Here is a 115,343-nt window from a genome sequence, read left to right as displayed (position 1 = left end):
CGCCGTTGGCAAGCAGGGGCTCGTTGGTATACCAAATGTCCTGCTTGTTCCGCCAGATATTGTTTTTGGTCGCGATTTTAATGGCCTTTGCCATGCGCTCCGGAGTTGGGTCGAAAACGGCCACCCGATAGTTGCCCGAGCCGGTCTCTTTTTCGCCGGTTTCCAAGGCCGCGATCAGCGCTTCGTGCGTGGGGCGCGCGAGAAGTAAAACTTCGTCGCGAGCCGGGACATTTGTGTTGTTGCCAGATACACTGATTGCACTGTTTTTGGGACTTTTGTCCCAGCCTTCCAGGACAACGTGCGCATTAATTCCGCCAAATCCGAATGCATTCACACCCGCATAGCGCGGTAAACCCGACTGATTCCAGTCGGTAAGGCGCTTCACTGGTTCAAAACGCGTATCTGCCAGCGCTTCCACCGGTTCCTCGCAATGCAGGGTAGGGGGAAGTTCGCCGTGATATAACGCCAATACGGTTTTGATCACCCCCGCGATGCCTGCCGCAGGCATTGCATGCCCGATCATCGATTTGACGGAGCCGATTCCGGCCTTGATACCGCCATTTTGCGGCCCGAATACGCTTGCAAGTGTTTCCAGTTCCGTTTTATCGCCCAGCGGAGTGCCGGTACCGTGCGCTTCGAGGTAGCCGATCTGGTCGGTGCTGATGCCGGCCATTTCCCAGGCCTGGCGAATGGCTTTCACCTGCCCGTGCACGGTAGGGCTCATTACGCTCGCACCCGCACCATCGCTCGACACGCCTACGCCCTGGACCACAGCATAAATGCGGTCGCCGTTGGCAATCGCATCGGAAAGTCTTTTTAATACTACAAAACCACAACCCTCGCCGATGAGCAGGCCGTCGGCACGCTGGTCGAAGGGTCTGATCTGCTGGTTTCGGGACAATGCGCCCAGTTGGTGGAATATACTCCAAAACGGTGCATTCTGGCAGGCATGCACCCCACCGGCGATCATCATATCGGCCCGGCCGGAGTTGAGTTCCTGCACCGCGTGGTCGATCGCGAGCAACGAACTCGCACAAGCAGCATCGAGGGTGTAAGCGGTACCGCCGAGGTCGAGGCGGTTCGCTACCAGCGAGGCGGTGAGGTTTGGAATGAGCCCCATGGCCGTATCGGCCGAAAAACGGCCTTTTTTCTGCTGGAACTCGCTTTTGATCTTTTCTAAATCCTCGCTCTTAAGATCGGGTAGAATGCTCTGCAGTACTTCCACGATCTGCTGTCCCGTGCGCACGATCTCGATCGCACGCGTAGCGCCCGGGCCTGTGTAGTTGCCTTTGCCGATGATAATGCCTGTTTTGGCAAAATTGGCGCCATTGCTGCGGCAGCCGTTGCTGAATGCGCGGGCATCCACCAATGCCTTATGGGCAAGGCTTAATGTGAGCAGTTGCTCGGGCTCGGTACCTTCCACAGCCAGGGGTAAAATACCGAACTGGATCGGGTCGAACTCGGCATAATCGTCTATAAATCCGCCGCGGCGGCAGTAAAACCGGTCCACCGCTGCGGGAGCGGCCTGCGTATTTCCTTCGAAAAACAGGCTACCCATCCGGCTTTCGGGCACGGTTTCAATCGCATCCACACCAGCACGGATATTTTCCCAGAAGGCGTTTAAATCGCCCGCCCCCGGAAAAATACCCGACATACCGATGATGGCTATATCTGCATTTCTTTTCATGATGGTCACAAGTTGTTCAATGCGTCTCGCTCACTATTCGGCCATGATCAATACCTGGCTTTCGGTACCATATTTCAATTCATTGACAAATGTTTCCATGCCGTCGCCGAGCGGGATCAGCGGGATGCCGCGGCGTTCGTATTCTCTTTCGAGCGATGGCGATACCATGCCGGTACCCTTCCACGGGCCCCAGTTAATGGCCGTCACCTTGCCTTTGATCTTCTTGCGCAGTTCCCAGGCATATTTGTCGAGCACGCTGTTGGCTGCGGCATAGTCGGTTTGCCCGCGGCTGCCGTACACCGACGCTACGCTCGAAAACAGGGTTACGAATTGTACATCGTCCTTCAAATGCTCGGCCAGCACACGCAACGGCGTTACCTTGGTCGACATTACCCGCTCGAACGATTCCGGTGTTTTCTGGTGGAACAGCTTGTCTTCGAGTAGTCCCGCGCCGTGGATCACGCCATCGATCCTGCCATATTGGGTGTACAGACCTTCCACCATCGCGATCAGCGCCTTTTCATCGCGCAAATCCATAGAATGGTAGGTTACCGTCGAACCATTGGCTTCGAGGGCCGAAATGGTGCCCAGGATCTGGTTCGCTTTGTGTATTTCTTCCGTTTTCTTCTCGATTTCAGCGGGCGTTTTCAGTTGCCCTGAGGCGATCAGACGCTTGCGGATTTCCTCCTTGTTTTTTAACCCTGCCAGCGACTGGTCGGCGCGGGAGCGGGGATCGGCGGAACGGCCTACGAGCACATAATTACACGGGTAGTCTTTCGAGAACCGCACGATCAGTTCAGCGGTAATGCCTTGTGCGCCGCCGAGCGCGAGTATCACCGATTTTTTGTCGAGATGAATGTCCGGATCGGCACCAGTCTGGATTTCAGAGCGGATCATTTCCATGGTCTGCCGTTTGCCGCCTTCGTAAATTACCTCGCAAGGCTCGTCGGTGTGCAGGATTTCCGCTAATGTAATTTCCGCTATCTGATCGGCTGAAAGTTGTGAGGTAAAGCTCACCAGCCGGCATTTGGTCTCTTCATATTCCTTGTCGAGGCTCTTCAACAAGCCCGCGTAGCCCTGGAAGTGGCGCAGGAGCTTCACGTCGGTATCTTTATCGAGAGCGCTCTGGGTGTCCGATACGGTGTAAATCCATTTCACTTTGCTGAAATCCAGCTTTTTAATGAGCGAGAACGATTCGATGATCGTTGGTTTCAGGCGGGAAGTGAAAATATTGAGGATGATCAGCCCGTCGAAGCCTTGCAGGGAATCGTCGGGTGAAATAATGCTTACTTCCGCTCCATTCCGCTCGAACAGCGCCTTCACGGAGGTGGCTACTTCTCCGGCATCGTCGGTGACTGCAAAGCGTTTGCCGTTCAGTATCGCAGGGTTCAGCGCCGGGATCACCGACGGCGTCAGCTCGAACCGGAGGCGGGACAGTTTTTCGTTTAATACTGCTTTAGGTGCAGGTGCCACATGCAGGCTTTCCGCTTTTTGAATGGAATCCTGTGCGCCTCCGAGTGCTTCCGACAGCCAGTCGATCAGCCCGTTGAGTGTTTTAATGGACGCCAGTTTTTCAACGAGTTCTTCGCCGCGTTCCTGGTAGATCTGGATCAGGCCGTCGATATTGTTTTTGAGCTCGCCGATAATCTCCATGCGCTTGATGGAGTCGATGCTCAGGTCGGCTTCCAGGTCCATATCCATGCCGAGCATTTCCTGCGGATAGCCGGTTTTGGCACTCACCGCATCCAGCAGCACGGATTTAATGCGGCTTTCCGACCATTCCTCGATCACGCCGTCCTGGGTAATCGACAGCTTGCTCAATGGTACATCGGCCGTGTTTTGCGAAGCTGCCGGAGCGGTCGCCTGCTGCTGATGTTCGGTAATCCAGTTGATCAGTAAATTCAGTGTCTTAATGGCCGCCAGCTGCTCAATCACCGTTTCTTCACTCTGCTGACCCGCTTCGAAGCCGCCGAGCTGCTTGCGCAATTCGCCGATGATTTCCATGCGTTTGATGGAATCGATGCTCAAATCTGCTTCCAGGTCCATATCCATGCCGAGCATTTCCTGCGGATAGCCCGTTTTATCGCTGATTACCTGCATTACCAATGCTTTCACATCAATCACCGCTTTCGCAGGTGAGTGAGTTGCGACAGGTTGTGCATCCCTTGTGGCCTTCTCAATCACAATGGGTACAGGTGCAGGCGTATTGGCGGCGAGTCCACCCAATGCAGGCTCGTAAATCTCGATATTCCGCGATGGCGGCACCGACTGGCCCAGATAGCCCAATACCACATCGCGTTGCGCCTGAATGAGGTATTTTACACTATTGAGGTATTCGTGAACAACACGTTCGGCTTCGTTAGGCGCACCGACAGAAGTGGCTGTGGCAGCCGGCTGCTGGAACGCGGCCAGTTTCAACGGCTCGGTTACCGGTAATGCACCGTGTTCGGGCAGTTTGCCGTGCAGCGGAAGCGCCATTTGCCCGTCGACCAGCCAGGTAGTAATCGTTTTGCGGTATTGTTCCGGCTTGTCGAGGTCGAGTACGCGGGTGTCGCGGTCTTCGAACAGCTTATTAAAATCGATATTCCTGCCGGTGGCGACATAGCCAGCCAGGGTGTGCAGCAATTGCACGATGCCCGGCTGGTCTTTATCTTCGGTGTGGAGACAAATTTCTTCTTTACCTAAAATCGATTTGGTAAGGCCTGTAAGCACTTTGCCGGGGCCTACTTCCACGAAAATGCGGGCGCCGTCTTGATACATCTGTGCGACTTCTTCCGAGAAACGGACCGGTCTCACAAGGTGATCGGCCAGACGTTCCTTGATAGCTTCGGGCGAAACAGGGTATGGGGTCGCGGTGGTATTCGACCAGACCGTCAGGGTAGGTTCGCTGAATTCCACACCTTTCAATACCGCGGCATAAAGGTCTTTCGAACCTGCCAGAAGCGGGCTGTGGAATGCGCAAGCGACTTCCAGCTGGCGGAAAGAAATTTTCAGTTCGGCCAGTTTCGCGGTCAGTTCGGCGATAGCAGGCGTGGTGCCTGCGAGTACCCACTGGCGCGGTGAATTGTGGTTCACCGGATAAATATGGTTGATCTCCGACACAATGCGCGTCAGTTCGTCTTCCGGGCAATTGACGGCCACCATCGCTCCATTGTCGTCGCCGATCGCGTCGAGAATGGATTTTGCGCGCTTTTCGCTCAGCGGGACTAGTTGGCTGTCTTCAAACACACCCGCGAAGCACAATGCAGGCAATTCACCGTAGCTGTGTCCGGCGACCATGTCTGGTTGTATGCCAAAATCTTTGAGCAGTTCTGCAATCGCGAGGTCAACTACACCTAGCAATGGCTGGGCAAGACGGGTATCCTTGATCCGCTCTTTCTGAACTTTCGCCGACTGCTCGTCGAAAACAGCGTCGGGGAAGATAATCTGTTGGTAGGAAGGATGTTTTTTCAACAATTTCCGCATCGCTGGGAACGCCACGAACAAATCGCGCGCCATATCCACGCGCTGGCTACCCTGGCCGGGGAACATGAATGCAACCTTACCGGCAGCTGCTTTGGTATAGTAAATTCCTTTCGCTCCCCCAGATGCCGCCAGGCTTTGCCTGGCATCAGAAAGCGCCACATTTAGCTTGGCTCGTGCATCGGCGTGATTTTCAACCACAATACAAACCTGTACGGGCTTTTCGCTGTACAGATTCAGGCTGTTCGCTACATCCCGCAGTGCAACCGATTCATTTTCGAGAATGTCATGCGCTGCTTTCAAAAGCTTCTGCGCCTCCGCAAATGTTTCCCCGCGGAAAACGAGTAGCTCGGCAGGCCACGCCTTCACCGACTTCTTCGGCTTTTTGGCGGAAGCGCTTTCGATAACAGCATGGAAATTTGTTCCTCCGAAACCGAATGCGCTGATCCCCGCAACCCGGCGGTTGTCGGTCCACAGCGCGGGCTTGGTCTGGAATGCAAACGGGCTGGTTTCCGGATTATAGTAAGTGTTTGGCGTTTTCAGGTTAATGGTCGGCGGCTTGATCCCGTGGTACACGGCCAATGCAGCTTTCATGAGGCCCGCAAGGCCTGCGGCGCATTTGGTATGGCCGATCTGCGTTTTCACGGAGCCTAAATGCGTCTGGCTGGTCAATGCGCCCGAGGCCAGCATCATTTCAGTCAATGCGCTGAGCTCGGTTTTGTCGCCTACGACCGTGCCTGTGCCATGTGCTTCCACAAGGCCTAGCTCGGCAGGTGAAATGCCCGCCTGGTCGTAAGCGCGTTCCAGTGCTTTCACCTGGCCCGATTTACGCGGAGCAGTAAGGCCCAGACTCTTGCCGTCGCTTGAACCGCCTACGCCTTTGATGACGGCGTAGATCGTGTCGCCGTCGCGTAATGCGTCTTCTTCGCGTTTCAGTACTACCATCGCTACACCTTCACCCAGGGCAATGCCGTCGGCTTCGGAGTCGAATGTGGCGCAACGGCCCTTGCGAGAGAGCGCGTGAGTGCTGGAGAACATCAGATAATCGTTGATCCCGTTGTGCAGGTCGGCGCCGCCGGCGAGGACCATTTCGGAGCGGCCCAGTATCAGTTCCTGGCAAGCCAGGTCAATGGCGGCGAGCGACGAGGCACAGGCCGCGTCGACGGTATAATTGCGTCCGCCGAGGTTCAGGCGGTTGGTAATGCGGCCGGAAATGACGTTCGCCAACACACCGGGGAACGAATCCTCGGTCAGTTTAGGCAATGCGTCGTCCAGTTCTTTGGGGATTTCTCCAAAAAACTGAGTGAAAAGCGAGCGGAAACCGTAGTTGTTCGCCAGGTCGTTACCGCCTTCGGCACCGATGATCACCGATACGTTATCGCGGTTTGTGTCCGCGCCATAACCCGCATTGTCGAGCGCCTGCTTTGCCACAAGCAAGCTTAGCAGCTGGGTAGGGTCGATCGCCGCCAGTGATTGCGGCGGAATGCCGAATTCTACCGGATCGAAATCGATTTTTGGAATAAAACCTCCCCATTTCGAATGCGATTTGCTGCCATCGGAAACGGTGGGATCGTAGTACAATGCCTTGTTCCAGCGGTCGTCAGGGACTTCCGTCACCCAGTCTTTGCCCGCCAGGATATTGCCCCAGAACTCTTCAATATTGCGTGCGCCGGGATAAATACAGGCCATTCCAACGATCGCCACATTCAGCGCTTTCTTCTTTCTTCTTGGCGGTTTCGGCAGGTTAGCCTGGCCGATATATGCATAATTGCCGGTTGCGACATCTTCGTGCAACTCGTTCATCGTCATGATTTTGTCGAGCATTGCGGCGGCCTGGCCGATCATGTACATGCCGCGGCTCATCTGCTCTTCTTCCCCGATTTCTATCAGGTTATTGGCTTGCCTTTCAATGCCTTTGGCCGCAATCCGCAACCGGCCGACATTGAGCTTTTCAAGCTCGGCCCATATTTCCTTTTTATCCAGGCCCGCTTCTTCCATTCTCGCCTTTTCCGCATTGAAATCAGCTGCGAAAGGAGATTCCAGGCAGCGGGTTTCATGCCCGGGAGCGGTTTCGAGCAGTACCGTTTCGGTGTGCTCCAAAGCCTGCGCCTGGAACTGCGGCAGAATGGCGCCCGTAGCGACGGCCTCCTGCGTGTACAGGTAAGCGGTACCCATCAAAACGCCGACTTTCATGCCGCGCGCGGTCAGTGGCGCAGCCATAACGGAGATCATCGCAGCCGAAAATGCATCGTGGATCCCTCCGGCGAAGAACACTTCGAGTTGCTCGGTCTGCTCTTCCTGTAAAAGGCGGTTGATCTGTTTTTCCCAAAGCACAAAGCTTGAAAGCGGCCCTACGTGCCCACCGCATTCGCGCCCCTCGAAAATGAACCGTTTGGCACCTTCTTTGAGGAACATGTCGAGCAATGGGGCTGAAGGTACGTGCAGGAATGTCTTGATACCCAGCTTTTCCAGTGGCTTCGCCTGCGAAGGGCGGCCACCGGCGATCAGCACAACGGGCGGCTTCTCCTCGGTAATGTAGGCAAGTTGTTCTTCGCGAAGTTCGGCGTCCGCGAAACCGAGGATACCGACGCCCCAGGGCTTGTCGCCTGCGAGTTCGCGGGTTTCACGGATCAGGTTTCGGGCCTTTTCACCTTTCAAGAGCGACAAGGCTACAAAAGGCAGGGCGCCGGCCTCAGCAACCGCCGCAGCGAACGCGGGCACGTCGCTGACGCGTGTCATAGGGCCTTGTGCAATAGGGTAGTGTGTGCCGAGCGTCTGCGCCAGTGCGTTGTGCGCCGCTAGTGGATTGAGGTGTTTGGCTTGCCGTAGATGGCCGTACATAGCCTCTTTAAATGCAAATACGAGCCGCGGAAGCTTTTTATATTGTTTGAAAAGGTCGGTACCGATGGCAATGTCCTGTCCCATGGGAATATAACCCTGGTCGAGGTCCAGTGTGTGCAGGAATGGGCGCAGGTCCGCGCGAACAGGTTGCGCGGGTAATGCGGGCGAGTTCGGGCGTACAAGTACACGGAAGCCGTCGATTATGCGCGTCTCATTCCCGTTGAGTTTCTCGCTGATGGTTTTGAGCGAAGCAGGCGCCGAACATTCCGGAAAAGGGAGCAGCTGGCTGTCGAGCACTACGCCGCGTCCGCCGAGGGCCGTAACCGCCGCCGCATTGTGGACGCCGATCCCGCCTTGCACCCAAACGGGGATGTCTCTAACCTCCCTCATTATACGTTGAAACAAAATAAAGGACGAATCGCTGCTCACCAGACCGGCTCCTTCGTTGCCTTTGGCGATGATACCCGCCGCACCGGCTGCTTTCGCTTCTTTTGCTTCGACTACGCTGCGGACCTGGAAGATGATTTGAATGGAATGGGCAGGATTAGGAAAAGTCAGACCATATGGTAGAATTGCTAGTTTAACTTGTTCGGGTAAAGGGATCGTGAGCGAAGTATTCTCGGAGTAACATACGCCAAATGGTTTTTTGCTTTTAGCGGCCATTTTTCCCAATGCATTCGTAGCGATTTGTTGATCTCGTCCGAGGTGGATTACCGGGAAAGCTCCGGCTTCCGAGAGCGCTAATGCCAGGGCCACATCCGGTCGCTCCATCGGGCCTATACCGATCATTTCCAGATTTTTCATAACGTAGTTCTTTTTAGTAAGTCTCTATAAATCAGCTCAGTTTGAGGATAGCAGCTGGCGGGGTCAGGAGAATTACGGATGGTTTTAACTGATATCGTCCGGTTCATGCCGAAATATACGTATTTTATAATACGAGAAATTACTTCTAATGTCAAATTGAAATCTTACTACAAGAAATCGTCACAGGCGTGGTATTTATTTGTGAAATAATTTCAACATTCCGACTACGCTGACTGACAGCACGATAAAAGTCAAAAGCCGCCCCGCTTGCCATAGGCAGCGATAGCGGCTTTTGATGATAAATGCTTGCTTGTAATATCCGGATTACCAGTATCGTTTGAGGCCCGTCATGTAGAGGTCGTACCCGCCTTTGCCCCCCGGCCGGTTCGATGAAAAGAGCATTAACCAGTAGTTGAAATTCGACAAGCGAGGGAGGACGGGACGGTACTCGTTATAGGATGAGTTGATCCGTGGCCCGGCATTGACCGGCGCCGACCATTTGCCGTTTTTATATTCCGAATAATAGATGTCTTCACCGCCCTGTCCGCCGGGGCGATCGGAAACGAACACCATCATGTCGTCCTGGATGTAGGGGCATTTGTCGTTGTAAGGGCCTGAGAGTTCTTCGACTTTTTTCAGATCGTATTGCGCGGGTGCTACTAGGCTTTCTATGGTAATATGTTCCGTACTTTTGCGCGGGATTTTTACTTCGTAAATGTCGAAGTTGCCATCGCGGTCGGAACAAAAGTACAGGCGGTCGCCCATCCAGGAAAAGGTAGGGTAGGCGTCATTTGCCGGTGAATTGAGGTATTCGACCGGTTCAGAACCCGAAGTACCGCGTTTGGCATATTTGATATCCATTTTACCTGAGGAGTCGTCCGCATAGAAAAGAAACAAATCGTCCTCTGCCCCACCAAAAGAATTAAGGTCGTCACGGAGTGAAATTAACCTGGGACCGTATACATTGAAATTACCGTTTGCTTTGTTAATGAGCTGTTCAGCATCATCGTAAAGGTCTCGGGAAAACACGGCTCCATTGGGCTTTCTGCCTTTTTTCAGACTTAATTTTTTGCTGTAATCCAAATAAGCACGTGTGTGTACCAGGTTTAGCAGATCCTTCCTGTCTCGTTTGGAAGAAAATACAAGATATGCTTCACCGTACCTGTTAAGCGGCAAGGAGGAGTTATAGTCGTCGTATTCAGAGTTAAATTCTTCCAGGTTAACGACGTCTGAAAGGAATTTGCCATCTTTTTTGTCCGGATCCATGCCCGGAGGCCAGCAACCGAATACCAGAAAGGGGACGATAACAGGCAGGAGCTTTCTCATAAACGAGCGGTTTAAGTTTGTCTACCGAGAGACACAATGGACTCTTGAAGCGTTGCGATGAAACTATTTTACTAATGTATCGCAATATTCAAGCAGCTGCGCGAGGTCTTGCTCTTTACCAAAATCAACGGAATTTTCCCTTAGGTACTGATCAATTTGCTTGCGGTAAGCCGGGTAGAGTTTCCTGACGCTGCCGGGGGTAGGAATGTAAAAGCGGTTGTTATTGTCGATCAGGTAATACGCTGTGCGGTAGGAGAATACGCCCTCCGCATTGGCATTGAGCTTTTTGGTGAATGCCGCCTGGTCGCTGGAATAGGAGCGGTAGGTGGTAACGGACGATGCCGTGTATGAAATGCCGTAAGGCCCGCCTTTCTCGGTGCCGATTCTGGCCAATACATCCCGTTTGCTCAGTAAAGCGCGTGTGTAGCTATGTAACACCTCGCTGTACCCGAAGCGCTTGTCGAACCGGTACGATTTTTCCCCGATCGTGATGTTTTTCAGGAGTGCCTGATCGATGATTTCCAGCGTATCCAGCTTCGCGTCGACAAAGAGAACATGCCCGCCGATGTAGTTGTAATTGAAGCGTGCCTGCGAGCGTTTGCCGTTGATAAACTCTGCCTGGCCTGCTGTGAACTGGCCGAACTGGTAGCGGCCGGCGTAGGGGATTACCTTGTCGGGATATTCTCCGGCTTTTACTTTGAATACCTTTTTTTGTTGCGCGTGAGCGAAATACGGGCAGGCTGCCAGCAGGGTGAGGAGCGTAATGACTATATTGTTTTTCATGAGCGTGGTTAAGGAGAGTTTAGTCTTTCAATTCAATCCATACCGGCGCGTGGTCGCTGGTCTTTTCCCAGCCGCGTACCTGCTTGTCTACGCCCGCGCCCATGAGCCTGGGTGCGAGTTGTGGGCTGAGCAGGAAGTGATCGATGCGCAAGCCGGCATTGCGTGCGAATGCATTCCGGAAATAATCCCAGAAGGTATAGATCTTTTCATTGGGATATAAGGTCCTGATGGCGTCGGTCCAGCCCTGGGCGGTCAGTTTGGCGAAAGCAGCACGGGTTTCGGGACGGAAAAGCGCATCGTCGACCCAGCTTTCGGGCTTGTAAACGTCTAGCTCGGTGGGCATTACGTTGAAATCGCCGGTGAGCAGCACTGGTTTTCCTGCTGCCAGGAGGCTTTCTGCATGGGCATGGAGGCGGTCGAACCAGCGGAGTTTGTAGTCAAATTTAGGGCCTGGCGCCGGGTTGCCGTTGGGCAGGTACAAGCCACCGATCGTCAATCCGGCGATTTCTGCTTCGATATAGCGGCTGTGAACATCTTCGGGGTCCCCGGGGAGAATGCGGCGGATTTCGCGGGGAAGGTCATGCCGCGAAAGGATCGCTACGCCATTCCAGCTTTTCTGTCCGTGCCAGATGGCCTTGTAGCCCGCTTCCAGAATGGCTTGTTCGGGGAATTTCTCTTGCGGAGCCTTCAATTCCTGCAAGCAAACAATATCCGGTGCGGTTTCACCTAGCCAGCGCAGCAGTACGGGTAATCTGCCGTTCACACCATTGACGTTATAAGTAGCGATTTTCATGATTTGACAGGATGGTTTAATAGGACAATGGCAACAGGATTACAAATGTCGTGCCCTTTCCGGGATTGACTTCCGCTTTGATGACACCCTTGTGGTTCCGCACGATTTTGCGGCAATAGGCCAACCCGACGCCCTCGCCCTGGCTGAACGAGCCGGTGGGCAGGCGGGCAAAAATATCGAATACTTTTTCGAGCTGGGCATCTTCTATTCCCACACCGTTATCTTCGACCCTGATTTCCACATAGGCCATTTGAAGCGGTTCGGGTAGCAGGTCGTCGATCTCGTGCAACGCCAGCTCGCGGCTGGTAATGCGAATGCGCGGCGGATTTTCGTGACCGGCGAATTTGACCGCATTGTCGAGTAATTGGAAAAAAAGTTGCTCCATTTGCTCCGGGATGGCCATGACCGAGGGCAGGCGGTCGGTTTCGACGATGATATTCCTGCGTTCGATCTGCGACATCAGTTGCGTGGTAACGTCGGCCAGTACGAGGTCCAGGTGGACCTGGGTAAATGCATTGCTGTTGCCCAGCCCCGAGAAGTCGGACAAATCCTTGATCATCATCGAAAACTGCCGGGCGCTGCTGCGAATCTTCACGGCAAGTTCCCTGGCCTTTTCGGCTTCGTCACGGTCGGTGGCGTTTACCAGCATATCGCTGAAAACCCGTAGCTTGCGAAGCGGTTCCTGCAAATTATGGCTCGAAATATGGCGGTACTGCCGTTTTTCGTCGTCCGACACGAGTAACTGCGCGGCCAGATCGTGCATGGCTGTACGCGTGCGCTCCATGAGCGAGAGGCTGTCGAGGTGAAAGGCCAGCAATTCGGCAAAAAGGTGGAACATCCCGATCACCCGCGGATTCTCTAACTGGTTCGGTCTGGGGTCGATGGCGAAGAGCGTCCCGAAAAACTCACCGCTCTTTAATCTGATCGGAAGTGAAATGTAACTTTTGAAGCCATATATCCGGGGTGTCGGATGTCCGCTGTAAAAATCGTTTTTATCCACATGATCGATCACCACCGCTTGCCCGCTGTCCCGTATTTCATTGCAGATCGTCGTCCCTATTTCCAACTCGTCACCGGGTTTCAGTCCGAAACCGATTTCGTCCTGCACACTGCAGGCGATCCAGCGGTCCTCGGTCACTCGCGCCACGGCTGCAAATCCCATGCCGGTTGAGCGACAGATTACTTCCAGCACAGTTCTGACGATCGGTATCTGGTTGACTTTTTCAACGTCGGCAAATAAAAAGTCGTCAGGCTGTGCCATTTTTTCCAGGTGGATAGCGGGTGGATTAGTAAATTTAGGTGCCGGGTCCCGGATAACCTAAACTTACTTCGTATGAAAATTTTCTTTCTTTCGCTGCTTATTGCAGTGGTGGCCTATGTGGTTGCGGCGGTAGGCGGGTATTATCTAATCACCAAATTGTCGTCGAATATCCACGATAAATCCATGGAGGCCACTATGACCGGGGCGTTCGTCTTCGGCCCCATTGCCGCTGTGATCGCGTTTATTGCCGCGTATTTGTACCTCCGTTCGCATTGAGCGTGGCCAGACGTTCCGCCAGCGAGGCAAAGGCTGCGGGCGGGGTTTGTCCCCAGCTTTTGAATTGCTTCGACTGGTAATCCACTGCCTGAAAAATATCCCAGCCGCTTTGTGTTTGGTAATGGGGATCGGCTCCGTGGTCGAGCATGACGTTGCAAATCTCCCACGCTTCGGCACTGGCTGCCGACAACAGCATGGATGTGACAATGACACGCTCGTCCTGCTGTGGCGGGATGACATTGGGATCGGCCCCGTGTTCGAGGAGCAGTCTTACTTTTTCTGTTTTGGTGGTGTCGGACCGGTCGCGGTGGATGGCCTGGAAGAGAATCGGCGTTCCTGTCCCGGCTTCGCGGGCATTAGCATCGGCGCCATGTTTGAGGAACCATTTCAGGATGGCAGGGTCGTAGTCGATTACCCTGAAATGCGTGGGGGAGTGCTTCGGATCGCCATTGTCGATTTGGGCCCCGTTTTTCAGCAGTACTTCAAAACATGCTATCAGTCGGGCCGGATCGGCTTCAAAGCCCTGTAAGGCTACAAAATCGAGCAAGGTCACTTGCTCCCGGCCGGTTTGGTTGAGCTCGGGTATAGGTTGGTCCATGTCTGCCCGAAGCTGTTCGGCGTTGAGCGCGGCTATGTCGGCAGCCAGTTTTTGCCTGGGAGCATCTTTGAAATAATAGGAACCGTTGGCGCGTGCGGTATCCGCGTCGGCCCAGCTGGCACTGCGCCATTTCTGTATGATCGGCGAAGCGATCAGCATCAAAAGGGCCATCACGGCCGGTGCAACGCTGAGTACCAACACCATAATGCGCGTAAACTGAAACGGCAGCAAGTTAATGGCGGCCAGTATCCCCAGCGGAATAAACAGCATGATCACGTAACCGCTGGCGATGCGGTCGTCGGAGGAACCGGATCGGGCAAACAGCAGCAATCCGATGAGTATTGCCGTGTAGAGGCCCAGAAGGCACCAGCTTACGAGAGTGATTGTTTTCATGCCGCGAAATTAGCCGGCCAGGGTTCTGCTCAGTGATTTGAAAATCAGCATTTACTTAGCGGCTATTATTTCCCGGACTGCGTGTCCCGGACTACGCGTCCCGGACTACGCGTCCCGGACTACGCGTCAATGTGCTGCGATAAATTCGTCGAGCATTTCCTTCACGGGGTGATAATAGATTTCCGCGCGACGGCTCGGGCGGATGTCCCAGCCGCGGTCGTAATTGACGATACAAGCCCCGATGAAGTTATTGGTAGCCTTCCTCACGGCCGGGTCCCAAATGGAGAGTTTGGAAATACGGCCCTTTTCCATGGCCGTTTTGGCTGGTGTTTTAAGGATTAATGCCGAAAACTCGTATTGGTTCACCGTTCCCGACACCCATACCGCACCTTCGATCTGGGGATCATTGCTTTGATCTTTTACTTTCGTACGGATCTGTGCCTGACTTTTCAGGGGGACGTCCGTTTTCTTGTTTTTCAGATAGGCATCGATGGCGCGCATAGCATGCTCCGCCGGGTCGACCCCGTCGAACTCGCTGAGTTCGTATAACCTTTTGATTTGAAAGTCAGTAAGTTGTATGTGTTTTCGGTAGACTTTTTGCTTCACCATAACCCTTCTAAGTAGCGCACATTCAAACATACACAGCTTCCGGGACGGATTCAATGGCTTGCCTGCTTTTTGTGCCTGAGGGATAGAAATTTGGATTTATACCGATTCTTGATAAGCCGTCGGCTATCTGTTGTTGTTTCGAAGTGGTTTCAAACCGTTGCGGTTATCGGGTAGTAATGTTGGGTTATTGTATTTGAATAGTACAATATATACTTCGATTGTTTTTTAATTTTAAAGTAAAAGTAAATAATCGAAAATGTGTCTGTTTTACACTAATGTGCACTCGGGTAGAACATCTACTACCCGCTGCAAACGTTCCCGGTATCGTGTGCAGAAATAAATCTTGCAAAATGTTTGGGGGAATCGAAGGGTGCAAATAGACTTGATCGTGGTTTCAATTGGACTTTATCAATGAGAACCGACGATTGTCTTGAAATAGTTATATTCTAAATGACTCAATTACATGAGAAAACCACTTCTACTCATCTTCACCCTGCTGCTGGCGGCTTTGGCCGCTCATGCGCAGAATCGCGTACTGAAAGGGGTTGTGATCGATGGCGTTTCGAAGGAACCGATGCCAGGGGTTTCGATCCTTATTTCGGGGACCAATTCGGGAACGGCTACCGACGCCGAGGGGAGATTTGCATTGAATGTGCCGGAAAGCGGCGCCAGCGTGATCATCAGCTATGTCGGGTTTGTGAAACAAACGATCGATGTAGCCAACCGGGGTTCGCTCACGGTCGTGCTCGAACCGGACGTGAAAGCACTCGAAGATGTGGTGGTGGTAGGTTACGGCGAACAAAAACGCTCGCATCTGACGGGCGCAGTGGCGACAGTCAAAATGAAGGATGTCGACGAGCTGCCCGTGGGGGACATTTCTTCCGCATTGGTGGGGAAGCTGCCGGGCGTCAATATTTCGGGCGGTACGGCACGGCCGGGCACGCCTGCGTCTATTGTGATCCGTAACCCGACGAAAGCATCCAAAGACGGCGGCAGCAATTCACCGCTTTACATTATCGACGACGTGATCCGTTCGGAAGCGGATTTTCAGCTGCTGGATGCCTCCGAGATCGAAAACCTGTCGATCCTGAAAGATGGTGCAGCCGCCGTGTATGGCGCACGTGCGGCATTGGGCGTAGTGGTGGTGCGTACGAAGCGTGGGAAAGCAGGCAAGCCGACCGTCAGCTACACGACCACCGTGGGTGTTTCGGATGCGGCGTATAAATCCAAAATGATGAATGGCGTCCAGCTGGCGACTTACCTGAACGACTTCAACCGCAGCCGCGGCCTGGCTGCCAACGATCCGGAGTATTACTCGGCCGACGAGCTGGAATATTTCAAAAACAACAATAACAACTGGTTCGACATGGCCTGGAAACCTTCGCTGAACACCCGCCACGCGGTGAATATCAGCGGCGGTACCGAAAGGGCGACTTTCTTCGCAGGCGCCACCTATTTCGCACAGAACGGGAATGTTGATAATATCAGCTACAAGAAATGGAACTTTCGCGCGAGCACGGACGTGAACGTGACGAAGCATATTAAAGTAGGTTTGGGGGTAAGCGGTAACCTGTCCGATAACAAGCTGTTTTACCTCAAACAAGGCGGAGAGAATGTAGAAAAGGACGTAACCAACCTCCTCAATACGCCGCAATTTATCCCGCCTTACGTGGATGGCTTGCCGGTGTTACTGCCGGGCGGCTCGGGTTCGACGGGTTTCCATTTCTTCGAGGCACAAAAGCTGAACAACTACACCCGCTCCCGCAATGTGGTACTGAATGTAAATGCATACCTGGAATATAACGTGCCTTTCATCCGCGGTCTGAAACTCCGCACGGTGTACAACAAGAATCTCGGCAACGACTGGGGCAAGCAGTTCGGTACCTATTATAAAGTGTACGGCTTCTCGATGCTCGGCGAAAACAAGCACATTTTCGGTGGTACGCCCAATGCGCCGACCCGCCTGAACAACGGCGACCGCCTGCGCTTCAACCCCGGCTATACCGATGGCTATCAGCTCAACTTCAACCTGAGCTATGCCCGCGATTTCGGACGCCATTCAGTGAGCGCATTGGCGCTCGTGGAGCAATCGGAGATTTATACCGAAAGTATTGCTACCATGAAGGAAGGGATTTTCGAAGGCGGTAACGATTACCTGATGTCGGCATTCGGCGCGAAGGACATTGGCCCGAATGCGGCTAATGAGAGTGGTATCCTTTCTTATGTAGGCCGTTTGAATTACTCCTTCGCCGACCGTTACCTTTTTGAAGTTTCTTTCCGCCGCGATGCCTCCACGAAATTTGCACCGGAATATCGCTGGGGAACATTCCCGCAGCTTTCGGCAGGGTGGGTGATGTCGGAAGAAAGATTTTTTCGTGAAAAATTACCTTTCATCAACAACCTGAAACTACGTGCGTCGATCGGCTTCCTGGGCGGCGACCGCACGGCGGCCTGGCAATGGCTGCAACGTTACACGCCGCAGGCTTCCAATGGCGCGGTATTCGGCGGCAATAGCGATCGCACCGTGGGTATCAAGCTCGAAAAGCTGCCTAATTACTACGGCCGCTGGGATGATGTGACTAAAAAGAATGTCGGTATCGACGCGTCGTTCCTCAATAACCGCCTGTCGACGACCATCGATGCCTACCACGACCACGGTTATAACCTGCTGACGACCCTCGCCTCGTCCGTACCATTGACGATCGGTTCGGTAATGCCGGCCGAGAATTACGAAACCGTGAACTCGTTCGGTCTGGAATTCGCGACCGGGTGGAGCGACCGTATCGGCAAGAATATCGATTACAACATCGGCGCATTCCTTGCATGGAGCGACAACAAGAACATTCTCGTGGACGTGGCTACCACCAACCGTGGCAGCTGGCAGGATCCTACGGGCCGGTCGAGCGACCGCGGGTTGCAGGGGTACCGCTACCTGGGCATGTTCCGCTCGCAGGAAGAAGTGGACCGTTACCTCGAAAAGAACCCCGATTACACCATTATGGGTTACGCTCCGAAGCCGGGGATGCTTTACTACCAGGATATCCGCGGCCCGCGCCAGACCGATGGCAGCTATGCCGCTCCGGATGGCAAGATCACAGAGGATGACCAGGAATACCTGACCAAAAAAGAGAACAACCATTACACATTCGGTCTGTCGTTCGGGTTCGGGTTCAAAGGGTTTAAAGTGGATGTCGTAACCGCCGGTTCCTTCGGCGGGCAGGGCATTGTGGATGGCGATGCGCGTAAGAAAGCGGCAAAGGACGTTTCCCGTCCCGTTTTCTGGGCCGACCATTACACACCTGAAAACCCGAATGCGAAATATCCGGACCCTTACTGGGAGGAGACCTACTCCATGGTGTCGTCATTCTGGTTCCGCAATGCATTTGCCTTCAATATGCGAAGCCTCAACGTGTCGTACCAGTTGAGCCAGAATGTGGCTAAAAGGCTCGGGATCAGTTCGGCGAAAATCATCGGCGTAGGCATGAACCCGATTACTTTCTTCAACCCGTACGACTACAAAGCAGCCTCGGGTGCGTACAACGTGTACCCGCAAATGCGCACGTGGTCACTGGGGTTAAACCTTACACTCTAAAAATCGGTACAGCGATGAAAAAGCATTGGATAATAGCAGCATTCCTCGGTCTGGCATTGACCAGCTGCGAAAATATATTGGACAAAACCGACCTTTCCGCCTTTAACGAGGAGCAGGTTTTTAATGATACCCTGTTGGCAAAAGGTTATGTGGATTATGTGTATGACCAAAATCTGCCCACCTGGCCGACGGGCGATTTCCTGAAATGCACCGACGAAATCGGAGGTGAAAGCCGGTTTTTCGAAGGTACTGTGCAGGTGAATACCGTGCAGGATTTCGGGATCGGGGTGAATGCGACGAATAATTACGGTAAGCTTCGGTCAATCAATCAGTTTCTGGTCAAGTTGCCGGCAGGGTCATTGAGTGAAGACGCCAAAAAACGCCTGATGGGGCAAGTGACGTTTTTCCGCGCTTTTCGTTATTGGGACCTGGTGCAGCTTTACGGCGGCGTGCCGATGGTGCTCGAACCGCTCGAAGGCGTGGGCGAACAAGCCAAGGAGGAAGCGGCCATCCCGCGTAGCAGCACTTCCGAAAGCGTTGCGCTTATCGTAAAAGACCTCGATTACAGCATTGCCAACCTGCCGGGCCGCTGGGGCAATACCAACGACTGGGGCCGCATTACCAGCGGTGCCGCGGCTGGCTTCAAAGGCCGTATTCTCCTGCACTATGCGAGCCCGCAGCATAATCCCAACGACCTGGCCGAGCGCTGGCAGGCGGCCTATGATGCCAACAAAAAGGCGATCGAGCTGCTTTCCGCGAATGGTTTTAAACTCCATAGCAGTTTCAGCGATTTGTGGTTCCAGGAGGTGAATAACCCCGAGGCTGTTTGGGTAGTATGTTACAACAACAAAGTGGGGGACCAGATCAACAAGAACATGACCTGGGACAATGGCACCCGCCCTTCATACCTGGGCACAGGCGGCGGCTCCAACCAACCTACCTGGGAAATCGCGCAGGCATTTCCGATGAAGAATGGCAGGAATATCGAGGAAAAAGGCTCTGGCTACGATGCGCAGCTCTTTTATAAAAACCGCGACCCGCGCTTCAACCAGACCATCGCATTCAACGGCGCTACCTGGGCTATCAATGGTAATACGAACTACCGCCTGTGGACCTATTTTGTCAACAATAAAACCGTGGAGCAGAAAGCGACCTCCACCGGTTTCTACTGCCGCAAAGCCATCGATCCCAACCTGCCAGCAGGCTCCGTCGCGAATGCGGGTACCGACTGGATCGAAATGCGCTATGCCGAGGTTATGCTCAATCTGGCCGAAGCCGCCTGTGGCGTGAACAAGCTGGACGAGGCCTATTCGCAACTGACGGCGCTTCGCAAACGGGCCGGTATCGAAGCGGGTGCGGATGGTTACTATGGTTTGAACCCCAATATGACACGGGCCGAAATGTTCGAAGCCATTTTGCATGAAAGACAAGTGGAGTTGGCATTCGAAGGCAAGCGTTTCTACGACCTGCGCCGATGGAAGAAATTTGAAACCGTTCTGAATGGCAAGAGCCGCAACGGCGTCACGATTAACCTGAAAGCATCTGCCCCCGAAGATTTCGCGGCGAAACGTGACGGCATGAACCTGGATTCGGTTTACAAAAATTACATGGAAATCGTGCCTAAGAAGCTGGATACCAAATACCTCGTAAACTGGAAGCCGGAGTATTATTTCTTCGCCATCCCGCAGCAGGCGTTGACCAACAACCCTCGCCTCGAACAGAACATTGGCTGGCCTTCGGGCACATTCGATCCATTGAAATAAATGTAAGATGTCAGTCTGAGCGGACGGGGCCGCCCGGCGGTCGAAGACAGTCTGAACTGCGACATTACACATGCCCTTCGACTCCGCTCAGGGTGACATTAAATGAACATCTACTAATTCATAGACTTAAATTGAAAATGATTCCTATCCCAAAACATTCGCTCCAACTAGCGCTGGCCGGTTTGCTTTTCAGCTCGGCGGCATTCGCCCAGTACCCGAAAATCCCGGCAGCAGCGAAGAAAACAAGCGACTCGCTTCTCGCGGAGGCCGAGCGCAAGTCGGAAATTGCGTGGCAGAAGGCGTTGCCCATTATTGAAGCCGAAGCAAAAAAGGGTAAACCCTACATTCCCTGGGCGGCACGTCCGGTGGATTTGCCGCAATCAGATATCCCCGCATTCCCGGGTGCCGAGGGCGGTGGCGCATTCAGTTTCGGTGGTCGCGGCGGAAAGGTGTATGTGGTGAAAAGCCTGGCCGACAGCGGCCCGGGTACGCTGCGTGATGCCTGCGAACAAGGCGGGGCGCGCATTATCGTGTTCAATGTCGCAGGTATTATTCGACTGAAAACGCCGCTCATTATCCGTGCGCCTTACATTACGATTGCAGGGCAGACGGCTCCCGGCGACGGGGTTTGTGTGGCGGGTGAGAGTGTTTGGATCAATACGCACGACGTCGTGATCCGGCATATGCGGTTCCGCCGGGGCGAAACGTTCGTGGGCCGTCGCGACGATTCCATCGGCGGTAACCCGATCGGCAATATTATGATCGACCACGTGTCGGCGAGCTGGGGGTTGGATGAAAACATGTCGATGTATCGGCATATGTACAACGACAGCACCGGCACGCAGGAGCAGAAGCTCCCGACTGTCAATATCACGATCCAGAACTCGATTTTCTCCGAAACACTCGATACCTGGAACCACGCATTCGGCAGCACATTGGGTGGTGAGAACTGCACGTTCATGCGTAACCTCTGGGCGAACAATGCCGGCCGTAACCCGTCGATCGGCTGGTTCGGGATATTCAATTTTGTGAATAACGTGGTGTTCAACTGGGTACACCGCTCTATCGACGGCGGCGACTATCGCGCGATGTACAATATCGTGAACAACTATTTCAAACCGGGCCCGGAAACGCCGAAGGATTCGCCGATCGGCTACCGTATCCTGAAACCGGAAGCGGGGCGCAGCAAATTGAAATACCAGGTCTACGGACGCGCTTACGTGAATGGAAACATCATGGAAGGTTACGACAAGGTCACCAAAAACAACTGGGATGGCGGTGTGCAGGTGGAAGACCAGCCCAATGCCGGCAAGTACACCGAGAATATCAGATGGCACGAACCGCTACCGATGCCCCAATTCCCGATCATGACCGCGAAGGAATCGTTCGATTACGTGATCGCGAATGCAGGCGCCACGCTCCCGCGACGCGACCCCGTGGATGCGCGCGTAACCACACAGGTACGTACAGGAAAGATCAATCCGCTGGATAATGTAAAATTGCCGGAGAAGCAATTCGAGCATCGCCGCTTGCCGATCGATTCCTACAAAAACGGCATTATCACCGACATTTCGCAGGTAGGAGGGTACCCCGAATACAAGGGCACGCCTTACGCCGATTCGGATGACGACGGTATGCCAAACGACTGGGAGATCAAATACGGTCTCAACCCGAAAGACCCGTCGGATGCGCAGAAAGACATGAGCGGGGATGGTTATTCCAATATCGAGAAATTCATCAACGGCATTGATCCGAAGAAGAAGATGGATTGGAAAAACCCTAAAAATAACCACGATACCCTGGCGTCGCTGAAAAGCGGTCAAAAATAGTACTCCATTGAACAGACTGAGAAACTTGGTTAAGGTGATGAAATTCGATACGATCCTGTCGCTGGCAGGATTGTATTTTCTTTTGGTACCCATGGCTTTTGGGCAAAAGAAACCTAAAAAACCTTCGCCGGTTGCATTGGCCGAAGATGGGCGACTGGCCTACGCATCCGATTCGCTGGGCAACCGCATCGTGGATTTCTCGTACGCGGGCTACATGGCCGGCGCGCAGGCGATCCCGGACGCGCCCATACGCGTAACCGTGCCCGCCCGCGAGGGCGACGCGACGGCGCGCATTCAGGCGGCGATCGACTATGTGGGTTCACTGCCGTTGGATGCGAATGGTTTGCGCGGCGCAGTGTTGCTCGGTGCCGGTACGCATAGGGTTTTGTCGGGTATAGTCATTAAAAAGTCAGGTGTTGTCATTCGTGGGGCGGGAATGGGTAATGGGGGGACGGTATTGCTCGGCGACGGGCGTACGCGGGAGACGGTGATCCGTGTTTTGGGTGAAAATAATGTGGTATTAAAACCTAAACTGCGCATTGCAGATGCCTATGTGCCGGTGAATGGGATGCGTTTGGAGGTGGAAAATGCAGGTTCCCTCAAAGTCGGTGACCGCGTCCGTATTGTGCGTCCATCCACCGCGGAATGGATTAAAATGTTAAAAATGCAGGAGTTCGGCGGAGAAACCGGCTGGCTCGGCTGGAAACCGGGGCAGCGCGATATAACGTGGGACCGGATCATTACTGCCCTTTCAGGCAATAGCATTACCGTCGACGCACCTGTCAGCACTGCCTTGGACGCGAAGTTTGGCGGCGGGTTTGTGGTGCCTTATCGATGGGATGGAAGGATTAGTCATGTGGGTATTGAAAACCTGCGGATCGAGTCGACTTTTGACCCCCAAAACCTGAAAGACGAGAACCATCGCTGGATGGGCATTACTTTCGAAAACGTTGAAAATGCGTGGGTGAGACAGATGACGTTCAGGCATCTGGCCGGCTCGGCCGTGGCCGTTTACGAATCGGCTTCGAAGGTTACCGTGGAGGATTGCAAATCGCTGGAACCGGTTTCGGAAATCGCCGGGCAGAGACGGAATACGTTTTTTACGCAAGGCGGGCAGACGCTTTTTCTACGCTGCTATGCCGAAAATGGATTGCATGATTTTGCGACAGGTTACGTGGCACCCGGCCCGAATGCATTTGTGCAATGCGAATCGCACTTGCCAAACGGTTTCAGCGGGGCGATCGACAGCTGGGCTTCCGGCGTGTTGTTCGATATCGTGAATGTCGATGGGAACGCATTGCTTTTTCAAAACAGGGGCCAGGATGGACAGGGAGCGGGTTGGACGGCCGCTAACTCGGTATTCTGGCAATGCTCGGCGTCACGGATCGAAAACTTTGCCCCGCCGGGAGCGCAAAACTTTGCGTTCGGTGCGTGGGCGGCTTTTGCCGGAGATGGTTTTTGGGAGAATGTGAATGAGCACATCCAGCCACGGAGCCTCTATTTCGCACAACTGGCTGAGCGGCTGGGGGATCAGATTTTGGCCAAATCGTTCCTGGTACCCAATGAAACCGAGGCGTCCAGCAGCCCTAGCCTTGCGCAGGCGGCCGAATTGGTGGAAGGTTCGCATCAGCCGTCCATTTTACTCGCCGACTGGATCGACCAGGCCGCGCAGCGTAACCCCATTCCAGTGGCTGTTGCCGCGGAGGTCTCCTCCGTGGTTTCGTTCGTCAAATCCATTGATGAAATCGGTTTTAATCCAACAAAAAACACTGCCACGCTACCTGCATTGACGATCCGCAACGGGCGATTGGTACGCGGCAATGAACTGGTTACCGGCGCGCGGCACGAGGTGCCCTGGTGGCGCGGCAGCATCCGTCCGCACGACGTGAGCGCCGCCAAACCGCACATTACCCGCTACGTGCCGGGCCGCGTGGGCAAAGGCTTCACCGACGATTTGCAGGAAATGACGGACTCGTTGCAAAAACAGCATATTACCGTCGTAGACCATAACTACGGCCTCTGGTACGACCGCCGGCGCGACGACCACGAGCGGATCCGCCGCATCGACGGGGAGACCTGGCCGCCGTTTTACGAGCAGCCATTTGCGAGAAGCGGAAAAGACGCAGCCTGGGACGATCTCAGCAAATACGATTTGCTGCACTATAATGAATGGTATTGGAATCGCCTGCGCGATTTTGTGTCGCTGGCCGATCAGAAAGGACTTATACTCTATCACCAAAACTATTTCCAGCACAACATTCTCGAAGCGGGTGCGCATTACGCGGATTTCCCCTGGCGGACCGCCAACAATGTGAACCAAACGGGCTTCCCCGAGCCGCCTCCTTACGCCGGCGACAAGCGGATTTTCATAGCGGACCAGTTTTATGACATCAGTAATCCGGAGCGGAAGGCCCTGCACCGGGCTTACATCCGGCAATGTCTGGACAATTTCGCGGATCAGAGCGGGGTCGTCCAGTTCATCAGCGCGGAGTATACTGGTCCGTTGCATTTTGTGCAGTTCTGGCTGGATGTGATTGGCGAATGGGAACGGGAGAGGGGCAAAAATGCTTTGGTAGGATTGAGTACGACCAAAGATGTGCAGGACGCGATCCTGGGCGATGCGAAATACGCCGCGTTGGTCGACATTATCGACATCCGCTATTGGCACCGCCGTGAAAATGGTACCGACTATGCGCCGGAGGGTGGTAGAAATCTGGCCCCGCGGCAGCATGCACGCATTCAGAAGACCGGGAAAGTGTCGTTCGGTTCAGTGTACAGCGCCGTTTTGGAATACAAAAAGAAATATCCCGAAAAAGCGGTGCTTTATAATGCGAATGGTGCCGGGCAAAATGCGTGGGCGGTGTTCCTGGCTGGTGGGTCGGTGAGCGCGGTACCACCTTTGCCGAAAGGTTTTTTGGAAGCGGCTTCGGCCATGGAGCCTGTGGAGATGAAAGGGCAGTCGGAAGGTAAAGGGCAGCCGCAGGATAGCCGAATATATGCTTTGACCAAAGCAGGAGAGGGGTTAATCATTTATCGGGAAGGTAATGCGGCTTTGCAAGCGGATCTGACACAGTTCAATGGTAGTTATCAAATGCAGCGTATCAATGCACGTACGGGCGCTGTTTTGGGTAAATCTGAAAAAATTAAAGGAGGAAAACTGGTTCCATTGTCTTCCCAAGAGGCTGGGCCGGTGATTTATTGGTTTTCGAAAAAGTAATGGGGTATTTAAAAATTGGTTTTGGAATAATATGCGCCGGACTACTCGGCTTAACCGGTTGCGCACGGAAAACCACCGGGCCCACGGTGTTGAAGGCTGAGGATTATCAGCATCACGTAGCGTATTTCAACCGGATGGAGGACGAGAACAAGGCGAATGCGATCCCGAACGCGCAGTCGTGGAAATGGATGAAGGCGAATATCCCCCTGTTTGATTGTCCGCAGGACAATTTTCGGGAAATCTACTACTACCGTTGGTGGACTTACCGCAAGCATATTCACAATACACCGCAGGGCTTTGTAATCACCGAGTTTCTGGTCGACCGGAATTATGCAGATAAATACAATATGATCAGTTGCGCCCTCGGTCATCATATTTACGAAGGCCGGTGGCTGCACGATCAGCGTTATCTGAACGACAATGTGCATGTGTGGTTCCGGGGTAATGACGGCGCCCGCATGAAAAAGCTCCTCAATTTCAGCAGTTGGACGGCCGATGCATTGTACAACCGATACAAGGTGACGCAAGACAAGGCATTCCTGCTCGATATGCTGCCCGATCTGGATTCGGAATACAAGACCTGGGAAAAAGACCGTCGCACTGAAAGCGGCCTTTTCTGGCAGACCGACGTGAAGGACGGCATGGAAGAATCGCTGAGCGGAGGGCGCCGCGAGCAGAATGCACGGCCGACGATCAATAGCTACATGTATGGCAATGCGAAAGCGCTTTCGGCCATTGCCGCCTTGAAGGGCGACAGGGCTATGGCGGGGCTGTATGAAAGCAAGGCGGATACTTTGAAGCGGTTGATTGATGGTAAGTTATGGAATGCGGATAGCGCTTTTTTTGAAACAGTAAAGAAGCGCGGGAAAGGCCCTTTTGCCGGAGTGCGTGAGGCGATCGGTTTTGTGCCCTGGTATTTCAATTTGCCGGACGAGAAGCACGATGCGGCATGGAAGCAGCTATCGGATCCGGCGGGTTTCAATGCGCCTTTTGGCCTTACTACCGCCGAACGCCGGCATCCCGAATTTCGCACACATGGATGTTGTCAATGCGAATGGGACGGCGCCGTTTGGCCCTTCGCGACCGCGCAAACACTGACCGGCCTCGCTAACCGCCTGAATGCGCCGAAGCCGGAAGTGGTGGCGGACACGACGTATTTCGGATTGCTGGAAAAATATGTCGAATCGCAGTATTACCGTGGAAAACCTTATGTAGGCGAGTACCTGGACGAAAAAACCGGCTACTGGCTCAAAGGCGATCAGGAACGCAGCCGCTATTATAACCACTCGACATTCAATGACCTCATCATCACCGGCCTCGTGGGCCTGCGCCCGCGCGCGGACGAGGTGATTGAAGTGAATCCGTTACTTCCTGGCGACCAATGGGACTGGTTTTGCCTCGACGACGTGCATTACCACGGCAAGCGCCTCACGATTCTCTGGGATCGCGACGGCAGCCATTACAAAAAGGGCAAAGGCCTGCAGGTTTTTGTGAACGGCAAAAAGGCGGGCTCGGCCGATCGGATTTCAAGGATTTTAATTAACCCATAACCCTGCATTACCGTATGAATTTGAATCTTGCAATGCGAAAAACATTACAAAAATGGCTGTTGAGCAGTGTCTTATGCGCGTTGACGCTGTCGGCGAATGCGCAGAATTTTAAAGACGGCATTACCGTGGATGAATTTATTTTCGAAACGGCGCCATTTCCGGAAAGTCACGCGTCTACCATCGCTGAAACGCCTTCCGGGCTCGTCGCAGCTTGGTTTGGCGGGACCAAAGAGCGGAATCCGGACGTCGGGATTTGGGTCAGCCGTTTGGAAAACAATAAATGGACCGCGCCCATAGAGGTCGCGAATGGTATAGTGAACGAAAAGCTGCGCTATGCGTGCTGGAACCCGGTTTTGTACCAGATCCCGAAAGGAGATTTAATGCTTTTTTACAAAGTAGGGCCCAATGTAGCGGGCTGGAAGGGCTTTCTGGTCACCTCCAAAGACCATGGTAAGACATGGTCGAAGCCGACGGAATTGCAGGAGGGATATTTGGGGCCTGTGAAAAACAAGCCGGTTCTGCTGGCGAATGGCGAGCTCTGGTGCCCGTCGAGTACGGAAGGAGAAGGCGGCTGGCGTGTGCATTTCGAGGTGACACCCGATTTTGGTAAAACCTGGCGGAAAGTAGGTCCGCTGAACGACGGGAAGACGATCAAAGCCATTCAGCCAAGCCTGCTCACGTATGCAAACGGCGACATGCAAATCCTTTGCCGCAGCCAGAGCCGCTCGATTGTAGAATCGTGGTCGAAGGACGGAGGCAAGACGTGGTCGGAAGTGGTACCTTCGACTTTACCGAATAATAACTCCGGCACCGACGCCGTGACCTTAAAAGACGGTCGGCAATTACTGGTGTATAATCACGTAAAACCGCCGGTTGGTCAGCCGAAAGGATCGCGTACTCCGTTGAATGTGGCTGTTTCAAAGGACGGTAAAAACTGGGAAGCGGTATTGGTTTTGGAAGATTCGCCGATCAGCCAGTATTCCTACCCGTCGGTGATCCAGACTGGCGACGGAATGGTGCATATCGTTTATACCTGGCGTCGTCAGCGGATTAAGCACGTGAAAATCGATCCGTCGAAGCTCAAAGGCAGGGCGATCGTGGAGGAACAATGGCCTATTTGATTTTGAAATCATGAAAAGAAGAAATTTCCTGAATATCTGCGCTGCCGGGTTGGTGGTGCTGCCGGTTTCGTCGTGGGCTTTGGAGATGTCCCGCATGGATATGTCCGGCATGGCGATGCGCGCTATGAAAAAAGTTCGGTATAAGATAGCCGTGATCGATCTGATGATTTTGAAAAGGCAGAAAATCAGCGCATTGCCGCTCGCCGGTGAAATCGGAGCGGACGGCCTGGAAGTGGATATGGGCGGCCTGGGCGACGGGCCGACCTTCGATAACAAGCTCGCAGACCCGGCTGTGCGCCAGCAATATCTTGACAAAGCCAAAGAGCTGAACCTGGAAATCTGCTCGCTGGCTATGACGGGCTTTTATGCACAGTCTTTTGCCAAACGCGACGGCGCTGAAAAGATGGTGGGCGATTGCATCGAGACCATGAGGCAAATGGGCATCAAAACCGCATTCCTGCCGCTCGGTATTCAGGGGGATCTGGTTAAAAATCCGGAACTAAGGCCTGCGATCGTGGAAAGGCTGAAAACAGTGGGTAAAATGGCCGAAAAGGCCGGTGTGATAATCGGGATTGAAACAGCGCTGGATGCGAAAGGAGAGGTGGAATTACTCAAAGAAATTGGTTCTAAGAACATTCAGATCTATTTCAATTTCTCCAATCCGCTCAAAGCTGGCCGCGACTTGTGCGAAGAGCTGCGCATTTTGGGTAAAAACCGCATTTGCCAAATCCATTGTACCGACGAAGACGGTGTATGGCTCCAAAATAATACGAGGCTGGATATGAAGAAAGTAAAAGCCACGCTCGACAAAATGGGCTGGAAAGGCTGGCTGGTAATCGAGCGCTCGCGCGACGCCAGCAAGCCGCGCGACGTGAAAGGTAATTTCAGCGCTAATACCGTTTTTATGAAAACCGTTTTTCAGTCCTGATTTTTCCAATCCTGTTATTTTATGCATTATCGCTTCTGCCGGTCCATACTGATTTTGTTCCTGGTTTGCAATGTCTTGTCGGTTGCTGCGCAGGTCTTTTCGCCGGAACAGTACAATTTGAAATGGACGAGCCAGAGCGCGAACTCAGGCGAATCGATGCCCTGCGGCGGTGGCGATATCGGGTTGAATGTGTGGGTTGAGCAGGGAGATTTGCTGTTCTACATCTCGCGCAGCGGCGTTTTTGATGAAAATAATGTGTTTCCCAAGCTCGGGCGCGTGCGTGTGAGACTTTCTCCGAATCCTTTCGACGCGGGGGACGGTTTTCAGCAGGAGTTAAAGTTGCATGAGGGCAATGTGGAAGTTTCAGGAAAAAAAGGAAAACTGAGTGTCGTTGTGAAGGTCTGGGTGGATGTTTTCAGACCGGTGGTGCACGTGGATATCGATGGCAGCAGCCCGGTTTCCGCGCAAGCATGGTACGAAAGCTGGCGAACGGAGCCGGCTGAGCTGAAAGGGAATGCAAGAAGTGCGAGCTCCTACAAATGGGCGGAACCGAAAGTGGCCGTTTGGCCAGATAGCGTCAGGCATGAGAAGGATGGTGTGTTGTTTTACCACCGGAACAGGGATTCCACGATTTTTGATGCGATCGTGCGCCAGCAAAAGCTGGAAGCCGTCAAACCGAAACTCTGGAACCCGCTGAGAAGCCTCACTTACGGTGGTTGGATGACGGGGAGGAATATGATCGCCGATCCGGTGATTACCACCGGCAGGTACGCGGATGCGCCGTTTAAAGGCTTTGGATTGAAAAGCAAATCGCCTTCACGCCGTGTTCAACTGAGTATTTACTTGCATACCGACCAGCAGAAGGATATTTCCGGTTGGAAAAAGGGGCTTTGGGGAACCGTCGCCAGCGCGACTGCGGAGGCGAAAACAGCAAGAACCCAGACGCTCGAATGGTGGAAGCAATATTGGCAGCGGAGCTATATCGCATTGGATGTCGGAAAAAAGGATAGTGCTTCACCGGTATGGCAGGTCGGGCGTAACTACCAGCTTTTTCGCTACATGCTTGGATGCAACGCATTCGGTACCTATCCGACAAAATTCAACGGCGGGCTGTTTACCTATGACCCTGTTTGGGTGGATACATCCTACCACTTCACTGCGGATCACCGCAATTGGGGCGGCGGGATTTTCACTGCGCAGAACCAGCGGCTTGTTTACTGGCCTATGCTCAAAAGCGGCGATTTTGACATGATGAAGCCGCAATTCGAATTCTATCAACGTATTTTAAGCAATGCGGAAACCCGTACCGGGCATTATTGGGGCCACAAAGGCGCGTCGTTTACCGAGCAAATCGAGAATTTCGGTCTGCCCAATTATGCGGAATATTCCTCAAAGCGCCCGGCTGGGTACGATCCGGGACTAGAGTATAATAAATGGCTGGAATACCTTTGGGATACTTCGCTGGAGTTTTGCTTGATGATCCTGGACCAGCAGCACTTTACAGGTGCGGATATTACCCGGTACCTTCCACTGATCGAAAGTTGCGTAGTCTTTTTCGATGAACATTACCAATACCTGGCGGCGCGACGCAGTGCCGCAAAGCTGGATCAGAGCGGACATCTTGTGCTTTTCCCGGGCAGTGCGGCCGAAACCTATAAAATGGCCTATAATTCCACGACTACCGTGGCAGGTCTCCAAACGGTGCTGCAACGAATGCTCGTGTTGCCTTCGCAGTACGGTAGCGAAGCGCAACGCAAGTACTGGAAGGAGATATTGAACCGGATCCCGCCGTTAAGTTTCCGTGAAATGCAGGGCCATCGCACAATCGCGCCTGCGAAAGCCTGGGAACGCATTCAGAATACGGAGATCCCTCAATTGTACCCGGTGTTTCCGTACGGCATTTACGGCATCGGCAAGCCCGACCTGGAAACGGCCGTCAATACCTGGAAATACGACACCGAAGCCATCAGGAACCGCAATCACACCAGCTGGCACCAGGATAACATCTTTTGTGCACGCCTTGGTCTTACCGAAGAGGCGGCCGCATTGACCATTAAAAAATTACAGGACTCCGGTCGGCGCTTCCCGGCATTCTGGGGACCCGGGCACGACTGGGTGCCTGATCATAACTGGGGAGGTTCCGGGATGATCGGCTTGCAGGAAATGCTCATGCAAACATCCGGCGATTCCATTTATCTTCTACCCGCCTGGCCCGACGACTGGGATGTACAGTTCAAGCTCCACGCACCAAAGAATACGGTGGTAGAAGGGGAATGGAAAGGGGGCAGAATGGTGCAGCTGAAAGTGATGCCGGAGCGTCGGAGAAATGATGTAATCTGCTCTAAATGTGGGTATAGCCGGTTTTAAATGATTGCAAACGCTTATAATCGTTTAAATTGGATTTGTTGCTTGGTATGGCTTTGGAATAGTGCTAGCTTTGGCATTAAGTAAATCTTTTGTCGAACTTTAAACCACGCACTGAAGTCATGAATACGAATGTAGAAAAAAACGAACTCGCTACCCCACTCATCTTTGGAACGGCCATCGGCAGTTTCGGGACACTTCTTGGTCCGGTAGGCGCGATTGCAGGCTTTGCCGTTGGGGCAGGTCTTGGTTTCTGGTTTGATAAGAAGGCAGACACGCTTGTTAAAGACAAGGATACCACACCGCTTAAAGATCGAGCGAAGAGAACAATTTGTCATTAAATACAATCATTAGCACCATTTAGTGATTGTATGGAAAAGTATTTCAACCAGTATGTCATTTCGATGGCTATTAGTTTAATTGGCTGTTTGTCATATATAGTTTTTGCTGCAATTAGGAAAGGTATTCAGGATTTGCAGGAGCGGGAAGTTGCTATCATTTTCTTTGACTTCATCGCAATTTGCTCTGCGGTAAAAATAGTCTGCATGTCGTTTGACGCTACAATTTGCCGCCCTGATTTGAAGACAGATTTGGGATTTCTTGTTCTTGGTGGCCTGATGATGATCGTGGTCGCAATGAAAAGTATTGTGTCCAGGTTTCGATTGGTGAACTCACACTAAGAAAATTGCATCCAAGGCAATATATTACATAAATAAATCAATATTTTTTAGCTTTGTTTTCGATTGTTTTTCTTTTCTTTGTTTTAATGAATAAGGAATGGTTTAACAAGTTCAAAACAATGCTTCCGGAATGTTGAACGGCCCATTTGTGCTGGCGATCGATCAGGGTACGAGCAGTACTAAAACCGTCATATTTAACGAAAAAGGAAAAGTGGTGGCGCGGGGTAGCGAGCCCCTGCACACCATGTACCTCGACGGTGGTCTGGTGGAGCAGGACCCGCAGGAGATTTATGAGAACGTACTGGCCTCAGTGGCTCAGTGCCTCGCCGATTTTACGTCGAAAGACGGACGTATAGAGGATATCCGTTCGTGCGGCGTTTCCAACCAGCGGGAGACATTTGTGCTTTGGGATCGGGATGGGAAACCACTGCACAATGCGGTAGTATGGCAATGCAAACGGTCGACAGCGGTATGCGAGCAATTGCGGGCGGCGGGACTGGAAGGAATGATCCGGGAGAAGACAGGGCTGCTTGCTGATCCCTATTTTTCCGGGTCGAAGGTAATCTGGCTGAACCTCTACAATGAAAATGTAAAAAAGGCCATTGCACAGGGTAATGCGTTTTTCGGGACGATAGATACCTGGTTGCTCTATAAGCTGACCGGGGGCGCGGCCTATCTCACCGATCACAGCAATGCATCACGCACGCTGTTCTTTAACTTAGAAACGCTGTCGTGGGATGATGAGTTATTGCAGTCATTCGGGTTGGATGGATTGCATTTGCCTGAGATACAAGCTTCTTCTTCGCATTTCGGGGAAACGGACTTTGGAGGCATGTTGTCTGCACTCATACCGGTCACAGCGATGATCGGTGATTCGCACGCGGCGGCTTTCGGGGAAGGCTGCTTTGGCCCCGGGATTGCCAAAGCTACATTGGGCACAGGTTCTTCGATCCTGATGAATATAGGTCCCGAACCGAAGTCTTCACAGCTGGGTATGGTGACGACCATTGGTTGGAGCGCTGGCAATAGGGTAGAGTACGCGCTGGAAGGCGTGATTGTGACCTGCGGAGCAACGATCGAGTGGCTTAAAACGCATCTCGGCCTGTTTAGTGACGTACGGGAAACGGAGCTCATGGCTCGGTCGGTGACGGATAGCGGAGGAGTTTACCTTGTTCCGGCGTTCAGCGGACTAGGTGCCCCGTATTGGGATATGAGCCGGAAAGCATCCATCACAGGTCTGACATTCAATTCAAATAAAAATCATATCGTGCGGGCGGCGCTGGAGTCCATTCCGTTTCAGATCATGGACGTAATCGTGGCGATGGAATCGGATACGGGCGTTGCGCTGCAGGAATTGAAAATAGACGGAGGGTTGACTTCCAATTCTTTCGTCGTACAAATGTTGGCTGATTTGCTCGGCAAGCCCGTCGTAAACCTTGGGTTTCCGGAAGTTTCGGCTTTGGGCGCGGCTTATCTTTCGGGTTTGTACGCAGGTGTTTATCCTGATATCGACTATTTGCAAAAATTAAGTGCGGGCCATTCGGCAATACCCCCCGACGCAGCAAACGAGGCAGTAAAAGCAAGCTATCGTGGCTGGCAAGAGGCTGTCGGAAGTGTATCGCAGGTTTCTATAACACATTGATCATGAGGTTTGCTTGTTTAGTAGGTTTACTTTTCTGGTGTTCGCTTTCCGTTTTCGGGCAGGATCGGGCAGGGGCGCGCGTAGAGCGATGGGAGCGGTTTGAGGTTACGCTTGCCGGGCCGCAAACCGGTAATCCATTTGATGACGTCAGCTTGTCTGCCGAGTTTTCGAACGAGACGGAAAAAATCAAGGTGGATGGGTTCTACGACGGAAACGGTCAATATAAAATACGTTTCATGCCCCAAAAAACCGGAGAATGGAAATATAAGACAATCAGCACCAGTAAATTGTTGAACGGGAAAACCGGGGTATTCTCTTGCGTGGAACCCGCCGGGGACAATCACGGCCCCGTGCAGGTAGCCGATACCTATCATTTCAAATATGCCGATGGTAAGCGGTACTATCCTTTCGGGACTACCTTGTATGCATGGACACACCAGCCCGAAGGTTTGGAGGAAATTACCTTAAAAACGCTTGCAAATGGCCCTTTTAACAAGGTCAGAATGTGTGTGTTTCCGAAATATTACTCCCATGTCGAGAACGAGCCGCCTTACTATCCTTTTGTGAAAAAATCGGAAACAACGGGTGCGAAAGGTAAACCGAAATTTGAGTGGGACTTCTCGCGGTTCGAGCCGGTCTTTTTTCAGCATCTGGAAAAACGGATCGATGATCTGAAAAAATTGGGTATTGAAGCTGATATCATTGTTTTCCATCCGTATGATAAGGGTCATTGGGGATTTGACAGTCTTGGTAAAGAGAATGACCTGAAATACATCCGGTACCTGACGGCCCGTCTGGCGTCGTTCCGGAATGTATGGTGGTCAATGGCTAACGAATTCGATTATATCAAAACGAAGCCCCGGGCCGACTGGGACATTTATACCAAAGCGGTGGTGGATGCAGATCCCTATGGTCATCTTTGTTCGATCCACAATGGGAGTGTTTATTACGACAACTGGAAGCCGGAGTTTACGCACGTCAGTATCCAGAATGGCTCGACGGTGGAGGATTTCGGCCGCGCGACGCTGTTGAGGGATGTGTTTTTCAAACCGATGGTGTACGATGAGGTCTGCTATGAAGGGGATTTGCAGCAGCGCTGGGGACATTTGAGCGGCGAGGAAATGACCGAGGCCTTCTGGCAGGGCGTGATCGCGGGTACGTATGTGACGCACGGGGAGACGTACATGAATGCGGGCGATACGATTTTTTGGGCCAAAGGCGGCCGGCTGATCGGCAGCAGTCCAGCCCGGATCGGTTTCCTTAGAAAGATACTCGAAGAGGCGCCGGGGCCGCTGGAATTGGCGGATCCGTGGAAGGATCATCATACTTCGCGTGCTGATAGCACCTATTACCTCGTGTATCTGGGCAAGAATATGCAGCCGGAGTGGGAATTCAGCCTTCCGCGCAAAGGAGGGCCAAAGACGGGAAAGAAGTTTAAAGTGGAAGTAATCGATACCTGGAATATGACGATCGATGAGCGCCCGGAGGTTTTCGAGATCGGCGAGGCTACCGATTACAGGATTTACGACAAGAAAAGAACATCGATCCGTTTGCCTATGGCGCCCTACCTGGCGCTGCGGATTAAAGAGTACCGGGGCCGATAAAGACTTTGATTGGTTAACATAGATAGTAAAGGATTAAAAAGACCGGATCATGTCCGGTCTTTTTTTGTCTTTGCGTCGTGGGACTATTGGGTTGAATTTTGAGACAATTAGAATGTTAAACGAAAGGAAACTTCGTTTCGCTTCACCGCAGAGATAGTAATTCTGGTAACGTACTCGTCCACAGGCAGGGCCGTGGAGGCTGCCGCCGCGCTGTCGTCGGTGCCTGCGCTCCGCGTTGATCAGCCGATGGCCGATCCGGCCGTTTCATTATTCTGTTGGGTTCTTGTTCGGGCGGATTGGCTTCCAATGTAATGTATTACATCGCCAGGGCTAACCTGGTGTTTTCTGTGGTCGTGACCGCTATGACCACACTTGCGGCACCGTTTTTGACGCCGTTTCTGATGAAAATCCTCGCCGGGAGGCTTACTCCTATCCGCTTTTTCGATATGATCATGGAAATCATCAAGATCGTTATTGTAACCATCGGGGCCGCATTGATCCACGACTTTCATCTATTTCACTACCCTTACCACTGCCGCTGGGCGTGATAATCTTTTGCAAGTCGGCTTCTGCTCTTTTTCGTGTCTATCGCGCACAATTCGGCTGGGTATTTCTTTGACTACCGGATAAGTAGGCTACTCCGTCCGGACAAGGCCTCTGCGGTGTTTAGTCCGTGGATGAATATTTCAGGGGCGATTTTGGCTAATTATTGGCGGAAGAGGGAGGAGGGGCGGGTAGAGAAAGCTCAGGATATCTCCAATATCCCATCAATTTCAGATTTGTGAAATGCTGTGATTTCCTCTCGTCTATCTTGTAGTAACATCACCAGTAAATCTGTTGAACAGTTTTTCCTTTTAAACAGGATAACTTTGGGAGGAAATGAAAGAAGGTTCGCTAGTTTTCTGAAATCTTCATCGAATGTTATGATGGTATACTCTCTCGTTTTTGCATATTCCCAAATGTTGCGGTCGGTAGAGGCGTATTTGAGACGAGTCTGGCTAACATGAACACATTCGGGCAACGAAGATTTTGGCTTTTTGACGATTCTGTAAGATATGTTCTCGTCAAAAAGAAATTTCATGTTGCTGTGATTAGAATTTTAGTATTTTCTTCTCCGTTTGCGGCAAATTCAAGCGCTGCAAGGATATCCTCCCGTGTGAGTGGCGGGAAATCGTCTATGATTTGTTCAAAGGTCCTTTCGCTCGCAAGCCAGTTCAGGATGTCACGCACAGCTATCCTGGTACCTTTAATGCAGGGCTTTCCAAACCTTATTTCAGGATTGATGCTGATCCGCTCTTGCCAATGCTCCATTTTTTGGGAAGTTGCTTTTTATAAAGATACGAAGATAAATCGAGGTTTGGGTCGTTATTTAGCGACTTCCCTGTATCGGTTAGCGTGCAACACTACTGGTCGATTATCGGTTCGTAAGATTCCTACGTCTAGTCTCCTCCTAACCAACCTGTCCACCCTTAAAATTAACCTCCAACCCATCGGTAGAGTGGTGTGCCAGGGGATAGCGGGGCGAGCATTTCGACGGCTTTGATACAGAGCGTCCTCGCCACCACGCCCGATGTGTCGCCTCCGCGGCTATGACGAGGCGCTGAACGGCGGTGGTGGTAATTACCTGGCGGGCGATGCTGCGGAGTGCTTTGCCGTACCGCGAGGAGGTAAGTGTTCGGATTTCAGTGATTGATAAACCTTTGTTTTTGAGAATATCGTTTGAATGGACAAATCGTGTGTCCAGAGTGCCTTTGCTGGTGTGGATGATCACGCTTTGGCCTTTTTCGATGAACCGGATTGCTCTTTCAATTTCACCGAAAATGTCGGATCGTGCGCTCCGGAGGCAGTGGCGGGTGTGTCGAAAGTGATTTCCTGAAATCCTTGTGTCAATGCACAGGTATGTTCTACCCGGGCCGCAAACCGGGTTTTAAGCGCTTCGGTTTCGCTGGTACCTCCACGAATGTTCCCGACGATTGTTCTCCGGCCAGTACCGCCGCCTTTTCTACTGCATAAGGGGTATCGATGTAATGCTGCGCTGCAATTCTTTCTATTGATTTCCTAATAACTTATTTGTGGTTACGAATGAGGTTCTTTTTGATGCGATTTGAAGGCATTCGGTTGACTATTTTTTGCGTCCCTAAGTGACAAAAACTGGTTTTTGACAATTTTTTATAAAAATAAGATATAAAATGTTTGTAAATATTTTTTTGGAATAAAATACTTCCTATTTTTCGTAAAAATTAGAATATAAAAGAAAGAAAAAGAAAATCACTACTTCCCTAATCGTTTGAAATGTTTATGAAACAACTCTTACGCATCATGCTGGTATGCCTGCTGGTACTCCCGGCGGTACATGCGCAGACGCTGTCCGTGAAGGGCAGGGTGACGGGTGTGAGCGATGCTGATCCGCTGCCGGGTGTGAGCGTCGTGATCAAGGGCACGCAACGTGGAACGACCACCAATTCGGACGGCGCATTCCAGATCGACGTGCCGGACCAGGCTACTGTGCTGGTATTCAGTTTTGTGGGGTACAAATCCGTGGAGGAAATCGTCGGTGCACGTACCGACATCGCTGTAAGGCTTGTGCCCGAAAACAAATCGCTGGAAGAGGTGGTAGTGGTCGGTTACGGAACGCAGAGTAAGCGGGCGGTGACCGGGGCGGTGATTTCCGTTAACTATGATAAGTTTAAGGATCGTTCATTCAGTAATGTCAGCCAGTCGCTGGCCGGAACGTTGCCGGGGGTAAATATTTCGCAATCGCAGGGTGCGCCGGGGGCTTCACCGGTGATCAAAATCCGTGGTATCAGTTCGATCACCGCAGGTACCAACCCACTGATCGTTGTGGATGGGGTTCCGCTGGAAAATTTCAACCTCAACCTGATCAACCCCCAGGATATCGAGTCGATCGAAGTGCTGAAAGATGCGTCATCGGCAGCTATTTACGGTTCGCGCGGTTCGAGCGGAGTGATAATCGTTACGACCAAAACGGGTAAGCCCGGCAAGGTGAATGTGAGCGCAAACGTCGAATATGGCTCGCAAAAGGTGACGCGCCGCGTTAAAATGATGGATGCGCAGCAGTTTATCGAAACCTATATTGATGCTAAAAACAATGCCTGGACCGCCCAGGGCGGGAATGCGAGTGATCCGAACAGTGCCCGTCCGACGACATTGCGTATCCCGGAGGATTTTACAACCAATCCGCAGCAATTCGGAAAAGGTACCGACTGGCAGAACGTCATGTTCCGCACCGCACCGTCGTTCAATGCGCAAGTAACAGTGACTGGCGGTACCGAGAAGACGCAGTACATGTTTTCGGGTGCCTATCTGGACCAAACGGCGGTTCTCGATGCTAACTATTACAAACGCCTTGCACTCAGGTCGAATCTTAAGACTCAGATTTCCAGGCGGCTCAGCGCTGGGTTGAATATAGGTATAACTTCGATTTTCGACCGCACCGAGGGGACGCAGGGTAAGAGCGATGTAATCAGCCTTGGCCTGCAAAGCGACCCCATTTTTCCGGTTTACAATGAAAACGGCAACCTGGGCTTCCGCGACCCGAATTCGACCTGGTTCCGGTTTACGCAATATGCGGACATGAACCTCTGGCACCCGTACTCGCTCACACGCGAAGTCGATAAGGGTCGGAAGTCGTTCAACACCCTGGCGACAGGCTACCTGGAATACGAGTTCATCGACGGTCTGCGGTTTCGCACCAGCCTGAGTGGTAACCTGTACAATATGCGGAATAATTTTTACTGGAACGATAAACAGAAATATGGCTACTCCGCCGTGCTGGCCGCGCAAGGCAATGCAAGCGATGCTTACATGCTAAACTGGCTAAGTGAGAATACTTTGACTTACGACAAGAAGTTCGGCGAGCACGCATTTACCGGTCTGCTCGGCTATACCAGCCAAAAACAGCGGGACGAAACGATGTACGTAGCCGCCAACAACTTTCCGAACGACCTGGTGCATACGCTGAATGCGGGAACCGTGACGGCCGGCAATACCACGGCCAGTGAGTGGTCACTGCTGTCGTACCTGGCAAGGATTCAGTACAACTTCAAAAACAGGTATTTCCTTACGGGTGCTTTGCGCCGCGATGGGATGTCGCGCTTTGGTGAAAACAATAAATGGGGATATTTCCCTTCGGTATCGGCGGGTTGGTTGCTTTCGGATGAAGCATTCATGTCGGGAGTAACAGCGGTGAACAACCTGAAACTTCGTGCAAGCTACGGTGTGACGGGTAACAACCAGATCCCTAACTACGGGGCGATCAGTCTGCTGGCTGCGGCGCAGTATGTAAACGGCTCCAATCTGGCCAATGGTTTGAAAGTGAGTAGCCTGGCAAACCCGAACCTGAAATGGGAGAAGACCAATCAGTTCAACGTAGGTGTGGATCTAGGTCTTTTTAATAACCGCATTAATCTTTCGGCAGAGTATTACAACTCGCTCACCCGGGATATGCTCCTTTTTGTGCCGGTGCCGGATATTACCGGGTTCTCTACCCAGTTGACCAACATCGGAAAAATGCGTAACCGTGGTGTAGAATTGAATATTTCTACCAAAAATCTGACGGGCGCAGTGACCTGGACAACGGATTTCAATATTTCCAGGAACCGGAACAAAGTGCTGCAACTCGGTCCGGGCAATGCCCCGATCCAGTACGTCGACAACGTCGTGACGGTGCGCACCGAAGTAGGCCAGCCGGTTTCGAATTTCTACGGCTACATTTTCGATGGCGTTTTCAAAAATCAGGCGGAAATCGATGCCTATCCGCACCACAGCAGCACTACGCCAGGTGACCCGAAAGTGCGCGACGTGAACGGCGACGGCAAGATCAGCGATGCCGACCGGACAATCCTGGGTAACTATCAGCCGAATTTTACAGCCGGTATTACCAACACGGTGGGTTACAAAGGTTTTGAGTTATCGTTCCTGTTTCAAGGCTCATTTGGTGGCGAGATCGCGAATAACAATGTGCGCTACCTGGGTACCTGGGACAATGGGCGGAATTTCTTTGCCAACATGTATAACTACTGGCGGTCGGAGAGTAACCCTGGTGACGGAAGGCATTTCAAGCCGTCGGTGAATTATCTCGGATTGCAAAAGCAATTTTCTTCTTACTGGGTCGAGGATGCTTCGTTCGTGCGATTGCGGAACGTGCGCGTGTCGTACGCGGTGCCTGCGAAATGGGTTTCCAAGCTGAAAGTGAGCGGTGCGCGGGTGTATGTGAATGCGGAGAATGTGCATTTGTGGAGCAAATACATTGGTTACGATCCCGAGAATACGACTTATGGAACGACTTCCTATTCGTCGAGCATGGAAACTTCGGGTTCGTACAGCAGCGGTAACGCACCGGTGCCGGGGGCATTCCAGGGGGTGGACTATGGATCTTATCCGTTGCCCAGGGTGATTACTGTTGGGATTAAGGCTGATTTCTAATGCCATGAAAACACGAAGACTGATGAAAACAATCATAAAATCGATCACGCTCGCAGCACTCATGGCCACAAGTTGGAGCTGCAAGGACTCATTCCTCGAACTGGCGCCGGTATCCAATCCCAGCGCCGAGAATTTTTATAAAACAAAATCGGATTTCGACCTCGCGGCCAATGCGGCGTACAACACGCTTTACACCGTGTACCACCCGCAGGGGCCCGTTTCCTACGCCGGCGAGCTGATGTCGGATAACGTCACGATCTACAACATTTCGGGCAACCAGGCCGATAAATGGCAGTTCCGCGACTACACGCTCGCGCCTGCGAACACAATGGTGTACCAATTCTGGCAGGATTTCTACCGCTCGATCTACAACATCAACATCATTCTCGACAAAATCCAGAATACCGACCTCGACGCTACCTACAAAGCCCAGACCCAGGGCGAAATGCTCTTCCTGCGCTCGTTGTATTACTTCAATATGGTGCAGCTCTGGGGCGATGTGCCGCTGGTAACGCGTCCGGTGAGCGCGGCAGAAGCCTACGATATTTTGCGTACGCCGGCGACCGAAATCTATGCGCAAATCACGAAAGACCTTGTCGACGCAAAATCCAAACTGCCGGCTACCCAGGCGATTGCCGGGCGGGCTACCAAAGGAGCGGCGCAGGTATTGCTTGGAAAAGTTTACCTCACAACGGGCGACAAGGCTAACGGTGTGAAGGAGCTGAAAGAAGTATACGATAGCAAACAGTATGATTTGCTGCCCACGTTTATCTCACTTTGGGATGCCAAGAACAAGAATACGAAAGAGTCGATCTTCGAAATCCAGTTCCTCGGAGGTTCGGCGACCTCTCCTTACAGCAACTACTATCTCGAATTTTTCCCTAATTCCAATGCATTGGGCTTTTATGGCGCCGGCATGAACCAGGTGGTGGAAGATATCTGGAATGAATACGAAAAAGGAGACGGCCGCCGCGAAGCGTCGATCGACACGGGCTTTACTGATGCAAAGGGGAATTTTACCAAAACCAAATTCCCTAAAAAATGGCAGGATAAAACTGCACCTCTGATTAACCAAAACATTGCTGCCAATAACAACTTCATGGTGTTGCGCTACGCAGACCTGCTGCTGTTACTCTCGGAAGCCACCGGCGACGCCACTTACCTGAACCAGGTACGCAAACGCGCCGGATTGCCGTTGTACGGAGAAGCCGGTTATCCAGCCAAATACAGCACCGTGGCATTGGCCGTAGAGCACGAGCGCCGCGTGGAGCTTGCATTCGAATTCCACCGCTGGTTTGATTTGAAGCGTACCAATCGCGTGGTCGATGTATTGACGGCGAAAGGTAAGCCCGTGACGCAGAACAAGCTTATTTTCCCGATTCCGAATATCGTCAGGGACCAGAACGCCAAGATTACGCAGAATGCAGGGTATTAAGAGTTCATGAGTTTATGAGTTTAGAGTTAAGGAGCTCTGAACTCATAAACTGTAAATTCTTAAACTCTGGACTCATGAACTCTTAAACTCTTAAACTCTTAAACTCTTAAACTCTAAACTCATGAACTCTAGACTCATGAACTCCTAAACTCTAAACTCATGAACTTTAAACTCCTGGCGCTGCTTTGTGCCGGTATCATCGCCGGCACAAAGCCTGTTTATAGCCAGTCGCTGAAAATCTCGGAGAACAAACGGTTTTTCACAGACCAGAACGGACAGCCGTTCTTTTGGCTTGCTGACACCGGCTGGCTGCTTTTTAACCGGCTTACCCGCGAGGAGGCCGATCGCTACCTGGCCGATCGGCAACAAAAAGGCTTCAACGTGGTGCAGGTAATGGTGGTGCAGGCATTACGTACGGTAAATGTGTACGGCGATTCCGCATTGACAAACCATGATTTGGGCATCCCAAAAGTGACAGAAGGGAGTGCGTTTGAGAATCAGGAACAATACGACTATTGGGACCACATAGATTACATTGTAGGAAAGGCTGCGGAAAAGGGTATCCAAATTGGTATGGTACCCATTTGGGGGAATGCTGTGAAGAATGGGAAGACCAGCGCGGCGCAGGCGAAGGCTTACGCACAGTTTTTGGCGAGGCGCTATCGCGATCGGCCGAATATTGTGTGGATTAACGGAGGGGATATTCAGGGGGATGTTGTGCCTGAGGTCTGGGAGGCGATCGGCAGCACATTGCGTGCCGAAGATCCGAACCATCTCATTACTTTCCATCCGTTTGGCAGAATGCAGTCTTCGAAATGGTTTCATGACCGGCTGTGGCTGGATTTCAACATGTTCCAGTCGGGGCATCGCACGTATGCGCAGGATAACGACCCCAAAGATTTGCGTTACGGCGAGGATAACTGGCGTTATGTGGAAGCTGATTATGCCCGCACACCTGTAAAACCCGTGCTCGATGGTGAGCCTTCCTATGAGAACATCTGGCATGGCCTGCACGACAAAACGCTGCCCGTGTGGACGGCCGACGATGTGCGGCGATATGCTTATTGGTCGGTGTTCGCGGGTGCCTGCGGGTTCACATACGGGAACAATGGGGTGATGCAAATGCGATATGCGAGAGACCCTAAACTACCCTCTTGGGAGGAAGCCATTGACGACCCCGGGGCAGGCCAAATGATGCATTTGAAAAAATTAATGCTCTCGAAACCCTACTTCGAACGGGTCCCCGACCAGTCACTGATCGCTGAAAACGGCGAGCGGTACGATCGCCTGCTTGCGACGCGGGGTAAGGATTATGCTTTGATTTATACCTGGAATGGACGGGATATGAAGATCCGCATGGGGAAAATCGGCGGTGCCGAGGTGCAGGCCAGCTGGTACGACCCGCGCACCGGCCAAACCCGGATTTTAGGAAAAATTGAAAACAAAGGCATTAAAACATTTAACCCGCCCGGGGAGGTTAGAAACGGGAATGACTGGGTTTTGGTGTTGGAAAAATAGGATTATGCAGAAAGAATTAATACATACGCTGGCTTTATGCCTGGCAATCGGTGCGGCGAATGCGCAGGATACGATCCGCTATACGGGCAAAACACTCGTGAATGTGGACTACCACCACGGGCAGCTGAGTCCCGCCATCGGTGTGCATTCTTACCAGACGTTACGCGCGGACCGGACGGACGCGAGCAAGGACTCGGCCATTACCTGGACGTACAACCACGCGCCGATGCTGGCCTATTGGAACGGGGCATTCTATCTGAATTATCTCAGTAATCCGGTGGGTGAGCATATTCCGCCGGGGCAGACCCTTTTGCAAACCTCCAAAGACGGTAAAGTCTGGACGAAACCGGTGGCGATTTTTCCGCCTTACAAAATCCCGGATGGCACCAGAAAAGAAGGTCATGCCGGTGTTGCGAAAGATTTGTATGCCGTGATGCACCAGCGCATGGGTTTCTATGTATCCAAAAGCAACCGGTTGCTAATATTGGCGTATTTCGGGATGGTACTCGATGCAAAAGACGACCCGAACGACGGGTATGGTATCGGCAGGGTAGTGCGGGAAATCAAAAGGGATGGTACTTACGGCCCGATCTATTTTATCAGGCATAATGCTTCCTGGAAAGTGCCTTCGGATTATCCGATGTATACCGAAAGTAAGGACAAAGGTTTTGTGGAAGCCTGCGACGAACTCCTGGCGAACAAGTTAGTAACCCAGCAATGGGTAGAAGAGGCGGATCGCAATGACCCGCTGGTGAGTTTGAAGGGAGAATATAAAGCATTCAGCTACTACCATTTACCGGATGGTAGGGTGGTAGGTCTTTGGAAAAATGCATTGACCAGTATCAGTAAAAATGAGGGCAAGACCTGGCTGTACAATCCCAAACGCGCACCGGGTTTTGTGAACAGTAATGCCAAAATCTGGGGACAAAAAACGTCGGATGGTAAATACGCGACAGTCTACAATCCTTCCGAATTCCGCTGGCCGCTGGCGATTTCGGTGAGCGACGATGGTTTGAATTACAAAAACCTGTTGCTTGTGAATGGCGAAATTACCTCGATGCGCTATGGAGGTAACTATAAATCCTACGGCCCGCAGTACGTGCGCGGCATTTCCGAAGGGGACGGTACGCCGCCCGACGGCAATCTTTGGGTGACTTACAGCATGAACAAGGAGGATATCTGGGTGTCGGAAATACCGGTACCTGTGCGGGATAAAGCCGAAAAACACGCTTTGGACCGTTTTGGGGAAATGCCGGATGGAAAGGAACTGGCTGAGTGGAACATTTACAGTCCGCTGCAAGCGCCGGTGGCAATTGGTAAAACGCAGAATGGGAAGGCATTGATTATCAAAGACGCCGACCATTTCGACTATGCCCGGGTAGAACGGGTGGTGCCGGCTACGAAAAAGCTGGTGGCCGAGTTTGCCGTCACGCCCAATCAAAACGATACCGGATTGCTGGATATCGAATTCCTTGATGCCAAGGGTACGCCGGGCATTCGTTTGTCTTTTGACTCAACAGGCGTGTTCCGGTTGAAGGCGGGCTACCGCAATAAAACGCTTCTGGAATACCGGAAGGGTCAGCGCTACGACATTAAAGTGCAGGCCAATACCGAAACGCGGCTCTACTCCGTCGTGGTGAATGGCAAACAGGTTGGTGCCGGGGTGCTTTTCGCGCCGCTGGAAGCCGTGAGCCGTATCGCATTCCGTACTGGCGACACCCGTCGTTTCCCGGATGCGGATACACCCACCGACCAGATGTATGACCTGCCCGATGGCGGCATCAAGGATCCGGAAGCTGTATTTGCCATTGATTATCTGATTACCAGATCATTTTAAATGAAAACGACCCAAACCTTTATTGCGCTTTCGCTGGGATTAAGCCTGCACGCATTTGCCCAGGAAAAAGCACTTGTAAATACCTCTCAAAGCAAGTATGCGAAACTCCACGGCACGGATATGGCCGCAGTTCAATGGACGGACGGCTTTTGGGCCGACCGGTTCAGGGTGTGCCGCGAAACCATGGTGCCGCAGCTCTGGAAAACTTATACCGACCCGAACCTGAGCCATTCATTCCGGAACTTCGAGATCGCGGCAGGTCTGGAACCGGGCAATTTTAAAGGCCCATCCTTCCATGACGGTGATTTTTACAAGACATTTGAGGCGGTAGCCAGCCTTTATGCCGCGACGAAAGATCCGAAGCTGGACGAGCTCATGGATAAAACCATCGCCGTGATCGCCAGGGCGCAACGCGCCGACGGGTACATTTATACCAAAGCCATTATAGAACAAAAGCAGAACGGGGAGGGCAAAATGTTTGCCGACCGGCTTAGTTTCGAAGCTTACAATTTCGGGCATTTAATGACCGCCGCCTGCGTACATTATCGTGCCACAGGCAAAACCGCCCTGCTCGACGTCGCTAAAAAAGCAGCCGATTTTCTCATTACTTTCTACAATGCAGCCACGCCCGAGCAAAGCCGTAACGCCATTTGTCCGGCACATTATATGGGGCTTTCGGAACTATACCGCACTACGCACGATGAAAAATACCTGACGCTCGTCAAGCATTTGATCGCTATCAAAGGCGCCACGGAAGGCACAGACGATAACCAGGACCGCGTTCCGTTTTTGAAACAAACCAAGGTAATGGGCCACGCCGTGCGCGCCAACTACCTGTACGCGGGTGTCGCGGACGTGTACGCGGAGACGGGCGACCAGGCGTTGCTCGCGCAGTTGCACACGATGTGGGATGACGTTACGCAGCACAAAATGTACGTCACCGGCGGTTGCGGTGCGCTTTACGACGGCGTTTCTCCCGATGGTACCTCCTACAAACCCGACGAAGTCCAGAAAATCCATCAGGCATACGGCCGCGATTACCAGCTGCCCAACTTCACCGCCCACAATGAAACCTGCGCCAACATAGGTAATGTCCTGTGGAACTGGCGCATGCTCCAAATCACCGGTGACGCCAAATATGCCGACATCGTGGAGCTTGCATTGTACAACAGCGTGCTTTCGGGTATCAATCTTAGGGGAGACAAGTTTTTGTATACCAATCCATTGGCCTATTCCGATGCATTGCCCTTCAAGCAGCGCTGGGAAAAGGACCGGCAGGCCTACATTTCGAAATCCAACTGCTGCCCGCCTAACACCGTGCGCACGGTGGCGGAGGTGAGCCAATATGCTTACAGCCTTTCCGATGCCGGGGTGTTCTTCAATTTGTATGGAGGGAATAAGTTTCAAACTGCCGTGAAGGGCGGTCAGCTGCGTCTGACGCAAGCCACTGATTACCCGTGGAACGGCAGAATTTCCGTGACGCTCGATGAAGCGCCGAAAGATGCACTGGCATTATTTTTCCGCATTCCCGGTTGGTGCAGCAATGCTTCGCTAATGGTGAATGGTCAAAAGGAAACGGCAAAGCTCGTCTCGGGCAGTTACGCCGAAGTTAAACGCTCCTGGAAATCAGGCGACAAGATCGAATTGATGCTCGAAATGCCCGTAAAACTGATTGAATCCAATCCACTCGTGGAAGAAACCCGTAACCAGGTAGCAGTGAAACGCGGACCGGTTGTTTACTGTGTGGAGTCAATAGATTTACCCAAAGGCAAAACCATTTTCGACGTGGCGATCGCTGCCAGGAATAATTTTAAACCTGCATTATTAACGATCGAAAATAGTCCGGTCATGAGCTTGCAAGGCGATGCCGTGCTGGTGGAAAATGCTGATTGGGATAAAAAATTGTATCGGGAGGTGTCTATCGACGCGCCTAAAACCATCCCCGTGCGGCTGGTGCCCTATTACGCCTGGGGAAACCGTGGGCATGGGGATATGTCGGTTTGGCTGCCGTTGGTTAGGTAAGTTCCCTAACGATATTTACTGTGCTCGACGAATTTCGATACATTTTTAGGTAATGGGAAGGGGTAGTGTATTGTTTCATATGCCTGAATAGCTAGCGCGAGCGCTTCAATTCGATCGGCTTCTGCATCCGACACATTGTTTTCCCCTTTTTTCATTAAATTATTGAGTTCGTCGAGCGCGGCCTCATACTGGTGCTCTGATCGCAAGGTTTTCATATCAGCTATTATAATGTGGCCAAATTTGTATTATCATATTCATGATGCGTTCCAATGAAGCGAATAAACAACGTCCGCTTTCTAAAAAAAATTCTGGCGATTAGCCGACATTTGTTACCACCTATATTAAACACGAACAAGCAGTTGCCAACCGAATCAGTGGCATGAAATGTCTGTTTTAGTGCCGCAAAGTTAGCCCAATTGGCTCGCCGAGTCTCTTTGTACCATTTGTTTAGTGGAGCTTCAAATTCCGGATGGTCGATGCAAAATGACCTGATCGCCTTGTGAGACACAATAACCACTAGTTCATTATTTGAAATTACTACTTCAAATTGTGAATCTTATTGGGTTGACTCAAATCTTATGTCCAAATTCCATTGCTCAATGAGCGAGCGGTATTTTCTTACAATTCCCTAATCCAAATATTCCGAAAACTCACCCGGCTCCCATGCTCCTGCAACTGCAAAGGCAGCTTCGCATCATGATACTTGTACTTCGGATAGCCCTGATACACCATTGGCCCTTTCAGTTCAACATGGTTTAAGATCAGGACATTATTGTGTAAAACAGTCATATAGGCGGGTTTTTCGACCGTTTTGTCGGCCCGGAACACGGGGGCTTCGAAAATGACGTCGTACGTTTGCCAGGTTTGGGGCTTGCGGGCGGCGTTGACAAGCGGCGCGTGCTGTTTGTAGACGCTGCCGGCCTGGCCGTTGTAGTAGATTTTGGTGCTGTAATTCCAGGACTCGTAAATCTGCAATTCGTACAGGCCCATGATGAGCACGCCGCTGTTCCCACGGTTGAAGTCCTTGTCTTCCGACGGGTCGGGCGTGCGCCATTCGAGATGGAGCTGCATGTTGCCGAATTTCTGTTTGGTGCGAATGTCGGTAGCCTTGGGGAAGATCGTTAGGGCGTCGCCGTCGGCCTTCCATTTTACCGGCGAGCCGTCGGCGTGTTCCCATTTATCGAGGTCGGATGACCCGCTGTACAGGATGATGGCATCCGAAGGCGGCTGGGCGGAAGTTTCTCCCGGGGTAACGAGCGGAGGTTTGAATGACCAATCCTCGGTAGCCGAAGGGGAAGGCAGTTTTTCTTCTTTTTCGGATTGGGCAGTTGCCAGTGTACTGGTGCCCAGCGCAAGTGTTCCGATGAGGAGATGTTTTATGAGGTGTCTTTGTTGCATGGCCGGAATTGCAAAATCAAGCATAAATCGAATCGTTGTGGTTATACAAAGAAATAATAGCACAATAACTCACTATTATTTTCAATTTTCTCTTTTTATTTTCTTTTATTTACGTAAATTTGCTTTTGATGAGTTTAGGTATTCTATTTGACCTGTGAATAGGTTTATTTTTTGTCGGTATATGACGGATTGTTTCTTTTCCATCTATTTTTAGGTAAAAAACAAAAGTTGATACAATGCTGGCAAATCAGAGAAGGGAGAAAATACTTGAACTGTTAAAGGAAGATGGCTCGGCGAAGGTGGTAGACCTGGCCAGGCTTTTTAAAGTGACCGAAGTGACCATCCGGCAGGATCTGGACAAGCTTGAAAAGGACGGCCTGGTGATCAAGGAGCACGGCGGGGCGTTTTTGAAAAATGTCGAAGACCAGGTGCGCAATTTTTCGCTGGCCAACCAGGAAAACCTCGATAAAAAGGAGTTGATCGCGGCCAAATGTCTGGAATTTATTTCCAACGGCGATACGATTATCCTCGATTCGGGTTCGACCACGACGGAGATCGCGAAGAAGCTGCGTGGCAGCAACAAGCACCTGACGGTGATCACGAATGCGCTGAATATCGCATTGATTTTGGGGGCAGAAACGGGCATCGAGGTGATCATGACCGGAGGCGAATTCAAGCCGCCTACCTTGTCGCTGACCGGCCAGAAAGCGGCCGATTTTTTCAAAGGATTGAATGTGCAGAAGTTGTTCCTCGCCACAGCAGGATTGTCGCTGAAAGCCGGGCTAACCTACCCGAGTATCGCTGATCTCGTCGTGAAAAAGGCGATGATCGACGCCGCGGACACGACTTATCTCGTAGCCGATTCGACCAAAGTAGGAAAAAGCGCATTCGCGAGCTTAGGGGCCCTTTCGCTGATCGACTACATCATTACGGATGCGGGGATCGAGGAGAAGTTTCAGCAGTTGTTTCACGATAACGAGATTGAGTTGATCATTGCGGGGTAGTGAATTTTGAATGAGTGAATGAGTGAATTGCGAATGAGTGAATGATTGAATAATAAGGGCTTAAAGCCTATGGCTTACAGCTTAAAGCAAAACAAAGCCGACAGCCATCAAATCCATGAACATGAAAGGAAGTATCGGAGTCATTATTGGGAATAGGGATTTTTTTCCGGACAGGCTTGTGGCCGAGGCGCGGGTGGAGATCGTTGATCTGCTTAAAAGGTTAAATATCAACGGGATCACGCTTGATACCGAAGCTACGAAGCTGGGTGGGGTCGAGACGTTCCAGGATGCGCAGAAATGTGCGGCATTGTTCCGGGCGCACCGGGATGAGATTGTTGGAGTACTGGTGGTATTGCCCAATTTCGGCGACGAGCGCGGCATTGCCGAGACGCTGAAACTGGCTGATCTGAATGTGCCGGTGCTGGTACAAGGTTATCCCGACGACCTCGATAAGCTCGACGTAGCCCGCCGCCGCGATTCGTGGTGCGGCAAGATCTCGGCTTGCAACAACCTGTATCAGTTCGGGATCAAATACACGCTTACAACAAAACACGTCGTACATCCGACCGACCCTTCCTTTATCAAGGATTTGAATGATTTCGTGGCGGTGTGCCGTGTGACCAAAGGTTTGCGTAACGTTCGCATCGGCGCGATCGGCGCTCGTCCGGGCGGGTTCAATACGGTGCGTTACAGCGAAAAAATATTGCAGCGCAACGGTATCTCGGTCGTGACGGTCGATCTGTCGGAGATATTGGGTAATGCCGGCAAACTTACCGCCCAGGATTCCAAAGTGAAGGAACGTCTGGATAAAATCACTTCCTACGCCTCACGGGGGCGCACGCCGGATGAAGCATTGATCCAAATGGCGAAGCTGGATGTAGTTTTGGGTGAATTTATGGCAGCCAATGCGCTGGATGCTACGGCTATTCAATGCTGGACCTCGGTACAGCAGAACTACGGCTGCAATGTGTGCACGAGCATGAGTATCATGAGTGAAAACATGATGCCGAGCGGCTGCGAGGTGGATGTGACGGGTACATTAAGTATGTATGCATTGCAGCTCGCATCGGGCTCGCCGAGCGCGCTGGTGGATTGGAATAACAATTACGCCAACGACGATAACAAATGTGTGCTGTTCCACTGCGGTAACTGGGCGAAATCGTTTTTGCCGGATATCGAAATAGCGACGGCGCCTATTCTGGGAACGTCGGTGGGAGAGGAGAATACCTGGGGCGCATTGGCTGGTCGCACACCCGCGATGCCGCTCACGTACGGGCGCATCAGCACGGACGACCCGCGCGGGGTGATGAAGGCGTATATAGGGGAGGGGCGCCTGACGGACGATACGCTGAAAACCTTCGGTAACCGGGCTGTGGCCGAGATCCCGAACCTGCAAAACCTGATGCAATACATCTGTCGCAATGGTTTCGAACACCATGTGGTAATGAATGCGTCCAAAACGGCGGGCATTCTGAAAGAAGCATTGGGCAATTATATGGGTTGGGAAGTGCAGGTTTTCGATGAACCCGCGCAGCATCCGTACTCTACCCGCGTGCCCGACCGCGAACTCGTTTCGCAGAACTAAACCCTGAACCATCGGAAAATTACAAATACCGGCCGTAAAGCCGGACTAATGCTAAGAGTCATGTCGGAAAAGGAACTGGCGCAGAAATCGGTGGAGTACCGGAAGAAAATCCTCAAATACATCTACCAGGCCAAAGCGGGCCATACCGGCGGCAGCCTGTCGTGTATCGATATTTTGAATGTACTCTACAATCATACGATGAATGTCGTCCCCGATAGTTTCGACTCTCCCGACCGCGACCGGTACATTCAGAGCAAGGGGCATACGGTAGAAGCATTATATGTGGTACTGGCGTCGCGCGGCTTTTTCCCGGAATCGGATTTGGAGACTTTGTGCCAGTACCAGTCGCATTACATCGGCCACCCGACACGCAAAGTGCACGGCGTGGAACAGAATACAGGTGCGCTGGGCCACGGGCTTTCGCTGAGCGTAGGCACAGCGATCGCCGGCAAGCTCGATAAGCGCGATTACCGCGTATTTACAGTGCTGGGCGACGGCGAGTTGCCGGAAGGCTCCAACTGGGAAGCCGCACTGTCGGCCTCGCATTACAAGCTGGATAACCTTTGCGCTATTTTGGACAAAAACACCCTGCAAATCTCCGGCCCTACCAGTGCTGTGTGCAACACCGATCCTGTTGATGAGAAATTTGAAGCATTCGGCTGGGCGGTGCGGCATGTCGACGGGCATGATATCGGCGAGCTGACAGCTGCATTTGGCGCACTACCTTTTGAAAAAGGTAAGCCGAGCCTGATTATCGCTCACACGGTGAAGGGCAAGGGCGTGAGCTATATGGAGAATCAATTGAAATGGCACCACGGCGTACCCGATCCCAAGCAGTATGCCGATGCGATACAGGAACTGGACCTTTTGAAAGAAACACTTTCCTGGGCCGTTCCGGGTAACCTGACTTGAATTTAAATAGTAGAAATAGTGGATGCGACGATCGAGAACATAGCTGTGAGCCAGCGGGCCAATCTGGAAGTTTTTTCGGGCACATTGCAGCACCTTGCCCAAACGGACAGGGACGTCATCGTGGTGACGAGCGATTCGCGCGGCTCGGGGAAGCTGGTGCCGTTTGGGCAGCAATTTCCTGAACAAATTATCGAAGTAGGTATTGCCGAACAGAACCTGGTGGGCGTTGCGGCGGGACTGGCTTCGGCGGGCAAGAAGGTATTTGCGGTTTCCCCCGCCTGCTTTTTGACGGCCCGCGCATTGGAACAAATCAAAAACGATGTGGCCTATTCCGACAACCCGGTAAAGCTGATCGGTATCAGTGCCGGCGTCAGCTATGGCGCATTGGGCTCAACACACCACAGCTTGCATGATTTCGCGGTTTTACGCACCATTAATAACCTTATTGTAGTAGCCCCGGCGGATAATTTTGAAACCGAACAGGCTATTTTGCTGGCAGCCGAAACCGATATGCCGGTGTACATCCGCTTTGGTAAAAAACAAATGCCTTTACTTTCCGAAGAGGAGAAAACATTTGAGTTCGGAAAAGGGCGTATCGTGCGTGAGGGCAAGGACGTTACCATTATCGGAACGGGTGAAACGGTTGCCCCAGCCTTACGGGCGGCGGAAAAGCTCGAACGGGAGCACCAAATCTCTGCCACGGTAATAAGTATGCACACAATCAAGCCGCTCGATTACGATCTGTTGCGAAATATCGCGGCTTCCGGCCAGCCTGTTGTCACAGTAGAAGAGCATAGCGTTTATGGCGGTCTCGGCGAGGCGTGCGCTTCGTATTTGATCCAGAATAACTTCCATAACCGGTTCAAGATCATGGGTATCCCCGACGAATACACGGTCACCGGCTCCCAAACGGAGATTTTTAATCACTATGGTATTTCAGAAGGAGGCATTGCCGCCGCCGCGCTCGGCCTTGTCAGGTAAGTCACCGCTGTTGTAAGTGTAAACAGTCGGTTAATTAGTCGTTGTAAAATCAGGTCTTTTTCAAATAGGTTTATTTGGTCAAAATTTATGAAACTGATAAGACAAGTGTTCTGTGGCGTTGCATTGCTTTTGGGGACTGGCGCCTATGCGCAGGACGATATGACCAGGCACCGTGTGCTGGTGCTGACAGACATAGAGAATGAACCGGACGACACCCAGTCGATGATCCGGTTTCTGACTTATTCCAACCAATGGGATATCGAGGGCCTGGTAGCCACGACTTCCATTCACCAGCAAAAACGCGTTGCACCGGAAAAGATCAGGCAGCTCATAGAAGCTTATCGCAAGGTGCGTCCTAATCTGCTTTTGCATGAAAAAGGGTATCCGGAAGCGGATTATCTCATCAGTATTACCAAAAGCGCTTATCCCGATTTCGGTTTGAATGCGGTAGGCAAGGGTAAAGATTCGGAAGGTTCGGAATGGATTATCAAGGTAGTCGATAAAAAGGACGACCGGCCTGTATGGATTCCGGTTTGGGGCGGCGCCAATTGCCTTGCGCAGGCGCTCTGGAAAGTGAAAATGACCCGGTCGCCGGAGGACGTGCGGAAGTTCGTTTCCAAAATCAGGATGTACACCATTTCAGACCAGGACGATACCGGTCCGTGGATCCGCAAGACTTTTCCGGAATTGTTCTATGTGGGTAGCCCGGGTTACCATGCTGCCGGCGCTTACCATTATGCGACATGGTCGGGCATCAGCGGTGACAAGTTTCATGGCCGTTTTGCCGGTGCCAATTTTGAAATCGTGGATAACCCCTGGCTCGACGAGCATGTTCGCAGTCATGGTCCGATGGGAGCGGAGTATCCGTTCACCAAGTTTTTGATGGAAGGCGACACGCCTTCGTTTTTAGGATTAGTCAACAATGGCCTGAACGACCCCGAGCATCCCGAGTACGGCGGCTGGGGCGGACGATACGAACTCTACACGCCACGCACGCTGAAATATTTTTACGAACCGGAGACCCGCCCGATTTACACGGATGCCATGGACGAGGTGAAAGGCGTCGACGGCGCCTACCATACCAGCAATAAGGCCACATTATGGCGTTGGCGTGAGGCATTCCAGTACGATTTCGCGGCGCGGATGGACTGGACGATCAAACCCTACAAGGAAGCCAACCATCCGCCGAAAGCGGTTGTGAAAGGCGGTACGCGTATCCACGCGAAAGTGGGTGAGCCCGTGCAGCTTAGCGCGGAAGGTTCCGTAGACCCCGACGGCAATGCATTGGCTTACGAATGGATCCATTACCCGGAGCCGGGCAGTTATAATATCAAAGAATCACTCGGTATCAAGGATATAAAAGCAGGGCAAACGTCTTTTGTGGCTCCAAAGGTGGAAAAACCGGAGACAATCCACATTGTATTGGCGGTCACCGATAATGGTACCCCGGCGCTGACGCGGTACCAGCGTGTGATTGTGACGGTGTACCCCTGAGGACAATAAAGTATGAAAATCAACATGCATTATCGGATAGCGCTTTTTGGGATTCTTTTCGGGCTTGGATGGATTGGTTGTAAAACAAAAGAGTCCAAAGACGAGCCGAAAAAGATCGCCATCGTGGTGTCGACACTCAATAACCCCTGGTTCGTTTTCCTGGCGCAGAAGGCCGAGTCGAAAGCGAAGCAGCTCGGTTACGAATCCAAAATTTTTGATTCCCAGAATAATACCGCACAGGAAACCGACCATTTCGACAATGCGATCGCCTCGGGTTACGACGCCATTTTGTTCAACCCCACCGATGCCGACGGCTCCATTGTGAATGTGAAAAATGCGGCGGCGGCGGGTGTCCCGGTGTTTTGCATGGATCGGGAGGTGAATGCCAACGGTGCCGCTACTTCGCAGATTTTGTCGGACAGCTATTCGGGTTGCGTGGCGATCGGGAAGTACTTCGTCGAGACATTGAACAAGAAAGGCAAGTATGTCGAAATCCTGGGGATGGTTGGTGACAACAACACCTGGAACCGCTCAAAAGGCTTTCACAGTGTCGTGGACTTCTATCCCGGCCTAAAAATGGTCGCCCAGCAGAGCGCCGATTTCGACCGGAACAAGGCGATGGAGGTGATGGAATCCATTCTGCAAGCGCACCCGGATATCGACGGTGTTTTTTGCGGGAACGACGCTATGGCCATGGGAGCCTACCAGGCGCTGGTGGCCGCCGGAAAAGCCGATCGTGTGAAAGTATTCGGGTTTGATGGCGCCGAAGATGTGGTGAAGTCCATTCGGGACGGAAAGATCATGGCAACAGGAATGCAGTTCCCGGAAGTAATGGCACAGACAGCCGCCACTTTTGCCGATGAGTATTTCAAGGGCAAACGCGATTTTCCAGGTAAAATGCCGGTGGCGGTGGAGCTGGTGAAGAAGGATAATGTCGAAAACTATGCCGCATACGGCGAAAAAGAATAGCTATGCCCAAACCGATCCGATACCTGCTTTTTGCAGTGGTGTTTGCATTACTGGCTTATAATTCGGTGTATTTCAGGAAGCTGGATGAAGTGAAGGCGGGCGCCGCGGCATTTGACGCTGCCGGTTATGCCGAAGATTTCTGGGGAAAAAAGCTGATTCCCGGCTTGTCGAAAGCGGTGGATCTGAATGCATTGACCGCGCAGCTGAAAACGGAAAAAGACAAAGCCTTTGAACAGTATTCACACGCATTGGGCATCGGTAATATTCGCTATTTTCTGGTCAAAGGACAGGGCATTGTGGCTGATGTGAGCGAAAATGAAGTGTCTGTGAAACTCATCGGTGCCGGTGAAGGTGCTGGAAATGTGCGCATTGCTACGGAGTATATTTTTGGCAATGCAGTACGCGATGCGTCCGGCGCGATCGACATCAATGCGTTCACCAATTCGATGGATTTTAACAACGTATCGGCAGAGATCAACGAGCTGATCCGCGAAAAGGTGGTGCCGCCATTCAAATCCAAGGTCAAAAAAGGCGACCGTGTGACATTCCACGGTGCCATCGAACTGAACCGTGAACATTTGCAGCTGAATAATATCGAAATCATTCCCGTAAGTCTCCAAATCGAACAGCCATGACGGACACAGCGACCTTGTTGGAAGTGAAGCATATCACAAAGCGGTTCCCGGGTGTGGTGGCGCTGGATGACGTTTCGCTTTCGATCGAAGCGGGCAAAGTGACCGCGCTGATCGGGGAGAATGGGGCCGGGAAATCGACGTTAATGAAGATACTTTCGGGCGTTTACCCTGATTTTGAGGGAGATATTTACTACAAGGGCGAAACGGCGAAGTTCACCGGCCCGAAAGATGCCCAGCAGCAGGGCGTCGTGATCATTCACCAGGAACTCAACCTGATTCCTTACCTGACCATCACTGAAAATATTTTTCTCGGGCGCGAACTGGTAACACAGTACGGCACCATGGACAAAAGCCGCATGCGCAAGCGTACGCAGGAGCTGCTCGACCGCCTGAAACTGAAAGTGAGCCCCGATTTGCAGGTTTTCAAGCTCAAAGTAGGCCAGCAACAGATCGTCGAAATCGCCAAAGCATTGCTGACCGACGCCGAACTGATCATTATGGACGAGCCGACCTCCGCCATTACAGGGGCGGAAGTGGAGGTTTTGTTTGATATCATCACCGACCTCAAAGCGCAGAACAAGGCCATCGTTTACGTTTCGCACAAGCTCGACGAGCTGTTTCGCATCGCCGATCATTATGTGGTGCTTCGCGACGGGAAGAGCATCGAATCCGGCAAAATGGCGGGTATGACCCAGGACCAGCTGATCAGCAAAATGGTAGGCCGGAAAATTGAAGCGATGCGAAAGACCAGCGGCCGTGGCACTTACGTACCGTTGCTGGAAGTGAAAAACCTGAACCTGAAAAGCCGGGTCAAGTCGGGAAATGTGCTGAGTAATGTTTCTTTTAATATTGGTAAAGGGGAGATTGTGGGGCTTTTTGGTCTGATGGGCGCCGGGCGCACCGAGTTATTGGAATCTATTTTCGGGCTGCATCCTGCGCATTCGAGCGGAGAAGCGTTGATCGGCGGGCAACCCATTTGCTGCGATTCCCCCGCACGTGCCATTGCGGCCGGGCTCGCGCTCGTACCCGAGGACCGGAAAAAGGACGGATTGGTGCTTGGACTAGGTGTGAAAAATAACATCAGTCTCACCACATTGGCAGAAATGGAAAGCCTCGGCACGCTGAGCGACACAAAAGAGTGCGAGCTGGCCGATCATTATATCAGTGAGTTGCGCATTAAAACGCCTTCTAAAGAACAACAGGCCCGCAATTTAAGCGGAGGTAATCAGCAGAAAATTGTGCTGGCCAAATGGCTGGCCACGCGCCCGAAAGTGCTTCTGCTCGACGAACCGACCCGGGGCATCGATATCAATGCCAAATCGGAGATTTACAAGCTCATTATCCGCCTCGCCGACAAAGGGCTGGGCATTCTGGTTGTGTCGTCGGAACTCCCCGAAATCCTGGCTATTTCCGATCGTATTCTGGTAATGGCGGAGGGGCGGCTGACAGGCGAATTCCTGGCTCGCGAAGCGACGGAGGACGGAATTTTGAAGAAGGCTATAAGCTTTAAGCAGTAGGCCATAAGCTTCCTGAATACTAATTATCATAATAAACAATTTTACCATTAAAAGCATACAGCCTAATGCCTATTGCTTACAGCCGCAAAAACTTCGCCCGCTTCCAATCCCTCATTGCGCTATTCCTTCTGTGCCTTGCATTGAGCGTTCTGTCCGACAAGTTCCTTTCGTTTTCGAACCTCTGGAATGTGATGCGGCAGATTTCGGTCAATATCTGCATTTCGGTGGGCATGACGCTGATCGTACTTACAGCCGGGATCGATCTGTCGGTTGGTTCGGTACTGGCATTATGTGGTGCGATTACGGCAGGTTTGCTCAAAAACGGCATTGAATTACCTTCTCAGAACCTGTACATCGGATTTACCGTACTCGGCGCGATCCTGGCGGGCGGCCTTACAGGCTCCGCTCTGGGTGCATTCAATGGGTGGGCCATCACGCGGTTCAATGTACCGCCATTTGTAGCTACGCTCGCGATGCTGACGGTCGCGCGGGGGCTTACCATGCTGTGGACGGGCGGTTTCCCCATCAGCGGGCTAGGGGATACATTTTTGTTTATCGGTACGGGCTGGTTTCTGGGTATTCCCGTGCCGGTGTGGATTTCGATTGTTGTGGTAGCGCTGGCGGTTTTCCTGACCGACAAGACGCGGATCGGGCGCTACATTTACGCGATCGGCGGAAATGAAAGTGCCTCCCGGTTGTCTGGTATCAATGTCAACAGGGTTAAAATTATCGTCTATACCATTGCCGGAGCGCTCGCGGCGGTGGGTGGAATCATGGTGACTTCGCGCCTCGACTCCGCCCAACCCAACGCGGGTATCAGTTATGAACTGGATTCAATCGCGGCCGTCGTCATCGGCGGTACCTCGCTTTCGGGCGGGCGCGGGAGCATCCTTGGCACCGTGCAAGGCGCGATCATCATCGGAGTATTGAATAATGGTTTGGTACTCTTAAACGTATCCCCGTTTTGGCAGCAGGTGGTGAAGGGGCTGGTGATTTTGCTGGCGGTGATTATTGATAAATCGAATGGGAAGAATGAATAGGGGAGCTTATTCAATTTTACACACCAAACACAACCTCATCTATGTGCGAAATAAGCCTTTCAAATGCATGTTGACTTAGTCGGTTGTAGGGGGTTCCATTTGCGGGCCGAACTTTCGTATCAGGGACATAAGTAATCAGATGAGACCTGACTTGCGAGCATTCTTTATTACTCGCGTTTTGTAGCATTGAATTTTCTAGTTTAAATGTGAATCTATCATTTACATTGTAAGATGACATCATAGCGCAAACATATGTCCTCTCATGATTGTAGACATCGACCGTTGATAATATAACCGCAGAATGTGTCAAATACTTGCCGGTTGAAGGAATCAGGAAATCAAGTGAAACAATGTCGCCGGGGTTGAATGGCATAAATTTACAACTTAGAGATAATGGACGTAATGCTTGCATTGTAAAGTGCTTCTTTAAGCAGCTCATCAGTCGGTATAACTGGTAAATGCTCTGTTTGTTTAAAATGAAGCTTGGCCTCAAATTTAAAAACAGCCATTTTGTACGCTTTGAATGCAGCCACCAGCCCGGCGCTATCGATTTTGCCGATTGTATCGTCCATTTTTTCTAACATCGGCAGCGTAGTTTTTATGAAAATCAACCCGGTGTTTAATTGCTCAACATCCATTTCAGGAATCTGCGCCGTTTGCTGTTTTATCAGTTTCGTGTCTCGAACCAGGCTCCGCTCGATACGAACGATTAACCAATCGGAAAATGATCTGGTAAATATTCTTGTGATACTGGCAATGTGGGCTGGCCAGGAGGTCTTGCGAGCCTCGTACTTCATGGTTGTCAATGTAGCTCCGGTCATAGTCACTCACGGATTAGTTGATGAAAAACATGTAAAATTATCTCGCAAAGTACTTCATTACAAGCCAGTTGAGGAGCAGTTTTGCGGTTAATTAGCAAGGGCTACCCATAAACATTCAAACGGTTAGACTCAATGATCAAGTGTTATTAATATTTTTAACATGAACAGATTTTGTTTCCTATTTCTCATCGCCCTGCTACTGTCATCATCCTGCAAAAAGCAATCCTACCTCTTCACCTCCTTCCGCGAGCCGGCTACGGACGGCTTGCATCTGGCTTACAGTAACGACGGCTATCGTTGGACAGACCTGAGCGGTGATTACCTCAAACCCGAAGTAGGCGGCAAGCTCATGCGCGATCCGTCGATTGCGCGGGGGAAAGATGGAACGTTCCACCTGGTTTGGACGACGAACTGGAAGGGAGACAAAGGTTTTGGTTATGCGGGTTCGAAGGATCTGGTGCATGGGTCGGCGCAGCGGTTTCTGCCGGTTATGGAGCATGAGCCGGAGGTCGTGAAGCGGCAAACGAAGTAATTAATGTTTTTTGCATTGATTATCTGTAAATTATCGCATTCACTCAAAATTTGTGCCATGCGAGACCATGAACCACTTGTCGACGAGCTCCTGGGGCGTTTCAGACAGGAGATCGGCGCCGATCTCGAAAAATATTCTAACCACGTTCACCGGGTTTTCGAGACCTGTGTGCTGCGCGATACCGACCCTGCAAACCGCCACAAATATGCGATTGCTGCGGTATTCCACGACATCGGCATATGGACAGCCCACACGATCGACTACCTCCCTCCGTCCATCGAGCAAGCCGAGCATTACCTGAATACCACGCAGGGAGGTGCCGGCGTAGCCGAGATAACTGCAATGATTTATTGGCATCATAAGATCAGGGCCTACCGTGGCACGTTTCCGGTAACGGTGGAAACCTTCCGGAAAGCAGACTGGACTGACGTCTCGCTCGGCCTGCTTGCATTCGGTGCCGACCGGCAAATACTCAGCCGCCTGCGTCGCCAGTTCCCGAATGCCGGGTTCCATTGGTTTCTGATACGGAAAATCGGCACTAACTTCTTACGCCATCCGCTAAATCCGTTGCCGATGTTTAAATCATAATGACGGCGTCAGCGTATAGGGGCGGCGTTAGTTTTGCGTGTATAAATGTTTGGAGATTAAATGAGATGGATAATAGTAAGAAAGTCGCCAGGGCTGCTTTTGGTCTGCAAACCTCGCTATAAATTCATCCGTTTTCATGAAGGCTTTAACCCGTTCAGAACCCCGTCTGACCCTGCATTTGGAAGAAGAGCAGCAGCTGTGGCGGGAAATGCTGGCGGGGGATGTCACCGCTTATGAACACCTTATCGATCGCACCTACGACCTCCTTTTCCACTATGGAACGAAGTTTAACGGCGACCGTGAGCTGATCAAGGACTGCATTCAGGATGTTTTTCTGGGTGTTTGGGAAAAGAGGGATGCATTAAACCCCGAAATCCCGCCGAAGCCTTACCTGCTCGCCTCGCTGCGCCGCCGCCTGCACCGGCTTGCTTCGCGCCTGCGGATGGATTGCATGGATTATTATAATGAATCCGACATCGTTTTTGACCTGGAATTCACTGCCGAATATCAGTTGATCGAGTCTGAAAACGATCGCCTGCTGGCGGCCCGGATGACCGAAATGCTTAACGAGCTTCCCAAACGGCAAAAGGAAGCCGTCTTCCTTCGTTTTTACAACGATATGGAGCGCGAAGAGATCGCGCTCGTTATGGATATTCAGCCTCAGTCCGTTTCCAATTTGCTGCAAGAGGCATTCAAGTTTATCAAATCGCATTGGAAGGCCATTGTTTCACTCGCTTGGGCCTTATCGTTTTAGATTTGAAATGCTTCATTTAAAAATTTCAAAAAAAATCCGAAAAATACAGTATCCCGCTGCCGGGGTGGTCTAATGGTGTTTGAAAAGCTAAATTTTGACCATGGACCGTTACCGCGATTTCAGTTTGGGGGAGTTTGTCTGGGATAAATCGTTCCGCAATTGGGTGCTGAACCCTACGCGGGAAGACGACGAAACCTGGCAAAATTGGCTGGCTGCCAATCCTGACAAGCGTGAAATGGTGGAGCGCGCCCGGCAACTGGTCCTCTCCATTCGCCCGGCCAACGCATCGCTCAGCAACCCCGAAAAACGGAAGGCGGTGGAGCGGATCGTGGAGAGGCTCGAATCGAGGAGCTCCGACCGTTCCGAAAACAGCTATTCGCCCTGGTACACGGGCCGCGTGGTGCGCTTTGCCGCTATGCTGGTGTTGCTGGTCGGATTTGGCTGGATATTATGGCTGCGCCACCAACAACCCAAGGTGATCGGCTACGACCAACTGGTAGCCGCCGCAAATACCGAGATGCGCGAAACCGTGAACACCAATGCGCAGCCACTGGCGATCGACCTCGAAGACGGCAGCCGCATTACGCTCGACCCGGGCAGTAAAGTAAGTTACCTCGCACATTTTAGCATAAAACCGGGCGGCGACGGCCAGGGTACCACCCGGCGGGAAGTGTACCTTTCGGGGAAGGCATTTTTTGATATAGCGAAGGATCCCGCCAGACCCTTCTTTGTGTATGCCAATGGTTTGGTAACCAAAGTTTTAGGGACAAGTTTTACAGTAAGGTCTTTTGCGAATGAACAGGAGGTTTCAGTCGCCGTTAAAACCGGGAAAGTGGCCGTGTATTCGAGGGAAGATCCCGAAGCGACGGAAAAACAAAGTTCGCGGGAACTGACGGGGATGGTGATCGAACCCAACCAGCAGGTGGTATTTGTACGTAAAACGGTGAAGATTACTAAAAGTCTTGTTCCGGAGCCTGAAGTAATTGCCGACGCTGGCCCGGCGCCGCATTTTGAATTCGACGAAGCGCCTGTGTCGACCGTATTCAGCGCGTTGCAGAGCGCTTACGGTATCGATATTATTTACGACAAGAACGTCATGGACGAGTGCCCCATCACTGCCACACTCACCGAAATGTCGCTTTACGAGAAGCTCGATCTGATTTGCAAAGCCGTAGATGCCAGCTATAAAAGCATCGACGGGCGGATCGTGGTGGAAGGAAAAGGTTGTAGAAATAACTAAATAAAAAGCCGGCCCATGCGCCAACATGGCCGGCTCGGATATCCTCAGTGGTTAGCAGACCGTCACATCTCATGCAAATGGGATGAGGAGGAAGATTTTGCCAAGTTTCAATTAACAAAACCGTTCAAATTTATGAAAATACCGGTACAGTTCCATCGTAAATGGTTAGTTCTTATGCGGATAAGCGTCGCGCAATTGGTAATGTCGGTTTGGCTGGTCGGGAATGCGTTCGCGGCGGAGGTGCGCGCACAGGAGCTGCTGAATAAGCGCATCAGCCTGCAAGCCCAGGACCTGGAAGTAAAGAAAGTCCTGCACCAGATCGAAAAGCAGGCGGGCGTCCGGTTCATTTTCAGTTCCAAAATGATCCAGTCGGGCAGGAAAGTGACGATCCAGCAATCCAATCAGGAGCTTTCCAAGGTATTGGAAGAATTTCTGGTGCCGCTGGGGCTTACCTATGAAGTCTCGGGTAAGAATATCGTGATCCGCCCGTCGGAAACACCGAAATGGGGCACAGGTGAGCCGGAGGCTTCGGTAAAAAGCGGCTGGCAGGCCGGCACGGAAATTACGATCAAGGGCCGCGTGACGGATTCGGAGAACAAGGAACCATTACCTGGTGTGAACATCCTTGTGAGGGGTACTCAAACGGGCACGTCCACGGACGCCAGTGGGAACTATACTTTGGCGGTCGAAAATACGAATACGGTGCTCATTTACAGTTTTGTAGGCTACGAACCGCAAGAGGTGGTGGTGGGCAGCCGGACGGAGATTAACATTGCCCTCAAAACCGACCAGAAATCACTCGAAGAAGTGCTGGTGGTCGGTTATGGTACTGTCAAAAAGAGCGATATTACGGGTTCGGTTGCGTCTGTCAAGTCGCAGGAGCTGACAGCCTATCCGGCACTCGGGACGGTCCAGGCATTGCAGGGTCGCGCGGCAGGTGTGCAGATCCAGGCCAATAACGGTGAACCTGGCTCGTCATTCAAAGTACGGATACGCGGGGGGACTTCCATTAATGCCAGCAGCGACCCGATTTACGTGGTTGACGGCTTTGTGGGCGGTACATTACCCCCGCCAGAGGACATCGAATCCATTGAAATCCTGAAAGATGCTTCGGCAACAGCCATTTACGGGTCACGCGGCGCCAACGGCGTGATTATGGTAACTACCAAAAAAGGTACCTCGGGAAAGCCCCGCATCGATTTCAATACGTCTATTTCCAGCCAGAAAGAAATAAATCGCCTCGATTTGTTGAATGCGAAGCAGTTCCTGGACTATGTGCAGGAAGCGCGGCCGACGATCGTTTCGCAAGGGGCCGATACGGACTGGCAGGACGAGATTTTTCGCCGGGGCGGCATTCAGAACCATCAGTTGTCGGTAGCAGGCGGCAGCGAGGCGGTGAAATACTACGTGTCGGGCGCCTATTACGATCAGAAGGGCATTATTCTCAATTCGGGTTACAAGCGGTATTCAGTGACGAGTAATATCGATATCAATGCTACCAAAAGGCTGAAACTGGGTTTGAACCTCTTTGCGCAACGGGTGTCACGTCAGCAATCGAAAACACAGGAAGGCTCGGGTGGGCTTACACCTGGCGTAATGTCGGCGGCACTGAAATTCGAGCCGGACCAGCCCATCCGTGACGCCAATGGCCGGTTCACGGTAGGACGCCTCAGCGATCCGATCGATAACCCCTATGCGATTGCCACGCAGCTGCAAAACGAGTCGCTGGCCGACCGCATCCAGGGTAACCTTTATGCGGAATACAATATCCTCAAAGACCTGAAATTCAGGGTCACGCTGGGCGCCACCACGAACAGCGGCCGCACCGGCACATTCACGCCCACGACGCTGAACGACGGCCGGAATGTGGGCGGGGCGGCGACAGTGAACGGCTCGAAAAGCACGCTGCTTTTGAACGAGAACTATTTGACTTACAACAAGAAAATCGGCGCATTACACGATTTGTCGGTGATGGCCGGCTATTCCTATCAGAAATCATCCAGCGAGACCTGGGGCGGCTCAGGGCAGAATTTTATCACAGACGCGGTTTCTTACTGGAACCTGGGCGGTTCGTCGGTATGGCAGAGCCCGAATTCAGGGCTGACGGAATGGGTGCTGGCATCCTATTATGCCCGGTTGACCTATTCTTTGGCTGATAAATACCTTTTTACCGCTAATATCCGCCAGGACGGCTCTTCGAATTTTAGTAAAAACCACAAATGGGCCACGTTTCCTTCCGGCGCATTCGCCTGGAAAATGTCGAGCGAGCCATTTATGCAAAACATTTCGGCTATCAGCCAATGGAAATGGCGTATGAGCTATGGTTTGACAGGCAATCAGGCCATCGAGCCGTATCAGACAATGGCCCGTTTCTCGAATGTTTATGCCGTTATCAACGGGACACCGGTGAATGCGGTGCGCCCGACAACCGTCGCTAACGACGATCTTACCTGGGAAACGACCCATCAGTTCGATGTGGGTGCGGATGTGAGTTTGTTCAATAACCGCCTTAACCTCGTAGCGGATTATTACCGCCGGGTTACCAAAGATCTGCTGTTCAGCGTGCAGCTACCACAGTATTCGGGTTATACCAACCAATTGCAGAATATCGGCGAAGTGGAAAACAAGGGGATTGAGTTTACCTTAAATACCCGCAACCTCGTGGGCGCATTCAAATGGAGCACGGATATCAATTTCTCTTTGAACCGTAATAAAATCCTGAAACTGCCCGCAGGAACCGACATTCTGTACGGCTCGGCACCGGGACATATGGTAGGGATGGGCCAAACGCAGATTCTGCGGGAAGGATATCCGGTTGGAAGCTTCTATGGCTGGATCTACGACGGCGTGTACCAGGAGGGCGATAGCTTCATTCCCGGCGGCGGCTTTGAAGTGACGGCGGGAGGGGAGAAGTTCAGGGATATTAATGGTAAAAAGGACGCGAATGGCCAGCTTACCGGGGAGCCCGATGGCATGCTCAACAGCGACGACCGCACCATTATCGGCAACCCGCATCCCAAATATACCTGGGGCATGAATAATGATTTCAGCTGGAAAGGGTTTGACTTGAATGTATTTTTCCAGGCTTCGAAAGGCAATGACCTGCTGAGCTACACATTAATGGAGCTCAACCTGCTTTCGGCGATCAACAATGCAACCACCGAGGCATTGAACCGCTGGACGCCGACCCATACGAATACGGATGTACCCAAAGCGGCGGTTGGCCGTACGCGCAGGGTATCGACCCGGTGGGTCAAGGACGGCAGCTTCGTTCGCATGAAAAACCTGGCGGTTGGTTATAATTTCCCCAAACCGGTGCTCGAAAAGCTCAGGATCAGCAAGCTGCGCATTTACGCCAGCGCCCAAAATATCCTGACATTCACCAAATACAAGGGCTACGACCCCGAAGTGAATTACTCGTCGGATGGCAATACCGACAGCAACCGTAACCTCGGCCTCGATTACGGCAGCTACCCGAACGCGAAATCGTACACCATCGGCCTGAACCTGGGTTTTTAAAGCATTAAACGGACATCACAATGAAGCATTTATTCAATAGATCAATATTCCTGACCGCGGCGGTTTCGCTGCTGCTGGGCTGCGCGGACCTGGACGAGAAACCGGTCGGCTTACTCGCACCCGAGTCGCTGTTCAGGACTTCCAAAGATGTGGAAACGGCCATTATGGGCGCCTATGGCTGGATAGCGACCGAACGTCTTTACGGCCGGCAGTTTGTTTCGGCGCTCATGCTCCGCAGCGATATGGAAGATATCGGCGACCGTGGTACGCCAGCCGAACGCCAGCAGGTGAACGACTTCAATATGGATGACAACAATAACATGGTCAACCAGTTCTGGCCGGTTTGGTACCAGGTGATCAGCTCCACGAATGCAGCTATTTTCGGTGCACAGCAGCTTAGCCTGCCTGAAAATACCGGTAACCCGCTCATGGCGGAAGCCCGTTTTATCCGCGCATTCGCCTATTTTCACCTCGTGCAGGTGTTTGGTGATATTCCTTACATCGATTATTTTATCAGTAACCCTGAGTCTGTTAAATCCATTTCCAAAACGCCTGCGGCTACCATTTATACCAACATTATAGCCGATTTGGAATTTGCCAAGCAATGGTTGCCAGACAAGCAGCCGGCGGAAGTGCGGAGCCGTGCTACGAAGGGTACGGCCGCTTCCTATCTGGCTTCCGTACACCTCACAATGGGCCAATTTCAGAAGGCCTATACCGAAGCGAAATGGGTGATCGACAGCAAAGACAAGTTCGGCTACGCGTTGGAAGCGGACTTTCAGACGCTGTTCAAAGCACCGCAGGCCTCGAATATGAAGGAGCATATTTTCGACATTGATTTCCTTGGTATGAAATCCGGTGAAGGAGGGGCCAACGACGATATTATGGCGCCGATGACCGGTGTACGCGGAGGCGATGCACCACGCAGCGGATGGAGCGTGATCGTACCGTCGCTGAAAGTATACAATACCTGGGACGATCGCGATTACCGCAAAGAAGTGAGTTTTGAAGATTCATTGCTCATCGGCGGCAAGCTCGTTCCGTACACCGAGTTTACGAATACCAAACGACCGCATATCGCCAAATATGCCCGTTTTGCAGGTAATTCTAATTCGGAGGGCCGCGATTCCGATCATAACTATGCCGCCATGCGCTATGCGGAAATATTGCTGATTGCCGCCGAGGCCTCGGTGGAAGTGAATGGACCGAATGCGGAGGCGCTGGGCTATATCAACCAGATCCGGGCGCGGGCCAGAAACTGGGCCGGCAGGCAGACGACTTTTCCCGAAGACGTGAAAACAGGCCTCGCCAAAGACGCATTGATCGACCTGATCCTGGACGAACGCCGCCTCGAACTCGCATTTGAATACAAGCGCTGGTACGATATCAAACGGCGGAACCTGGGAGAAAAGGTTTTCAAAGGCCCCAACTCGCTGGAACCACATGAAACATTCAATGCCAGCAGGGATTACCTGATGCCGCTACCTCGCGTCGAATTGCAGGTGAACCCGAACCTTGCGCCGCAGAATCCGGGGTATTGAAATCGCGTAGCGATGTAACATTGGTAGAAATCAAACGGATTGAAAGTGTTACGGAAATCCCGCCAGGGATCCAACAACAGTACAAGCCTGATCTGTGTTGTTACATGCCCAGAGGCATTCGTCGACGGTTATATCGTTTGCTTTACTACCAATGTTACATGCCTGACGGCATTGTTCTTTCATTCAAGACTACTCTTGATTTTTCCGGCCTCGTGATGGGCCAATGTAAATCTTTGCTCCGCCACCTGGTCAGAGATGACGGTATCTGCCAGTAGCAACCGTATCGAAACAATGGGGTGCTGCAACCAACCGGTTTCGCCATTTTTCAGCTCAGCGGGAATGAGCGGTTCGCTGAAATCGTAGGAGGCACTTTTGAATTGAAATACCAAAACCGGAACCCCGTCCCGCCATTCCACGAAAAACCGGATTGCTTCGTCGAGCAGACCGTCGGGGAAATGGGTGTTTTTAAGGATAATGTCGAGCGTGGCAGCGCCTGGTAGTACGCGTATGTAGGGTGACCTTTCGGGGAGTGACATCGTTTTCGGATTTTCTTTGAATTAACAACAAAACCCGCTCTGGAATGATTCAGGGCGGGTTTTGTGCATTTTGTGACCGTATTTTAATAATTGTGACGTTTTTGTGACACCGTTTTTTTGGCCTTCGGTTACATCATAGGCTTTATTTGTTGATGTCCGGGGAGGCCTTTTGAGCACCTGATCGCCGAGCCGGACATTACAACATCTTCTATCATTTACCTATTCAAAAACCTTTTACATTATGGATTACTACGTTGGGGAAATCCGCCCCTTTGCCGGTGGGCGAATACCGGAGGGCTGGCGTCTTTGCGATGGAGCCGAGTTATTAGTGGCAGAACAGCAGGCCCTGTATTCATTGATCCAGTTCACTTACGGAGGCAACGGGTTAGACAAGTTCTGTGTACCTGATCTGCGGTCGAGGATCCCGCTGGGTGAAGGCGGAAATTATGCTGTCGGGGTGCAGGGGGGAGAGGAAAAGGTAAGCCTTACCACAGCAAACCTTCCCCGACACAGACACCTGGTAGGATGCAGTACCTCTAATGTTGCTAATCTCCCGACTGCCGTCGACGGACTCTGGTGCGCCATTTCCGAAAGGGCGGCGCAGTACAACACTCAGCCAGGGAAAGTGGCCATGCACACCGAAAGCGTCGGCATGGAGGGCAGTGGTGAAGGACACGAGAACCGTATCCCGGTATTGGCGGTCAACTATATTATTGCGTTGGGAGGGATTTTTCCCCCACACCCCTGATGATCCTTTCCAACATTAAATACTCAATCTTATGCCAGTAGTATCAGAAATCAGACTGTTTTCTTTTTCGTACGCCCCAAAAGGCTGGGCTAAATGTGATGGCTCACTTTTGAAAGTTCCTGATTTTTTTGAATTGTTTCAACAGCTGAATTACCGATTTGGAGGCGAGGGATTGGAATTTCGTCTCCCCGATCTGCGAGGAAGGGTGCTGATCGACAGCGGAGCAAACCGCCCGGCCTTTTTTCGTGCGGGCGTAGAGAAGCATGTCCTTACCACCAAGGAAATGCCGAAGCACAACCATGCTGCAATGGCCAGTTCCCTGCCGGCCGATGTGAACAGCCCCGCCGAGCACTTTTGGGCTTCGGATGTGGGTTATGTGTCGGCAAAGGATAGCGAAATGCACCTGGAAGCCCTGGCTGTTTCCGGCGAAGACGCAGGTCATAACAATATGTCGCCCTACCTGCCACTCAATTACTGCATTGCCCTGAAGGGTGATAGGGCCGAACAAGACTATAAGGATGTACTTGAATACACAGGGGCGATCAAGCCCTTTGCCAATTTCGTCGGTGACGGGACCTGGTTGAAATGTGATGGGCGCGAGTTGCAGATCCAACAGTACTCCGGGCTGTTTTCGGTAATCAGGTATACTTATGGCGGGCAAGAAAACCGCACATTCCGGCTACCTGATTTGCGCGGGCGTGCGCTGGTAAGTTGCGGTACGCCGCCGGCGCTTACGCATTACGAATTGGGAGAGCAAGCCGGAGAGGCTGCCGTGAAACTTACCAAGGCACAAATGCCCGCGCATAACCACATCCCAACCGCCAACGAGGGCGTGAACAACGACAAACCTAATCTCAGCGTTTGGGCCAATGACAAAAGCAAGCGCCCGGCCCCCAACGTCTTTGCCTCGAAAAAGGGTACCGGCGCGCCGATGCATTCGGAGGCGATCGGATGGGTAGGTGACAACGAGACGCACAACAACATGATGCCTTACCAGGTCATGGAGTTCATGATTTGCGCAAATGGGGAGCGCCCGACTGCCGAATAAATATTGATACGCTGCCGGCCTTTTCCGGCAGCGTGCCCTCCTCTATATTCTTTTCCGAACATTCCTATGAAGCTATTATTTACCAAACAAATGCGATGGACGGCTGCTGTGTTGAGTTTGCTTTTGGCCATCCTGTGTTTTCCGGTGGCGGCAGATACGTTCAACGTGACCCAGACGACGGATGGTACCGCAACTTCCCAGCTGCGTGGGGCCATTCTGGCTGCGGATGCCCTGGGTGGCGGGCCACATACCATTAATCTCCCGGCGGGGACGTATAACCTTACGCTGGGACCGATCGTATTCGGAAACCAGGCACAAAATATCTCGATTGTCGGTGCGGGGCCGGGTTCGACGATCATCAACATGACAAGCACTATGCAGGACCGCATTTTCCTGATCAACCCGCCAGGGACGATACAGAACGTACAAGTTTCGATTTCGGGGATCCAATTTACCAATGGCAAGAACCCGGTCGATCACTATGGTGGCGGGGCGATCCTTTGCGGCGGGCCCAACAATGTTATCAGCATCAGTAATTGCGCGTTTGAAAATAATATGACCGATTTTCTGGGCGGAGGCGCTCTGGGTATGTCCGGAGGCGGTACCCTGACCGTCGAGTATTGCACATTCACCAACAATGCGGTGGTCACAGATCCGTCGTCCGGCAGCGGCACAGGGGGAGCGATCTCGATCGACTATTATAGCAGCGGATCGGTCCCTGTTTCGGGCAACGCCACCGTTTCGAACTGCGTTTTTTCCAACAATACAGTAACGGCCGGATTTGCGACGTCGGGTGGCGCTATCGGGCTGAGAGCCAGTTATTCCGCGCAAAGCCCTGCGTTTTATACCAAAATCGAGAAGAACCGCTTTGTGAACAACAGTGCCGGGCCTAGTACCAGTGGCGGCGAAGGCGGAGCTATTTCTGTTTCCAGCAGTTTTCCTGTTAATATTCAATACAATTCGTTTTCTGGGAACACTATTGACGCCGGCGTCAAAGAGGCGCTGTCGATCAGGAAGTTCGGTGATGGTGCCGTCACGGCGACCAACAACTGGTGGGGTTGCAACACCAATCCGCAAGCCGATGGGACGTGCGGCGAGCGTGCGCGGATAATCGGGACCGTAGGCGGCGGGACGCTGGCCACGAGCCCATGGCTGGTGTTGAAACCGGTTGTGACGAACGCTTCCCTTTGTGCCGGTTCGCAAATGCAAACAGCGGTGGCCGCCAGCTTTCTGACCAATTCGGCGGGTAATGCGCTGGCAGTAAGTGACCTAGGCGTTTTGATAGGCTTGTCTGTCAGTTTCAGCGCCGAAAATGGTAGTATTTCTTCCGCGCAAAGCAGTATTCAGGCTAATGGAAAGGCGACGGCCATTTATACCAGCAACGGCGTCGGAAACGGGAGCGTCAATGTAATGGCGGGTTACCTGACGATTACCGATCCTAACGCGCGGACGGCTATTGTGACCGGAATGCCCCCGGGGATCGCGACGCATCCTGTTAAAGTCGTTACCTGCGCCGGCTCCGCCTCAATTGCGTTTAGTGTAACTGCCAACAGTTTTGAAACCCCTTCATATCAATGGTACCGCGGTGATACGCCGCTTTCCGACGACGGTAAATACGGCGGAACGAAGACGGCGACTTTGACGGTGTTCAACGTTGCAGCCGGCGATCACAGCAACCAGTTTAAAGTGAAGGTGACCAACTCGTGCGGTAATACTACCTCGAACAGCGCAACATTGAATGTCATTGCCGGCCGGTTGTACGTGGCGGCAGGTGCCTTGGGAGAAGGTTCGGGATGGGACGACGCCATCGGCAGCCTGAGCGCAGCATTGAATGCGGCGTCGGGCTGTTCGGGCATTACCGAAATCTGGGTGAAAGCCGGAACCTACGTTCCGACGAGTACACCTTATAACCAGGTGCTTTTCGGCGTACGGCATTATGCATTTTACCTGCTCGACAATCTGGCTATTTACGGCGGATTTGCCGGGACTGAAACAGCACTGTCGCAACGCAATCCGGGTGCCAATCAGACAATCCTTTCCGGTAACCTCGGTTCGGGAGACAATTCCGATAATTCCTATCACACGGTTGTGTCGGTTAATAACGGCCCTGGTGCTCAACTGGACGGCTTTGTTGTCCGCGACGGGAATGCCAATGGCACAGGCATCAGCCCTACCATACGCGGCGTATCCATTCCCGCAACGGAAGGTGCCGGGATGGTGATGTACCTTTCCTCCGCGGTGATTTCCAACTGTGTTATCGCAGGCAATACAGCCGGCCAGGGAGCAGGCCTGATGCTGGCCGGCGAGGGCATCGCCCCGGGATTCCGTAATTGCATCATCAGCGACAACTCGGCCACGAATGGCAGCGGCGGCGGTATTTTCAATGGATATAACACAGGGGCGACTTTTCTGAACTGCACCGTCGCACGTAATTCCGCAACAGTGCAAGGTGGTGGTGTTTTCAACTATCTGCTGTCCCGTCCGATTTTTGGTAATAACGCCATATGGGGCAACAACAGCCCGCAAGGCGCCGGCATATTTGACCTGGGTGCGACGCCGGGGGTATTCTACACGCTGGTACAGGATGGGCACGCGGGACCCGGTAACCTCAGTTCGGATATTCTTTTCGCAGACCAGAACGACCCCGATGGTGCGGATAACAAATGGATGACGGCTGACGATGGCCTGAGACCATTGCCCTGCAGTCCGGCGATCAATGCGGGGATAGACCCGGGCGGGCTTCCCGCAACCGACGTTACCCTTCGACCCAGGGTTTTCGATGCAGCGACCGATATCGGTGCCTATGAGCAGCAGTCGTACCGCGACGGCAGTAGCCTGTCCGAAAACGGGGATAATGTTTTGCAATCGATCACAGCAGGTAGTACCACCGGTTTCCTGGTCTCAGGCTGTCGGGTCATTACGCAGGTGACGCCTGCGGGCGCCACGCCGGTGAGCGGGAATGTGTATGCCAAGGCGTTTGTGGATGCAGGTGTGATCACGGCAGGTCCGTTAAGATTTGTGCAGCGGCACTACGAAATACTCCCTTCCAGTAATGCGGATAATGCAACGGCGCGTATCAAATTGTTTTTTACCCAATCCGAATTTGACGCATTCAATGCCAGCGGGAGCGGCGCGAAGCTCCCAACATCGGCCTTCGATGGTACGGGCAAGGCTAATATCCTGGTAATCCAGTTCCACGGTACAAGCGCGACCGGACAACCCGGCACTTACAGCGGCGATACCACGACGATCAACCCCGACGACAACGACATTGTCTGGAATGAAAACCTGAGCCGCTGGGAGGTCAGTTTCGATGTAACCGGTTTCAGCGGGTTCTTTGTGAGTAATGCCGATCCGTTACCCTTGAAATTGGTCAGCTTTTCCGGAAAAGCGGTGGAAAATACCACTCAACTCGAATGGCTGACGGCCGAAGAGGTGAATACAAGCCATTTTGAAATACACCGCAGTGCGGATGCGCGCCGTTGGGAAGTGTTGCCCGATCAACCCCGGGCATATGGCAGCGGTGGGCACCGCTATGCTGCCACCGACTATCGACCACTCGCGGGGGCGAATTACTATCGGCTGAAAATGATCGATCTAGACGGTTCATTCGCTTACAGCCAGATTGCGGCCGTGAAGCAGGGAGAGGTCGTTCGAATGCGGGTTTATCCTAATCCGGCGAGCACCGTTCTGCAAGTCGAAACCGTCGCGGCGAATCGGCTTACAGGCAATGCGGAACTGCTGAATGCGCAGGGTACAGTCGTTGCACGCCGAAAACTGACCAATGGAGAAGCCGATCTACCCGTCGGCGATTTGCCTAAGGGCATTTACCTCCTGCGCGTACAAGACAATGCGGGTATTCAAAGCCAAAAAGTAGCGATCGAATAGGTTAGATATGCATCACTACCTCTTCCAGACTGCGGTCGTCGGGAACGTCGATTTTTTTCAGCAGCCTGTATTTGGTCGTACGCACTGCATGGCTGCTGATACCCAGCGTCGCCGACATTTCCTGGTAACCTAAACCCAGTTTGGAGAGCGCAATAAAGCGCATTTCACCCTGGGTGAGGTCGGGGAACTTCTCGCGCAGCCGATGGAGGTAATCGCCGTGAACTTTGCCGAAGAGCTTTTTGAAATAATCCCAATCCTCCTGTGTCAGGATCGTACTTTTACGCAATTGCGACAGGGCCTCGGCATCGGGGCCCTGTTTGTTTTCCAGTAATTCTATCTGCCTGCTTTTCTCTGAAATATTACGGGCAAAATCGTTCAGCTGTAAAGTCGCGTTTTCGAGTTCCTGTTCTTTTTGTTTGATTTTCAGTTCTTTTAAATGCTGCGCTTGCCGGTGCCTTTTGCGCTGATTGCTATAAATATACACCGAACCTACCGCGACGATCAGCATCAGTGCGAGCGACAGGTTTCGCTCGATGGTTTTGAGCTTCTTTTCCGAGTCGGCCTTCTCCATTTCCGAACGGTGCTCCTGTATATCGATCTTCTGGTGCGCGCGCATCAGAAGTTTTGCATTGTATTTGTTGGTCAGGCTGTCGCGGGCAAGTAATGCCGAATCGAGGTACGCACCGGCGAGTTTGGCATTGCCACGTGCCGCATAAACTTTCACGAAGATCGGGTAGAGGTCCTGGAAATGCCGATAGCGGTCGGGGTTGGGGGAGGTCAGATACCGCCGGGCAAGCAAGGCAAGTTGTTCGGCTTTGTCTAATGCGTTGCTTTTCAGGTAAATATTGGCCTGGATGATGAGCGATTCGGCAGCCAGGCCGAAGTCTTTTTGTACCACTGCCTCGTCGATATTGGCCTGTAATAGCGGTAAGGCTTCCGTATAATTACCTCGTATATAGGCGTTTTCTCCGAGTCCGCCTTTCGCGATGGCCGCCCAAAACTGATAGTTACCTTCCGCTTCCCTGCGGATCACCCGTCTGAAATAATGGTCGGACGAATCGAGATTGCCCTGCTGGCGGAAAATGACCCCAATCGTGTGAAGCGCGGAATTGTGCCCCGCATGCATGTCCGGATTGAATTTCAGGGTTAACACCTGCCTGAAAAGCGACAATGCCTTTTTGTAATCCGAAAAATTGTGGTAGGCGTGTGCAATGTTCGTCAGGTGATAGGTTTTATCAGGCAATTCGTCTGTGTTGACTTTGTTCAGCAGCGCTTCCTGCTTGATAAAAGTTTCGAACGCGAGCTCGTAGTTCTTTACATCCGCCCAATAGTAGTCGCCCAGCACCTTATGCGCCCGTGCGTTGATCTCGATATTGTCCTGAGCCACGGCTCTTTCCGAGAGATCTTGCAGCATGCCCGTAATGCGCACAGTCTGACTTTTGTGCCAGAATGTAAGATAATACGCTTTGAGCAGGTCGACTTCGAGTTCCAGATCGCTATCGTGGTGCAGGGTTGCAAAATTCCTCATTGACGTGAGCGAAGCGAATGCGGACGTCGTGTCGCGGTCATTCAGTATCTGGATGTAGATATCATTAAGGCTTTCGAAACGCTGACGATAGGTTTTATGCAGTAAATGTTCCCATTGAGCGTAGGCGTTGCCCGCATTTGACGCCATCAATGCCAGTGAGAACAGGATAGAGAAGAAGCGGTTCATGGTTCAGTACGCCGAAGTCGATTGCGGCAGCTTGTTGATCAGCGAATAAAGGGTTTACCCTGGTAAATTTAATACTAATCATTGACGGTTACATAGAAGTTTTTTATAGAATTAGTTTGTGACCATGGCCCCGATCAGCAATACTTCGCAAAATGTTGGGCGTAAAAAGGTATTTTTTGATGATTTGTTGAGATAAAATAAATAATTGCTACAAGGAATAACACGGCATTCTTGTAGATTTAAGCTAGATCTCCTTGTTTATGAAAACGTTTGTCAGCCTCGGCTTGCTAATACTGCTGCTGTCCCATTCGCTGGGGTGGTCAGTAGCCGTGCTTTTTGCGGGCAAAATGGCCGGGACGACTGAGCGAAACGAAACATTACAGACCGAAGCATCTGCCTGGCACCGGTTTGCGGAATTGTCGGAGCGCGTGCAGGAAATGCAGCTTGCCAAAACGCCGCTCACGCCGCTGGGAAGCGTGTTGAAAACGTTGGGGGATTTAGCGAAAACCTATTTGCCTGGCACTGACACCCAGGGAGAGTGGGTAGGAGTGAAGGCCCTTCTTCACGGGACAGTCTGTTTTGTAGAACCATTTTATGATCTGGTGGCCGGCGTATTCAACCGCGCCACCCCTCCACCGGAAATGATCGGGTAATATACTTTAGTGCATTGCCACTGCGGGACCACACGTGCCTGGCAGTGTGCGCGTACATGCATGTGTACCCTATTTATTCACCCTATCATTTCAAAAAATGGCAAATATTCCTACCGAGCCGATCGGAAGCATTCCGCGCCCCGCTTACCTGCAACAGGCTATGCAGGCTTATACCAAAGCAGAAATTTCCTCCGACGACCTCGCCCGGCTGTTTTCGCAGGCCACCCGCGAAACCATCATATCCCTGGAGGGAACCGGTTCGCCGGTTATCTCCGACGGCGAGCAGAGTAAGCCCAGCTTCGCTACCTATCCGATCCACGGCGCATTGAACCTCGATGGCGGTGGAGTAGTGATCCCGTTCGAGGATGGGCATACGCGGCAGCTTCCGGTATTGACGTCCGGACCGTTCCGTTACCGCAATTTCGCGGTGGACTATCTTCGGGAAGCACGCAAGCATACCGCATTGCCGGTAAAGCAGGCCGTTATTTCGGCATCGGCGATGAGTTTGTTATACCCGGCAGCCGGCATCGACGGTTATCCGCAAAGCCAGTTTATCGCCGATTTGCTCGATCAGGTGGAAGCCGATATCCGTAAATGCCTGAGCGAGCACGCTTACAATGTTCAGATCGATTTCACCGAAGCCAGGCTAGCCCTCAAACTGGATCCCAGCCAGGGACTCTTGCAACAGTTTATTTCGCTTAATAACCAGGTTCTCGATCGTTTTACGGCCGAAGAACGGAGCCGCATAGGTATCCATACCTGCCCGGGTGGCGACCATGACTCCACGCACAGCGCAGATGTACCTTACCAGGATTTGCTACCGCTCTTTTTCCAATTGAATGCGGGTAACTTTTACCTCGAATATGCCGGGGAGAAGGACAAAGTGTCGGTTCTGGAATCGATGCGGCAGAATATCAGGCCAGGGCAACGTGTTTTTCTCGGTGTAACGGATGTTCTGAACCCCAGGATCGAAACGCCGGGAGAAATCCGGGACCTACTGCTGCAAGCCGCCGAATACATCCCGCTCAATCAGCTCGGATCTACCGACGATTGCGGCTTTTCTCCCTTTGCCGACGACGTTTCAACAGCGCGAGAGATTGCATTCGAAAAGATCCGCGCGCGGGTAGAAGGTACGAAGCTGGCGGAAGCGAGGCTTTAATCTTCGATTGTCATGTGTAGTCAAGTATTGTCAGGTGTAGTCAAGTATTGTCAATTATTGTTAGATACTGATTTGACTCTATGTCTGACTATTCCTGAACATATCTAACCATGCCTGACTATTGCTGACCACACCTGACAATACTTGACAATACTTGACAACACTGACCAAATCTGACCTTTCATTCACTCATTAACTTCTACCAATGCCACATATCGAATTTGAGAAAGGTTTTCCGGGCATCCTGGGCCCGATGCGTTTTAGTCCTCACACCGCAGCGCCGATGAATGCATTAGCCAACGCGCTGATGTGTTCCGACGAAGGATTAAGTCGCGGTGAACGCGAGCTGATCGGTACTTACGTTTCATCGCAGAACGATTGCTTTTTTTGCCAAACCATCCATGGCGCCATTGCCAGCGCTTATCTGGAAGACGAGGACTGGTCGTTTGTCAAAAGTGTTAAGGAGAATTTTACGGAGACGGATCTGTCTGAGCGGATGAAAGCGTTGTTGTCGATCGCGGGCAGTGTTCAGCGCGGAGGGAAGCACGTTACCGCTGAGCAAATCGCCCGGGCGCGCGAGCACGGTGCCGACGACCGGCAGATCCACGACACCGTCCTCATCGCCGCGGCGTTCTGCATGTTCAACCGGTATGTCGACGGCCTTGCCACCACCGCGCCAACCGATCCGGACGTGTACCGCGCCAGGGCCGTGAATGTGATTGCGAACGGGTATTCGGCGGTACGCGGGTACGAGTGATGAGTATTAAGCAAACTGAGCAGGCCAAATTGGCCTGCTCAGGACTACTTCTTACTTCAAAGATATTTTAAGGTATTTCGACTATTGCATTTTCAGCTACAAAGGCATGCATGTAGGTAAGATACTTGTCATGAGAATCAGTGTATTGCTCGTCAAAATAGCTGGCAAAAAATACTTGCGCCTCGATGTCCTGTGCCTCAAAAACAATCGTTTTGGTGACCCATTCCGCCTGTTTCCCATTCAGATCAAACTTTGTTATTCCCCAATTGACGCCTATGGTTCCAGGAATTTGAATCATAGCAGCGGGTGCGTATTGAGTAGGTTCTCCATTCCTGAGGTAAACAGTACTAGCCACGGAGATGGTCACTGCATACTTTTTGCCGACCTTTAAATTTTTGATTTTTGAAATAGCTTTTGAATTTGTTGCGGATCCGTTGATGACCTTACTTTGCGCCATGATAGTGACAAAATTGTTCGTTTTATTGCTATTGTAACCTGATGGTTGAAGTAGCGGTTTTGTCCATGGGTAACTCTGATCACCCCATAAGTGAGTTTTAGTTGAGGTTCCTGCTGCGTATAGTTCCAAATCGTCAGGGCTGGCATTAATGGCTCTTATCCATCCTGTCGCGAATACGTTGTGCCCCGGAGAAGCGTCAGTGGCTGGAATTTGAGGAACTCCCTGCAAAGGCCCTCCTCCGCGTTCGCTGCTAAAACCGTTTTCCATTTTGTTTTTTTGTGGCTGCGCCACATCCTCTTGCGAGCAGCTACTCATCATTATGCAAGTCGCCAGCGCCAAACCTAATGGTAATTTTTGTACTAAATTCATTTTTGAAAATTGATTTACGTGAAAAAAAGATTCTAACTGGCTGCAAAGCAACACGGTTAAATTAGAAGAGAATGTGAGAAATGAATCAACGGTAATGCGTGGTTACTTCTCTGGTAGAAGGCTTTTTTGTATTGATTACAAACCGTAGAAATAAAATTGCCGGAGCAGCAGGATATGTAACATTACTTTGGTTTGCGACTTCATATATGTGATTATTCCTGGAACTCAACTATGCGGTTATGTTGAAGAATCAAATCTCCTGTAACGAGTCTAGATCGACAAAGAGATGACCATAATAATAGTATTGTTTAGGAAGGCTGCCACCCGGACCTAAACAGCCAAAAAGGAACGTAGCAGTAGTACCGGTAGCCTGGAATGTTAAAATGCGGTGTTTCCATTGCGCCTTTAATCCCGCCAGGTCAATATATGCATAGCCTACGTTTGTGCCGGTGGTCAGAATATAGATTGCATCGGCATATTGCGTAGTCAGGCCATTGACGATTCCGATCGATGAAGCTCCGTATAATGATATCGAGTATTTCTTCCCTGGTTTCAAATTTTTAATAATGGTCCTTACCTGGGAATGGCCTTGTATGCCTGCGCCGAGCACATTTTCATGTCTGATGAATGTTAAAAAGTTTCCCGCTTTCGGTACCGGCTCAGGAAGCGGTTTCAGCCAGGGCATAGCAGGGTGTCCCCAGGCGTGCGTCAGTGTGGAAGTTCCCGCCGCGTGCTCATGAAGGTCATCGGGCTTATAGTTGACGAATTTGAACCAGCCATTTGCATAAACACCAAGCCCGGCAGGCCCGTCAGTGGGAGGCATTACTGGTATTGCATTTACTTTCAGGTTCGCGGTTGAGGGTACTTTTTCTGTTTGGGGCTGTGGGACCTGGGTGTCTTCCTGCGAACAAGCACTCATCATTATGCAACAGGCCAGCGACAGGCTAAATGGTAATTTTTGCACTACATTCATCTTGTGAGAACTGATTTACATTTTGCGACAGGATTATCTGGATGCAAAGCAATACCTCTGAGCCGTATGTAAATTTGTAAGTGAATTAATGGTGTAGGCTGGTTATTGATGGGAGACGAGCGGGGAGAGCGGGCTGGGCATTAGTACTTTTCGAAGCGGGCGCACATGTGGTGCTTGCGTGCAGGAGTAAGCGTAATGCGCAGGAAGCGGAGGTGCTCCTGCGTGCGCAGGGCGGTAAGGGTAAAAAGGGTTGCTTATTCGCGGGTCAGTCCGCGATTTTGAGCACCGACCAATGCGCAAAAGGGGGGCCATCCACACTGTTGACCGAAAATGACATTCCCGAAGCGCTTTGATCATAATAAAGCTCGATGCTGTCTCCTGCGTTAAGAAAAGCAGTGCCTTCAATGTGAAGGGTACTTGCGGAAGGGATCGATCGAAGTTTGCTGCTTGGCGGTATAACAATATCCGTAACCGGGAACTTGGTTTTGGCATAAACCTGCGATGTTGAAGCGTTGCGGATGGCAATATAAGGATTCGAGTTGGGGGGGAGATTTCCGGTCCCGCTTTCGGCGTCGTAAGTGATGTCGGCGGATAGTTTATAAAAGCCATTTTCACCAACCGTAAAGCGCGATGCAGGAATGTCAAGGAAACCGACTGAGGTATATATTTGCGTCCACGGAATCTGGATGCGGCCCGTGCTGGGAACGAATGCAGGTGTACTATTTCCCACTGCAGAAAATCCGGCCGGATTCTTGATAGCTCCCACTTTTGCCCAGGCAATTCCATCGAAGTAGTAAAAACCTGGGTCATTATCGGTCTGGTAGATCATCAACCCGGTTGCCGGTGTTGCGATTCCGGTCCTTTCGGTCAGGCCCATCCGGGGGATAAGTAATCCCTTTTGGGTGGCGACGATTTCGAGTTGCGCGCTGGGATGAGGCGTGGTGGTGCCAATCCCGACCTGTGCGTAGGCGGCGCTTGCCAGTAATAGGAAGACGTCAAGCAGGTAGAAAACGAACAAGTGTTTCATATTGATACCAGTTGGGTAAAGGACAATCTTGGTGGCCAGTTGTATGGTGGACGTTGATTTCTTGCTTCGAGGTTATGAAAATAGCTGGTTTTTGCACACTTTGGGCACGCCGGTGAATAATTTTAATCCCAATCTCAGCCTTAACCGATATTATGAAAACACGCTTGACCGCATTATTTCTTACCGCATCCCTTTTTGTAGCCTGTGACCGCAAAGAGCAGGCCCAAGCCCGGAAAAATACTTCATCGGAACTCGAAGGTACGTGGAAACTCCTGAGCGGCACATTGATCGAAAAGGGCGACACGACGGTAACGGATTATACCCGGAAAGTTTCCTTCATTAAAGTCATTAATGGCAGTCATTTCGCCTTTTTGCAGCATGATCTGAACAAAGGCAAGGATTCTACTGCGAGCTTCTCGGCCGGCGGCGGTGCCTACACGCTGAAAGACAGCGCCTACACCGAGAAACTGGAATATTGCACCGCGCGCGAATGGGAAGGGAACGAGTTTCACTTCACGATTTCGATTCAGAACGATACGCTGATACAGCGCGGCGTCGAGAAGGTGGAAGCGGCCGGTGTGGAGCGATTGAACATCGAGAAGTACGTGCGGGTGAAGTGATATTGAAATAAAAGAGCCGGAAACAGTGATGCTTCCGGCTCTTTGAATGATTTGCAGAACCCTTATTTCGCGGGCTCTTTGGTGGCCGTGATCGGGAATTCGCCGTCTTGCGAAACGATCGTACCGGTGAGTTTCTCGCCGTCCTGCGTCATGGTCACAGTGAGGATACCGCCCTGGAAATCCAGTTTAAAGGTCACTTTGCCCTGGTCGATGGTCAATTCCTTCATTTCCATACGCTCCTGCTGGCCGAGGTAACCGGTCGTTTTGTCGTCCTTCTGTTCGAACGTCATAAAGCCCGTTTCATACTCTGGTGGCACGTTGGAAACGGTATATTTCCAGGTTCCGACAAGGTCGTTGGCTGTTTTGAGGTTTTTGGCGGTTACTGCGAAGATCGTAACGGCCAGGATCATGGTTAGCAAATACTTTACTTTCATTGTGTTGATGGTTTTTGCGATTGGTTACTGAATGGAATGGTGTCAAATTTAGAAAAAAGCAAATACGTTGTAATCCCGTCAATGTTATATTTTCAGTAACTAAATTACTATCGGTATTAACGGCTGATTAACGGTAATGCATTGCTTACTTGCCGTGAATTTGTTTTTGCCTACCTGTTGCATTCGCATTTCTCCTACTTTTGAGGCATGAAGGTCATTGTCGCATATCTGTTGGCGTTTTACGTGCTCGCGCTCTCCTGCATTCCGTGCCAGGACGAGGTTCGGCAGTTGCCCGATAGCAGCGGCAAGAAAGTCACAGCGTTCGTTGCGGCTGGTGCCGACGCTCACCAGGAAGCGCTTGACCTGTGTTCGCCCTTCTGCATATGTGCGTGTTGCGCGAGTGTGACCATCAGTACAACCGTTGCCGCTCTACCCGAAAACGCTGTCTCCCAGCTAATGCCACCGGCAGGCTTCTCCTATCTCCAGATTCTGTATACCGGCGATATGGCCGGAATCTGGCAACCACCTCAGGAAAGGGTATAATCCGTGCTCCGCGGGCTGTTCCGCGTGGGCTGTTTACCGGACAAGTCGTTCGCCTGTTGCATTCAAGCATCCGGTGTAACGCGGCATATCCATTCATTTTAAATCAGAAATGTTAGATAAAATCATTCATTTTTCGATCCACAACAAGCTGGTGGTCGGAATATTCACACTTGCCCTGGTGGCCTGGGGGGCGTACTCCCTTACCCGGCTGCCCATTGATGCCGTGCCTGATATTACCAATAACCAGGTGCAGATCATCACTACAAGCCCGTCGCTGGCCGCCCAGGAGGTGGAGCGGCTGGTGACTTTCCCCGTTGAAACGGTGATGGCGACCATTCCGCACACCGAAGAGATCCGCTCGATTTCGCGCTTCGGATTGTCGGTCGTAACCATTGTTTTTGAAGACGACGTTGACGTTTACTGGGCACGTGCGCAGGTTTCGGAGCGGTTGCACAGTGCCGTGGAGCAGATTCCCCCCGGCACAGGAACGCCGAGCCTGGCGCCCGTTACCACAGGTTTGGGCGAAATATACCAATATGTATTGCATACCAAACCGGGCTTTGAAAACAAGTACTCGCCTATGGAGCTGCGCAGCATTCAGGACTGGATCGTGCGGCGACAGCTGCTGGGCACTTCCGGCGTGGCGGATGTAAGCAGTTTTGGCGGTTTTTTGAAACAATATGAAATCGCCATCGACCCGTTGAGGATCCGGAGCGCGGGAATTTCCATTGCCCGTATTTTCGAAGCATTGGAACAAAATAACCAGAATACCGGCGGGGCCTATATCGACAAGAAACCCAATGCCTACTTCATCCGAAGCGAAGGGTTGATAGGCTCGCTGGACGATATTCGTAAAATCCAGGTGGGAGAAACAGCAACCGGCCTGCCGGTACTTATCCGCGACGTCGCCGAGGTCGGTTTCGGTAGTGCCGTGCGGTATGGCGCCATGACGCGCAACGACGAGGGCGAAGTGGTAGGAGGGCTGGTGTTGATGCTGAAAGGCGCCAATTCTTCGGAGGTCATCGGTAATGTGAAAGAGCGGATTACGCAGATCCGCAAGAGCTTGCCCGAGGGGGTCGTGATTGAGCCATTCCTGGACCGTACCAAACTGGTCAACAATGCGATTGGCACTGTCTCGAAAAACCTGATCGAAGGTGCGCTGATCGTCATTTTTGTCCTGATACTGCTGCTGGGAAACATGCGGGCCGGGCTGGTGGTGGCTTCGGTGATCCCGTTGGCCATGCTTTTTGCGGTCAGTATGATGAACCTTTTCGGTGTTTCGGGTAACCTGATGAGCCTTGGGGCGATTGATTTCGGGCTGATCGTCGACGGCGCGGTGATTATCGTCGAAGCCACCTTGCACCACATTGTTTCCAAACGGTACACGCATCGCCTCACGCAGGACGAAATGGACCGCGAAGTGTACGAATCGGCGTCGAAAATCCGGAATTCGGCTGCGTTCGGGGAGATCATTATCCTGATTGTCTACCTGCCGATACTGGCACTGGTCGGCATCGAAGGCAAGATGTTCAGACCAATGGCGCAGACGGTCAGTTTCGCAATTCTGGGTGCATTTATTCTCTCATTAACTTATGTTCCTATGATGTCGGCCCTGTTTTTGAGCAAGAAAAACGAATACAAACCGGGCATATCCGATCGGATTGTCGGCTTTTTCCGGCGCATTTACTTGCCGGCGCTGGATTTTGCACTACGCAGGAAGCGGTTGGTTTCGTTGGTCGCAGTCGTGTTGCTTGGCGGAAGTGTCTGGCTCTTTTCCCGCATGGGGGGCGAATTTATCCCGCAGCTGGATGAAGGCGATTTTGCGGTAGAACTGCGCGTGCTCACCGGTAGCTCGCTTTCCGAAACCATCGACGCCACACGGAAGGCGGCCGCCGTACTGCAAAAGCATTTTCCCGACGAAGTGGTGGAAGTTGTCGGGAAGATCGGCTCTTCCGAAATACCCACCGACCCGATGCCTGTCGAAGCCGGAGATATGATGGTTATCCTGAAAGAAAAATCGCGCTGGAAAAAGGCCGAAAACAGGGAGGAGTTGGCGGAGCAAATGCAGGAGGTACTCTCAGAGTCTATTGCCGGGGTTACCTTCGGTTTCCAGCAGCCCATCCAAATGCGTTTCAACGAGTTGATGACGGGGGTGAAACAAGACGTGGCGGTCAAAATTTTCGGAGAAGATCTCGACGAACTTGCACGTCAGGCGGCGCGTATAGGCAAGCTGGCGAGCAAAGTGCGCGGAGCAGAAGATATTTATATAGAGTCCGTAACAGGCCTGCCACAGATCGTCGTGCGCTTCGATCGCGATAAACTGGCGCAGTTTCACATTCCGGTTGCCGACGCCAACCGCACGCTGAATACCGCATTTGCCGGCGCTGGCGCGGGGCTGGTTTTTGAAGGGGAGAAGCGCTTCGACCTCGTGGTACGTTTGCAAAAAGCCGATCGCAGGAGTATCGACGACGTCCGTGGCTTGTTTGTTACCAATGCCGAAGGTCAGCAAGTGCCGCTCGGGCAGATTGCAACCATCGAAATGCTCGCCGGCGCGAATCAGATCCAGCGCGAGGATGCCAAACGTCGCATTACCGTGGCATTCAACGTGCGCGGCCGGGATGTGGAAAGTATAGTGAATGAGCTGCGCGGGCGCGTCGATCGGGAGATCAAAATGCCGCCGGGGTATTTTGTGACCTATGGCGGACAGTTCCAGAATTTGCAGGAAGCCAACAGCCGCCTGGCTGTCGCGGTGCCGGTGGCATTGCTGCTGATTTTTGTATTACTCTATTTTACATTCCACTCGTTGCGGCAAAGCTTGCTGGTACTCACGGCCATTCCATTTTCGGCGGTTGGCGGCGTGCTGGCGCTCTGGGTTCGCGACATGCCATTCAGTATTTCGGCCGGGATCGGCTTCATCGCATTGTTCGGAGTGGCGGTGCTAAATGGCATCGTACTGATCGCGGAATTTAACCTGCTCCGGAAATCAGGCGAGACCGATTTACGCAAAGTGATTTTCGAGGGGACCGATACACGTTTGCGCCCGGTATTGATGACTGCCCTTGTGGCATCGCTCGGGTTTTTACCCATGGCCTTGTCGTCGAGCGCGGGGGCGGAGGTGCAACGTCCGCTTGCCACCGTGGTGATCGGCGGGCTGGTGTCGGCCACGTTGCTTACTCTGCTGGTCCTTCCGGTTTGGTACGGGATCGTCGAAAAGCGCTGGGGAGCAGGCCGGGGCGGTAAGATGGCCGTAACGACGGCTGTTGTTATGCTGGTGATGCTATGGCCGGATCGTGCGAGCGCCCAGCAGGTATCGCCGACCTGCAAAATTACGCTCCGTCAGGCCGTTGACGAGGCATTGGAACGTAATCCGTTGGTTAAAGGTGACTTGTATCGCATTGGTTATCAGCAGGCGATGGTGAAAACGGCCGGCGATCCTGGGAAAACGGATTTGGCATGGATGGGAGGCCAATACAATAGTGTCAAGTTTGACAACCATTTTCTTTTATCCCAAAATTTGCCGAACCCCGCGGCGGTAGCGAAACGCAAGTCGCTGTTGGCCGAGGAAGTGAACGGTGCGATGGCTGCCATGGAGGTTACCAAAGCGGAACTGGTGAGAGAGGTTAAAATCAATTATCAGCAACAGGTTCTGCTCAAATCCCGCCAAAAACTGCTGGATGCCGAGCTTCTTCGTGCCGGGCGTTTTGTAAAAGCGGCCGAAATGCGTTTCAAAACCGGAGAAACGAATCAGCTGGAATATGTTACGGCGCAAAGCCAGCTAGGCGATGTCCGTGCGCAACTGATCCGGAATGAGGGCGATCTGCGCAATTTACAACGCGCATTGCAGACTTTGGTAAACAGCAATACGCTTGCCGAAGCCGAAACCGATTCGCTAACACGAAGAAACCTCGCGGTACCTGCGCCCGACACCACCGCATTGGGCGCGCATCCGTACTTACGCTATCTCGCACAGCAGGTGGCAATCGGGAGCAGACAAACGGCCCTACAAAAGGCCGCTCTCTTGCCGGAGTTTAATATCGGGTATTTCAACCAGTCGCTGACGGGTTTTCAAAACACAGGTAATGGCGAAGTCTTCTATGGCTCTGGTAAACGCTTTCAGGGTGTGCAGGTAGGCGTGCAGTTGCCGATTTTCAATGGTGCTTCCAAAGCGAGAATCAAAGCCTCGCAAATAGGCGAGCAGGTGGCGAGAAACGAGGTGGAAACTGCTCGTCTGAGATTGGGAAGCGACCTGGATCAGGCGATCCGCAACCTGGAAACGGCCCGCCAAAACCTCGAACTATACGAAACGAGTTCGCTCCTGTTGGCCGGTACGATTCAAGGCAATGCCACTAAAGCCTACGAATCGGGCGAGATAGGGTATATCGAATACGGTCAGGCGTGGAACCGGGCATTGAGCATTCGCCTCAACTGGCTCGATTTGCTGAATGTCTACAATCAATCGGTTATTCAAATAGAATATCTTTTAAATGAGCAGTAATCTGAACATAGCAATGAAAAATATAGCGATAGGCCTGGTGTTTCTCCTGGGCATAGCCGCCTGCAAGCCCGGGAACGAAAAGGAAGCCGCCGAAGCGGAGCATGCAGCGGAGGAAACCAGCCATGTAGAACTCACAGCAGCACAGTATGAAACGGCCGGTGTCGAAACAGGCGGTTTTTCTGTCCGGAAGCTAAGCGGGACGGTCGCTGCCAACGGGGTAATCGACATTCCGCCGCAGAATCTGGTGAGTATTTCCGCGCCATTGGGCGGGTTTGTACGCAAATCGGAACTTTTGCAGGGTATGAAAGTGCAAAAAGGCGAGGTGTTGGCGGTGATCGAAAACCCCGATTTTATCCCTATGCAGCAGGACTACCTCGAAACACGCAGCAAGCTGGAATATGCCGAGCAGGAATACCAGCGCCAAAGCGACCTCAGCAAAGAGAATGTGAATGCGCAAAAAGCATTACAGCAGTCGGCTTCCGAGCTGAAAATGCTGCGTGCGCGGTTGGCGGGTTTGAAGGAGCGCGTACGTACGGCGGGCGTAGATCTGGCCGGGCTGGAAAAGGGGAATATCACGAGTATTGCTTCCATTCGTTCGCCTATCACAGGCTCGGTGACGGTCGTGAATGTGAACCTGGGTAAATACGTGAACCCGACCGACGTAATGTTCGAGATCGTGGATACGGACCACTTGCATGTGGAACTGTCTGTTTTTGAACAAGATATTCCAAAAATAAAACTGGGGCAACTGGTGCGGTTCCGCGTGAGCAACAACCCGGCGCAGGAAGATCTGGCCAAAGTTTACCTCATCAATCAGAAAATTAATGATGATCGAACCGTACGGGTACACTGCCACCTGGAAAAAGAGGAAAACGGCTTGCTCCCGCAGAATTTCGTGAAAGCTATTATCGAAACCGGTGCGAATCCCGTGAATGCATTACCCGACGAAGCCGTGGTCGATTTCGAGGGAAAATCCTATGTTTTTGTAAAGGACCCGAAGGGCGAAAGGAGTTTTGATATGGTCGAGGTTGCCAAAGGCATCTCGGAAAATGGTTTTACAGAAGTGAAAATGCCCGCAGGAGGTAATGAAAGCCCTCAATTCGTTTTGAAGGGGGCTTACGCATTGCTTTCAAAGCTGAAAAACTCGGAAGAGGAGGAAGGGCACTAAGCTGTTGATCAGCCGACAGTCGCACTGCGGCATTCGAACTGCCGCAGTGCGACTGTCGGTTGATTATGCTTTGATGACCCTTACGAGCGCTTGTACCGTGGCCAATACATGATCCATGTTGCCGTAATCGTTGGTGACCTTTGAGAACATTACGCCGCCTTCGATCAACGCGATAATGGAAACCGCCATTTGCTCGGCATTAACGCCCTGGCGGAATTCGCCGGCTTCGGCCCCTTTTTCGATAATCCCGACGATGTTCTTTTTCCAGCTGAATAGTGCCTTGGCCGCACACAGTTGCAGCGGGACATTGGTATCGTCCGCCTCCACTGCCGTATTCAGGATCGGGCACCCGCCGCGATTGCCTACGCTGGTGATCACATCTCTGTACACGTGACCATATACCATTAGTTTATCAAAATAAGTTTCTGCCTTTTCCAGCTCCGCCTGCACGGTGTTGAATACCAGCGACCGGTTATATTCAAATACTGCCAGCGCTACTTCTTCCTTGTTTTCGAAATTTCCGTAAATGCTGCCCTTCGTGAGGCCGGTTGCTTCGGTAATGTCCGACATCGAGGTACCCGCATAACCTTTCCGGTTGAAAATCTCGGCGGTTTTCTCGATGATGAAATTCCGGGTGCGCTCGGCCTTGGTTGTTCCTACGTTCATGTAACAAATATACCAATTGGTATTTATTTTTACAAGCGGTAAAGAAAGGGATTTACTTTAAAGATCGAACGATTAAGAAGAATAACGGATAGCAGGAAGGACTTTGCCCCTTAATTCCCCGAAGCCGACCCTGACGTCGCCCTTTTGTCCAAAGCCACGCATGATCACCTCGTCGTGATCTTCCAGAAAGCGCCGATCAATGCCGTCTCGGAGTTTGAGAGGCTGTGTACCATTCAGGGTAGCTTCCAGCAAGCAGCCTTTCTGGGAAATACCGCTGCCGCTGATGGTTCCGGTGGCGAGCAGATCGCCTGTTTGCAGGTTGCAACCCGTGACGGTATGGTGGGCGATTTGCTGAGCGGCAGTCCAGTAAATGCCGCTTGCATTGGTTTGGCATACTAAAAATTCCTCCGAACTTCCGGGGTTAATACTGACCGACAAGGAAAGGTCGAAGTTCTGACGCGGGTAATGGGCCAGGTAAGGAAGCGGTTCCGGTTGCTGCGCCGGTGCGGGTATGCGGAAATGTTGCAACGCCTCCCAGGTGACGATCCATGGAGAAACGCCCGAGGCGAAATTCTTGCTCGTAAATGGCCCCAGCGGCTGGTATTCCCATCGCTGGATGTCACGCGCCGACCAGTCGTTGAAAAGCAGCATGCCGAAAATGTAGTCTTCCGCTTCTTCAATGGAAACCGGCTGGCCAATCACCGATTCTTTACCGACTACAAACGCCAGTTCCAGTTCGTAATCCAGTGCGTTGGTCGGTTTGAAGGACGGCGTGCCGTTGGCCTGGCCGGTCTGGCCCCGGGGGCGCGGTACCGGCGTACCCGAAACGACGATGGAAGATGCGCGCCCATGGTATGCGACGGGCAGATGTTTCCAGTTGGGGAACAGCGGGTTGTCGGGCCGGAATAGCTTTCCAACGCTGAATGCGTGCTCTTCGCTCGAATAGAAATCTGTGTAGTTGCCGACTTTGAGCGGCATATGCATTTGTACTTTTTTCTGCGGGATAAGCAGGTGATCGGCGAGCTGTTTCAGGTCCGACTGTTCGTCGCATAATGCTGTTTGAATGATTTTACGTACATATTCGGAAAAACCGCGGCCGAGTGCTATCAGGTCGTTCAGCACGGGTTTCCGGAATGCATTCCCGGCTTCGGGGTATTGCGGGAACATATTCAGGGCATAGGCTGCGGCCAGGTCTACGACCCAATTGCCTATGGCTAGTCCCGCGCGGGCAGGGCGCTCGTCACTGAATATGCCGAAAGGCAGGTTGTGAATCGAAAAGTCGGAATCGTGCGGGATTGGAAGCCAGGATTGTCGCATCGCATTGGAGATTTAAGCCTGTTGCGTCAGGTAAGCTTCCAGTAGTGGCTCGATGCCCGTCACCGACTCGTAAAGCTGGTCGTAGGACTGGATTACAAAATAATGATCCTGGTAGCGATCAATATGATACGGAGTGTCGAGTACGAGGGCAAGGTCGAAATCGATCTTGGGAACATCATCGCCCAGGCAATAGCGGCTTTCGCCCGAGGAAGAAATGATACCGCCGCCGTAAATTTTTAATGCACCCTCTTCACGGATCAGCCCGAATTCGACGGTATACCAATATAGCCTGGAAATGCGCTGCAGAATTTCCTCCTGGTCGATGTGCTTTAATGCAACCTCGCTTAAATGCGCCATAAAGTCGCAGAATGCCTGATTACTCAGCAGTGGCACATGCCCGAAGGTGTCATGGAACATGTCCGGTTCTTCGAGATAATCGATTTGTTCCGGCTTGCGGAGCCAACTTGTCGCCGGGAACTGGCGGTTATATAAATGCGTGTAAAATTCGCGGTGGGGGATAAGCCCGGGGACCACATACACTTCCCAGCCTGTCAATGCGCGAAGCGCCGGGTTGGTTTCATGTTCGAAATGCGGGATATGACCGGGCACAAACCGTACTTTGTCGATCCCATCGAGATATGCGCGGCTGGCAATGTGCGGAAGCTGCTCCATTTGCCGTTCGAAAAGCTGTTTCCACATCTGGTGGTCAGCTTTGCTGTATTGTTCATAAGCCTGGTTCATGGTTGGGAAGGTTTGTGTTAAAGTGTTCCCCTAAGCATTTGCTCGCGCTCGATCGCTTCGAACAATGCCTTGAAATTGCCTTTGCCGAACGATTGGGCGCCTTTTCTTTGGATAATCTCAAAAAACAGGGTAGGGCGCGGCATGACCGGCTTGGTGAAAATCTGCAAGAGGTAACCTTCGTCGTCCCGGTCGACGAGAATACCAAGCTCGCGTAAGCTGGACAGGTCCTCATCAATATGTCCGACACGGCGGAGCAGGTCGTCGTAATAGGCAGTGGGTACGCGGAGGAACTCCACCCCACGGTCGCGTAAAGCACGCACGGTTTCCACGATATGGTCGGTGGCAACAGCAATATGCTGCACACCGGGACCACCGTAAAAGTCGAGGTACTCTTCCACCTGCGATTTCTTTTTACCTTCGGCGGGTTCATTGATCGGGAATTTGATGCGCCCATTGCCGTTGCTCATGACTTTGCTCATGAGTGCTGAATACTCGGTCGAGATGTCTTTATCGTCAAAAGAAACCATCATTTTGAACCCCATCACATCCTCGTAGAACTTTACCCATCGGTTCATTTCGTTCCAACCCACATTCCCGACCATGTGATCGATGTACCGCAGGCCTAGCGGCGCCGGTGAATGTTCAGGTTGCCAGGCCACAAATCCCGGGAGGAAAATGCCATCATAATGCTTTCTTTCCACGAAAACGTGCACGGTATCGCCATAGGTACATATGCCCGATCTGACCGTTTCACCGTGATGGTCTTTCTCCGTTACCGGTTCCAGAAACGGTCGGGCGCCCCGGTTGACGGTTTCGCGGTAGGCGGTTTTGGCATCATCAACCCATAATGCAATGGCTTTTACGCCGTCGCCGTGACGGTCGATGTGCGCACCGATGGCCGTGCCGCCGTGCAGCGGGGAAGTGAAAACCAGCCGGATCTTGTCCTGCACCACCACGTAGGATTCGCGGTCGGTAAGGCCTGTTTCAAGCCCAGCCATGGCAAGCGGCTGAAACCCGAATGCATTCCGGAAATAATGCGCCGATTGCAATGCATTGCCGACGTAAAGTTCGACGTAATCCGTGCCGTTAATCGGCAGGAAGTCGGTCGTTGGCGGTAGTGGCGGATGTGCTGTGAGTGTGGACATGGCGTTAATGATTGAATGATTGAATGATCCGCCGTGGAACGGGGAATGATTGAATGATTGAATGATTGAATGATTGAATGAGTGAATGAGTGAATGAGTGAATGTGTGGATTTTGAATAAGGTTAATACCCGGATAGATTGTTGAAAAGAGATCCAAGTGACAACGCCTGACAATACATGACTATTCTTGGCTATTCATTCATTCATTCACTCATTCGCCGTTCCACGGCGGCTCATTCAAAATTCTCCGCCCAGCTGTTAAAGTACTTCCCATCGTCGATCGCCATCGCCTGTTCGGTCAGCATCAGGGGGCGGAAGGTATCGACCATCACGGCCAGCTCCTGGGTTTCCTTTTTGCCGATGCTCCTTTCGTACGCGCCCGGGTGCGGGCCGTGCGGGATGCCGCCGGGGTGCAATGTGATGTGTCCCTGCGCGATGTCGTTGCGGCTCATGAAATCGCCGTCGACATAATACAGGACTTCGTCGGAGTCGATGTTACTGTGGTTGTATGGCGCCGGGATAGCCAGCGGGTGGTAGTCGTACAGCCTGGGGCAAAACGAGCAGACCACGAATGCGTCGGTTTGGAATGTCTGGTGTACCGGTGGCGGCTGGTGAATGCGACCGGTAATGGGTTCGAAATTATGGATCGAAAAGGCCCAGGGGTAATTGTAGCCGTCCCAGCCGACAACATCGAACGGATGGGTTTCGTAGGTTACGGGGTGAATATGGCCCTGCTTTTTGATCTTGATCAGGAAATCCCCGTGCTCATCGTAGGTTTCGAGGTTGCGCGGAAGAATATAGTCGCGTTCGCAGTAGGGCGAATGCTCGGTAAGCTGTCCGAAATGGTTGCGGTATCGCTTGGGCGTGTAAATCGGCGTGTGCGACTCGAGGTACAGCAAGCGGTTGTCCGGCCCGTCGAATTCGATCTGGTAAATAGTGCCTCTGGGAATCAACACATAATCGCCATTAGTAAACGGCACCTGCCCGAACGGGGTCCGCAGCTTCCCAGCGCCGCGGTGGACGAAAAGCAGTTCGTCGGCGTCGGCATTCTTATAAAAATAGGACATCGCCTCGCCGGAAGGAGCGGCCAGACCCAGAATAAGATCCCGGTTGACAAGCAGGGGTGTCCGGCTGTCGAGGTAATCGGCAGCGGGTTTTACGTCGAAGCCGATCAGCTTCCGCATAGTCATGTTGTTGGCTACCGCAATGCGCGGCGTGACATCGTAAGGCTCACCAAGCGATTTCACCTGCGTGGGGCGCCAGGTGTGATAGAGGAGGGAAGACATGCCTTCGAAACCGATGGTCCCGAAGAGTTCTTCATAGTAAAGTCCGCCGTCGGTTTTGCGAAACTGCGTATGCCGTTTGGGCGGAATGGTTCCTAGTTGTTGATAGATCGGCATGTGCTTCTCGATTGTAAGTTAGCCAATAGTTGTTTATGCAATTATAGGAAAAACAAATCAATATTTGAATAATTTTTTGTATTATTTTAAAATTAAAAAAAGTACCTCCGGTTAATAAATTCTAGGTCAAGTCGCTATTTGTTCTATAAAATATTAAGAATAAATTTGAATGTATTTCAGTCCGACTAGTCCGGAAAAGCACTGAAAAACGACTCCCATCCTAATTGAAAAAAGGCATTTGCCGGCTCTGTTGTTATTCCTGACACAGCGTTTTCATTTTAATCAAACCATTTTAGCCATGAGGAAACATTACCTCCATTTACCCGTGAAGGGTATTCTTGCATTTTTACTGAGCCTGATGCTGTCCTCGAGGGGAGTCGCGCAGATCAGCCAGTTCATTCACGTCGACCAGTTCGGTTATGCGCCGGCGGCTGAAAAGGTGGCAGTGCTCAGCAATCCGATCGTAGGATACAATGCCGGATTGAGCTACACACCGCCCGCGACGATGGAAGTGCGTAATAGTATCACCCATGCAGTGGCGTTCACGGGGCCGGTTACCGTTTGGAATAGCGGGAGTACCCAGGCCAATTCGGGTGACCAGGGTTGGTGGTTCGACTTTTCGGCACTGACGGCCACAGGTACTTATTATGTGTTTGATCCGGTGGGCAACCAGCGTTCCGCAGTTTTTGAGATTACCCCCAATCCATACGGCAATGTGATGCTGGCTGCCGTAAAAATGTTCTATTACAACCGCTGCAACATGGCGAAGGCGGCGCCGTATGCGCAAAGCAAATGGACCGACGGCAATAATTTCATAAATGCATTGCAGGACCAGCAATGCCGGTACGTGTATGACCAGGGCAATGCGGCACTGGAAAAGAACCTGACCGGCGGCTGGTTCGATGCCGGTGACTACAATAAATATGTCTCCTTCACACACAGCCCGTTGCACGACCTGCTCTACGCTTACGAGGAAAACCCAACTGTTTTTACCGACAATTTCAATATCCCCGAAAGCAAGAACGGGATTCCTGATTTGCTCGACGAGGTGAAATGGGAGCTCGACTGGCTTTTTAAAATGACGAATGCCGATGGCAGTACGCACAACAAAATGGGCAGCCGGAATTACAGCGAAAATGTTTCGTCGCCTCCAAGCGTGAATGTGGATGGGCGCTATTATGGCCCTACTTGCACCTCGGCGTCTGCGACGATCGCCTCGGTGTTCTCGCATGCGGCGCTCGTGTATGCGGGCATCCCCGCGCTAACCGCCTATGCGGGCCAGCTCGAAGCGAAAGCAGCGAGTTGTTTCAATTATGTGTTGCCATTTTTTAATGCAAATACCCTGCAAACCAATTGTGACGACGGAAGTATTGTATCAGGTGACGCCGATGTGGCAGTAGGTCCGCAGCGGAGCATGATGGTGATCGCCGCGATTTACCTTTTTGAGCGGACCGGGAATGCTGTTTACAATCAATTTGTAGTCAATAACTACGCAGGCACCGATGTCATGAGCTCCGGGTATTGGGGTGTGGATGCTACCGAATTACAGGATGCCTTGCTGCGTTACGCCAAGCTTCCCGGCGCTAACCCGACGGTCGCGTCGGCCATTCTGAGCTCCGCGGGAACGGCCGTCGATGGCAATTGGAACGATTTCTTCGGTTGGACCACCGCCGATCTCTACCGCGCGTTCATGCCCGACTGGTCGTATCACTGGGGCAGCAATATGCCCAAGGCCGACTATGCCAATGTGAATCGCAGCATGCTTAAAGCCGGACTGGGCAATGCCGCCAGCCTCACCCGCAAGGCTGCGGAGCAGATTCACTATTTCCATGGCGTCAATCCGCAGGGGATGGTGTATTTGTCCAATATGTATGCGGTAGGAGGTGACCGTTGTGCCAACGAAATTTACCACACGTGGTTCAACGACGGTACTATTTATGACAATGCGCTGACATCGCCGAATGGGCCGGCGCCGGGTTACGTGGTAGGCGGGCCTAATGCCGACTACACGATCAGCGGCCAGTCGCCCCCTTTCGGTCAGCCGCGTCAGAAAAGCTACCTTGATTTCAACACCGGCTGGCCGACCAACAGCTGGGAAATCACCGAACCGGCCATTTACTATCAGGCTGCGTATATTCGTTTGCTGGCGCACTCGACATTGCCCGTCGAGGACCCACTGCCGGTGGAATTGGCCGATTTTTACCTGAAAGATATGGGTAACAGGCAGGCACAGCTTTATTGGAAAACCGTCTCGGAAACAGACAATGAACGTTTCGAGATCGAGCGCTCTACCGATGGGACTGATTTCCGGATGGTCGGGGAGGTCAAGGGAAATGCTACTTCGGCGCAGGTGCATTATTATACTTTCACCGATACGGAAGCGCCAGCGGTGACGACTTATTACCGTTTGAAGCAGGTCGATTTTGACGGACAGTTTGAGTATTCCAAAATCATCGCACTGTATCGTAACGGCGATGTCGCGTTCCGCATCGGACCGAATCCGCTGGGTGATTACGTGGATTTGCAAATGCCCCCGCACACTGGCAGAGCGACTGTGAAGGTTATAAACATGGCCGGTGTGGAGATCATGCGCCGCGATATCAATGGTAGCGGACGGATACAGATCCCGAATATGGCCAAAGGGATGTACGTGCTGAATGTGGAGCAGGGGAGTGAAAGGCTTTTCACACAAAGGATACTGAAAAACTGAGAGGGCGACGTGCAGCTGTCCATGAATGTGCGCTGCACGTCGCTTTTGCCCTAACGTGCGCCGGGAGCGGGGTTTCTTTTAGGCATAACCAGGCTGTCGGCCGGATATTTGGCTTTCAAAGTGTCCATTTGTGCTTTTGCCCACTGGATCAGACGCTCGCGCTGAGCGGTGGTTAGCTTCGCTTCCGGGTGCATACCCAGTGCAGTATACGATTTGAGCGGCATGGCGTCGTCTTCCACCATTTCCACGGTCTCTTCCAGCTTGTGGTTCTGCCGGGCGATAGACAGGCTGGTGAATGTCGAGAAGTTCAGGTGCCGTTTGCCGTCTTCGACATGTTCGTTCATCCACCATGCCAGAGGCTGGATATTATAGTACCATGGATAAACGGTTTTGTTACTGTGGCAGTCGTTACAAGCTACTTCCAGAATGTTCTTTACATCGGCCGGGACGTCATACTTGGTGGCGATGTTCATCGACTGGTCGTCGGACAGATTTTTTTCGGGGCGGATGAATTGAATGATGATAAAAACGGCCAGAAGGGCGAGCAGGATTTTTTTAAACATGTCCGATGGTGATTAGATCAGGTCTTAATATGCATAATAATTCCGATAGCGTCGCTTTTTACTGCCGTTCTATGCCCTTATTTTTTCGGTAGTGTGCCGGCGACAGGCCCATTTGCTGTTTGAAAAGCCTTGAAAAGTAGAACGGATCATCGATCCCGATGGCAGAAGCTACCTCGTTGATCCGCCATGTACTGAAATGCAACAGCTGGCAAGCTTTCTGAATGCGCAGATAATTGAAGTACTCGATCGGCGCGTACCCGGTATCCTTTTTGAATTTCCGGGAAAAGAAAGACACTGATAAATTTACCGAACGGGCAATATTATCCAGCGAAAGGGAATTCGACAGGTTGTCCTGCATATACATGATCGCCTTTTCCGTCGGGCTGGTGTTCGCCGCCAACGGTTTCCGCGAGCCGAAATGTTCCGGGGCGATGAATGACGAAAGGTAATGCGGTAAAGCCAGGTTGGCTTGCAGCAGGTTAGAAGCGCTGTATCCTTTCAGCAGGGTATTGGCAATATGCGTGAAAAGCGCGTTGCGTTCCTCGGAAAACCCTACCGGGATGGCTCTGAATAGTTCGCTGTCGCGTTCCATGACTGTCGCTGCCGCCGCATCGCACAGGGCACCGTTGATGTGAAGCCAGTAAATACTCCACGGATTTTGCGGATCGGCCCCATACGAATGGGGTACATCGACAGGCAAGATAAACACCTCGCCCGCATGCACCTGGGAAATGCTTCCGTTTAGCTCTATCCAGCCCTGACCATCAGAACAATACAGCAGAATGGCCTGTGAAATGCCATTGGGGCGCTGATAGTAATGATGCAATGCTTTGGGATAATAACCCATCCGGGAGATGAACAATTGGCTGATCAGCGGCAGTTGCTCGCAATGGGATGTGGCCACTTTGGGTATTTCGATGATGAGCTCGCCTTCGAAGCCTCTGCTTTTACGCATAATGTGTGTTTTAATAGGAAGATAATGAGTGTGATAAAGGTAAAATAATCCATGTTTTGGACAAAATTGTTCATTCGTTTATTTCCTGGAATAGCTGAATTTTGGAATGTTTAAGTACTATTCCTAATCCCATTCTCATGACTAAGCAACTTTTGACACACGCGCAAATTCAGCAGTATCACACGGACGGTTATCTGATCGTCCGTGGGTTTTACGACAAGGAGGAAGTTTCCAGGCTGTACCGTATCGCGCTCGATGATGCGATGATCAGCAAGCACGCCATCAATGTTAACGACAGCACCGGCAAGCGTAGCAAGCTTTCGCTATGGTACAAGCCGGGCGATGATGTGTACGGCTTGTTAACCCGGGGTAAGACGCTCGTAGGTTCGGTGGACCAGTTGCTCGACCGTCAGCCAGGGGACGAAGGCCATTCGGTTTGCCATTACCATTCCAAACTCATGCAAAAAGAGCCACGCGTAGGCGGGGCTTGGGAATGGCACCAGGATTATGGATATTGGTATAAAAATGAATTCCTCTTTCCCGAACAGCTGATGTCGGTCATGATCGCGATAACGGATGCCAATGTTGAAAATGGCTGTTTGCAAGTGATTAAAGGTTCGCATAAAATGGGGCGGGTGGAGCACGGCTTTTCGGGTGAGCAGGTAGGCGCGTCGCAACGCTATGTGGATCTGGCACTGAGAACTATGGAGCACGTGTTCGTGGAGCTTAATGCGGGTGATGCTCTTTTCTTTCACAGCAATATCCTGCACAGGTCGGAGGCTAACCTTTCCGATCGGGCACGCTGGTCGTTGATCTCATGCTACAACCGGTCGACCAATATCGGTTACCATGAATCTTCACCGTCGGCATCCAGCGTCACACCTATCGACGTCGTTCCGGACGAAGCCTTGCTTACCTGGGAAGCCGCCGGTCTGACGGAATCGGAAGCTGATTTTTTGAGTAAGGAAGCAGACGTATCACTAAAATAAACGCACATTATGGCACACGCCCCAGGCACTTTTTCCAATTTGGACAAGACCGGACTGGGCCGTCAAGGGCTTGTTCAAATCAACAAGGGGTATGTCTACCTGCTCAGCGCGATTGCAGCTTTGGGCGGGATATTGTTCGGGTTCGACCTGGTGATCATCTCAGGGACGGTCGGATTCTTCCAGGCACATTTCGGACTGAACGAGCTGGAAACGGGCTGGGCCGTGGGGTGTATCAATCTGGGCGCGGCCATCGGCGCTGTCCTGGGAGGTTGGCTCTGCGAGCGGCTCGGGCGTAAGAAATTGCTGATGATCTGTGCCATATTGTTCGCCGTTACAGGTGGGGGGACCGGCTGGGCCGAGAACTTCCCGATGTTTATTGGCTTTCGCATGCTGAGCGGTGTAGCGGTAGGGGCCGCGGCACTCGTTTGCCCGATTTACCTGGCCGAAATTTCCCCTGCTCCCATGCGCGGAACTACGGTTTCGTTTTACCAGCTGTCCATTGTGGTGGGGATATTGCTGGCTTATTTTTCAAACTACATGCTGCTGGATGTCGAGGATAACTGGCGGTGGATGTTTTCTTCGCAATCTATTCCGGCATTGCTCTTTTATTTCAGCCTTTTCATGGCCTCCGAAAGTCCGCGCTGGCTGATACGCGCGGGCCGGGAGTTTGAAGCGCATATCGTTCTCGAACGTGTAGGTGGGCTGGATTATGCATTGGCCGAACAGGAGCAGATTGAGCAAAGTTTCGCAGATAAAACAGAATACAAGGTCGCTGACCTATTTCGCAAGGATGTCGCGCATATTGTCTTTATCGGTGTGATGATTGCCGTATTTTCGCAGATAGTCGGGCAGAATTCGATTTTTTCGTACGCCCCGGAGCTCTTCAAAAAGGCTGGCATGGCACAGAATTCGGCGTTTTTGCAGTCGATCATCATCGGACTGACCAACTTTATATTCACTTTTGTCGCCATCGGTACGATCGACAAGGCTGGGCGCAAAAAGCTTTTGCAATATGGCTCGTTTCTCTTGTTTGCGGATGCGCTGGCGTTATCGGCTGCTTTCTATCTGCAATGGTCGGGCTTGTGGGTGCTGGTTTTCGTGCTAGCATTCGTGGGGATCTATTCCGCCACGCTCGGGCCGGTGACGTGGGTGGCACTTTCCGAAATCTTTCCAAACCGTATCCGTGGTAATGCCATGGCGGTGGCTACGCTCGCCTTATGGATCGCCAATTTCTTCACGACGGCCTTGTTTCCGGTTATGAACCAGTATTTCGGCATACCGGTCACCTTTTTGATCCACGCGGCGGTATGTCTGGTTTACTACTTTTTTGTCCGTACCAGCGTTCCTGAAACCAAGGGCAGGTCTTTGGAAGAAATTGAAAAACTATTACAAAAAAGCTGATTACCCATCCAATGACAATTCAATTTTACGCACCGGAGTGGGGGAATACCCTTCCGTTCGATACTTTTTGTAAAAATGTAAAAGCGGCTGGGTACGACGGAGTCGAAATGGCGCTGCCTTTCGATTCGGCCGAAAAACGGGCCATCCTGGATACGCTGGCAGCCTGGGATCTGCGGCTGATCGGCCAGTATTGGCAATCGTTTGAGAAAAGTATCGATGAGCATGCTGCGAATTACGAAAAATACCTCCGTAATCTGATCGACGCGCGGCCGGTGCTGATTAACTGCCAGACCGGCAAAGACTATTTCAATACCGCGCAAAACCAGCGGCTTTTCGCGCTTGCAGCAAAGCTTTCTGCCGATTCCGGGATTCCCATCATCCACGAAACGCACCGGGGTAAAAGTCTCTTCGCTGCCCATATCACGATGGGCTACCTGCAATCGGACCCCGGTATCCGCATTGCGCTGGATATTTCGCATTGGTGCGCCGTCCACGAATCGCTCCTCGCCGACCTTTCCGACGAAGTAGCGCTCGCCATTTCGCGCACCGATCACATCCACAGCCGCGTGGGCCATCCCGAAGGCCCGCAGGTGAACGACCCGCGCGCACCCGAGTGGGAGGAAGTGCTGAATGCACACCTCGGCTGGTGGGACCGTGTTGCGGCAATTCATACGCAAAATGGCACCACGCTTACCGTTACCACCGAGTTCGGTCCCGCGCCTTATATGCCTGCGATGCCCTACACGCAAATGCCGCTGGTGAGCCAGTGGGATGTGAACGTGCACATGATGAACCTCCTGAAAGATCGTTATCAGTCGATTTAGGCAGCAGCGCTAATTATTTTCTAGCATTTTAATTGAAATGGGTTTTACCGTTAAATAAAATTTTTGTCATTAAAATACTGACAATGAGTTGGTTTTCGCTACGCGGATGCGAAATGTGATACCTTTGGGAATTTGACAGAGCTTTCGGTTGTTTTACGCAGTCCGGGATTTTGTTCCGGGTAATGAGTTAATTCATAAATTTGCTTTGTAGTAACCCCCCGATCGATCTAATAACTATGAGCATCCTTTATGTTGACCATGAAATTAATAATCTGAATTCCTTCAAAGCGACCTTCCGGAGAGACGCCCAGATTTACCTGGCCAATTCAACCGAAGAAGCGCTGAAAATCCTCGGCGAACACAAAATCGACGTTATTTTTGCTGACCATCAGATGCCCGAAATGACCGGGCTTGAATTTCTCAAACTGGCTTCCAATCAATATCCTTCCAGTATGCGCGTGCTGCTCACCGGTAACGCCTATACGGATGAGTTTCGCTGGGCGGCTGGTAAGGGATACTTTCACAGTTATGTCAACAAGCCCTGGGATGAACAGCAACTACGGACGCTGATGATATCGCGTTTGTACTAGGTGAAGATTATCAGAATGCCATGCAGGGCGTAGTATGCTACTAGGTCCGAATGCGTTGTGGTCTCTCACCGCGACAAAAGAGCGCCGAAGTCCACGAACTTCCGGCGCTCTTTTGTTTGGTACAAAAAAATTGCCACACCAATATTTGTTAAGGATATATTGACTACATTGGAGATTCAATATCCGACTATTCTTCATCTTTTGCCGAAAGGCTAAACCTTAACCAATGAAAAGAAGACACTTCATGCAGATGTCGGGCCTTGGCTTGGGCGCTATGATGCTCTCCGAGGTTCCGGTCATCGGGAGTCCCGTGGCCGAAGCCCAACTGCTCACTCCGTGGCTGGATGCCGTTACCAAGAAAAAACTCGCCGAAACCGCGTTGAATGCCGCCCGCGACAAGGGCGCCAGCTACACGGACGTCCGTATCGGCCGCTATTTGCAGCAATACCTGTTCACACGGGAGAAACAGGTGCAAAATATCGTGAATGCGGAATCTTACGGAATCGGTATTCGCGTGATTGCCAATGGTACCTGGGGCTTTTCGGCTACGAGCGATGTGACACCCGACGGCATTGCCAAATGTGCTGCGACAGCCGTAGCGATCGCCAAAGCGAATTCGAAATTCCAGAAAGAGCCGGTGGTGCTTGCGGCGCAGAAAGGCGTGGGTGATAAGACGTGGAAAACGCCGCTTACCAAAAATGCATTTGAGATACCGGTGAAGGAGAAGATCGACCTGATGATGAAAGTCAACGGCGCCGCGATGGATAACGGGGCCAACTTTGTGACCTCGAATCTCTTTTTCATCAACGAGCAAAAATATTTTGCTTCTACCGACGGCTCTTTCATCGATCAGGATATCCACCGGATCTGGCCTACGTTCACCGTGACCGTGACCGACAAGGCTTCGGGCAAATTCAAAACCCGCGACGCGATCAGCTCCCCGATGGGCATGGGCTACGAATATCTCGACGGCCTGGCCAGCGAGAAAATCGCGGGCCCGAACGGCATGGTGGGCTACCGCAACTCCTACGATATGGTGGAGGATGCGATTATGGCTGCTAAGCAAGCTAAGGAGAAAGTAACGGCCAAATCGGTGGAGCCGGGCAAATACGACCTTGTTTTAGACCCTAACCATTTGGGGCTCACCATTCACGAGTCGGTGGGGCACCCGACGGAGCTCGATCGCGTGCTAGGCTATGAGGCCAACTACGCCGGTACCAGCTTTGCGACGCTGGATAAATGGAAGACCAAAAATTTCAATTATGGCAGCAAGCTCGTCAATATCGTGGCCGACAAAACGCAACCGCATACGTTGGGCGCGGTCGGGTACGACGACGAAGGCGTTCCGTGCAAGGAGTGGGATATTATTAAGGACGGTATCCTGGTCAACTACCAGGCGATCCGCGACCAGGTGCAGATTTTGGGCGAAAAAGAGTCGCACGGTTGCTGCTATGCCGATGATTGGAGTTCCGTTCAATTTCAGCGTATGCCCAATATCAGCCTCAAACCCGGAACGGAAAAACGGAGCGTGCTCGATATGATCAAAGGGGTAGAAAAGGGTATTTATATTGTCGGAAGAGGTTCTTATTCGATTGATCAGCAGCGTTACAACTTCCAGTTTGGAGGCCAGGTTTTCTATGAGATCAAGAACGGCGAAATCGCCGGAATGCTTGATGACGTGGCTTATCAGTCCAACACCCGGGAGTTCTGGAATTCGTGCGTGCAGCTCTGCGACAAGGACGATTACCGCACATTCGGCTCGTTTTTCGACGGCAAGGGCCAACCCTCCCAGATCAGCGCCGTTTCACACGGTAGTGCGACGACAAGGTTTAACGGGGTGAATGTGATTAATACGGGAAGGAAGATATAATGAGTGAATTTTGAATGACCGAATGACTGAATGACCGAATAAAGGTTTCACAGGAAACAGTTATCTATTCAATCATTCAATCATTCAATCATTCAATCATTCAATCATTCAATCATTCAATCATTCAATCATTCAATCATTCAATCATTCAATCATTCAATCATTCAATCATTCAATCATTCCCCGTTCCACGGCGAATCATTCAAAATCAGATCGATCAAAAAAAGATGAACGATGGCAATCCTTACAAAAGAAGAAGCTAAAAAAATCATAGATAAAGTCCTGGCATTTTCGAAGGCTGACGAGATCAGCGCTTCGCTTTCGGGGAACCGGACAGGCAATATCCGCTATGCGCGCAATTCGGTGTCGACCAGCGGTGAGACCAACGATTTGTCGCTTTCCGTCACAGCCGTTTTTGGTAAAAAGTCGGGAACGGCTACGATTAACGAGTTCGACGATGCATCGCTCGAAAAGACTGTACGTCGCGCAGAGGAAATCGCGAAGCTTGCACCCGATAATCCCGAATATGTGCCGATGCTTGGGGCCCAGCAATATGTGAATACCCAGGCATTTGCAGATACGACATCGGGTATTGATCCGGAATACCGGGCCAAAGCAGCCTTTGGAAGTATTGAACCCTGCACGCAGAAAAATCTGACCGCCGCAGGTTATATGGAAGATACGAGCGGTTTTACGGCGATAGGGAACAACAAAGGGCTTTTTGGATATAACAAATCCACTTCCGTGGACTTTTCGGTGACCGTGAGGACGGCGGATGGCACTGGCTCCGGTTTTGTGCAGCGTGACTATAATGACGTTTCCAAGCTGAACACCCGGACAGCGACCGAGATCGCGATGCAAAAAGCCATGGCGTCGGTGAATGCGAAGGCGCTGGAACCCGGCAAATACACGGTGATCCTCGAACCCACCGCCGCACACGATCTTATTCTCAATATGATGCGGAATATGGACGGGCGCAGTGCCGACGAAGGCCGGAGCTTCCTGGGTAAGAAAGGCGGACAGACACGCCTGGGCGAGAAGCTTCTGGATGAACGCGTCACCATTTACTCTGATCCCGTGAATACGGAAGTGCCCGGTTCTCCATTCGCCGGCGATGGCCGACCTCAGGAGAAAGTAACCTGGTTTGAAAACGGGGTGGTGAAGAATATGTACTATTCGCGTTTCTGGGCGCAGAAAAAGGGCGTCAAAGCGATTCCATCCCCCGATGGTATTATTTTCCAGGGCGGTAACGACTCGCTTGCCGACCTGATCAAAGGGACCGAGAAAGGTATTCTCGTCACGCGGTTCTGGTACATCCGCGCTGTGGATCCGCAAACGCTGCTCTACACGGGCCTCACGCGCGATGGTACTTTTTACATCGAAAACGGACAGATCAAGTACCCGGTTAAGAACTTCCGCTTCAACGAAAGCCCGGTGATCATGCTCAACAACGTGGAGGCCATCGGGAAGCCGGTACGTACCAACGGCAGCCTGATACCGCCGCTCAAAATCCGTGATTTTACGTTTACAAGCCTTTCAGATGCGGTTTAGCGATAAACGTAGTCCATTTAAACTGCTATCCTGCCATCCATAACAGGTGAGTTGAAACAAGTGCAGCCATTCATTAACTTATGAATTGCACTTTTTTGACTCACCCAATCAATTCTATTAGCTAAACATCTACACTTTGAAACGACGAGATTTTATTCAAATGGCCGGGCTCGGAACGGGAGCGTTCATGTTGCCGGGCTTCGCAATGGGCCGGCCGGTGTCGCCTGAGGCATTTCTGGTGCCGGGCGATGATGTGGCCCTGAAAAAGCGGCTTGCGGACGCGGCCCTCAATGCGGCCAAATCCAAGGGCGCATCCTATGCCGATGTGCGTATTGGCCGCTATCTTAATCAATTCGTAACTACCCGGGAAGATAAGGTCCAAAATATCGTCAATACCGAATCATACGGTGTGGGTGTGCGCGTGATAGCCAATGGCTGCTGGGGTTTCGCTGCGGTAGTGGATGCCAAAAGTGAAGCACAACTGGCGAAAGCGGCGGAAGAAGCGGTTGCCATCGCGAAAGCCAACGCAAAGCTCATGAAAGAACCCGTACAGCTCGCCCCGCAAAAAGGCTTTGGGGAAGTGAGCTGGAAAGCGCCGTTCAAAAAGAATGCATTTGAAGTACCCATCAAGGAAAAGGTGGATCTGCTGCTTTCGGTGAACGACGCCGCCATGAAGAATGGGGCCAACTATGTGAATTCGATCCTTTTTCAGGTGAATGAGCAAAAATATTTTGCCTCGACCGATGGCTCTTATATCGATCAGGATATCCATCGCATTTGGCCGCTTTTCAATGTGACGGCCATCGATCCTAAAACCGGCAAATTCGAGACACGCCGTTCGCTGAGCGCGCCGATGGGCATGGGGTACGATTATCTGCAGTCGAACCCGGCCGATAAAGTTACCGGCGTGACGACCCGCTACAACAAAGGGTACGACATGCTCGAAGACGCGACCGCAGCTTCTCTGCAAGCCAAGGAGAAGCTCACAGCCAAATCGGTGGAGGCCGGTAAATATGATCTCGTACTCGACCCTTCGCATTTGTGGCTCACTATTCACGAGTCGGTAGGGCACCCACTGGAACTCGACCGGGTACTGGGCTATGAAGCCAACTTTGCCGGAACTTCGTTTGCAACACTCGATAAATGGCAATCCAAAAACTTCCAGTACGGCAGCAAGCAGGTGAATCTCGTAGCTGACAAATTGCAGCCAGGCTCGCTGGGCGCGGTAGGTTGGGACGATGAAGGGGTTAATACCAAACAATGGGACCTGGTGAAAGACGGTATATTGGTGAACTACCAGGCGATCCGCGACCAGGCGCATATCATCGGCGCGAAAGAATCCCATGGCTGCTGCTATGCCGACAGTTGGAGCTCGGTGCAGTTCCAGCGAATGCCGAATGTGTCGCTGGCGGCCGGTAAAACACCGTTGTCGGTGGAGGAAATGATTAAGGATGTTAAAAAGGGCATTTACATTATCGGCGACGGGTCATTCTCGATCGATCAGCAACGCTATAACTTCCAGTTTGGTGGCCAGTTGTATTATGAAATCAAGGACGGAAAGATCGCCGGGATGTTGAAAGATGTGGCTTACCAGTCGAATACGCAGGAATTCTGGAACTCGTGTGTGCAGGTATGCGACGAGCGCGACTACCGCCTGGGCGGCTCGTTCTTCGACGGCAAGGGACAACCCATGCAGTCCAGCGCTGTATCGCACGGCAGCTCCACGGCGCGGTTTAACGGCGTGAATGTTATCAATACGGCGAGGAAGATATAATGCGTGAATGAGTGAATGAGTGAATTTTGAATGACCGAATGATTGAATGACTGAATGATTGAATAATCGTCATTGAGTCAGTAATAATCATGGACTTTTCAGCAAAACTACATCTGACCCACTCAACTACACTTGACTTTTATTCACTCATTCACTCATTCAGTCATTCAGTCATTCAATCATTCGAAATTAACATCCAACATGGCCATCATACTAACTGAATCAGAAGCAAAGGCATTATTGCAAAAGGTGCTGAGCTATTCCAAAGCAGACGAATGCGAGGTGAATATCCTGGGTGAGGAGCGGGGCAACCTGCGTTACGCCCGAAACGAAGTATCGACGAGCGGGTCGCTTATCAACCAGAATTTGCAGGTTCAATCTGCATTTGGAAAAAAAGTAGGCGTCGCCACGATTGACGAATTCAGCGACGAGTCGATTGAAAAAGTGGTAAGGCGATCGGAGGAGCTGGCCCGGCTGGCGCCCGAAAATCCTGAATATGTGAGTGTGCTGGAACCGCAAACCTATCTGAAATCCAACGGCTTTTTCGAATCTACGGCCGGCATTAACCCTGCGTATCGTGCCGACGCCGTCGCCAAAAGCCTGGACCTGACTCGTACCCAAAACATGACCGCAGCCGGTTTCCTGGAAAACCAGAAGGGCTATTCGGCTATGATGAATTCCAAAGGGCTATTTGCCTACTATCCGAGCACGAGCGTCAACTTTTCCCTTACCGTACGCACGCCGGACGGTAGAGGCTCCGGTTATGTGGCCAAAGGTTATAGTGATGCAGCCAAGCTGGATACCACCGCAGCCACGAAGGTTGCCATTCAAAAATCCAAAGGTTCTGTCGATGCGAAGGCATTGGAACCGGGCAAATACACGGTAATCCTCGAACCGACTGCTGCTGCGGTGCTACTGGAAAACATATTCTTCAATCTCGATGCGAGAAGCGCCGACGAAGGCCGCTCGTTTTTGAGCAAAGCAGGAGGTAAAAGCAAGCTGAACGAAAAGATCGTCGACGAGCGCGTTCATATCTATTCGGACCCGACCCATCCCGACTTGCCGGCATCGCCCTGGGCAGGGGACGGACAGGCTGCTAACAAGATTAGCTGGATTGAGAATGGTGTGGTCAAAAACCTCGTGTACTCGCGCTATTGGGCACAAAAGAACAATGTGAAACCCGTGCCGTTCCCAACCAACGTGATCATGGCCGGAGGAACGGCAAGTATGGAAGAGCTGATCAAATCCACGCAACGCGGGATATTGGTGACCAAGCTCTGGTACATCCGCGAGGTCGACCCGCAGACGCTCCTGCTCACGGGCCTCACGCGCGACGGTACTTTTTACATCGAAAACGGGGTGATCAAACATCCGATCAAAAACTTCCGTTTTAACGAAAGTCCGGTGATCATGCTCAACAACCTCGAAACGCTCGGCAAACCCGAGCGCGTGGTAAGCACCGAAAGCAATAGCAATTACCTGATCCCGCCGATGAAAATCCGGGAGTTCACATTCTCATCGTTATCTGACGCAGTTTAGTATTGAAACCTTTTTTCTTCACCAGAATCCAATACACTTCCGGTAACTGGGATACCGACCAGCGAATGCCGTCCAATTTGCTGCATTCGCTGGTCGAGTACACCACCATACCGGTCGACGAGAAGGAAAAAGTAGTGCAATTGAGCAGCAACGAAATATTCAAAAGCCCGTTCTGTTACCTGAGCGGGCACAAACTGGTGGAATTTTCGACCCAGGAAAGAGACCATTTCAAAAGGTACGTCCAGAATGGGGGCTTCGTGTTCGTGGACGATTGTAATCACGATATCGACGGGCTTTTTGCCAAATCGTTCGAGCAGGAAATGGCCCGGACGTTTGGCCCGAAAGCCTTGCAGAAAATTCCGAACACCCATCCTATCTACCACAGTTTTTTCAAATTCGACGACGGCCCGCCGACCACTTCCTTCGAGCTGAATGGCTGGGGCGACGACCTCGTGCACGATTACCTCAAAGCCATTACTATCAATGGCAAAATCGGCGTCCTTTACAGCAACAAGGATTACGGCTGTGAATGGGATTACGATTTCCGGAATAAACGGTTCCTGGCGGTTGACAATACGCGGTTTGGGGTGAATATTGTGGTGTATGCGTTGACGGGATAGGAGCGGCTGCGGCGCGACCGCCGACCATGGACCGCCGACCGCCGATTGCGGTATGGCAGCTTTTGGGTTTAGGCGGATAAATAAAATAAATGTCAATGATCGCAAGTATGTGATCGGCCGTCGGCGGTCAGCGGTCAAAAAAACGTTCAAAATTTGGAAACCTCAACGACAACTTCACATTACCGCTCGCTAGTGGCCAAATTGCCGCTTCTCAAAGCCGAAATAGCCAAAGTGATCGTCGGGCAGCAGGATGCTATTGAAGAAATATTGATCGCATTGCTTGCATCCGGCCATTGCCTTTTGGAAGGCGTGCCGGGTCTTGCTAAAACGCTCATGGTTAAGACGATGTCGGAAGCATTGCATATGAGCTTCCGTCGGATCCAGTTTACGCCCGATCTGATGCCGGGCGATATTGTGGGTACCGAAATATTGGAGGAAGACCATGAAACGGGAAAGAAGTTTTTCAAATTCAACCGCGGGCCGCTATTTGCCAATGTGGTGCTGGCCGACGAGATCAACCGGACACCGCCCAAAACGCAGGCCGCATTGCTTGAAGCGATGCAGGAAAAAAGCGTTACCTACGGCGGCGAGAATTACGCATTACCCAACCCTTTTCTGATCATCGCGACACAAAACCCGATCGAACAGGCCGGGACTTACCCGCTTCCCGAAGCGCAGCTCGACCGGTTTTTGTTGTATATCAAACTCAGTTATCCCAGCGAGGAAGAGGAGTTGGACGTATTGCGGACTACCACCGGTACCGCTCGGCCGGAAATCGGACGGATATTATCGGATACCGAAATGGCCGACCTGCAAAAGCTTACGCGCCAGGTACATATTGCGGATGAGTTATTGGTTAAAATTAATACGTTGGTACGCTCCACGCGGCCTGAAAACACTTCATCGGAATACGTAAAAGAATGGTGCGACTGGGGCGCGGGCCCTCGTGCGGGGCAGGCGCTCGTATTATGCGCGAAAGCGCGAGCGGTGCTGCATGAGCGGTTCTCAGTGATTCCTGAGGATATTCGCGCGCTGGCATTCCCGGTGCTGCGGCATCGTATTGCGATGAATTTCCGCGCCGAAGCGGAGGGTATCACCAGCGACCACGCGATCCAGGAGTTGTTGAATGGGTTGTAAGCGGCGCGTCCGATTGTTGTTACATCCCTGACGGGATTTTAGAGTCGGTTGTCGTGGTTACTGCTACCAATATTACATCGCTAACGCGATTTGCGCAGCAAGCCACGGAGCGGCTGCCTGCTTGTAGCAGCAAAATGGAAGCATTGCGGGAAAGGCTCCGGAGGAGTCGCCTGAATACCGACGAAAGTATGCGAGCGCGTTGCTCATATTCGCTGATGGTAATGCCGTCAGGCATGTAACATTGGTAGAAAACAAGACCTAAACCCGGCGTGAAAAATGCCGTCAGGCATGTAACAACAAAAACGATCGCGAACTTCTGTCAGAAACAACGATAACAAACAATGCAAAAAACAACCGGATTACTGGCATCCAGCCTGATCAAACTCAAAAACCTGCAACTGACCGGAAAACTGGTGAGCGAGGAGCTGATGCTGGGTATTCATTCCAGTAAACGGTCGGGAATAGGCATTGAATTTGAGCAATACCGGCATTACGAACCCGGCGATGATCCGAAGCGCATCGACTGGAAGTTGTTCGCGCGGACCGACAAGCATCTCGTCCGCGAGTCGTCGACCGAAAGCGACCGGCAGATCAGGTTTGTGCTGGATTTGTCGGGATCCATGAATTATACCGAAAACGGTGTGAGTCGCCTGCAATATGCGCAAATCGTGCTGGCATCGCTCGCGTACCTCTGCTATATTCAGAATGACCAGATGAGTTTGTACGGATTAACCCAGGGCCGTGTGGAAACGATCAGCGGAACGGGAGCAGCATCGTCGGCGCGGCAGGCATTTCAGAAAATACTGGTAGGGTTGGAAAAAGCAACCGCGGCAGGTTCGTGGGGAACCCCGGTGTTGAACCAACCCCGGCGCGGACCGGCAGAATTTCAGTCCAAAAAGAAAGAACAACTCATTTTTGTGAGCGACTTGCTGCAAACCAACGACGAATGGTTATCGTGGATTCGCTCGCTGGCGGGGCCCTATCGGGAAATTGCGATCTTTCAGATACTCGGCGACCAGGAAATGGAATTTGATTTGAAAGGTTTTTACCGGTTCAAAGACCTGGAAAGTGAGCAGGAAATAGAGCTGGATGCGGAAACCGTGGGCGCGCAGTTCAGGACATCGATGCAAAGCTATCTGGCCGGTTTGAAAACAGCATTGCAAATCCCGCACGTGCGTCTCGTACGGGCGCGTATGAGCGATCCCGTGGGGATGGTATTGAAAGCATTTTTAACCAGACGAAAGGGCTGATGGCATTTTTGCAACCATATATGCTTTGGGGAATGCTGGCTCTGGCGGTACCGGTGGCTATCCATTTCTGGTACCAAAAGCGGGGCAAAACCATTGAATGGGCGGCCATGCGCTGGCTTGGAGCGCAAACTACGCTGCAACATCGCGGTCTTCGGCTGAACGAGCTGTGGCTGATGATCCTGCGTTGCCTGCTGGTAGTACTGCTCGCATTGATATTGAGTAAGCCCGTTGCCGATTGGTTCGCACATACGGGTACTTCGGAAGTGGTCCATCTGGTACAGGCCGACCGGCTCGTGACGGAAACCTATCGCTTCGAACTTGAAAAAGCGCAACAGAACGGCGAATCAATTTATTGGCTCGGTAATGCGCCCGGATTGGCCGGAGATCTTTCTCAAATACCTTCCGATTCGCCAGGTTTGTCTGTTATTCAGCAGAATATCAATGTATTGTCAGGCGGCGGTGCACGAGCTTTTAAGCTGTATTTTCGTAACGATATTGCAGTGACTGCTTTCCCAAAGGTTTACGTTCCCGGCGCATACCAATTGTTTCCGGCTGCTGATTCTTCGAGCAGCAAGCTGTTTTCACTCCGGAATAAAAAGCCGGTTTATAAAAGCCTGGTGCATATTCTGGTAGAAAATGGCGACGCTGCCGAACGGAAAACCATTCAAGCCGGCCTTGCGGCGTTGGCTGAGGTGTATGGTTTTGTGTTTGAAATAGAAAACAAAAAAGATGCTGACAAGCACTATGACTGGATTTTTACCAATAATCCGATATTTCATGCAGAAGCCGGAACCAGATATATTATCTCGGGGGCGGTACCGGAATGGACGGCACTGGCATCGGCCACGTTTCTTCCGGATTCGTTGAAACCCAACAGTTCCGAACTGGTCGAAAGCGGCAGATTCCCGCAGTGGCTTGGTGATCTACTGGTCAAAGATTTGAAGTTTCAACAGAATAGCGGTCGACTGAGTAACGGACAGTTGGCCGCATTGTTTGATCGTGTGGACGCTGCCGGTGTGCATCAGGAAGCCGCATTACGGCCCTGGCTCTTGCTCGGGTTGATGTTATTGCTCACTGCGGAGCGCTGGCTGGCGTTGCGCAAAACAGCGGGAGGCAATGGCTGATTTACAAAAACGGATCAAATCGGTGAACATGCAAATCCAGTGGGTGGCGATTGGCAAGTGTTTTATGCTGGGCCTCGCTTTCAGTTCGCTGGCGAGGGCGCTGCCGGGCGACCATCCATGGCTGGAATCAATGATCAGCGGGGTGGGTTGGCTGATCGGCATTTTTCGAACGAAAGCATTTACCGACCGGAAACGCGATGCCATCGCCCTGCTTCACCGGCATAACCCGGGCCTGGAATACAGTCTGGACCTGCTCAACAGGCTCGACCTGAACCTCGTAGAACAAATGCAGCTCGAACGGATCGTAGGCAGGGACGCGTCTGTTCCACGCCGGGAAGTGTTCCGCGAGGTGTGGATTTACTTCGTGATATTGTTGCTCGCCTGGGGCGTTTATTATGGTGTTAACCGTTTGACAACACATGGTAATGTACCCGAAAAAGCAGTGGCATCGCCATTAGTTTCAACCCGAAATGCACCACCGAAAGCGCCTGAATACCGTACCGCACGGGTGAAGGTGACACCGCCCGCATACACCGGACTGCCTTCAGGGGAGTCTTCCGATTTGAATATCAGTGCGCTGGTGGGTTCGACGGTAGAATGGTCGGTGGAGTTTGCTCGCACAGAGGGCCTCAAAGTGCACATGGCCAACAGCCGGGGAGAGGAGCTGGTTTTGAAGGAGTCGGGCGGCACATTTGTGCTTCGCGACCGCATTGCCGGCTCAGGGCTGTATTCGATCAAGGGGTACTGGAAGGATTCGCTGATATACCAATCGGATTTTTATAAACTCGAAGCCTTGCCCGATCTGGCGCCGCGTATCGAGCCGGCTTCAAAAGAATTGTACCGCTACCATTTTCTCAAAGACCCGAAAAATATCAGTATTTCAGCCAGAATATCAGACGATTTCCGGGTTAAGCAGGCTTTCATAGTGGCTACCGTGGCGCGCGGATCGGGTGAGAATGTCAAGTTCCGCGAGGTCCGTATGCCGCTCAGCCCGTCCGATTTCAAGGAAGCAAACATTCGGAAAACTATCGATCTGAAAGCGTTGAATTTCACCCCGGGCGATGAACTTTACTACTATTGGGCAGCGACCGACAACCGGCAGCCGGAAGCGAATTTTAGCAAATCGGATACGTATTTTGTTGTGTATAAGGATACTGCGAAAGTTGAGGAGGCGGAGCTTGCGACCATGGCAGTGAACATTATGCCGGAGTATTTCCGTAGCCAACGGCAGATCATTATCGATACCGAAAAGCTGATTGCCAAACGTAAAAAGATCAAAACCGCCGAGTTTAACGCGATCTCCAACGAAATTGGCTTTGATCAGAAAGTGCTCCGGCTGCGTTACGGGCAATACCTGGGCGAGGAGTTTGAAACCACGATAGGCGGAGATCACCCGGCGGCGGATGACGGTAATGTCATCGATGCCTTCACGCATCATTCGGATGGCCAGGGTGAGGGCGCGGAGTCGCGCGTAGGGGAGCCCGCCCACGCGGATACGCATGCACATGAGCACCCGCATGAGCCCGCGGGAGAAAAAGACCCGCTCGCGGCTCTCATGGAGCAATACACGCACGCGCACGATGACGCGGAAACGAACACGTTCTACGAGCAATCCACGCGCAGCCTTTTGAAAATGGCTTTGGAACAAATGTGGCAGTCGGAGCTGCATTTGCGTACGTATGAGCCGGAGAAAGCGCTTCCATTCGAGCACAAAGCATTGGAATACCTCAAAACCGCTCAACAGAAGGCGCGAACCTACGTGAAGAAAAGCGGGTACGACCCGCCGCCGATCAAGGAAAAGGAGAAGCGCCTGACGGGCGAACTGAAAGACCTGTCGACGAAATGGGATTTTGAAAAGGAGTTTAACCCAAAACAAACCGCCACGCTGGCGGCTGCATTGCTGGGCTACCTGGAAAAGGATAGGTTACCCAAATATGAACAGGCCAAACGGGCTGCATTAAGCTCGGAACTGGTACAGCGGCTCATCGAAAGTGGCCCGTTTAACGGCGGTTTGCAAAACTGGAACATGACGGCGGCCCTGCAAAAACTCGCCGCCGGCAGGATATTGAGTGACGCCGAAATGGCGGATTTGAAGCGGGACCTGTATAAACGTACGGATGCCACATTGCAAAACCGCTCGCTATGGTCGGGAGAGAAAAAGTTGGAGGCCGCATTCCGGAAAGCACTGCGTTAGACCCTTTCAAAGAATTTAGCAAGAACTGAACACCTGAATGATCCGTACCGATTTCAACTGGACCGAACCTTTGAATTTAATGCTAGTCGTGGCCGTGTTGGGCTTGCTGCTACTGCAATGCGGGCTGCTCTACGCAAGGCACCGGCATTCGGGGCGATTCGGTATCCGGGCGACTTTGAATGCGGTGCTCTGGCTAAGCGTGGTAGTATGGATGCTGGATCCATATTTTAAAATGGGCAACACTTCAAAAACCGGGCTGCTGGTTGCCGATAATGTGCCTTCCGTCATTGCGGGGCACATGCGCGATAGCCTGGCCGCCGCGGATATGATCCCGGTGGATGAAATTGCCGACAGGCCCGTGGACACGTTGGTGATAGCGGGTCAGGAATTCGATGACGCGGTTTTTAAATCTATCCGACAGTTCCAAAACCTGCCTGTTTTGCATTGGAAGCCGTGGTTTGCACAGAATACGCTCAGCGGCCTG

Annotated in this window: 89 protein-coding genes (2 of these 89 running past the window's edge); 59 read left to right on the top strand and 30 right to left on the bottom strand. The window is 51.9% G+C overall.

Annotated features, from left to right (window positions below; all coding sequences use genetic code 11):
• The 6 genes from J7619_RS03485 to J7619_RS03460 form a co-directional block, all read right to left on the bottom strand.
• Positions 1-1,687, bottom strand: the start of a protein-coding gene (locus J7619_RS03485) for a beta-ketoacyl synthase N-terminal-like domain-containing protein (RefSeq protein ID WP_291194082.1). The gene continues 2,672 nt to the left of window position 1, outside the view; only the first 1,687 of its 4,359 coding nucleotides appear in the window; its start codon is at positions 1,685-1,687; its stop codon lies off the left edge, out of view.
• Positions 1,688-1,720: 33 nt separating this feature from the next.
• Positions 1,721-8,794 (bottom strand): type I polyketide synthase, encoded by a 7,074-nt coding sequence (locus tag J7619_RS03480; RefSeq protein WP_291194079.1) that lies wholly within the window; start codon positions 8,792-8,794, stop codon positions 1,721-1,723.
• Between the two features lie 324 nt (positions 8,795-9,118).
• Entirely contained in the window at positions 9,119-10,120 is a 1,002-nt protein-coding gene (locus J7619_RS03475) for a hypothetical protein (protein WP_291194076.1), read from the bottom strand.
• Positions 10,121-10,183: 63 nt separating this feature from the next.
• Positions 10,184-10,903 (bottom strand): hypothetical protein, encoded by a 720-nt coding sequence (locus J7619_RS03470; protein WP_291194073.1) that lies wholly within the window; start codon positions 10,901-10,903, stop codon positions 10,184-10,186.
• A 19-nt stretch (positions 10,904-10,922) separates the two neighbouring features.
• Complete coding sequence (gene xth, locus J7619_RS03465; protein ID WP_291194070.1) at positions 10,923-11,696, bottom strand: exodeoxyribonuclease III; 774 nt, start codon at positions 11,694-11,696, stop codon at positions 10,923-10,925.
• 16 nt (positions 11,697-11,712) lie between these two features.
• Positions 11,713-12,957, bottom strand: a complete 1,245-nt coding sequence (locus J7619_RS03460; protein ID WP_291194067.1) for an ATP-binding protein — start codon at positions 12,955-12,957, stop codon at positions 11,713-11,715.
• A 72-nt stretch (positions 12,958-13,029) separates the two neighbouring features.
• Between J7619_RS03460 and J7619_RS03455 the strand changes: the two genes are divergently transcribed.
• Complete coding sequence (locus J7619_RS03455) at positions 13,030-13,233, top strand: hypothetical protein (RefSeq protein ID WP_291194064.1); 204 nt, start codon at positions 13,030-13,032, stop codon at positions 13,231-13,233.
• Here the strand turns inward: J7619_RS03455 and J7619_RS03450 are convergent.
• Both J7619_RS03450 and J7619_RS03445 read right to left on the bottom strand, forming a co-directional pair.
• Positions 13,199-14,224, bottom strand: coding sequence for an ankyrin repeat domain-containing protein (locus tag J7619_RS03450; RefSeq protein ID WP_291194061.1), 1,026 nt, complete (start codon positions 14,222-14,224; stop codon positions 13,199-13,201). The two genes, J7619_RS03455 and J7619_RS03450, sit on opposite strands and share 35 nt — an antisense overlap.
• Before the next feature lie 126 nt (positions 14,225-14,350).
• Complete coding sequence (locus tag J7619_RS03445) at positions 14,351-14,833, bottom strand: hypothetical protein (RefSeq protein ID WP_291194058.1); 483 nt, start codon at positions 14,831-14,833, stop codon at positions 14,351-14,353.
• 463 nt (positions 14,834-15,296) lie between these two features.
• Here J7619_RS03445 and J7619_RS03440 point away from each other — a divergent pair, with 463 nt between their 5' ends.
• From J7619_RS03440 to J7619_RS03380, 13 genes are all read left to right on the top strand, one after another.
• Positions 15,297-18,425, top strand: a complete 3,129-nt coding sequence (locus J7619_RS03440) for a SusC/RagA family TonB-linked outer membrane protein (RefSeq protein WP_291194055.1) — start codon at positions 15,297-15,299, stop codon at positions 18,423-18,425.
• Between the two features lie 14 nt (positions 18,426-18,439).
• On the top strand, positions 18,440-20,188 hold the full coding sequence (locus tag J7619_RS03435; protein WP_291194053.1) for a RagB/SusD family nutrient uptake outer membrane protein: 1,749 nt from the start codon (positions 18,440-18,442) through the stop codon (positions 20,186-20,188).
• A gap of 137 nt (positions 20,189-20,325) precedes the next feature.
• Positions 20,326-22,017: a polysaccharide lyase family 1 protein gene (locus J7619_RS03430; RefSeq protein ID WP_291194050.1), complete on the top strand. Its 1,692-nt coding sequence runs from the start codon at positions 20,326-20,328 to the stop codon at positions 22,015-22,017.
• Positions 22,018-22,024: 7 nt separating this feature from the next.
• Complete coding sequence (locus J7619_RS03425) at positions 22,025-25,234, top strand: DUF6298 domain-containing protein (protein ID WP_291194047.1); 3,210 nt, start codon at positions 22,025-22,027, stop codon at positions 25,232-25,234.
• Positions 25,235-25,320: 86 nt separating this feature from the next.
• Entirely contained in the window at positions 25,321-26,784 is a 1,464-nt protein-coding gene (locus tag J7619_RS03420) for an MGH1-like glycoside hydrolase domain-containing protein (protein WP_291194044.1), read from the top strand.
• 32 nt (positions 26,785-26,816) lie between these two features.
• A complete protein-coding gene (locus J7619_RS03415) occupies positions 26,817-27,905 on the top strand; it encodes an exo-alpha-sialidase (RefSeq protein ID WP_291196460.1) in 1,089 nt (362 codons plus the stop codon).
• A 10-nt stretch (positions 27,906-27,915) separates the two neighbouring features.
• On the top strand, positions 27,916-28,833 hold the full coding sequence (locus J7619_RS03410; protein ID WP_291194041.1) for a sugar phosphate isomerase/epimerase: 918 nt from the start codon (positions 27,916-27,918) through the stop codon (positions 28,831-28,833).
• Between the two features lie 21 nt (positions 28,834-28,854).
• Positions 28,855-31,200, top strand: coding sequence for a DUF5703 domain-containing protein (locus J7619_RS03405; RefSeq protein ID WP_291194038.1), 2,346 nt, complete (start codon positions 28,855-28,857; stop codon positions 31,198-31,200).
• A 119-nt stretch (positions 31,201-31,319) separates the two neighbouring features.
• Complete coding sequence (locus tag J7619_RS03400) at positions 31,320-31,538, top strand: hypothetical protein (RefSeq protein ID WP_291194035.1); 219 nt, start codon at positions 31,320-31,322, stop codon at positions 31,536-31,538.
• Positions 31,539-31,568: 30 nt separating this feature from the next.
• Complete coding sequence (locus J7619_RS03395; RefSeq protein WP_291194032.1) at positions 31,569-31,877, top strand: hypothetical protein; 309 nt, start codon at positions 31,569-31,571, stop codon at positions 31,875-31,877.
• Between the two features lie 130 nt (positions 31,878-32,007).
• A complete protein-coding gene (locus tag J7619_RS03390) occupies positions 32,008-33,519 on the top strand; it encodes a glycerol kinase GlpK (protein WP_291194029.1) in 1,512 nt (503 codons plus the stop codon).
• A gap of 2 nt (positions 33,520-33,521) precedes the next feature.
• Positions 33,522-35,123 (top strand): DUF5060 domain-containing protein, encoded by a 1,602-nt coding sequence (locus J7619_RS03385; protein ID WP_291194026.1) that lies wholly within the window; start codon positions 33,522-33,524, stop codon positions 35,121-35,123.
• A 311-nt stretch (positions 35,124-35,434) separates the two neighbouring features.
• Positions 35,435-35,671 (top strand): hypothetical protein, encoded by a 237-nt coding sequence (locus J7619_RS03380; RefSeq protein ID WP_291194023.1) that lies wholly within the window; start codon positions 35,435-35,437, stop codon positions 35,669-35,671.
• 197 nt (positions 35,672-35,868) lie between these two features.
• Here J7619_RS03380 and J7619_RS32210 read toward each other — a convergent pair whose 3' ends face one another.
• The 4 genes from J7619_RS32210 to J7619_RS03365 all read right to left on the bottom strand — a co-directional run bounded on the left by J7619_RS32210 (position 35,869) and on the right by J7619_RS03365 (position 37,013).
• A complete protein-coding gene (locus J7619_RS32210; RefSeq protein WP_409012702.1) occupies positions 35,869-36,204 on the bottom strand; it encodes a DUF5615 family PIN-like protein in 336 nt (111 codons plus the stop codon).
• Entirely contained in the window at positions 36,201-36,434 is a 234-nt protein-coding gene (locus tag J7619_RS03375; protein ID WP_291194020.1) for a DUF433 domain-containing protein, read from the bottom strand. Before J7619_RS03375 ends, J7619_RS32210 begins: the two co-directional genes overlap by 4 nt.
• 139 nt (positions 36,435-36,573) lie before the next feature.
• A complete protein-coding gene (locus J7619_RS03370) occupies positions 36,574-36,894 on the bottom strand; it encodes a hypothetical protein (RefSeq protein WP_291194017.1) in 321 nt (106 codons plus the stop codon).
• A complete protein-coding gene (locus J7619_RS03365) occupies positions 36,891-37,013 on the bottom strand; it encodes a hypothetical protein (RefSeq protein ID WP_291194014.1) in 123 nt (40 codons plus the stop codon). The genes J7619_RS03370 and J7619_RS03365 overlap by 4 nt, the downstream gene beginning before the upstream one ends.
• A gap of 408 nt (positions 37,014-37,421) precedes the next feature.
• Between J7619_RS03365 and J7619_RS03360 the strand changes: the two genes are divergently transcribed.
• From J7619_RS03360 to J7619_RS03340, 5 genes are all read left to right on the top strand, one after another.
• On the top strand, positions 37,422-40,568 hold the full coding sequence (locus J7619_RS03360; protein ID WP_291194012.1) for a TonB-dependent receptor: 3,147 nt from the start codon (positions 37,422-37,424) through the stop codon (positions 40,566-40,568).
• A gap of 22 nt (positions 40,569-40,590) precedes the next feature.
• On the top strand, positions 40,591-42,003 hold the full coding sequence (locus J7619_RS03355) for a RagB/SusD family nutrient uptake outer membrane protein (protein ID WP_291194009.1): 1,413 nt from the start codon (positions 40,591-40,593) through the stop codon (positions 42,001-42,003).
• A 159-nt stretch (positions 42,004-42,162) separates the two neighbouring features.
• Entirely contained in the window at positions 42,163-43,521 is a 1,359-nt protein-coding gene (locus J7619_RS03350; RefSeq protein WP_291194006.1) for a glycoside hydrolase family 140 protein, read from the top strand.
• Between the two features lie 4 nt (positions 43,522-43,525).
• Complete coding sequence (locus tag J7619_RS03345; RefSeq protein ID WP_291194003.1) at positions 43,526-45,358, top strand: six-hairpin glycosidase; 1,833 nt, start codon at positions 43,526-43,528, stop codon at positions 45,356-45,358.
• Entirely contained in the window at positions 45,359-47,380 is a 2,022-nt protein-coding gene (locus J7619_RS03340; RefSeq protein WP_291194000.1) for a glycoside hydrolase family 127 protein, read from the top strand. It begins immediately after the preceding gene.
• 223 nt (positions 47,381-47,603) lie between these two features.
• Here the strand turns inward: J7619_RS03340 and J7619_RS03335 are convergent, their stop codons facing one another.
• Both J7619_RS03335 and J7619_RS03330 read right to left on the bottom strand, forming a co-directional pair.
• Positions 47,604-47,888, bottom strand: a complete 285-nt coding sequence (locus tag J7619_RS03335) for a type II toxin-antitoxin system HigB family toxin (protein ID WP_291193997.1) — start codon at positions 47,886-47,888, stop codon at positions 47,604-47,606.
• Between the two features lie 110 nt (positions 47,889-47,998).
• The gene (locus tag J7619_RS03330) at positions 47,999-48,802 is read right to left on the bottom strand and encodes a DUF1080 domain-containing protein (protein ID WP_291193994.1); all 804 of its coding nucleotides are present in this window, start codon (positions 48,800-48,802) and stop codon (positions 47,999-48,001) included.
• Positions 48,803-49,014: 212 nt separating this feature from the next.
• Here J7619_RS03330 and J7619_RS03325 point away from each other — a divergent pair, with 212 nt between their 5' ends.
• The 9 genes from J7619_RS03325 to J7619_RS03285 all read left to right on the top strand — a co-directional run bounded on the left by J7619_RS03325 (position 49,015) and on the right by J7619_RS03285 (position 58,915).
• Positions 49,015-49,782, top strand: coding sequence for a DeoR/GlpR family DNA-binding transcription regulator (locus tag J7619_RS03325; protein WP_291193991.1), 768 nt, complete (start codon positions 49,015-49,017; stop codon positions 49,780-49,782).
• A 115-nt stretch (positions 49,783-49,897) separates the two neighbouring features.
• Positions 49,898-51,367: an L-fucose/L-arabinose isomerase family protein gene (locus J7619_RS03320; RefSeq protein WP_291193988.1), complete on the top strand. Its 1,470-nt coding sequence runs from the start codon at positions 49,898-49,900 to the stop codon at positions 51,365-51,367.
• Positions 51,368-51,427: 60 nt separating this feature from the next.
• Positions 51,428-52,279: a transketolase gene (locus J7619_RS03315; protein WP_291193984.1), complete on the top strand. Its 852-nt coding sequence runs from the start codon at positions 51,428-51,430 to the stop codon at positions 52,277-52,279.
• Positions 52,280-52,297: 18 nt separating this feature from the next.
• Positions 52,298-53,260 (top strand): transketolase family protein, encoded by a 963-nt coding sequence (locus J7619_RS03310; RefSeq protein WP_291193980.1) that lies wholly within the window; start codon positions 52,298-52,300, stop codon positions 53,258-53,260.
• Between the two features lie 87 nt (positions 53,261-53,347).
• The gene (locus J7619_RS03305; RefSeq protein WP_291193977.1) at positions 53,348-54,754 is read left to right on the top strand and encodes a nucleoside hydrolase-like domain-containing protein; all 1,407 of its coding nucleotides are present in this window, start codon (positions 53,348-53,350) and stop codon (positions 54,752-54,754) included.
• Between the two features lie 12 nt (positions 54,755-54,766).
• On the top strand, positions 54,767-55,723 hold the full coding sequence (locus J7619_RS03300; RefSeq protein ID WP_291193974.1) for a D-ribose ABC transporter substrate-binding protein: 957 nt from the start codon (positions 54,767-54,769) through the stop codon (positions 55,721-55,723).
• A gap of 2 nt (positions 55,724-55,725) precedes the next feature.
• Positions 55,726-56,358, top strand: a complete 633-nt coding sequence (locus tag J7619_RS03295) for a DUF2291 domain-containing protein (RefSeq protein WP_291193971.1) — start codon at positions 55,726-55,728, stop codon at positions 56,356-56,358.
• Complete coding sequence (locus J7619_RS03290) at positions 56,355-57,875, top strand: sugar ABC transporter ATP-binding protein (protein WP_291193968.1); 1,521 nt, start codon at positions 56,355-56,357, stop codon at positions 57,873-57,875. The genes J7619_RS03295 and J7619_RS03290 overlap by 4 nt, the downstream gene beginning before the upstream one ends.
• Before the next feature lie 65 nt (positions 57,876-57,940).
• On the top strand, positions 57,941-58,915 hold the full coding sequence (locus J7619_RS03285) for an ABC transporter permease (protein ID WP_291193965.1): 975 nt from the start codon (positions 57,941-57,943) through the stop codon (positions 58,913-58,915).
• A 16-nt stretch (positions 58,916-58,931) separates the two neighbouring features.
• Here J7619_RS03285 and J7619_RS32205 read toward each other — a convergent pair whose 3' ends face one another.
• Entirely contained in the window at positions 58,932-59,288 is a 357-nt protein-coding gene (locus tag J7619_RS32205; protein ID WP_409012701.1) for a type II toxin-antitoxin system PemK/MazF family toxin, read from the bottom strand.
• Between the two features lie 4 nt (positions 59,289-59,292).
• On the bottom strand, positions 59,293-59,736 hold the full coding sequence (locus J7619_RS03280; RefSeq protein WP_291193963.1) for a hypothetical protein: 444 nt from the start codon (positions 59,734-59,736) through the stop codon (positions 59,293-59,295).
• Between the two features lie 160 nt (positions 59,737-59,896).
• Between J7619_RS03280 and J7619_RS03275 the strand changes: the two genes are divergently transcribed.
• The 6 genes from J7619_RS03275 (at position 59,897) to J7619_RS03250 (ending at position 67,910) form a co-directional block, all read left to right on the top strand.
• On the top strand, positions 59,897-60,268 hold the full coding sequence (locus tag J7619_RS03275; RefSeq protein ID WP_291193961.1) for a hypothetical protein: 372 nt from the start codon (positions 59,897-59,899) through the stop codon (positions 60,266-60,268).
• Between the two features lie 57 nt (positions 60,269-60,325).
• Positions 60,326-60,856: a hypothetical protein gene (locus J7619_RS03270; protein WP_291193958.1), complete on the top strand. Its 531-nt coding sequence runs from the start codon at positions 60,326-60,328 to the stop codon at positions 60,854-60,856.
• Between the two features lie 136 nt (positions 60,857-60,992).
• Positions 60,993-61,610 carry an RNA polymerase sigma factor gene (locus J7619_RS03265; RefSeq protein WP_291193955.1) on the top strand — a complete coding sequence of 206 codons (618 nt, stop codon included), beginning with the start codon at positions 60,993-60,995 and terminating at the stop codon, positions 61,608-61,610.
• A gap of 100 nt (positions 61,611-61,710) precedes the next feature.
• A complete protein-coding gene (locus J7619_RS03260; RefSeq protein WP_291193952.1) occupies positions 61,711-62,850 on the top strand; it encodes a FecR family protein in 1,140 nt (379 codons plus the stop codon).
• A gap of 201 nt (positions 62,851-63,051) precedes the next feature.
• On the top strand, positions 63,052-66,369 hold the full coding sequence (locus J7619_RS03255) for a TonB-dependent receptor (protein ID WP_409012713.1): 3,318 nt from the start codon (positions 63,052-63,054) through the stop codon (positions 66,367-66,369).
• Positions 66,370-66,389: 20 nt separating this feature from the next.
• Positions 66,390-67,910 (top strand): RagB/SusD family nutrient uptake outer membrane protein, encoded by a 1,521-nt coding sequence (locus tag J7619_RS03250; RefSeq protein WP_291193949.1) that lies wholly within the window; start codon positions 66,390-66,392, stop codon positions 67,908-67,910.
• Positions 67,911-68,089: 179 nt separating this feature from the next.
• On the opposite strand, the gene J7619_RS03245 is transcribed toward J7619_RS03250, so the two are convergent.
• Positions 68,090-68,446 carry a hypothetical protein gene (locus J7619_RS03245; RefSeq protein WP_291193946.1) on the bottom strand — a complete coding sequence of 119 codons (357 nt, stop codon included), beginning with the start codon at positions 68,444-68,446 and terminating at the stop codon, positions 68,090-68,092.
• 241 nt (positions 68,447-68,687) lie between these two features.
• Here J7619_RS03245 and J7619_RS03240 point away from each other — a divergent pair, with 241 nt between their 5' ends.
• The 3 genes from J7619_RS03240 (at position 68,688) to J7619_RS03230 (ending at position 74,130) form a co-directional block, all read left to right on the top strand.
• Entirely contained in the window at positions 68,688-69,194 is a 507-nt protein-coding gene (locus tag J7619_RS03240) for a phage tail protein (protein WP_291193943.1), read from the top strand.
• Positions 69,195-69,225: 31 nt separating this feature from the next.
• The gene (locus tag J7619_RS03235; protein ID WP_291193940.1) at positions 69,226-70,242 is read left to right on the top strand and encodes a phage tail protein; all 1,017 of its coding nucleotides are present in this window, start codon (positions 69,226-69,228) and stop codon (positions 70,240-70,242) included.
• 66 nt (positions 70,243-70,308) lie between these two features.
• A complete protein-coding gene (locus tag J7619_RS03230) occupies positions 70,309-74,130 on the top strand; it encodes a T9SS type A sorting domain-containing protein (RefSeq protein WP_291193937.1) in 3,822 nt (1,273 codons plus the stop codon).
• A gap of 1 nt (position 74,131) precedes the next feature.
• Here the strand turns inward: J7619_RS03230 and J7619_RS03225 are convergent, their stop codons facing one another.
• Positions 74,132-75,844: a hypothetical protein gene (locus tag J7619_RS03225; protein ID WP_291193934.1), complete on the bottom strand. Its 1,713-nt coding sequence runs from the start codon at positions 75,842-75,844 to the stop codon at positions 74,132-74,134.
• 260 nt (positions 75,845-76,104) lie between these two features.
• On the opposite strand from J7619_RS03225, the gene J7619_RS03220 reads away from it, so the two are divergent.
• The 3 genes from J7619_RS03220 (at position 76,105) to J7619_RS03210 (ending at position 78,413) form a co-directional block, all read left to right on the top strand.
• Positions 76,105-76,497 carry a hypothetical protein gene (locus J7619_RS03220; RefSeq protein ID WP_291193931.1) on the top strand — a complete coding sequence of 131 codons (393 nt, stop codon included), beginning with the start codon at positions 76,105-76,107 and terminating at the stop codon, positions 76,495-76,497.
• Positions 76,498-76,594: 97 nt separating this feature from the next.
• On the top strand, positions 76,595-77,656 hold the full coding sequence (locus J7619_RS03215; RefSeq protein WP_291193928.1) for a cobalamin-independent methionine synthase II family protein: 1,062 nt from the start codon (positions 76,595-76,597) through the stop codon (positions 77,654-77,656).
• A 205-nt stretch (positions 77,657-77,861) separates the two neighbouring features.
• Entirely contained in the window at positions 77,862-78,413 is a 552-nt protein-coding gene (locus tag J7619_RS03210) for a carboxymuconolactone decarboxylase family protein (protein ID WP_291193925.1), read from the top strand.
• A gap of 67 nt (positions 78,414-78,480) precedes the next feature.
• Here the strand turns inward: J7619_RS03210 and J7619_RS03205 are convergent, their stop codons facing one another.
• The 3 genes from J7619_RS03205 to J7619_RS03195 all read right to left on the bottom strand — a co-directional run bounded on the left by J7619_RS03205 (position 78,481) and on the right by J7619_RS03195 (position 81,239).
• Positions 78,481-79,239: a hypothetical protein gene (locus tag J7619_RS03205; RefSeq protein WP_291193922.1), complete on the bottom strand. Its 759-nt coding sequence runs from the start codon at positions 79,237-79,239 to the stop codon at positions 78,481-78,483.
• Between the two features lie 250 nt (positions 79,240-79,489).
• Positions 79,490-80,062 (bottom strand): hypothetical protein, encoded by a 573-nt coding sequence (locus J7619_RS03200; protein WP_291193919.1) that lies wholly within the window; start codon positions 80,060-80,062, stop codon positions 79,490-79,492.
• Between the two features lie 415 nt (positions 80,063-80,477).
• Positions 80,478-81,239: a hypothetical protein gene (locus tag J7619_RS03195; protein WP_291193916.1), complete on the bottom strand. Its 762-nt coding sequence runs from the start codon at positions 81,237-81,239 to the stop codon at positions 80,478-80,480.
• A gap of 152 nt (positions 81,240-81,391) precedes the next feature.
• Here J7619_RS03195 and J7619_RS03190 point away from each other — a divergent pair, with 152 nt between their 5' ends.
• Complete coding sequence (locus J7619_RS03190) at positions 81,392-81,859, top strand: hypothetical protein (protein ID WP_291193913.1); 468 nt, start codon at positions 81,392-81,394, stop codon at positions 81,857-81,859.
• Positions 81,860-81,921: 62 nt separating this feature from the next.
• Here the strand turns inward: J7619_RS03190 and J7619_RS03185 are convergent, their stop codons facing one another.
• Positions 81,922-82,293 carry a hypothetical protein gene (locus J7619_RS03185; protein ID WP_291193910.1) on the bottom strand — a complete coding sequence of 124 codons (372 nt, stop codon included), beginning with the start codon at positions 82,291-82,293 and terminating at the stop codon, positions 81,922-81,924.
• Between the two features lie 207 nt (positions 82,294-82,500).
• On the opposite strand from J7619_RS03185, the gene J7619_RS32200 reads away from it, so the two are divergent.
• The 3 genes from J7619_RS32200 (at position 82,501) to J7619_RS03175 (ending at position 88,499) form a co-directional block, all read left to right on the top strand.
• On the top strand, positions 82,501-82,836 hold the full coding sequence (locus tag J7619_RS32200) for a DUF6660 family protein (protein WP_409012699.1): 336 nt from the start codon (positions 82,501-82,503) through the stop codon (positions 82,834-82,836).
• A gap of 109 nt (positions 82,837-82,945) precedes the next feature.
• Complete coding sequence (locus tag J7619_RS03180) at positions 82,946-87,331, top strand: CusA/CzcA family heavy metal efflux RND transporter (RefSeq protein ID WP_291193908.1); 4,386 nt, start codon at positions 82,946-82,948, stop codon at positions 87,329-87,331.
• A 13-nt stretch (positions 87,332-87,344) separates the two neighbouring features.
• Complete coding sequence (locus tag J7619_RS03175; RefSeq protein ID WP_291193905.1) at positions 87,345-88,499, top strand: efflux RND transporter periplasmic adaptor subunit; 1,155 nt, start codon at positions 87,345-87,347, stop codon at positions 88,497-88,499.
• Positions 88,500-88,562: 63 nt separating this feature from the next.
• Here the strand turns inward: J7619_RS03175 and J7619_RS03170 are convergent, their stop codons facing one another.
• The 5 genes from J7619_RS03170 to J7619_RS03150 form a co-directional block, all read right to left on the bottom strand.
• Positions 88,563-89,165 (bottom strand): TetR/AcrR family transcriptional regulator, encoded by a 603-nt coding sequence (locus J7619_RS03170; RefSeq protein ID WP_291193901.1) that lies wholly within the window; start codon positions 89,163-89,165, stop codon positions 88,563-88,565.
• A 72-nt stretch (positions 89,166-89,237) separates the two neighbouring features.
• Positions 89,238-90,482, bottom strand: coding sequence for a fumarylacetoacetase (fahA, locus tag J7619_RS03165; protein WP_291193898.1), 1,245 nt, complete (start codon positions 90,480-90,482; stop codon positions 89,238-89,240).
• Positions 90,483-90,494: 12 nt separating this feature from the next.
• A complete protein-coding gene (locus J7619_RS03160; protein WP_291193895.1) occupies positions 90,495-91,223 on the bottom strand; it encodes a phenylalanine 4-monooxygenase in 729 nt (242 codons plus the stop codon).
• 17 nt (positions 91,224-91,240) lie between these two features.
• Positions 91,241-92,368, bottom strand: coding sequence for a 4-hydroxyphenylpyruvate dioxygenase (gene hppD / locus J7619_RS03155; protein ID WP_291193892.1), 1,128 nt, complete (start codon positions 92,366-92,368; stop codon positions 91,241-91,243).
• Positions 92,369-92,601: 233 nt separating this feature from the next.
• Positions 92,602-93,768 (bottom strand): homogentisate 1,2-dioxygenase, encoded by a 1,167-nt coding sequence (locus J7619_RS03150; protein WP_291193889.1) that lies wholly within the window; start codon positions 93,766-93,768, stop codon positions 92,602-92,604.
• A gap of 298 nt (positions 93,769-94,066) precedes the next feature.
• On the opposite strand from J7619_RS03150, the gene J7619_RS03145 reads away from it, so the two are divergent.
• Complete coding sequence (locus J7619_RS03145) at positions 94,067-96,478, top strand: glycoside hydrolase family 9 protein (protein WP_291193886.1); 2,412 nt, start codon at positions 94,067-94,069, stop codon at positions 96,476-96,478.
• Positions 96,479-96,528: 50 nt separating this feature from the next.
• On the opposite strand, the gene J7619_RS03140 is transcribed toward J7619_RS03145, so the two are convergent.
• Both J7619_RS03140 and J7619_RS03135 read right to left on the bottom strand, forming a co-directional pair.
• Positions 96,529-97,041 (bottom strand): heme-binding domain-containing protein, encoded by a 513-nt coding sequence (locus tag J7619_RS03140; protein WP_291193883.1) that lies wholly within the window; start codon positions 97,039-97,041, stop codon positions 96,529-96,531.
• A 58-nt stretch (positions 97,042-97,099) separates the two neighbouring features.
• Positions 97,100-97,996 carry an AraC family transcriptional regulator gene (locus J7619_RS03135; protein ID WP_291193880.1) on the bottom strand — a complete coding sequence of 299 codons (897 nt, stop codon included), beginning with the start codon at positions 97,994-97,996 and terminating at the stop codon, positions 97,100-97,102.
• A gap of 137 nt (positions 97,997-98,133) precedes the next feature.
• On the opposite strand from J7619_RS03135, the gene J7619_RS03130 reads away from it, so the two are divergent.
• The 10 genes from J7619_RS03130 to J7619_RS03085 all read left to right on the top strand — a co-directional run bounded on the left by J7619_RS03130 (position 98,134) and on the right by J7619_RS03085 (position 110,291).
• Positions 98,134-98,985, top strand: a complete 852-nt coding sequence (locus J7619_RS03130; RefSeq protein WP_291193877.1) for a phytanoyl-CoA dioxygenase family protein — start codon at positions 98,134-98,136, stop codon at positions 98,983-98,985.
• Positions 98,986-98,994: 9 nt separating this feature from the next.
• Positions 98,995-100,386 (top strand): sugar porter family MFS transporter, encoded by a 1,392-nt coding sequence (locus J7619_RS03125; RefSeq protein WP_291193874.1) that lies wholly within the window; start codon positions 98,995-98,997, stop codon positions 100,384-100,386.
• 11 nt (positions 100,387-100,397) lie between these two features.
• Positions 100,398-101,210, top strand: coding sequence for a sugar phosphate isomerase/epimerase (locus tag J7619_RS03120; protein ID WP_291193871.1), 813 nt, complete (start codon positions 100,398-100,400; stop codon positions 101,208-101,210).
• 236 nt (positions 101,211-101,446) lie between these two features.
• Positions 101,447-101,800, top strand: a complete 354-nt coding sequence (locus tag J7619_RS03115) for a response regulator (protein WP_291193868.1) — start codon at positions 101,447-101,449, stop codon at positions 101,798-101,800.
• A 226-nt stretch (positions 101,801-102,026) separates the two neighbouring features.
• On the top strand, positions 102,027-103,670 hold the full coding sequence (locus tag J7619_RS03110) for a TldD/PmbA family protein (RefSeq protein ID WP_291193864.1): 1,644 nt from the start codon (positions 102,027-102,029) through the stop codon (positions 103,668-103,670).
• Positions 103,671-103,904: 234 nt separating this feature from the next.
• The gene (locus J7619_RS03105; protein ID WP_291193861.1) at positions 103,905-105,221 is read left to right on the top strand and encodes a TldD/PmbA family protein; all 1,317 of its coding nucleotides are present in this window, start codon (positions 103,905-103,907) and stop codon (positions 105,219-105,221) included.
• 136 nt (positions 105,222-105,357) lie between these two features.
• Entirely contained in the window at positions 105,358-106,995 is a 1,638-nt protein-coding gene (locus tag J7619_RS03100) for a TldD/PmbA family protein (protein ID WP_291193858.1), read from the top strand.
• Positions 106,996-107,196: 201 nt separating this feature from the next.
• Complete coding sequence (locus tag J7619_RS03095; RefSeq protein WP_291193855.1) at positions 107,197-108,534, top strand: TldD/PmbA family protein; 1,338 nt, start codon at positions 107,197-107,199, stop codon at positions 108,532-108,534.
• 2 nt (positions 108,535-108,536) lie between these two features.
• The gene (locus tag J7619_RS03090) at positions 108,537-109,154 is read left to right on the top strand and encodes a DUF4159 domain-containing protein (protein ID WP_291193852.1); all 618 of its coding nucleotides are present in this window, start codon (positions 108,537-108,539) and stop codon (positions 109,152-109,154) included.
• 153 nt (positions 109,155-109,307) lie between these two features.
• The gene (locus J7619_RS03085) at positions 109,308-110,291 is read left to right on the top strand and encodes a MoxR family ATPase (RefSeq protein ID WP_291193849.1); all 984 of its coding nucleotides are present in this window, start codon (positions 109,308-109,310) and stop codon (positions 110,289-110,291) included.
• 19 nt (positions 110,292-110,310) lie between these two features.
• Here the strand turns inward: J7619_RS03085 and J7619_RS03080 are convergent, their stop codons facing one another.
• Positions 110,311-110,526 (bottom strand): hypothetical protein, encoded by a 216-nt coding sequence (locus J7619_RS03080; RefSeq protein WP_291193846.1) that lies wholly within the window; start codon positions 110,524-110,526, stop codon positions 110,311-110,313.
• Positions 110,527-110,632: 106 nt separating this feature from the next.
• Between J7619_RS03080 and J7619_RS03075 the strand changes: the two genes are divergently transcribed.
• The 4 genes in view from J7619_RS03075 to J7619_RS03060 are tightly spaced (at most 37 nt apart) and all read left to right on the top strand, a layout consistent with a single transcriptional unit that may run on beyond the window.
• Positions 110,633-111,541 carry a DUF58 domain-containing protein gene (locus tag J7619_RS03075; protein ID WP_291193843.1) on the top strand — a complete coding sequence of 303 codons (909 nt, stop codon included), beginning with the start codon at positions 110,633-110,635 and terminating at the stop codon, positions 111,539-111,541.
• Positions 111,541-112,665, top strand: a complete 1,125-nt coding sequence (locus J7619_RS03070) for a BatA domain-containing protein (protein ID WP_291193840.1) — start codon at positions 111,541-111,543, stop codon at positions 112,663-112,665. Before J7619_RS03075 ends, J7619_RS03070 begins: the two co-directional genes overlap by 1 nt.
• Positions 112,658-114,859, top strand: coding sequence for a DUF4175 family protein (locus J7619_RS03065; protein WP_291193837.1), 2,202 nt, complete (start codon positions 112,658-112,660; stop codon positions 114,857-114,859). Before J7619_RS03070 ends, J7619_RS03065 begins: the two co-directional genes overlap by 8 nt.
• A gap of 37 nt (positions 114,860-114,896) precedes the next feature.
• Positions 114,897-115,343, top strand: the beginning of a protein-coding gene (locus tag J7619_RS03060) for a hypothetical protein (protein ID WP_291193835.1). The gene runs 1,188 nt beyond the window's last position; 447 of the gene's 1,635 nt are visible here — the first part of the coding sequence; it begins with the start codon at positions 114,897-114,899; the stop codon falls past the right edge of the window.

The sequence above is a fragment of the Dyadobacter sp. genome (assembly GCF_017744695.1).
GTDB lineage: Bacteria > Bacteroidota > Bacteroidia > Cytophagales > Spirosomataceae > Dyadobacter.
This window is presented reverse-complemented; position numbering and strand designations above follow the sequence as displayed.

What these genes read in the sequence shown, in the direction of transcription:
- J7619_RS03480 (WP_291194079.1), bottom strand. Translation starts at nt 8,794, where the DNA reads ATGAAAAATCTGGAAATGATCGGTATAGGCCCGATGGAGCGACCGGAT.
- J7619_RS03475 (WP_291194076.1), bottom strand. Translation starts at nt 10,120, where the DNA reads ATGAGAAAGCTCCTGCCTGTTATCGTCCCCTTTCTGGTATTCGGTTGC.
- J7619_RS03470 (WP_291194073.1), bottom strand. Translation starts at nt 10,903, where the DNA reads ATGAAAAACAATATAGTCATTACGCTCCTCACCCTGCTGGCAGCCTGC.
- xth (WP_291194070.1), bottom strand. Translation starts at nt 11,696, where the DNA reads ATGAAAATCGCTACTTATAACGTCAATGGTGTGAACGGCAGATTACCC.
- J7619_RS03460 (WP_291194067.1), bottom strand. Translation starts at nt 12,957, where the DNA reads ATGGCACAGCCTGACGACTTTTTATTTGCCGACGTTGAAAAAGTCAAC.
- J7619_RS03455 (WP_291194064.1), top strand. Translation starts at nt 13,030, where the DNA reads ATGAAAATTTTCTTTCTTTCGCTGCTTATTGCAGTGGTGGCCTATGTG.
- J7619_RS03450 (WP_291194061.1), bottom strand. Translation starts at nt 14,224, where the DNA reads ATGAAAACAATCACTCTCGTAAGCTGGTGCCTTCTGGGCCTCTACACG.
- J7619_RS03445 (WP_291194058.1), bottom strand. Translation starts at nt 14,833, where the DNA reads ATGGTGAAGCAAAAAGTCTACCGAAAACACATACAACTTACTGACTTT.
- J7619_RS03440 (WP_291194055.1), top strand. Translation starts at nt 15,297, where the DNA reads ATGAGAAAACCACTTCTACTCATCTTCACCCTGCTGCTGGCGGCTTTG.
- J7619_RS03435 (WP_291194053.1), top strand. Translation starts at nt 18,440, where the DNA reads ATGAAAAAGCATTGGATAATAGCAGCATTCCTCGGTCTGGCATTGACC.
- J7619_RS03430 (WP_291194050.1), top strand. Translation starts at nt 20,326, where the DNA reads ATGATTCCTATCCCAAAACATTCGCTCCAACTAGCGCTGGCCGGTTTG.
- J7619_RS03415 (WP_291196460.1), top strand. Translation starts at nt 26,817, where the DNA reads ATGCGAAAAACATTACAAAAATGGCTGTTGAGCAGTGTCTTATGCGCG.
- J7619_RS03410 (WP_291194041.1), top strand. Translation starts at nt 27,916, where the DNA reads ATGAAAAGAAGAAATTTCCTGAATATCTGCGCTGCCGGGTTGGTGGTG.
- J7619_RS03405 (WP_291194038.1), top strand. Translation starts at nt 28,855, where the DNA reads ATGCATTATCGCTTCTGCCGGTCCATACTGATTTTGTTCCTGGTTTGC.
- J7619_RS03400 (WP_291194035.1), top strand. Translation starts at nt 31,320, where the DNA reads ATGAATACGAATGTAGAAAAAAACGAACTCGCTACCCCACTCATCTTT.
- J7619_RS03395 (WP_291194032.1), top strand. Translation starts at nt 31,569, where the DNA reads ATGGAAAAGTATTTCAACCAGTATGTCATTTCGATGGCTATTAGTTTA.
- J7619_RS03390 (WP_291194029.1), top strand. Translation starts at nt 32,008, where the DNA reads ATGTTGAACGGCCCATTTGTGCTGGCGATCGATCAGGGTACGAGCAGT.
- J7619_RS03385 (WP_291194026.1), top strand. Translation starts at nt 33,522, where the DNA reads ATGAGGTTTGCTTGTTTAGTAGGTTTACTTTTCTGGTGTTCGCTTTCC.
- J7619_RS03380 (WP_291194023.1), top strand. Translation starts at nt 35,435, where the DNA reads ATGTATTACATCGCCAGGGCTAACCTGGTGTTTTCTGTGGTCGTGACC.
- J7619_RS32210 (WP_409012702.1), bottom strand. Translation starts at nt 36,204, where the DNA reads ATGAAATTTCTTTTTGACGAGAACATATCTTACAGAATCGTCAAAAAG.
- J7619_RS03375 (WP_291194020.1), bottom strand. Translation starts at nt 36,434, where the DNA reads ATGGAGCATTGGCAAGAGCGGATCAGCATCAATCCTGAAATAAGGTTT.
- J7619_RS03360 (WP_291194012.1), top strand. Translation starts at nt 37,422, where the DNA reads ATGAAACAACTCTTACGCATCATGCTGGTATGCCTGCTGGTACTCCCG.
- J7619_RS03355 (WP_291194009.1), top strand. Translation starts at nt 40,591, where the DNA reads ATGAAAACAATCATAAAATCGATCACGCTCGCAGCACTCATGGCCACA.
- J7619_RS03350 (WP_291194006.1), top strand. Translation starts at nt 42,163, where the DNA reads ATGAACTTTAAACTCCTGGCGCTGCTTTGTGCCGGTATCATCGCCGGC.
- J7619_RS03345 (WP_291194003.1), top strand. Translation starts at nt 43,526, where the DNA reads ATGCAGAAAGAATTAATACATACGCTGGCTTTATGCCTGGCAATCGGT.
- J7619_RS03340 (WP_291194000.1), top strand. Translation starts at nt 45,359, where the DNA reads ATGAAAACGACCCAAACCTTTATTGCGCTTTCGCTGGGATTAAGCCTG.
- J7619_RS03330 (WP_291193994.1), bottom strand. Translation starts at nt 48,802, where the DNA reads ATGCTTGATTTTGCAATTCCGGCCATGCAACAAAGACACCTCATAAAA.
- J7619_RS03325 (WP_291193991.1), top strand. Translation starts at nt 49,015, where the DNA reads ATGCTGGCAAATCAGAGAAGGGAGAAAATACTTGAACTGTTAAAGGAA.
- J7619_RS03320 (WP_291193988.1), top strand. Translation starts at nt 49,898, where the DNA reads ATGAACATGAAAGGAAGTATCGGAGTCATTATTGGGAATAGGGATTTT.
- J7619_RS03315 (WP_291193984.1), top strand. Translation starts at nt 51,428, where the DNA reads ATGTCGGAAAAGGAACTGGCGCAGAAATCGGTGGAGTACCGGAAGAAA.
- J7619_RS03305 (WP_291193977.1), top strand. Translation starts at nt 53,348, where the DNA reads ATGAAACTGATAAGACAAGTGTTCTGTGGCGTTGCATTGCTTTTGGGG.
- J7619_RS03300 (WP_291193974.1), top strand. Translation starts at nt 54,767, where the DNA reads ATGAAAATCAACATGCATTATCGGATAGCGCTTTTTGGGATTCTTTTC.
- J7619_RS03295 (WP_291193971.1), top strand. Translation starts at nt 55,726, where the DNA reads ATGCCCAAACCGATCCGATACCTGCTTTTTGCAGTGGTGTTTGCATTA.
- J7619_RS03290 (WP_291193968.1), top strand. Translation starts at nt 56,355, where the DNA reads ATGACGGACACAGCGACCTTGTTGGAAGTGAAGCATATCACAAAGCGG.
- J7619_RS03285 (WP_291193965.1), top strand. Translation starts at nt 57,941, where the DNA reads ATGCCTATTGCTTACAGCCGCAAAAACTTCGCCCGCTTCCAATCCCTC.
- J7619_RS32205 (WP_409012701.1), bottom strand. Translation starts at nt 59,288, where the DNA reads ATGCCATTCAACCCCGGCGACATTGTTTCACTTGATTTCCTGATTCCT.
- J7619_RS03280 (WP_291193963.1), bottom strand. Translation starts at nt 59,736, where the DNA reads ATGACCGGAGCTACATTGACAACCATGAAGTACGAGGCTCGCAAGACC.
- J7619_RS03275 (WP_291193961.1), top strand. Translation starts at nt 59,897, where the DNA reads ATGAACAGATTTTGTTTCCTATTTCTCATCGCCCTGCTACTGTCATCA.
- J7619_RS03270 (WP_291193958.1), top strand. Translation starts at nt 60,326, where the DNA reads ATGCGAGACCATGAACCACTTGTCGACGAGCTCCTGGGGCGTTTCAGA.
- J7619_RS03265 (WP_291193955.1), top strand. Translation starts at nt 60,993, where the DNA reads ATGAAGGCTTTAACCCGTTCAGAACCCCGTCTGACCCTGCATTTGGAA.
- J7619_RS03260 (WP_291193952.1), top strand. Translation starts at nt 61,711, where the DNA reads ATGGACCGTTACCGCGATTTCAGTTTGGGGGAGTTTGTCTGGGATAAA.
- J7619_RS03255 (WP_409012713.1), top strand. Translation starts at nt 63,052, where the DNA reads ATGTCGGTTTGGCTGGTCGGGAATGCGTTCGCGGCGGAGGTGCGCGCA.
- J7619_RS03250 (WP_291193949.1), top strand. Translation starts at nt 66,390, where the DNA reads ATGAAGCATTTATTCAATAGATCAATATTCCTGACCGCGGCGGTTTCG.
- J7619_RS03245 (WP_291193946.1), bottom strand. Translation starts at nt 68,446, where the DNA reads ATGTCACTCCCCGAAAGGTCACCCTACATACGCGTACTACCAGGCGCT.
- J7619_RS03240 (WP_291193943.1), top strand. Translation starts at nt 68,688, where the DNA reads ATGGATTACTACGTTGGGGAAATCCGCCCCTTTGCCGGTGGGCGAATA.
- J7619_RS03235 (WP_291193940.1), top strand. Translation starts at nt 69,226, where the DNA reads ATGCCAGTAGTATCAGAAATCAGACTGTTTTCTTTTTCGTACGCCCCA.
- J7619_RS03230 (WP_291193937.1), top strand. Translation starts at nt 70,309, where the DNA reads ATGAAGCTATTATTTACCAAACAAATGCGATGGACGGCTGCTGTGTTG.
- J7619_RS03225 (WP_291193934.1), bottom strand. Translation starts at nt 75,844, where the DNA reads ATGAACCGCTTCTTCTCTATCCTGTTCTCACTGGCATTGATGGCGTCA.
- J7619_RS03220 (WP_291193931.1), top strand. Translation starts at nt 76,105, where the DNA reads ATGAAAACGTTTGTCAGCCTCGGCTTGCTAATACTGCTGCTGTCCCAT.
- J7619_RS03215 (WP_291193928.1), top strand. Translation starts at nt 76,595, where the DNA reads ATGGCAAATATTCCTACCGAGCCGATCGGAAGCATTCCGCGCCCCGCT.
- J7619_RS03210 (WP_291193925.1), top strand. Translation starts at nt 77,862, where the DNA reads ATGCCACATATCGAATTTGAGAAAGGTTTTCCGGGCATCCTGGGCCCG.
- J7619_RS03205 (WP_291193922.1), bottom strand. Translation starts at nt 79,239, where the DNA reads ATGAATTTAGTACAAAAATTACCATTAGGTTTGGCGCTGGCGACTTGC.
- J7619_RS03200 (WP_291193919.1), bottom strand. Translation starts at nt 80,062, where the DNA reads ATGCCTCCCACTGACGGGCCTGCCGGGCTTGGTGTTTATGCAAATGGC.
- J7619_RS03195 (WP_291193916.1), bottom strand. Translation starts at nt 81,239, where the DNA reads ATGAAACACTTGTTCGTTTTCTACCTGCTTGACGTCTTCCTATTACTG.
- J7619_RS03190 (WP_291193913.1), top strand. Translation starts at nt 81,392, where the DNA reads ATGAAAACACGCTTGACCGCATTATTTCTTACCGCATCCCTTTTTGTA.
- J7619_RS03185 (WP_291193910.1), bottom strand. Translation starts at nt 82,293, where the DNA reads ATGAAAGTAAAGTATTTGCTAACCATGATCCTGGCCGTTACGATCTTC.
- J7619_RS32200 (WP_409012699.1), top strand. Translation starts at nt 82,501, where the DNA reads ATGAAGGTCATTGTCGCATATCTGTTGGCGTTTTACGTGCTCGCGCTC.
- J7619_RS03180 (WP_291193908.1), top strand. Translation starts at nt 82,946, where the DNA reads ATGTTAGATAAAATCATTCATTTTTCGATCCACAACAAGCTGGTGGTC.
- J7619_RS03175 (WP_291193905.1), top strand. Translation starts at nt 87,345, where the DNA reads ATGAAAAATATAGCGATAGGCCTGGTGTTTCTCCTGGGCATAGCCGCC.
- J7619_RS03170 (WP_291193901.1), bottom strand. Translation starts at nt 89,165, where the DNA reads ATGAACGTAGGAACAACCAAGGCCGAGCGCACCCGGAATTTCATCATC.
- fahA (WP_291193898.1), bottom strand. Translation starts at nt 90,482, where the DNA reads ATGCGACAATCCTGGCTTCCAATCCCGCACGATTCCGACTTTTCGATT.
- J7619_RS03160 (WP_291193895.1), bottom strand. Translation starts at nt 91,223, where the DNA reads ATGAACCAGGCTTATGAACAATACAGCAAAGCTGACCACCAGATGTGG.
- hppD (WP_291193892.1), bottom strand. Translation starts at nt 92,368, where the DNA reads ATGTCCACACTCACAGCACATCCGCCACTACCGCCAACGACCGACTTC.
- J7619_RS03150 (WP_291193889.1), bottom strand. Translation starts at nt 93,768, where the DNA reads ATGCCGATCTATCAACAACTAGGAACCATTCCGCCCAAACGGCATACG.
- J7619_RS03145 (WP_291193886.1), top strand. Translation starts at nt 94,067, where the DNA reads ATGAGGAAACATTACCTCCATTTACCCGTGAAGGGTATTCTTGCATTT.
- J7619_RS03140 (WP_291193883.1), bottom strand. Translation starts at nt 97,041, where the DNA reads ATGTTTAAAAAAATCCTGCTCGCCCTTCTGGCCGTTTTTATCATCATT.
- J7619_RS03135 (WP_291193880.1), bottom strand. Translation starts at nt 97,996, where the DNA reads ATGCGTAAAAGCAGAGGCTTCGAAGGCGAGCTCATCATCGAAATACCC.
- J7619_RS03130 (WP_291193877.1), top strand. Translation starts at nt 98,134, where the DNA reads ATGACTAAGCAACTTTTGACACACGCGCAAATTCAGCAGTATCACACG.
- J7619_RS03125 (WP_291193874.1), top strand. Translation starts at nt 98,995, where the DNA reads ATGGCACACGCCCCAGGCACTTTTTCCAATTTGGACAAGACCGGACTG.
- J7619_RS03120 (WP_291193871.1), top strand. Translation starts at nt 100,398, where the DNA reads ATGACAATTCAATTTTACGCACCGGAGTGGGGGAATACCCTTCCGTTC.
- J7619_RS03115 (WP_291193868.1), top strand. Translation starts at nt 101,447, where the DNA reads ATGAGCATCCTTTATGTTGACCATGAAATTAATAATCTGAATTCCTTC.
- J7619_RS03110 (WP_291193864.1), top strand. Translation starts at nt 102,027, where the DNA reads ATGAAAAGAAGACACTTCATGCAGATGTCGGGCCTTGGCTTGGGCGCT.
- J7619_RS03105 (WP_291193861.1), top strand. Translation starts at nt 103,905, where the DNA reads ATGGCAATCCTTACAAAAGAAGAAGCTAAAAAAATCATAGATAAAGTC.
- J7619_RS03095 (WP_291193855.1), top strand. Translation starts at nt 107,197, where the DNA reads ATGGCCATCATACTAACTGAATCAGAAGCAAAGGCATTATTGCAAAAG.
- J7619_RS03080 (WP_291193846.1), bottom strand. Translation starts at nt 110,526, where the DNA reads ATGCCTGACGGCATTACCATCAGCGAATATGAGCAACGCGCTCGCATA.
- J7619_RS03075 (WP_291193843.1), top strand. Translation starts at nt 110,633, where the DNA reads ATGCAAAAAACAACCGGATTACTGGCATCCAGCCTGATCAAACTCAAA.
- J7619_RS03070 (WP_291193840.1), top strand. Translation starts at nt 111,541, where the DNA reads ATGGCATTTTTGCAACCATATATGCTTTGGGGAATGCTGGCTCTGGCG.
- J7619_RS03065 (WP_291193837.1), top strand. Translation starts at nt 112,658, where the DNA reads ATGGCTGATTTACAAAAACGGATCAAATCGGTGAACATGCAAATCCAG.